The sequence below is a fragment of the Atlantibacter sp. RC6 genome, assembly GCF_014193285.1.
In the GTDB taxonomy this organism is placed as follows: Bacteria; Pseudomonadota; Gammaproteobacteria; order Enterobacterales; family Enterobacteriaceae; genus Atlantibacter.
Genome location: NZ_JACHZE010000008.1, coordinates 56,784 through 170,317, shown reverse-complemented (window position 1 = coordinate 170,317; position 113,534 = coordinate 56,784). Strand labels below are relative to the sequence as shown.

At 56.3% G+C, this 113,534-nt stretch carries 106 protein-coding genes, 2 tRNA genes, 3 other RNA genes, 2 pseudogenes and 1 other annotated feature (2 of these 114 cut by a window edge); of the genes and pseudogenes, 54 read left to right on the top strand and 59 right to left on the bottom strand.

Annotated elements, in window-relative coordinates; all coding sequences use genetic code 11:
- Positions 1–349, top strand: partial view of a fumarylacetoacetate hydrolase family protein gene (locus tag FHW74_RS17440; RefSeq protein ID WP_183171628.1) — the 3' end only. The gene continues 497 nt to the left of window position 1, outside the view; 349 of the gene's 846 nt are visible here — the last part of the coding sequence; the start codon falls outside the window, past its left edge; its stop codon occupies positions 347–349.
- Positions 350–420: 71 nt separating this feature from the next.
- Positions 421–1,764, top strand: coding sequence for a 2-hydroxycarboxylate transporter family protein (locus FHW74_RS17435; RefSeq protein ID WP_183171627.1), 1,344 nt, complete (start codon positions 421–423; stop codon positions 1,762–1,764).
- Positions 1,765–1,797: 33 nt separating this feature from the next.
- Here the strand turns inward: FHW74_RS17435 and FHW74_RS17430 are convergent, their stop codons facing one another.
- Together FHW74_RS17430 and FHW74_RS17425 are read right to left on the bottom strand one after the other, a co-directional pair.
- Positions 1,798–2,703, bottom strand: a complete 906-nt coding sequence (locus FHW74_RS17430; RefSeq protein WP_183171626.1) for a LysR family transcriptional regulator — start codon at positions 2,701–2,703, stop codon at positions 1,798–1,800.
- A gap of 111 nt (positions 2,704–2,814) precedes the next feature.
- Positions 2,815–3,813, bottom strand: a complete 999-nt coding sequence (locus tag FHW74_RS17425) for a hypothetical protein (protein WP_183171625.1) — start codon at positions 3,811–3,813, stop codon at positions 2,815–2,817.
- A 178-nt stretch (positions 3,814–3,991) separates the two neighbouring features.
- Here FHW74_RS17425 and FHW74_RS17420 point away from each other — a divergent pair, with 178 nt between their 5' ends.
- The gene (locus tag FHW74_RS17420; protein ID WP_255459937.1) at positions 3,992–4,495 is read left to right on the top strand and encodes a sterol desaturase family protein; all 504 of its coding nucleotides are present in this window, start codon (positions 3,992–3,994) and stop codon (positions 4,493–4,495) included.
- On the opposite strand, the gene crtB is transcribed toward FHW74_RS17420, so the two are convergent.
- From crtB to FHW74_RS17365, 11 genes are all read right to left on the bottom strand, one after another.
- Complete coding sequence (gene crtB, locus FHW74_RS17415; RefSeq protein WP_183171623.1) at positions 4,413–5,339, bottom strand: 15-cis-phytoene synthase CrtB; 927 nt, start codon at positions 5,337–5,339, stop codon at positions 4,413–4,415. The two genes, FHW74_RS17420 and crtB, sit on opposite strands and share 83 nt — an antisense overlap.
- Entirely contained in the window at positions 5,336–6,814 is a 1,479-nt protein-coding gene (locus tag FHW74_RS17410) for a phytoene desaturase (RefSeq protein ID WP_183171622.1), read from the bottom strand. The genes crtB and FHW74_RS17410 overlap by 4 nt, the downstream gene beginning before the upstream one ends.
- Entirely contained in the window at positions 6,814–7,950 is a 1,137-nt protein-coding gene (crtY, locus tag FHW74_RS17405; protein WP_183171621.1) for a lycopene beta-cyclase CrtY, read from the bottom strand. The genes FHW74_RS17410 and crtY overlap by 1 nt, the downstream gene beginning before the upstream one ends.
- Positions 7,947–9,203 carry a glycosyltransferase gene (locus tag FHW74_RS17400; RefSeq protein ID WP_183171620.1) on the bottom strand — a complete coding sequence of 419 codons (1,257 nt, stop codon included), beginning with the start codon at positions 9,201–9,203 and terminating at the stop codon, positions 7,947–7,949. Before FHW74_RS17400 ends, crtY begins: the two co-directional genes overlap by 4 nt.
- Before the next feature lie 2 nt (positions 9,204–9,205).
- A complete protein-coding gene (fni, locus tag FHW74_RS17395; RefSeq protein WP_183171619.1) occupies positions 9,206–10,249 on the bottom strand; it encodes a type 2 isopentenyl-diphosphate Delta-isomerase in 1,044 nt (347 codons plus the stop codon).
- A gap of 46 nt (positions 10,250–10,295) precedes the next feature.
- Complete coding sequence (locus FHW74_RS17390) at positions 10,296–11,216, bottom strand: polyprenyl synthetase family protein (protein WP_183171618.1); 921 nt, start codon at positions 11,214–11,216, stop codon at positions 10,296–10,298.
- Positions 11,217–11,367: 151 nt separating this feature from the next.
- The gene (gene arsC, locus FHW74_RS17385) at positions 11,368–11,793 is read right to left on the bottom strand and encodes a glutaredoxin-dependent arsenate reductase (RefSeq protein WP_183171617.1); all 426 of its coding nucleotides are present in this window, start codon (positions 11,791–11,793) and stop codon (positions 11,368–11,370) included.
- A 12-nt stretch (positions 11,794–11,805) separates the two neighbouring features.
- Entirely contained in the window at positions 11,806–13,095 is a 1,290-nt protein-coding gene (locus tag FHW74_RS17380; RefSeq protein ID WP_183171616.1) for an arsenic transporter, read from the bottom strand.
- A gap of 44 nt (positions 13,096–13,139) precedes the next feature.
- Positions 13,140–13,460 (bottom strand): transcriptional regulator, encoded by a 321-nt coding sequence (locus FHW74_RS17375; protein ID WP_183171615.1) that lies wholly within the window; start codon positions 13,458–13,460, stop codon positions 13,140–13,142.
- Between the two features lie 184 nt (positions 13,461–13,644).
- Entirely contained in the window at positions 13,645–14,655 is a 1,011-nt protein-coding gene (gene gap, locus FHW74_RS17370; protein WP_183171614.1) for a type I glyceraldehyde-3-phosphate dehydrogenase, read from the bottom strand.
- A gap of 78 nt (positions 14,656–14,733) precedes the next feature.
- On the bottom strand, positions 14,734–15,714 hold the full coding sequence (locus tag FHW74_RS17365; protein ID WP_183171613.1) for a GlxA family transcriptional regulator: 981 nt from the start codon (positions 15,712–15,714) through the stop codon (positions 14,734–14,736).
- Between the two features lie 274 nt (positions 15,715–15,988).
- On the opposite strand from FHW74_RS17365, the gene FHW74_RS17360 reads away from it, so the two are divergent.
- Positions 15,989–16,804: a DUF3750 domain-containing protein gene (locus tag FHW74_RS17360; RefSeq protein ID WP_183171612.1), complete on the top strand. Its 816-nt coding sequence runs from the start codon at positions 15,989–15,991 to the stop codon at positions 16,802–16,804.
- Between the two features lie 15 nt (positions 16,805–16,819).
- Here the strand turns inward: FHW74_RS17360 and FHW74_RS17355 are convergent, their stop codons facing one another.
- The 3 genes and pseudogenes from FHW74_RS17355 to FHW74_RS17345 all read right to left on the bottom strand — a co-directional run bounded on the left by FHW74_RS17355 (position 16,820) and on the right by FHW74_RS17345 (position 18,011).
- Entirely contained in the window at positions 16,820–17,245 is a 426-nt protein-coding gene (locus FHW74_RS17355) for a DUF943 family protein (protein ID WP_255459936.1), read from the bottom strand.
- 23 nt (positions 17,246–17,268) lie between these two features.
- A pseudogene (locus tag FHW74_RS17350) lies at positions 17,269–17,367 on the bottom strand (DUF3289 family protein); the annotation flags it as partial.
- 398 nt (positions 17,368–17,765) lie between these two features.
- Positions 17,766–18,011 carry a YmjA family protein gene (locus FHW74_RS17345; protein WP_183171611.1) on the bottom strand — a complete coding sequence of 82 codons (246 nt, stop codon included), beginning with the start codon at positions 18,009–18,011 and terminating at the stop codon, positions 17,766–17,768.
- A 153-nt stretch (positions 18,012–18,164) separates the two neighbouring features.
- Between FHW74_RS17345 and yajD the strand changes: the two genes are divergently transcribed.
- Entirely contained in the window at positions 18,165–18,509 is a 345-nt protein-coding gene (gene yajD, locus FHW74_RS17340) for an HNH nuclease YajD (protein WP_183171610.1), read from the top strand.
- A gap of 106 nt (positions 18,510–18,615) precedes the next feature.
- Positions 18,616–18,852, top strand: a complete 237-nt coding sequence (locus FHW74_RS17335; protein WP_183171609.1) for a transposase domain-containing protein — start codon at positions 18,616–18,618, stop codon at positions 18,850–18,852.
- Positions 18,853–19,094: 242 nt separating this feature from the next.
- Here the strand turns inward: FHW74_RS17335 and FHW74_RS17330 are convergent, their stop codons facing one another.
- The 3 genes from FHW74_RS17330 to FHW74_RS17320 all read right to left on the bottom strand — a co-directional run bounded on the left by FHW74_RS17330 (position 19,095) and on the right by FHW74_RS17320 (position 20,632).
- Positions 19,095–19,340: an Atu4866 domain-containing protein gene (locus FHW74_RS17330; RefSeq protein ID WP_183171608.1), complete on the bottom strand. Its 246-nt coding sequence runs from the start codon at positions 19,338–19,340 to the stop codon at positions 19,095–19,097.
- Positions 19,341–19,453: 113 nt separating this feature from the next.
- Entirely contained in the window at positions 19,454–19,675 is a 222-nt protein-coding gene (locus FHW74_RS17325) for a hypothetical protein (protein ID WP_183171607.1), read from the bottom strand.
- 234 nt (positions 19,676–19,909) lie between these two features.
- A complete protein-coding gene (locus FHW74_RS17320) occupies positions 19,910–20,632 on the bottom strand; it encodes an SDR family oxidoreductase (RefSeq protein WP_183171606.1) in 723 nt (240 codons plus the stop codon).
- A 98-nt stretch (positions 20,633–20,730) separates the two neighbouring features.
- Here FHW74_RS17320 and FHW74_RS17315 point away from each other — a divergent pair, with 98 nt between their 5' ends.
- A complete protein-coding gene (locus FHW74_RS17315) occupies positions 20,731–21,630 on the top strand; it encodes a LysR family transcriptional regulator (RefSeq protein WP_183171605.1) in 900 nt (299 codons plus the stop codon).
- 140 nt (positions 21,631–21,770) lie between these two features.
- Here the strand turns inward: FHW74_RS17315 and FHW74_RS22895 are convergent.
- From FHW74_RS22895 to pth, 3 genes and pseudogenes are all read right to left on the bottom strand, one after another.
- Positions 21,771–22,060, bottom strand: a pseudogene (locus FHW74_RS22895) (integrase); the annotation flags it as partial.
- A gap of 148 nt (positions 22,061–22,208) precedes the next feature.
- Positions 22,209–23,300, bottom strand: coding sequence for a redox-regulated ATPase YchF (gene ychF / locus FHW74_RS17310; protein WP_161659095.1), 1,092 nt, complete (start codon positions 23,298–23,300; stop codon positions 22,209–22,211).
- A gap of 138 nt (positions 23,301–23,438) precedes the next feature.
- On the bottom strand, positions 23,439–24,023 hold the full coding sequence (gene pth / locus FHW74_RS17305) for an aminoacyl-tRNA hydrolase (RefSeq protein WP_183171604.1): 585 nt from the start codon (positions 24,021–24,023) through the stop codon (positions 23,439–23,441).
- Positions 24,024–24,295: 272 nt separating this feature from the next.
- Between pth and ychH the strand changes: the two genes are divergently transcribed.
- A complete protein-coding gene (gene ychH / locus FHW74_RS17300) occupies positions 24,296–24,571 on the top strand; it encodes a stress-induced protein YchH (RefSeq protein ID WP_183171603.1) in 276 nt (91 codons plus the stop codon).
- Between the two features lie 119 nt (positions 24,572–24,690).
- Complete coding sequence (locus tag FHW74_RS17295; RefSeq protein WP_183171602.1) at positions 24,691–25,734, top strand: MerR family transcriptional regulator; 1,044 nt, start codon at positions 24,691–24,693, stop codon at positions 25,732–25,734.
- 1 nt (position 25,735) lies between these two features.
- On the opposite strand, the gene dauA is transcribed toward FHW74_RS17295, so the two are convergent.
- The 4 genes from dauA to lolB all read right to left on the bottom strand — a co-directional run bounded on the left by dauA (position 25,736) and on the right by lolB (position 30,118).
- Positions 25,736–27,415 (bottom strand): C4-dicarboxylic acid transporter DauA, encoded by a 1,680-nt coding sequence (gene dauA, locus FHW74_RS17290; RefSeq protein WP_183171601.1) that lies wholly within the window; start codon positions 27,413–27,415, stop codon positions 25,736–25,738.
- Positions 27,416–27,536: 121 nt separating this feature from the next.
- Positions 27,537–28,484, bottom strand: a complete 948-nt coding sequence (gene prs / locus FHW74_RS17285; protein WP_002437209.1) for a ribose-phosphate diphosphokinase — start codon at positions 28,482–28,484, stop codon at positions 27,537–27,539.
- 123 nt (positions 28,485–28,607) lie between these two features.
- A complete protein-coding gene (gene ispE / locus FHW74_RS17280; protein WP_183171650.1) occupies positions 28,608–29,498 on the bottom strand; it encodes a 4-(cytidine 5'-diphospho)-2-C-methyl-D-erythritol kinase in 891 nt (296 codons plus the stop codon).
- Positions 29,495–30,118, bottom strand: a complete 624-nt coding sequence (gene lolB, locus FHW74_RS17275) for a lipoprotein insertase outer membrane protein LolB (RefSeq protein ID WP_183171600.1) — start codon at positions 30,116–30,118, stop codon at positions 29,495–29,497. The genes ispE and lolB overlap by 4 nt, the downstream gene beginning before the upstream one ends.
- Before the next feature lie 202 nt (positions 30,119–30,320).
- Between lolB and hemA the strand changes: the two genes are divergently transcribed.
- The 6 genes from hemA to kdsA are packed head-to-tail and all read left to right on the top strand — an operon-like array spanning position 30,321 to position 35,634.
- Complete coding sequence (gene hemA / locus FHW74_RS17270) at positions 30,321–31,577, top strand: glutamyl-tRNA reductase (RefSeq protein WP_183171599.1); 1,257 nt, start codon at positions 30,321–30,323, stop codon at positions 31,575–31,577.
- A gap of 35 nt (positions 31,578–31,612) precedes the next feature.
- A complete protein-coding gene (gene prfA / locus FHW74_RS17265; protein ID WP_183171598.1) occupies positions 31,613–32,695 on the top strand; it encodes a peptide chain release factor 1 in 1,083 nt (360 codons plus the stop codon).
- Complete coding sequence (gene prmC / locus FHW74_RS17260) at positions 32,695–33,534, top strand: peptide chain release factor N(5)-glutamine methyltransferase (RefSeq protein ID WP_183171597.1); 840 nt, start codon at positions 32,695–32,697, stop codon at positions 33,532–33,534. Before prfA ends, prmC begins: the two co-directional genes overlap by 1 nt.
- A gap of 3 nt (positions 33,535–33,537) precedes the next feature.
- Positions 33,538–33,933: a SirB2 family protein gene (locus tag FHW74_RS17255; protein WP_183171596.1), complete on the top strand. Its 396-nt coding sequence runs from the start codon at positions 33,538–33,540 to the stop codon at positions 33,931–33,933.
- The gene (gene sirB1, locus FHW74_RS17250; protein WP_183171595.1) at positions 33,930–34,739 is read left to right on the top strand and encodes an invasion regulator SirB1; all 810 of its coding nucleotides are present in this window, start codon (positions 33,930–33,932) and stop codon (positions 34,737–34,739) included. The genes FHW74_RS17255 and sirB1 overlap by 4 nt, the downstream gene beginning before the upstream one ends.
- Positions 34,740–34,779: 40 nt before the next feature.
- Entirely contained in the window at positions 34,780–35,634 is an 855-nt protein-coding gene (kdsA, locus tag FHW74_RS17245) for a 3-deoxy-8-phosphooctulonate synthase (protein WP_183171594.1), read from the top strand.
- A gap of 57 nt (positions 35,635–35,691) precedes the next feature.
- Here kdsA and chaA read toward each other — a convergent pair whose 3' ends face one another.
- Positions 35,692–36,795, bottom strand: coding sequence for a sodium-potassium/proton antiporter ChaA (chaA, locus tag FHW74_RS17240; RefSeq protein ID WP_183171593.1), 1,104 nt, complete (start codon positions 36,793–36,795; stop codon positions 35,692–35,694).
- Between the two features lie 273 nt (positions 36,796–37,068).
- Here chaA and chaB point away from each other — a divergent pair, with 273 nt between their 5' ends.
- Positions 37,069–37,299, top strand: coding sequence for a putative cation transport regulator ChaB (gene chaB / locus FHW74_RS17235; RefSeq protein ID WP_144129267.1), 231 nt, complete (start codon positions 37,069–37,071; stop codon positions 37,297–37,299).
- A 210-nt stretch (positions 37,300–37,509) separates the two neighbouring features.
- The gene (locus tag FHW74_RS17230; protein WP_183171592.1) at positions 37,510–38,202 is read left to right on the top strand and encodes a gamma-glutamylcyclotransferase; all 693 of its coding nucleotides are present in this window, start codon (positions 37,510–37,512) and stop codon (positions 38,200–38,202) included.
- Positions 38,203–38,204: 2 nt separating this feature from the next.
- Here the strand turns inward: FHW74_RS17230 and FHW74_RS17225 are convergent, their stop codons facing one another.
- Both FHW74_RS17225 and FHW74_RS17220 read right to left on the bottom strand, forming a co-directional pair.
- Positions 38,205–38,447, bottom strand: coding sequence for a DUF1883 domain-containing protein (locus FHW74_RS17225; protein ID WP_161659084.1), 243 nt, complete (start codon positions 38,445–38,447; stop codon positions 38,205–38,207).
- Positions 38,448–38,694: 247 nt separating this feature from the next.
- The gene (locus tag FHW74_RS17220; RefSeq protein ID WP_183171591.1) at positions 38,695–39,048 is read right to left on the bottom strand and encodes a DsrE/DsrF/TusD sulfur relay family protein; all 354 of its coding nucleotides are present in this window, start codon (positions 39,046–39,048) and stop codon (positions 38,695–38,697) included.
- An 84-nt stretch (positions 39,049–39,132) separates the two neighbouring features.
- Here FHW74_RS17220 and FHW74_RS17215 point away from each other — a divergent pair, with 84 nt between their 5' ends.
- From FHW74_RS17215 to FHW74_RS17190, 6 genes are all read left to right on the top strand, one after another.
- On the top strand, positions 39,133–40,335 hold the full coding sequence (locus FHW74_RS17215) for a nitrate regulatory protein (RefSeq protein ID WP_183171590.1): 1,203 nt from the start codon (positions 39,133–39,135) through the stop codon (positions 40,333–40,335).
- A gap of 223 nt (positions 40,336–40,558) precedes the next feature.
- Positions 40,559–41,821: a CmpA/NrtA family ABC transporter substrate-binding protein gene (locus FHW74_RS17210; protein ID WP_183171589.1), complete on the top strand. Its 1,263-nt coding sequence runs from the start codon at positions 40,559–40,561 to the stop codon at positions 41,819–41,821.
- Positions 41,818–42,705 carry a nitrate ABC transporter permease gene (gene ntrB / locus FHW74_RS17205; RefSeq protein WP_183171588.1) on the top strand — a complete coding sequence of 296 codons (888 nt, stop codon included), beginning with the start codon at positions 41,818–41,820 and terminating at the stop codon, positions 42,703–42,705. The genes FHW74_RS17210 and ntrB overlap by 4 nt, the downstream gene beginning before the upstream one ends.
- A 10-nt stretch (positions 42,706–42,715) precedes the next feature.
- Positions 42,716–43,504: an ABC transporter ATP-binding protein gene (locus FHW74_RS17200; protein ID WP_183171587.1), complete on the top strand. Its 789-nt coding sequence runs from the start codon at positions 42,716–42,718 to the stop codon at positions 43,502–43,504.
- A gap of 10 nt (positions 43,505–43,514) precedes the next feature.
- Positions 43,515–47,582, top strand: coding sequence for a nitrite reductase large subunit NirB (gene nirB, locus FHW74_RS17195; RefSeq protein WP_183171586.1), 4,068 nt, complete (start codon positions 43,515–43,517; stop codon positions 47,580–47,582).
- A complete protein-coding gene (locus FHW74_RS17190) occupies positions 47,579–50,179 on the top strand; it encodes a nitrate reductase (protein ID WP_183171585.1) in 2,601 nt (866 codons plus the stop codon). The genes nirB and FHW74_RS17190 overlap by 4 nt, the downstream gene beginning before the upstream one ends.
- On the opposite strand, the gene FHW74_RS17185 is transcribed toward FHW74_RS17190, so the two are convergent.
- The gene (locus FHW74_RS17185; protein ID WP_183171584.1) at positions 50,156–50,707 is read right to left on the bottom strand and encodes a YbhB/YbcL family Raf kinase inhibitor-like protein; all 552 of its coding nucleotides are present in this window, start codon (positions 50,705–50,707) and stop codon (positions 50,156–50,158) included. The genes FHW74_RS17190 and FHW74_RS17185 overlap by 24 nt on opposite strands.
- Before the next feature lie 154 nt (positions 50,708–50,861).
- Between FHW74_RS17185 and FHW74_RS17180 the strand changes: the two genes are divergently transcribed.
- The gene (locus tag FHW74_RS17180; protein WP_183171649.1) at positions 50,862–52,265 is read left to right on the top strand and encodes a YchO/YchP family invasin; all 1,404 of its coding nucleotides are present in this window, start codon (positions 50,862–50,864) and stop codon (positions 52,263–52,265) included.
- Here the strand turns inward: FHW74_RS17180 and narL are convergent, their stop codons facing one another.
- Together narL and narX are read right to left on the bottom strand one after the other, a co-directional pair.
- Positions 52,266–52,916 carry a two-component system response regulator NarL gene (narL, locus tag FHW74_RS17175; protein ID WP_125295406.1) on the bottom strand — a complete coding sequence of 217 codons (651 nt, stop codon included), beginning with the start codon at positions 52,914–52,916 and terminating at the stop codon, positions 52,266–52,268.
- Positions 52,909–54,705, bottom strand: coding sequence for a nitrate/nitrite two-component system sensor histidine kinase NarX (gene narX / locus FHW74_RS17170; protein WP_183171583.1), 1,797 nt, complete (start codon positions 54,703–54,705; stop codon positions 52,909–52,911). Before narX ends, narL begins: the two co-directional genes overlap by 8 nt.
- A gap of 319 nt (positions 54,706–55,024) precedes the next feature.
- Between narX and FHW74_RS17165 the strand changes: the two genes are divergently transcribed.
- From FHW74_RS17165 to narI, 5 genes are all read left to right on the top strand, one after another.
- Positions 55,025–56,413, top strand: a complete 1,389-nt coding sequence (locus tag FHW74_RS17165; protein ID WP_183171582.1) for a NarK family nitrate/nitrite MFS transporter — start codon at positions 55,025–55,027, stop codon at positions 56,411–56,413.
- Positions 56,414–57,557: 1,144 nt separating this feature from the next.
- Positions 57,558–61,304: a nitrate reductase subunit alpha gene (locus tag FHW74_RS17160; RefSeq protein WP_183171581.1), complete on the top strand. Its 3,747-nt coding sequence runs from the start codon at positions 57,558–57,560 to the stop codon at positions 61,302–61,304.
- Entirely contained in the window at positions 61,301–62,836 is a 1,536-nt protein-coding gene (gene narH / locus FHW74_RS17155; protein WP_183171580.1) for a nitrate reductase subunit beta, read from the top strand. The genes FHW74_RS17160 and narH overlap by 4 nt, the downstream gene beginning before the upstream one ends.
- Positions 62,833–63,543, top strand: a complete 711-nt coding sequence (gene narJ / locus FHW74_RS17150; RefSeq protein ID WP_183171579.1) for a nitrate reductase molybdenum cofactor assembly chaperone — start codon at positions 62,833–62,835, stop codon at positions 63,541–63,543. The genes narH and narJ overlap by 4 nt, the downstream gene beginning before the upstream one ends.
- A complete protein-coding gene (gene narI, locus FHW74_RS17145; RefSeq protein ID WP_161659843.1) occupies positions 63,543–64,220 on the top strand; it encodes a respiratory nitrate reductase subunit gamma in 678 nt (225 codons plus the stop codon). Before narJ ends, narI begins: the two co-directional genes overlap by 1 nt.
- A 115-nt stretch (positions 64,221–64,335) precedes the next feature.
- Here narI and FHW74_RS17140 read toward each other — a convergent pair whose 3' ends face one another.
- The gene (locus FHW74_RS17140) at positions 64,336–65,229 is read right to left on the bottom strand and encodes a DMT family transporter (protein WP_183171578.1); all 894 of its coding nucleotides are present in this window, start codon (positions 65,227–65,229) and stop codon (positions 64,336–64,338) included.
- Positions 65,230–65,336: 107 nt separating this feature from the next.
- On the opposite strand from FHW74_RS17140, the gene FHW74_RS17135 reads away from it, so the two are divergent.
- Both FHW74_RS17135 and FHW74_RS17130 read left to right on the top strand, forming a co-directional pair.
- Positions 65,337–65,783 (top strand): Lrp/AsnC family transcriptional regulator, encoded by a 447-nt coding sequence (locus FHW74_RS17135; protein WP_183171577.1) that lies wholly within the window; start codon positions 65,337–65,339, stop codon positions 65,781–65,783.
- A 31-nt stretch (positions 65,784–65,814) separates the two neighbouring features.
- On the top strand, positions 65,815–66,705 hold the full coding sequence (locus FHW74_RS17130; RefSeq protein WP_183171576.1) for an oxidoreductase: 891 nt from the start codon (positions 65,815–65,817) through the stop codon (positions 66,703–66,705).
- 2 nt (positions 66,706–66,707) lie between these two features.
- On the opposite strand, the gene FHW74_RS17125 is transcribed toward FHW74_RS17130, so the two are convergent.
- The 7 genes from FHW74_RS17125 to FHW74_RS17095 all read right to left on the bottom strand — a co-directional run bounded on the left by FHW74_RS17125 (position 66,708) and on the right by FHW74_RS17095 (position 68,939).
- Positions 66,708–66,839, bottom strand: a non-coding RNA gene (locus FHW74_RS17125) — RtT sRNA.
- Between the two features lie 43 nt (positions 66,840–66,882).
- Positions 66,883–67,014: non-coding RNA, RtT sRNA (locus tag FHW74_RS17120), on the bottom strand.
- 43 nt (positions 67,015–67,057) lie between these two features.
- Positions 67,058–67,189, bottom strand: a non-coding RNA gene (locus tag FHW74_RS17115) — RtT sRNA.
- Positions 67,190–67,232: 43 nt separating this feature from the next.
- Positions 67,233–67,317, bottom strand: a tRNA-Tyr gene (locus FHW74_RS17110).
- A gap of 35 nt (positions 67,318–67,352) precedes the next feature.
- Positions 67,353–67,437 (bottom strand) — tRNA-Tyr (locus FHW74_RS17105).
- Between the two features lie 151 nt (positions 67,438–67,588).
- A complete protein-coding gene (gene purU / locus FHW74_RS17100) occupies positions 67,589–68,431 on the bottom strand; it encodes a formyltetrahydrofolate deformylase (RefSeq protein ID WP_183171575.1) in 843 nt (280 codons plus the stop codon).
- A 49-nt stretch (positions 68,432–68,480) separates the two neighbouring features.
- Complete coding sequence (locus tag FHW74_RS17095) at positions 68,481–68,939, bottom strand: YchJ family protein (protein WP_183171574.1); 459 nt, start codon at positions 68,937–68,939, stop codon at positions 68,481–68,483.
- 409 nt (positions 68,940–69,348) lie between these two features.
- On the opposite strand from FHW74_RS17095, the gene rssB reads away from it, so the two are divergent.
- The 4 genes from rssB (at position 69,349) to FHW74_RS17075 (ending at position 73,863) form a co-directional block, all read left to right on the top strand.
- Positions 69,349–70,362, top strand: a complete 1,014-nt coding sequence (gene rssB / locus FHW74_RS17090) for a two-component system response regulator RssB (protein WP_183171573.1) — start codon at positions 69,349–69,351, stop codon at positions 70,360–70,362.
- A 200-nt stretch (positions 70,363–70,562) separates the two neighbouring features.
- Entirely contained in the window at positions 70,563–71,471 is a 909-nt protein-coding gene (gene galU, locus FHW74_RS17085) for a UTP--glucose-1-phosphate uridylyltransferase GalU (RefSeq protein WP_183171572.1), read from the top strand.
- A gap of 23 nt (positions 71,472–71,494) precedes the next feature.
- Entirely contained in the window at positions 71,495–72,838 is a 1,344-nt protein-coding gene (locus FHW74_RS17080) for a UDP-glucose/GDP-mannose dehydrogenase family protein (protein ID WP_183171571.1), read from the top strand.
- Between the two features lie 11 nt (positions 72,839–72,849).
- Positions 72,850–73,863 (top strand): NAD-dependent epimerase, encoded by a 1,014-nt coding sequence (locus FHW74_RS17075; RefSeq protein WP_183171570.1) that lies wholly within the window; start codon positions 72,850–72,852, stop codon positions 73,861–73,863.
- 65 nt (positions 73,864–73,928) lie between these two features.
- Here the strand turns inward: FHW74_RS17075 and hns are convergent, their stop codons facing one another.
- Complete coding sequence (hns, locus tag FHW74_RS17070; RefSeq protein ID WP_125294334.1) at positions 73,929–74,342, bottom strand: histone-like nucleoid-structuring protein H-NS; 414 nt, start codon at positions 74,340–74,342, stop codon at positions 73,929–73,931.
- Between the two features lie 559 nt (positions 74,343–74,901).
- Here hns and tdk point away from each other — a divergent pair.
- Complete coding sequence (tdk, locus tag FHW74_RS17065) at positions 74,902–75,507, top strand: thymidine kinase (RefSeq protein WP_183171569.1); 606 nt, start codon at positions 74,902–74,904, stop codon at positions 75,505–75,507.
- A 79-nt stretch (positions 75,508–75,586) separates the two neighbouring features.
- Here tdk and adhE read toward each other — a convergent pair whose 3' ends face one another.
- The gene (gene adhE, locus FHW74_RS17060; protein WP_183171568.1) at positions 75,587–78,265 is read right to left on the bottom strand and encodes a bifunctional acetaldehyde-CoA/alcohol dehydrogenase; all 2,679 of its coding nucleotides are present in this window, start codon (positions 78,263–78,265) and stop codon (positions 75,587–75,589) included.
- Positions 78,266–78,741: 476 nt separating this feature from the next.
- Here adhE and FHW74_RS17055 point away from each other — a divergent pair, with 476 nt between their 5' ends.
- The 7 genes from FHW74_RS17055 to FHW74_RS17025 all read left to right on the top strand — a co-directional run bounded on the left by FHW74_RS17055 (position 78,742) and on the right by FHW74_RS17025 (position 86,704).
- Positions 78,742–79,389: a YchE family NAAT transporter gene (locus FHW74_RS17055; RefSeq protein WP_183171567.1), complete on the top strand. Its 648-nt coding sequence runs from the start codon at positions 78,742–78,744 to the stop codon at positions 79,387–79,389.
- Positions 79,390–80,055: 666 nt separating this feature from the next.
- Positions 80,056–81,684 (top strand): oligopeptide ABC transporter substrate-binding protein OppA, encoded by a 1,629-nt coding sequence (oppA, locus tag FHW74_RS17050; protein ID WP_183171566.1) that lies wholly within the window; start codon positions 80,056–80,058, stop codon positions 81,682–81,684.
- Positions 81,685–81,919: 235 nt separating this feature from the next.
- Positions 81,920–82,840 carry an oligopeptide ABC transporter permease OppB gene (gene oppB, locus FHW74_RS17045; protein ID WP_183171565.1) on the top strand — a complete coding sequence of 307 codons (921 nt, stop codon included), beginning with the start codon at positions 81,920–81,922 and terminating at the stop codon, positions 82,838–82,840.
- 14 nt (positions 82,841–82,854) lie between these two features.
- Entirely contained in the window at positions 82,855–83,763 is a 909-nt protein-coding gene (gene oppC, locus FHW74_RS17040; RefSeq protein WP_183171564.1) for an oligopeptide ABC transporter permease OppC, read from the top strand.
- 11 nt (positions 83,764–83,774) lie between these two features.
- Positions 83,775–84,767 carry an ABC transporter ATP-binding protein gene (locus FHW74_RS17035; RefSeq protein ID WP_183171563.1) on the top strand — a complete coding sequence of 331 codons (993 nt, stop codon included), beginning with the start codon at positions 83,775–83,777 and terminating at the stop codon, positions 84,765–84,767.
- Entirely contained in the window at positions 84,764–85,768 is a 1,005-nt protein-coding gene (gene oppF / locus FHW74_RS17030) for a murein tripeptide/oligopeptide ABC transporter ATP binding protein OppF (protein WP_183171562.1), read from the top strand. The genes FHW74_RS17035 and oppF overlap by 4 nt, the downstream gene beginning before the upstream one ends.
- Before the next feature lie 102 nt (positions 85,769–85,870).
- Positions 85,871–86,704, top strand: coding sequence for an ion transporter (locus FHW74_RS17025; protein WP_183171561.1), 834 nt, complete (start codon positions 85,871–85,873; stop codon positions 86,702–86,704).
- Between the two features lie 23 nt (positions 86,705–86,727).
- Here the strand turns inward: FHW74_RS17025 and FHW74_RS17020 are convergent, their stop codons facing one another.
- Both FHW74_RS17020 and cls read right to left on the bottom strand, forming a co-directional pair.
- Positions 86,728–87,057 (bottom strand): HI1450 family dsDNA-mimic protein, encoded by a 330-nt coding sequence (locus tag FHW74_RS17020; protein WP_183171560.1) that lies wholly within the window; start codon positions 87,055–87,057, stop codon positions 86,728–86,730.
- Between the two features lie 34 nt (positions 87,058–87,091).
- Positions 87,092–88,552, bottom strand: coding sequence for a cardiolipin synthase (gene cls, locus FHW74_RS17015; protein WP_183171559.1), 1,461 nt, complete (start codon positions 88,550–88,552; stop codon positions 87,092–87,094).
- 144 nt (positions 88,553–88,696) lie between these two features.
- Here cls and FHW74_RS17010 point away from each other — a divergent pair, with 144 nt between their 5' ends.
- Positions 88,697–88,870, top strand: a complete 174-nt coding sequence (locus FHW74_RS17010; RefSeq protein WP_183171558.1) for a YciY family protein — start codon at positions 88,697–88,699, stop codon at positions 88,868–88,870.
- A 58-nt stretch (positions 88,871–88,928) separates the two neighbouring features.
- Here the strand turns inward: FHW74_RS17010 and FHW74_RS17005 are convergent, their stop codons facing one another.
- Positions 88,929–89,225: a YciI family protein gene (locus FHW74_RS17005; RefSeq protein WP_183171557.1), complete on the bottom strand. Its 297-nt coding sequence runs from the start codon at positions 89,223–89,225 to the stop codon at positions 88,929–88,931.
- Positions 89,226–89,440: 215 nt separating this feature from the next.
- Between FHW74_RS17005 and tonB the strand changes: the two genes are divergently transcribed.
- Positions 89,441–90,175, top strand: a complete 735-nt coding sequence (gene tonB / locus FHW74_RS17000; protein ID WP_183171556.1) for a TonB system transport protein TonB — start codon at positions 89,441–89,443, stop codon at positions 90,173–90,175.
- A 44-nt stretch (positions 90,176–90,219) separates the two neighbouring features.
- On the opposite strand, the gene yciA is transcribed toward tonB, so the two are convergent.
- From yciA to FHW74_RS16980, 4 genes are read right to left on the bottom strand one after another with little or no spacing between them, the layout of a single operon-like run.
- Complete coding sequence (gene yciA / locus FHW74_RS16995; protein WP_183171555.1) at positions 90,220–90,621, bottom strand: acyl-CoA thioester hydrolase YciA; 402 nt, start codon at positions 90,619–90,621, stop codon at positions 90,220–90,222.
- Positions 90,618–91,163, bottom strand: a complete 546-nt coding sequence (locus FHW74_RS16990) for a septation protein A (RefSeq protein ID WP_183171554.1) — start codon at positions 91,161–91,163, stop codon at positions 90,618–90,620. The genes yciA and FHW74_RS16990 overlap by 4 nt, the downstream gene beginning before the upstream one ends.
- A gap of 59 nt (positions 91,164–91,222) precedes the next feature.
- On the bottom strand, positions 91,223–91,966 hold the full coding sequence (locus tag FHW74_RS16985; protein ID WP_125294350.1) for a YciC family protein: 744 nt from the start codon (positions 91,964–91,966) through the stop codon (positions 91,223–91,225).
- Positions 91,967–91,992: 26 nt separating this feature from the next.
- Positions 91,993–92,394: a YkgJ family cysteine cluster protein gene (locus FHW74_RS16980; protein WP_183171553.1), complete on the bottom strand. Its 402-nt coding sequence runs from the start codon at positions 92,392–92,394 to the stop codon at positions 91,993–91,995.
- Positions 92,395–92,666: 272 nt separating this feature from the next.
- Here FHW74_RS16980 and ompW point away from each other — a divergent pair, with 272 nt between their 5' ends.
- A complete protein-coding gene (gene ompW / locus FHW74_RS16975) occupies positions 92,667–93,299 on the top strand; it encodes an outer membrane protein OmpW (RefSeq protein ID WP_183171552.1) in 633 nt (210 codons plus the stop codon).
- Positions 93,300–93,398: 99 nt separating this feature from the next.
- Here the strand turns inward: ompW and trpA are convergent, their stop codons facing one another.
- From trpA to FHW74_RS16950, 5 genes are read right to left on the bottom strand one after another with little or no spacing between them, the layout of a single operon-like run.
- Positions 93,399–94,208: a tryptophan synthase subunit alpha gene (gene trpA / locus FHW74_RS16970; protein ID WP_183171551.1), complete on the bottom strand. Its 810-nt coding sequence runs from the start codon at positions 94,206–94,208 to the stop codon at positions 93,399–93,401.
- The gene (gene trpB, locus FHW74_RS16965; protein ID WP_183171550.1) at positions 94,208–95,401 is read right to left on the bottom strand and encodes a tryptophan synthase subunit beta; all 1,194 of its coding nucleotides are present in this window, start codon (positions 95,399–95,401) and stop codon (positions 94,208–94,210) included. The genes trpA and trpB overlap by 1 nt, the downstream gene beginning before the upstream one ends.
- 10 nt (positions 95,402–95,411) lie before the next feature.
- A complete protein-coding gene (gene trpCF, locus FHW74_RS16960) occupies positions 95,412–96,770 on the bottom strand; it encodes a bifunctional indole-3-glycerol-phosphate synthase TrpC/phosphoribosylanthranilate isomerase TrpF (protein ID WP_183171549.1) in 1,359 nt (452 codons plus the stop codon).
- 3 nt (positions 96,771–96,773) lie between these two features.
- Positions 96,774–98,369, bottom strand: a complete 1,596-nt coding sequence (trpD, locus tag FHW74_RS16955; RefSeq protein ID WP_183171548.1) for a bifunctional anthranilate synthase glutamate amidotransferase component TrpG/anthranilate phosphoribosyltransferase TrpD — start codon at positions 98,367–98,369, stop codon at positions 96,774–96,776.
- A complete protein-coding gene (locus FHW74_RS16950; protein WP_183171547.1) occupies positions 98,369–99,931 on the bottom strand; it encodes an anthranilate synthase component 1 in 1,563 nt (520 codons plus the stop codon). The genes trpD and FHW74_RS16950 overlap by 1 nt, the downstream gene beginning before the upstream one ends.
- A gap of 22 nt (positions 99,932–99,953) precedes the next feature.
- Positions 99,954–100,048, bottom strand: a sequence feature (Trp leader region).
- A gap of 159 nt (positions 100,049–100,207) precedes the next feature.
- On the opposite strand from FHW74_RS16950, the gene FHW74_RS16945 reads away from it, so the two are divergent.
- The 3 genes from FHW74_RS16945 (at position 100,208) to rluB (ending at position 102,687) form a co-directional block, all read left to right on the top strand.
- Positions 100,208–101,089 carry a PHP domain-containing protein gene (locus FHW74_RS16945; protein ID WP_183171546.1) on the top strand — a complete coding sequence of 294 codons (882 nt, stop codon included), beginning with the start codon at positions 100,208–100,210 and terminating at the stop codon, positions 101,087–101,089.
- Positions 101,086–101,706, top strand: a complete 621-nt coding sequence (locus FHW74_RS16940; RefSeq protein WP_183171545.1) for an L-threonylcarbamoyladenylate synthase — start codon at positions 101,086–101,088, stop codon at positions 101,704–101,706. The genes FHW74_RS16945 and FHW74_RS16940 overlap by 4 nt, the downstream gene beginning before the upstream one ends.
- 96 nt (positions 101,707–101,802) lie before the next feature.
- Complete coding sequence (rluB, locus tag FHW74_RS16935; RefSeq protein ID WP_183171544.1) at positions 101,803–102,687, top strand: 23S rRNA pseudouridine(2605) synthase RluB; 885 nt, start codon at positions 101,803–101,805, stop codon at positions 102,685–102,687.
- Positions 102,688–102,741: 54 nt separating this feature from the next.
- Here rluB and cobO read toward each other — a convergent pair whose 3' ends face one another.
- Positions 102,742–103,332: a cob(I)yrinic acid a,c-diamide adenosyltransferase gene (gene cobO, locus FHW74_RS16930; RefSeq protein WP_183171543.1), complete on the bottom strand. Its 591-nt coding sequence runs from the start codon at positions 103,330–103,332 to the stop codon at positions 102,742–102,744.
- Complete coding sequence (locus FHW74_RS16925; RefSeq protein WP_183171542.1) at positions 103,329–104,090, bottom strand: YciK family oxidoreductase; 762 nt, start codon at positions 104,088–104,090, stop codon at positions 103,329–103,331. The genes cobO and FHW74_RS16925 overlap by 4 nt, the downstream gene beginning before the upstream one ends.
- 251 nt (positions 104,091–104,341) lie before the next feature.
- Here FHW74_RS16925 and sohB point away from each other — a divergent pair, with 251 nt between their 5' ends.
- Positions 104,342–105,391, top strand: coding sequence for a protease SohB (sohB, locus tag FHW74_RS16920; protein ID WP_183171541.1), 1,050 nt, complete (start codon positions 104,342–104,344; stop codon positions 105,389–105,391).
- Positions 105,392–105,433: 42 nt separating this feature from the next.
- On the opposite strand, the gene FHW74_RS16915 is transcribed toward sohB, so the two are convergent.
- Complete coding sequence (locus tag FHW74_RS16915; RefSeq protein ID WP_125294364.1) at positions 105,434–105,685, bottom strand: YciN family protein; 252 nt, start codon at positions 105,683–105,685, stop codon at positions 105,434–105,436.
- A gap of 399 nt (positions 105,686–106,084) precedes the next feature.
- On the opposite strand from FHW74_RS16915, the gene topA reads away from it, so the two are divergent.
- The 4 genes from topA (at position 106,085) to FHW74_RS16895 (ending at position 110,458) form a co-directional block, all read left to right on the top strand.
- A complete protein-coding gene (gene topA, locus FHW74_RS16910; protein ID WP_183171540.1) occupies positions 106,085–108,691 on the top strand; it encodes a type I DNA topoisomerase in 2,607 nt (868 codons plus the stop codon).
- A gap of 190 nt (positions 108,692–108,881) precedes the next feature.
- Positions 108,882–109,856, top strand: coding sequence for an HTH-type transcriptional regulator CysB (gene cysB / locus FHW74_RS16905; protein ID WP_183171539.1), 975 nt, complete (start codon positions 108,882–108,884; stop codon positions 109,854–109,856).
- A gap of 310 nt (positions 109,857–110,166) precedes the next feature.
- A complete protein-coding gene (locus tag FHW74_RS16900; protein WP_203124826.1) occupies positions 110,167–110,295 on the top strand; it encodes a YmiA family putative membrane protein in 129 nt (42 codons plus the stop codon).
- Position 110,296: 1 nt separating this feature from the next.
- Positions 110,297–110,458 (top strand): hypothetical protein, encoded by a 162-nt coding sequence (locus FHW74_RS16895; RefSeq protein WP_183171537.1) that lies wholly within the window; start codon positions 110,297–110,299, stop codon positions 110,456–110,458.
- 77 nt (positions 110,459–110,535) lie between these two features.
- Here the strand turns inward: FHW74_RS16895 and FHW74_RS16890 are convergent, their stop codons facing one another.
- Together FHW74_RS16890 and FHW74_RS16885 are read right to left on the bottom strand one after the other, a co-directional pair.
- Positions 110,536–113,193: a beta-N-acetylhexosaminidase gene (locus FHW74_RS16890; RefSeq protein ID WP_183171536.1), complete on the bottom strand. Its 2,658-nt coding sequence runs from the start codon at positions 113,191–113,193 to the stop codon at positions 110,536–110,538.
- Positions 113,194–113,250: 57 nt separating this feature from the next.
- Positions 113,251–113,534: the 3' portion of an OprD family outer membrane porin gene (locus tag FHW74_RS16885; protein WP_183171535.1), read on the bottom strand. The gene runs 1,114 nt beyond the window's last position; 284 of the gene's 1,398 nt are visible here — the last part of the coding sequence; the start codon falls outside the window, past its right edge; it ends in the stop codon at positions 113,251–113,253.

Below are 113,534 nucleotides of genomic sequence, written 5' to 3'. Positions count from 1 at the left end.
GTACACCGCCGGGAAAAACTGGCCGCGCACCGGCGCATTTGGTCCCTATTTAACCTGCCGGGATGAGATCCCCGACCCGCATAATTTACAGATCCGCACCTTTTTAAATTCTCAGGAAGTACAGTGCGATAATACGAAAAATATGATCCATAAAATCCCGTACCTTATTTCCTATATCAGTACCTTTACGCCACTAAGCGCGGGTGATGTGATTATTACCGGCTCGCCCGGCGGTGTTGGCAAAAAAAGAACCCCGCCTCTGTTCTTAAAAGAGGGGGATTGTATTGAAGTAGAAATCGAAGGGCTGGGACGCTTAAGTAATCATATTAAAGAATCTGTCGCAGCATAATTAAAAATAATTTTGAACATCTTTTACCTCTTCAGGAAGTAAGCCCTCTTATTACTATAAAGGCGGAAACAATGAATCACATTGAAAGTAATACCCTACACGATGGTAAAAAACTGGCATCGACGCATTCTTTAAGCGGGCTGTCAGTAAAAGAAATTTGTTCAGTACCGGTTTGGTTTTTTGCAACCATGTGCGTGATCGTGGGCTCAGCAGCGTGGTTTGGCACGCTACCCAAAAATATGATTGGCGGCCTGGCGATCATTATGTCTTTGGGGTTTATTTTATCCACCGTCGGCAAGAATATCCCGCTAATAAAAGATATTGGCGGCCCGGCAATATTTTGTCTGATGATCCCCTCGATTCTGGTTTTTTATCACGTCATCCCTAAAAACGTGCTGGATTCAGTGCATGTGCTGATGAAGGACGCCAACTTCCTGTATTTCGTGATCGCGACGCTGGTGGTGGGTAGCATCCTCGGCATGAATCGGATCATTCTGGTTCAGGGGATGATTCGCATGTTCGTACCGCTGGTGGTGGGCACGTTGACCGCCGTTGGCGTGGGACTGGTCGTCGGAAAGGCGGTAGGCTACAGCTTCTATCACACTTTCTTCTATATCATCGTGCCGATTATCGGCGGCGGCATTGGGGAGGGCATTTTACCGCTGTCGCTGGCCTATTCCTCGATCCTTGGTACCACGCCGGATATCTATGTGGCGCAACTGGTGCCTGCCGCCGTTATCGGCAATATTTTTGCCATCGTCTGCGCGGGCTTTTTGTCGAAGCTCGGCAAAATGAAACCCGAGCTCAGCGGCAACGGTATGCTGATCCGCACTGCGGAAGATAACGCCATTTTTAATAACATCGGCGACGAAGGGAACGGCAAAACTGATTATTCTCTGATGGGCGCCGGATTATTAATGATCTGCTGTTTCTTTATCTTCGGCGGCCTGCTGGAGCGTCTGGTACATATTCCCGGCCCGGTATTGATGATTGTGATGGCGGTGCTGTGTAAGTACGCAAAAGCGATCCCAGGAAGAATGGAGACCGGTGCGAAATCGTGTTACAAGCTGATTTCCACCTCGCTGATTTGGCCAACCATGATAGGTCTGGGTATGCTGTATGTGCCGCTGGAAAGCGTAGTGTCAGTCTTTTCCGTGGCCTATGTGGCGGTTTGCGCCTCGGTGGTGCTGTCAATGGCGATTGTCAGCTTCCTGCTGGCCCGCTTCCTGAATATGTACTCCGTGGAAGCCTCCATCGTCACCGTTTGTCATAGCGGCCTCGGCGGCACCGGGGACGTGGCGATCCTCTCGGCCTGCGACCGCATGGGTCTGATGCCGTTCGCGCAGATCTCGACGCGTATTGGCGGCGCCTCTACCGTTATCCTGGCGACAATGCTGCTGGCGGCGTTTTCCTGATGTGTTCACCGCCCCCTGTAAAGGGGGCGGCAATCAGAAGTGAATGCAAGCGAAATAGCTTTCCAGGAAAGTAATGCACTTTTGCGTTTTGATGGACTCTTCAAGTTTTGTCGGATAGACCGCCCATACCGACGCCTGCTCATAATAATCGGGCAACACCTGAATCAGATCGCCAGACTCAATATAGCGTTTTGCATCCCACTCGCTGCGCAGCGCAATACCGTGATCGTCGAGCGCCCACTGCAAAATCACTTCACCATTATTTGATGACAGGCTGCCGTCAACCCGCACCGTCTCCTGCTTACACCCGTCGCTGAGATGCCACAGACCGAAGGTCAACCCTTTTTCCTGTAAAAACAGGCACTGATGGCGGGAGAGATCCGCAGGCGAGGCGGGTGCATCGTGTTGGTTCAGGTAACCCGGCGAGGCGCAGAGGATACGTTTATTGTCGGCAATTTTTTTAGCGTAATAGCGTTCGTGAAAACTCTCGCCAACCATTATTTCCAGATCGATATTTTCTTTAATCAGATCCAGTTTGGTATCGGTTAAGGTGAACTTGATTTTTAAACCGGGATTTAATTTGGAAAAAGCCGACAGCGGATTGGTCAAGTGGTTTTTACCAAAGCCAAACGAACTGCAAATATGGAAATTGCCCTTAATATCATTTTTGATATTAACAATCATATCCATTGCCGCGTTGTTTTTGCTGATAATCTCTTCGGCCTGGATAAGGGCGACTTCCCCTGCCGCCGTCAGGCGCATTTCACGCGTATTACGGTGCAGCAATTTCGTATTTAAGGTTTCTTCCAGCGCATTAATCCGCTTCGTCACCCAGGCATTGGAATAACCGAGTTCCACCGCCGCGCCGGAAAAACTGTTATGGCGCACGACGGCCATAAACACTTCCAGGTCCTCTACTTGCGGCCATTTCTTTTTCATTAGCGTGGATCCTTGCGGGGCATCAGGCGGTAAATAGTACAATACCCCGCACCGTTATTTCATCTTATTAAGCTGTTAATTAACGCAAGGCGAATCGGGCGCGTGGCCGTACTATTTCACCGCCCGGTAACCAAAATAGCCGTTTTGCGCATCGTACAGCACATCAAAGCCATTAAGGAAATTGACCCCGGTATTCACAAAGGGTGTTTGCCGGGTGGTATTGAGGATAATTTTCTCCGGCGCAAGCGGCGAATCGCTGCCGCTCAGGGTGTAGCTCACCGCTGGCGTAAACGTGAAGGTCAGCGAGGCGTCATCAGGCAGGGCGCTGGACGGATAATTTGGCAGCGTGATAAACATCTCATTCACCCCGGTGTCGACCAGCGCCGTTCCGCAGCGTTTTTGATCGCCGTTCACCACGATGCACACCGGTGCGGCCTGCCATTCGCCGGGAATGTGCGGGTCGGGCTGCAATTTGGCGTAAGAAAATCCGCCCCGGCTCACCGCAGCGTTTAACCCGACATGCACCCCGTTGCGCGTCACCACGTAGCCCTTATGAAAATTATCCGGCGTTGCCGGGTTTAACAGCGGGTTGGTGTCGGGCGAGCTCTGCTTCTGCTCGCTGCCTTCCCGGGCGAAACCTACCCCCATCATGGCGACGCCGCGCGGGTTATCTTCCGGTGTGCAGTGGCGCGCGTTGTCCTGACAGGCGATCTGCGTCACCGCCAGTACCGGGATCGGCGCGGTGGTAAAGTGCTGGCCGTTGCTGCCGCTCACCGTCACCGGCGTGGTCACCCACAAGCCAATCATGATCCGCCCCGAACTGTTGTACGTCAGTCTGCCCGGCGTACCGGAAAGCTGTGAAAAGTTGGGGATAGAATCTGCAGAAATCACGATCCCGGTGGAGCCGGTGTCCATCTCGATGGGGCGCGCATCGCCGCCGGGGAAATTAATCCGCAGCCCCGGCGTATGGGCCACGCCGGCTGGCGCTTTCGAGGAAGGGTAATACTGCAAATAAACGCTCTGGCTGGCATCGTTATACTGCGGCGCGTCGGCGGCCCATGCAGCGCCTGCCGCGCTGATAAAGAATAAGGCGAGCGGTGCTTTCGTCATCCCGTTACTCCTGTGCGAATAAATCTGTCTGCCCTAACTGTAGACCAGGCTTCATGCTGGCTACAGCCCGCCAATTTCAGCGGGTGCACTATACTGCTACAGGTTTATGCCCGCTGATGAGGAAAGGGATGTGAGTATCTGGCTTAACGTAGTGATAGTTCTGGCTAGCGCGGCGGCGATGGAAGCCGTGGCCGCGTTGTCCCACCGTTATATCATGCACGGCTTCGGCTGGCGCTGGCACCGCTCTCATCACTCCCCGCGCACCGGCTGGTTTGAGCTTAATGATATGTATGCCGTGGTGTTCGCGGGGGTTGCCATCGCGCTGATCGCCGTCGGTACCGCCGGGGTGTGGCCGCTACAGTGGATCGGCGCGGGAATGACGCTGTATGGCGTGCTCTATTTCCTGGTCCACGACGGGCTGGTGCATCAGCGCTGGCCGTTTCACTGGGTGCCGCGCAAAGGTTATCTCAAGCGGCTGTGGCTGGCGCATCGTTTCCATCACGCGGTAAATGGCAAAGAGGGGTGCGTGTCGTTCGGCTTTTTGGTGGTGCGTTCGCCAGAGGCGTTACAGGCGCAGTTGCGCCGCCGTCGCCGCCCGGCTAAACAGGCCGCTGCCACAGCGAATCCTGGCGCGGTGAACGAGCCGCCAGCGGCGCAATCGCCGCGCGCCCCGCGCCCTTGAGCAGCAGCGCCAGTTTTTCCGCTTTACCGGTGTGCTGGCGGCTGTTCCAGGCCTGCTCCCCGGCGTTAGCCACCTTTATACCGATGGCGCGATACACATCCCTGGCGGTGGCAATCGCCCAGCGGGATCGCAGGGGCAGGGCGGGCAACCCCGCCAGCGCCGAGACGTAATAGGGCTCCGCCGCCACCAGCAGTTGCGCCACCACCCGGTACAGCGCCGCGCGGTTCTGCGCCGCGTGAAAGTTGTCGATGCTTAATCCTTGCTCCACCAGCCACTGCTGTGGCAGATAACAGCGACCGGCTTCGGCGTCCTCAATCACATCCCGCGCGATATTGGTCAACTGAAACGCCAGCCCCAAATCACAGGCGCGATCCAGCACCTGCTCGTCGCGCACGCCCATAATATGCGCCATCATCAGGCCGACGACGCCCGCCACGTGGTAGCAGTAGCGCAGGGTGTCATTGAGGGTGTGATAACGCTCGCCGCGCACATCCATGGCGAAGCCTTCCAGATGTTCCAGCGGCCAGCGGGCGGGAATATGGTGGCGCGCCGTCACCTCCTGCAACGCGGCAAACGCCGGTTCACTCATCGCCTGGCCCTGATACACCTGCTGGGTGGCGGTACGCAACTGCATCAGCCGTTGAACGGGAGTATGGCTGGCAGGGGCCTGGGCGGCGAAACCGGCGATTTGATTATCGATGACGTCATCGCAATGGCGACACCAGGTGTAAAGCATCAACACGCTGCGGCGGGTGTCGGCATCAAACAGCCGGGCGGCGGCATCGAAGCTTTTTGAGCCGCTACGCATGGTGTTAGCCGCATGGCGGAAAAGCGGTTGATTCATGCCAAATCCTCCAGCATCAGCCGCGCCGTGGCCTTCGCCGAGCCGATCACGCCAGGAATGCCCGCGCCGGGATGGGTACCCGCGCCCACCAGATACAAGTTTTGCAGATGCTCATCCCGGTTATGGGGCCGGAACCAGGCGCTCTGGGTGAGCAGCGGTTCCAGTGAAAACGCCGATCCGAGATGCGCGCCCAGAGTGTGCTGGAAATCATCCGGCGTGAAGATGCGGTGCGTCACCAGCTGCTGGCGCAGGTTTGGCATATAGCGCCGTTCCAGATAGTCGAAAATCCGTTCGCGTAGCGCCGGGCCTTCCACGCGCCAGTCCAGCGGGGCATTACCCAGATGCGGCACCGGCGTCAGTACGTAAAACGCGCCGCAGCCCGGCGGGGCCAGCGACGGATCGGTGGCGCACGGCGAGTGGAGATACAGCGAAAAATCGTCCGGCAGGGTGGAACCGTTAAAAATCTCCTGAACCAGTTCTTTATAACGCGGCCCAAAGCAGATGGTGTGGTGCGCCAGTTGCGGATGCGGGGCATTCAGACCGAAATACAGCACAAACAGCGAGTTGCTCATGCGCTTCCCGGCCAGTTTCTTGCCTTTGGCTTTGCCGTGCGGATCGTGGCCGAGCAGCTTTTGATAGGTGTTCACCACATCGGCGTTGGAGGCCACCGCGTCAGCGCTGAATACGCGTCCGTCCTGGGCGATCACCTGAGTGACTTTCTGCTGGTTAACCTCGATGCGCTCAACCGCCGTGTTCAGCTCCAGCTTGCCGCCCAGATCGGTAAACAGCTTCACCATGCCGTTGACCAGCGCCCCGGTGCCGCCGCGCGGGAACCAGACGCCCCATTCCCGCTCCAGCGCATGGATTAAGGTATAGATCGCCGAGGTGGCAAACGGGTTGCCGCCCACCAGCAGGGAGTGAAACGAAAACGCCTGGCGCAGGTGATCGTCCTGAATAAAGCGCGACACCGCCTGCCAGACGTTTTCCCAGGCGCGCAGCCGCATCAACTGCGGGCTGACTTTCACCATATCGCTGAACTGCAAAAACGGCGTCGCCCCGAGCCGCAGATAACCCTCTTTAAATACTGCCCGGGAATAATCGAGAAAGCGGGCGTAGCCCTGCACGTCCGCCGGGTTAAAATCGGCGATCTGCTGCTGGAGCAGGGCCTGATTATTGCTGTAGTCGAAGCGCTTGCCGTCCTCCCAGCACAGCCGGTAAAACGGATCGACCGGCAGCAGTTCCACGTAATCCGCCAGCCGCTTTCCCGCCTCGCTAAACAACTCTTCCAGCGCGCTGGGATCGGTGATTACCGTCGGCCCGGCGTCAAAGGTAAATCCCTGGTCGTGATAAACATAGGCGCGCCCGCCGGGCTTGTCGCGCTGTTCCAGCAGCGTGGTCTGGATGCCCGCCGCCTGTAAGCGGATGGCGAGCGCCAGCCCGCCGAATCCTGCGCCAATCACCACGGTTTTTTTCATTATTGGTTCCCTGTGTTTATTGCCGCCCGTAATGCCCCGAGAACGGGGACGGGCGGCTTGCCTGTCAGTATTCGCGCTTTATCGGTCAGCGTCAGGTTCCCGGCGTAGAAGCGGGCGATGGTGGCATCGGGTAAGCGATAGAATTTTTGCATTACCCGCCAGCGGTGATCGGCCGGGCCTGCCAGAAACAGCATCCGGTTGAGCAGGCGCAGGAACCCCTGGCTGCGCCACTGGCGCGCGGCGATCGCCTGAACCAGCCGGTGCAGGCTGTGCGCGTCGAGACGATCCTGCCCGGCGATGGCGTCGGCCAGTTGCGCCGCCAGCGGCAGAGAGTAGCCGGTCACCGCATGGAACAGCCCGGCGCGCATCCCGGAACAGGGCTGGCGGGCGTGCAGCGGCGCGTCGCCCGCCAGCGTCAACGGCAGGCAGCCGGTCTCTTCACGCAGTAGTTGCTCCAGCGCCAGGCCATGTTGCGCGGCATACTGGCGGATGGCGTCGCGATACTCTTGCGCCGCTAAGTCCGGCGCGTTGCTAAAACGGGTGTCCTCAATCAGCAGCGTGTCGGGCGTCAGCGGCAGCAGATAGAAAAACCGGTAGGCGTTGCACTGGGCCACGGTGGCGTCCATCAGCAGCGGGCGCGTCAGGCCATGCGGCGCGGCAAGCCGCCACTCCTGCCCGACGAACAGCTGCCAGGCGCAGCGCCAGCCGGGCATGGCGCGCTGGCCGCGTCCGTCAATCACCGCGCGGGCGTAGAGCGTGGTGCCGTCTGCCAGCTGCACGCTGTCGGGTGCGACATCGGCAACCGCGCGGTTCAGCCACAGATTGTCTCCCAGCGCCTCGCGCAACCGGCTGGCAAAGCGTTCAGCGCTGACGGTGTAATAGGGCTGATCGATATCGCGCATCAGCTCCGGGAAAAGTACCTGATAACCGGGCCAGCGATGCGCCACCAGCGGCGCGATCCACTGGTGCTGCGCGGCGCTGAGATCGTGATGATGAAACGACCAGGTATGGTTGCCGCCGGGCGATGCGCCCTGTTCGAGCATCAGGATGTTCATCCGCGGATGGCGCTGTTTTAAACGCCAGGCAATCAGGCCGTTCGCCAGGCCAGCGCCCACTAAAATCAGATCCCGGATCATGGCTGCGCCATCCCCCGTTCAACCGGGCGTCCGGTGAGCAGCGCCTGTTCGGCGATAGCCGCCGCCCGCGCTGCGCCGCCCGCATCACGCAGCGCCTGGCTGGCCTGGGCCAGATTTTTGCCGACGGCGTGGTTTTCATCCAGTAGCGCAGTGATTTCCCGGGCGAGAACTGACGCGGTCGCCAGCCGGGAAACCCGTCGCCCCAGATTGTGATACGCCACCCGCGCCGCCACGGCGGGCTGATCGAACGCCACCGGCATTACCAGCAGCGGTCGCCGGGCGGCAATGCCTTCCAGCACAGTGTTATACCCGGCGTGGCACAGGATCATATCCGACTGAAGAATCACTTCGCGCTGAGGAACAAAACTCTCTACCCGGTGCGCGCCGTTACGGTACAACCCGTCGACCTGCGCGGCGTCGAGCCCGCCGCAGTGGGATATTGTCACCTCGACGCCCGCCAGATGGCAGGCCCGCGCCAGGGTGCGCATCAGCGAATAGTGGTGCCCGTGCAGCGTACCGAGCGTGGCGTACACCACCGGTCGGGGATTGCGCAGCGGGGGTAGGGTTGTGTCCACGGACTGGAACGCGCCGATGTAGTGAAAATGGTCGGGCAGGGCGCGGCGCGGGAAATCAAACGCCACAGAGCCCTGGGCCACCTGGGCCAGCGGCGACAGGCAGTGATCCAGCCGATAACGGTTAGCCAGACCGAAGCGGCGGCTGTAATGGTTGATGACCCGATAGTGCGCCTGCATCAGCCGGTCATAGACCCGCTCGCTGCCGGCGTAAAGCCTGCGCGCGGCGTCATCGTCGGCATAGTTAAACGGCATCACCGGCAGCGGTAAATCCGGTTCGCGGTTGACCGGCAGCGCGCAGGCCGCCGACACAAACGGCAGCCCCAGATACTCGCTCACCAGCCCGCCCGCAGGCTCCATTTGGTCGGCGATTACGCCGTCAACCTGCAAGCGCGTTAACAGATCCGGCAGTTCGCGGCACAACGCTTCGGTATGCCTGGCCAGCGTGCCGGCAATGCGGAAAAAGGTGCGGGCGGCGGGGTCGCGAAAGCGCTGCTGCGCCCCAGCAATCGCCTCCGGCAGCGACGGGCAGCCGCTGATGCGCGGGTTATCGCGGGTGACGAGTTCCGGGCTGGCAATAAACGTCAGGCGGTGCCCTTTGCCGCTCAGGTGCAGCGCCAGCGCTTCCATCGACCGGATATGGCTGTAGAGCGGCGGTACGATAATCGCAAAATGGCTCATCGTCAGCGGCCGCACCAGACCATCTCGGCGCGCTTTAGCGCCTCCAGATTGGGGCTGCCGGTACAGAAACAGGCCAGCCTGAGCTGATCGAGGGTGACAGAGAAACGCTCCACCACCGCCCGGCTGGATTCGGTGGCGCTATCCAGGATCGCCGCCGCCTGTCCGGCGAGGCTGGCTCCCAGCCGCAACGCTTTCGCCACGTCGATGCCGGTACGGATACCGCCGGAGGCAATCAGGGGGATTTGCGGATAAGCCTCGGCAATCGCCTTTACCGCCTCGGCGGTAGGAATACCCCAGTCGGCGAACGCCATCGCCAGCGCGCGCAGATGCGGATCCTGGGCGCGTTTACCTTCCACCGCCGCCCAACTGGTGCCGCCCGCGCCTGCCACATCAATGGCGCTGACGCCTGCGTCAATCAGTCGGCCCGCCACCGTGGCTGAAATCCCCGCGCCGACTTCTTTCACCACCACCGGCACTTCAAGGTAACGCACCACGCGGGCGATGGCGTCTAGCTTGCCTGCCCATTCGCGATCGCCATCGGCTTGCAGCATTTCCTGGAGCGGATTGAGATGAACGATAAGCGCATCGGCTTCAATCATCTCGACGACGCGTCGCGCGTCGTCAATGCCTCTATCGCCCGCCAGCTGCGCCGCGCCCAGATTCGCCATCAGCGGGATATCCGGCGCCAGCCTGCGCAGCGATTTGTCGATGCCGCTGTCAGACTTGCCTTCCAGGGCGATGCGCTGGGAGCCGACGCCCATCGCGACGCGCAGCTCCTGGGCTGCTTCCGCCAGATGGTGATTGATAAATTTCGAGCGCTGCGCGCCGCCAGTCATGGAGCTTATCAACAGCGGGGCGTTGAGGGTTTTGCCGAGAAACCGGCTGGAGAGATCAATATCCTGAAAATCGATTTCCGGCAGGGCGCAATGCACAAAGCGCCAGTGTTCAAAGCCGGTGGATGTTCCCGTCACGTCCTGCGGGGAGTTAAGGATAATGTCCAGATGATCGTTTTTCCTCTGTACAATTCCCTGCTGTTTTAACGCCATGGTATTCCTCCAACCTGGCTGGTAAACGAGTCACACGCGGACAAAGTCAGGCGCTTTTCATGGCGGGTTTTTCACCCGCCAGCGTCAGGGTCAACCAGGCGTGAATAAATTGACGGGTTTCCTGCCCGGCTACGCACACGGCGGCAAGGTGCTCATTGGCAGAGTGAAAATGGTGATAGACCAGGTCGCAGACCCGCTCCCGGCCCAGCACGTTCACCAGCGTCGGCTTACCGGCATCCTTATTGCGGTCTTTACCGGTGGTGAAATGGCTATCCGACAGGTCATCCAGCAGTTGAAATAGCTGGCCAAAGTCGGTGGCGAACGCCGATAGCCGCTGGTGGGTGGCATCGCTGGCGCTGGCGGCCAGGGCGATCACCTGGAGCATAGCAATAAACAGCACGCCGGTTTTCAGATCGTTGGTGGCGGTAATATCGTTGATATTCTGGGTGTGCCCGACGCCTGCCAGATCGCGAAACTGACCAAGCACCAGCCCCTGCTCCCCGACGGCGTTTGCCAGCTCCCCGACGACCCGCGCTTTTTGCTCGCCGCTCAGCCCGCTGGCGGCAGAGACCAGGGCAAAGGCTTTGGTGAGCAGCCCAATCGCCGCGAGGATCGCCACACTTTCGCCATATTTTTTATGGATAGTCGGCTTGCCGCGCCGCATCTCGGCGTTATCCATGCAGGGGATATCATCGAGGATCAGCGAGGCGCTGTGGATCATCTCCACGGCGCAGGCGAGGTCAAGTAGGGTCTTCTTTTCCCCCGGATACCCCAGATCGTGCGCGATCAGCATCATCATTAAAGGGCGGATCCGTTTGCCTTGTCCTAAGACGCTCTCCTGCATCGCCATGCCCACTGCGGTTTTACCGTCACAGCTCTTCAGTAATCCGCTGAGGTGATGCTCGATAGTGCTTTTGATTTCGTGGACCGACACGCCCCCGGACAGGGTGTTTAGATTCTCGCTCATTGATGAGGGACCGCCATGGAAACAGACTGTAGTGTTTGTTTAACCGTAGACTGCGCGACGGGGGTTCGCCAGTGCGGGTTGTACAAGTTTGTAATAATTTTTTGTACAGGTTTGCACTGGATGGGGCATCCGCTCATTTCAAGCCGTCAGATTACTTAACCCGCTTCCCTGTTTCGTCAATGACCTTTTCGCCATCCTCTTTGGTAAAAGAACCTTTCTGGTCGTCAGGCAGAATATCCAGCACAACTTCTGAGGGGCGGCAAAGACGCGTGCCAAGCGGCGTCACGACTACAGGCCGGTTAATCAGGATCGGATGCTGAAGCATAAAGTCAATTAACTGCTCATCAGAAAATTTGTCTTCATCGAGACCCAGTTGTTCATAAGGTTCAACGTTCTTACGCAGCAACGCGCGTACCGTAATCCCCATATCTGAAATAAGCTTGATAAGCTCATTACGGGTTGGTGGTGTATCGAGATAATAAATAATGGTCGGTTCGTGACCGCTGTTACGGATCATCTCCAGCGTGTTACGTGAGGTGCCACAGGCCGGGTTGTGATAGATGGTAATGTTGCTCATATCAGTATCTCATTACAAAGTGACAGAGAGCCGCCATGCCAGCGCGGCCAGTGTGACGAACAGCACGGGCAGGGTCATGATAATGCCGGTGCGGAAGTAATACCCCCAGGTGATCGTCATGTTTTTCTGTGCCAGCACATGCAACCACAGCAGGGTTGCCAGACTGCCAATCGGGGTAATTTTGGGACCTAAATCGCAGCCAATCACATTGGCATAAATCATCGCTTCTCTGACGACGCCGGTCGCGGCACTCCCGTCAAGGGACAATGCACCAATCAGCACCGTCGGCATATTGTTCATCACCGACGAGAGGAATGCAGTCAGGAAACCGGTACCGAACGTGGCAGCCCATAAACCTTTGTCTGCCAGCATAGTGAGTACGGCAGAAAGATATTCAGTGAGCCCGGCATTACGCAGGCCGTAGACGACCAGGTACATGCCCAGCGAAAAAATCACGATCTGCCAGGGCGCGCCGCGCAGCACTTTTCCGGTGTTAATGGCATGACCTCTCTTCGCCACCACAAACAGCACTGATGCGGCGGCTGCCGCTATCGCGCTGACGGGGATCCCCAGCGGTTCCAGAACAAAGAACCCGACCAGCAGGAACAGCAGAACAATCCAGCCCGTTCTGAACGTCGCCGGATCCTTAATCGCACTGGCAGGCATCTTCAGCAGCGAGACGTCATATCTGGCCGGAATATCGCGGCGGAAGAAGATATGCAGCATGGCAAGCGTGGCAGCAATCGCCGCCAGGTTTACTGGGATCATTACAGAGGCGTACTGCGTAAAGCCCAGGCCGAAGAAATCAGCCGAGACAATATTGACCAGGTTAGAGACTATCAGCGGCAAGCTGGCGGTATCCGCGATGAAACCTGCAGCCATGACAAAGGCCAGCGTCGTCGCCTGGCTGAACCCCAGTGCCAGCAGCATCGCAATCACAATCGGCGTCAGTATCAGCGCTGCACCGTCGTTAGCAAACAGCGCGGCAACAGCCGCGCCAAGCAGCACTATCCAGGTAAACAGCAAGCGGCCGCGCCCGTTACCCCAGCGGGAAACATGCAGTGCCGCCCATTCAAAGAAACCGGACTCATCGAGCAGCAGGCTGATGATGATTACTGCAATGAATGCCGCTGTTGCGTTCCAGACGATATTCCAGACAACGGGGATATCCGCAATCTGGATGACCCCCGTTCCCAGCGCCAGTACGGCTCCGATACTTGCGCTCCAGCCAATGCTGAGGCCTCGGGGCTGCCAGATGACCAGGACCAGCGTCAGTAAAAAAATACTCCCTGCCAGAAACATTCCAGACTCCTTTATATATGGTTATATGCATGTGATTAAGCTTGTCAGCAGGACGTACATGGGGATTTTTCCAGCCATTCACGCACATCATCGCGCAGGCACTGCCATGAGGTCGTTATCGTCTCACTGGCCCATGCTGGCATGTGGGGGGACAGACGATAATGAATCCATTTTCCTTCTCGCCGGTCCAGAACCAGTTCAGCCTTACGCAAAATAGCCATGTGGCGCGAGATTTTAGGCTGTGATTCAGTGGTGGCTGCACAGATATCGCAGACGCACAGTTCGCCAGACTCCCGAAGAAGCATGACAATGGCGAGGCGGGTTTCATCCGACAGGATTTTAAAAAGCTGAACAGGCTGTAGCATTTTTTACTCCGGTCCCTTTAAAAAACGCATATGCTAATTCATATGTATTGATTTTGAAATCATCAGAGCTTCTGAAGGCGGGGAAAGGGGATACTTTCTCGCACTGAACGCCTACAGCCTCAGGAATGTGATAGCCGCAGGATGTCGCCATCTGATGCTGCGATCAGATGGCGAAGGGGAAGGTTTACAGACCGCGTTGTTCCATTAAACGGGCCAGGTCGATCAGGCGGTTGGAGAACGCCCATTCATTGTCATACCAGGCGAGGATTTTCACCAGATTGCCGCCAATCACCAGGGTGGAAAGCCCGTCGATAATCGATGAGCGGGCATCGCCCTGATAGTCGCTGGAGACCAGCGGCTCTTCGCTGTAACCCAAAATCCCCTGCAACGGGCCGTCAGTCGCGGCGGCGCGGAAGGCGGCGTTAACCTCTTCAGCAGTGACATCGCGTTTCAGCGTCACGGTTAAATCGACAATCGACACCACCGGCACCGGGACGCGCAGCGAATAGCCGGTCAGCCGTCCGTCGAGTTCCGGGATCACTTTGCCGAGCGCTTTGGCCGCGCCGCTGGAATAGGGAACAATCGAAAGCGCAGCGGCACGCGCGCCGCGCAGATCTTTTTCCGGCTGATCGTGCAGCGCCTGGCTGTTGGTGTAGGCGTGGGTGGTGTTCATCAGGCCGTGCTCAATACCAAACTGCTGGTGCAGCACCTGCGCCGCCGGAGCCAGTCCGTTGGTGGTGCAACTGCCGTTGCTGACCACATAATGCTTCTCAGGATTGTACTGCTGGTGGTTCACGCCCATCACCACGGTAATGTCATCGTTTTTCGCCGGGGCCGAGATAATGACGCGTTTTGCGCCGCCGTGAGTGATGTGCACCGCCGCCTTTTCGCGCTCGGTAAAGAAGCCGGTGGCCTCTATCACGATATCCACCCCGACGCTGCTCCACGGGATTTCCGCCGGATCACGCTGGGAGAAGACTTTTACCGCTTTGCCGTCGATGCGCAATTCCGCCTCGCCCGCCTCAACTGTCAGCGGTAGAGTGCCAAGCAGAGAATCATATTTCAGCAGGTGCGCCAGGGTTTTGCTGTCGGTCAGGTCGTTAATCGCCACGATGTCGACCTGTGGATCTTTCAGAGCCGCCCGGAAAACGTTGCGCCCAATACGGCCAAAGCCGTTAATGCCGATCTTTAACATAGTTGCCTCCTGATGTGCCGTTTCTGTCATCAGGGTAGGCGTCGGTCGGTTTGGCGTAAATGACAAAAAAGGATCACTTTACGCCAATTTGCGGCAGTGGAAGCGTTGGCGATATTCGCCGGGGGTGAGGTGTAGCTGTTTTTCAAAGATGCGGCGTAGATTGATGCTGCTGCCGAAACCGGTAATTTGCGCGATGCGCTCCAGGGTTTCGGTAGTCTGCTCCAGCCGGTCACGAGCCGCAGCCAGACGCGCTTCCGCCACGTAGCGGGCAGGGGAGACGCCAGCTTCCCGTGTGAATACGCGGGTAAAGTTGCGCGGGCTCATGGCCACGCGCTGGGCCAGATTTTCGACTGACAGATCGTCTGCGAGATTGGCCAGGATCCAGTTTTGCAGTTCGCCTACCGGGCCCTCATGCTCGGCCTGATCCAGCTTGTAGCGGCTGAACTGCAACTGCCCGCCTGGGCGGCGCAGGTACATCACCATATCCTGGGCTACGTCCCGGGCGAGGGTAAACCCGTAATCCTCTTCCACCAATGCCAGGGTTAAATCGAACCCGGAGCTGACGCCGCCGGACGTCCACATTGGGCCATCCTGTACATACAGCGGGCCGCCTTCCACCTTCACATGCGGATAAGTGGCCTGCATGGTTTCCAGCAGACGCCAGTGGGTGGTGGCTCGGCGGCCATCCAGCAAACCAGCCTGGGCCAGCAGCATCGCGCCGCCGCAAATCGACGCCACGCGCCGGGCATGGGGCGCAGCCATACGCACCCAACTTGCCACCGCGTCGCGCTCGTCCAGATGGGTGCCGCGTCCGGTGATCATAATGGTGTCGCGGGCTTCAAACGGGTCCAGCTCGGTGAGGCGGTGGTCCGCCAGCAGGTTTAGCCCCGACTGGCCGTGGATCACCTGGTGCGGTTGGGTGGTGGCAATAGTGATGCGGTAACGCGGCGTGCCGGAAGGGTTAGGGTGCAGCCGATTGGCCTGCATCAGAATGTCGGCGATACCGGCGGCTTCAAACAACATGCCGCCATCAGGAACGATAATCAGGATAGTTTTCATGGCTTGAAATGTAATGTTTTTACAAAATAAGTCAAATGGTGTTGCCGCTTGCTGTCGCTATCCAAACTGATACCAGGTTAGCGCGGCTCGCCAGTCGCGACCAATTAACTGAATTTCATTGACGGAGAGTGGAGGCGCCTTAACAGAAACTGCTTTTAAAGCCCGACATAGATTTGCCGGCTGGCGGCGTTCCAGGACAATTCGCGGCGCAACACGTATTGCTGCGTAAAAATTCACCAGTACAATAGACAAAACCCTTCGATAACGGATACCAATGATCCTGATTAAAATGCTTACTCTCAGCCTGCTTTGCATCATCCTGATCTCGCTGGTTGCCAGCGTGGGGCAGGCGATGTATCACCACGATCCTCAGGCGCAGCGAGGGTGGTGGGCCGCCCGCAGTGATTCCGCCGGCATGGCGCCCGACCCGCGTAAAAACGCCGGGCTGGCGGTGGTGCAAGTCTACGCCGCACCGACCTGGGGCTGGAAAGGTGTGGTAGCGGTGCATCCATGGATCATTTTTAAACGCGCGGGAGAAACGCAATACAACCGCTACGAGGTAATAAGTTGGGGCTCGGGTGAGAAAGTGCGCCGCAACCGCAACTCGCCGGACGGCTACTGGTACGGGTCAAAACCCCGACTGCTGGTGGAGCATCGCGGGGCGGCGGCCGAGGCCATGATCCCGCAAATCGAAGCGGCGATTGCCTCCTATCCCTGGCCGGACAGCTATCGCGTCTGGCCTGGACCGAACAGCAATACTTTTATCGCTCATATAGGGCGCGAAGTGCCGACGCTGAAGCTGGATATGCCTGCCAACGCGGTTGGCAAAGATTTCCGCTCGCTGCGCCATGTGGTGGGCTTGCCGCCGTCAGGGCGCGGGGTGCAGGTATCGGTGCTGGGTGTCGCGGGGGTGACGCTGGGGGCAGAAGAGGGATTTGAGGTGAACGTTCTGGGGCTGAATGTGGGCCTGGACGTGTCGCCGCTGAAATTACGGCTACCCTTTATCGGCGGCGTGGGACGGGATAATTTGCAAAGCAGAGAGAAGGGGACGAGGGTTAGGGCATATGTGCCTTCGATTCCCTCTCGCTAAATGAGAGGGAATTTTTTAAAGCTTTCTATATTTACCATCAGCATCAATTTTATAATGTTCTGTATCTGTAAAAAAAGTTAATCCACTTTGTTTACCGTTTATAACGGTCAGAAAGGGATGTTTTTCAATACAATGGTTTTTAACTTTCATATCAGCGAAACAGAGGTGATCGTAGCCATCATCTTCAACATAACCACTGCCGAAATCCCAGATTTTAATGAAAAAATATCCATCATCTTTTTCTGGTTTGGGAATATTATATTTTGCTTTAAGTAAATCTTTATTTTTCAACCACCATGTAATTTTACCAGAATCAGTTAGTGGAAAATTTTTCACCAAAATATCTGTATAAGAACCATCCTGATGAATAGCGACAATATTCACAGGTTGCAAATCTTTGTACTTGATATAGCAAAAGATAGCTACTGCCAGACTCAGCAAAAACAGGTTTACTATTTTATATCTCAATTTTTACGTGCTCCCGTAATATTTACTGTGACTTCCATGTTGGTCATAAAAGGTTTAAAGCCTAATTGATTGTATCGCTGTAGTACAAAACTTATGCTCGGCATTTAAATATCATGGTTAAAACAAGACAGGTATCCTGCTTATTTTATTATATATTTAGACTGTTTTATAATAAAAACTTGCGGGCTAAAATCTGGAAGTGCAACCTCAGCATAACGTTCGAAAATGAATGGCTGGATTTAGGGCCTAACAAAAATACAGAGTAGATATGTAAACGCTTATTGTTTCATCTATTTACAGCACTGCTGCTGCATTGGTAAGCGAGCAAAGTATTTTCTTAATTAGGCCTGCCGCGATGGGAGCAAAACACTTGAGCGCCGTGAAATTCGCAAAACTCTACGGCGCGTTTGAAATGTTGAACAATGGCGAGGAGGTCGTACATCGTTTCGGGAAAAAATAGCGTGCCTGACTGAAATAACGCCGCTAACAGGCGTTACTCGTTGCCCCATTGGTTGAGAAAATTCGCGATCTCATCAATACGACCTTGATTAATCCCGGCCTCAACAGCCATCTCCTGCTGGGCCTCTTCGCTGATTTCTTCGTTATTCATCAGCCGGGTGATCAGCAGTTGGAAATAGTGCGCGAGGGCGTCGCGTTCGGTTTCGGTGACAGGGATTTCTGTTTCTGTCGCGTACTCGTCTGCGATGTCATAAAACTTAAGTGGGATGGATGACGTCATAGTGGGTTCCTTTAAAATGAATGCACAGGCTGGAGCATAGCATTTTTGTGCAAATCTGAGGTGAGCGGATTTTTCAACTTAGCGCTCACTGTTCACAACGCGTGCCTGCTAAAATCCACGGTAACTCTCTTTTTATCACAGGTTAAATCGACAATGGCTCTGATCCCCAAAAACTACGCGCGGCTGGAAAGCGGCTACCGTGAGAAAGCGTTAAAAATCTATCCCTGGGTATGCGGACGTTGCTCGCGAGAATTTGTTTACTCGAATCTTCGCGAATTAACCGTCCATCATATCGATCACGACCACACCAATAACCCGGAAGATGGCAGCAACTGGGAGTTGTTGTGCCTGTTTTGCCATGACCACGAACACTCGAAATACACCGAAGCTGACCAGTACGGCACTACCGTGGTGGCGGGGGAGGACGCGCAAAAAGACGTGGGAGCAGCCACCTATAATCCGTTCGCCGATTTAAAGGCGATGCTCAATAAAAAATAACGGATAAAAACTACGCCGAAGCGTAATGCCGATTGGTTAAGGATCGGTTGTCCGCTCCGGCAGTTATGCAAAAGTCCGTAATCTCGCAGGGATTACGGATTCTTTTATGTTACTCAGCCAGGTACTTGATACCGGCACGGCCAGCCTGCGCAAGCGCCGTCTCTCGATAGAAATGATGGTCTGTGTCGTGACCGGCATGGCGCTGTTCCGCTCCCATTCCATGAACCAGCTTGTGTCACATCTGGATATTCTGCTGCCAGGGATAAGGCTGTATGTTGCCGGCAGCGCGGTGGTAAGGTCCGCTATGAGCGAGAAGCGGACACTGCCTGACTATGAGGCATAACGCCTCATAGGTGTAGGAGCGCAATAAATCCAGCTACGGAGATAACTTTTACAGTCTTGAGTAATTACTATAACGTTAATTTAAGAATTATAAATAAGTATCTATATTGTCATTGAACGCCTTTAAAAATGATCGCTTTTTGACAGGCAATTCATTGGCAAAGTAATAATAATTATTAGTCGACAAAGTGCCTTTTGATGATCAAGGTTTTATCGCGCTAATTTCTATAGGTAGTGTGCTATTTATTTACGCCGGAAAAGCACCATACCCGCGTGATGAAGTTCGTCATTACTGACAAAAGTCCCATCAGCTGTAAAACCGGTATCGTCCTGATAGTAGATCCTGTTTTCACGAATGTCGTAGTCGCCCTGATAAGCATGAGGTTTTGTACCTCGAGCTTCATCGTAACGCCCATTAGGTAATAGCTCATGGCGAATGAATCCATCTTTGGTAATCCAGAGGCCTGTATAAGTATGCTGTTCTTTCATATGTTTCCTGATGTCATGTATGTGTGTTAGAGATAAGCTATTGTATTTGCATGTGGAATCACGACTCATTTTGAGTAATGCCGGTCAAGAGAAATTACCGGCGCATATGAATGTTATTTGTTATTAACAGGGGTTAACTCTGCTGTCATATAAACCCTGTTTTTAAAAGAGGCTGCAAGGATTTTATATGATTTCCCCTCTTTAGATGCCTGTGTGGAAATTTTTTCCTCAGCACCCTCAATGGTTGAATCTACTGCCGTAATAACCTGGGCCATAGTGCTGAAAGATAATAAGGACAGAATTGTTGCTGCAGTCAAGCGATGGATATTATCCATGGTAATTTTCCTATTAATGATAAGAGATGATTTTTAAAAGAGGGAATAATATATTTAAATTTATTCCCTGTGCCAGTTTGGCTTCTGTAATTAATAAAGCTTTACTGTCAGTTAAGAATGACGTAATGAATTAACAATTGTCATGCAAGTTATCATTTCATCAGCAGTTCTTATTCCAGAGGCATTAAATAAATAATGATTGCAGAGATTTACTTCATCCCGCTGTCATACGCTTCAGTTTGCGGATGCTGTCGGTCTGATGGTTATTTCTGTTGTATCAACACTTTCCGGAGCCTCAATGACATGTCGTACGGCGCGGGCAATATCCGCTGGTTTAAGTGCAACAGAACGGTATGCATCCATCACCGCCATTGTTTCCGCATGAGTGATGGTTGAGGCAAGTTCACTTTCCACAACGCCGGGATTAACGCAGGTCACACGGATTTTCGAGCTTTCCTGACGTAAACCATCTGAAATAGCCCGTACTGCGAACTTAGAGGCGCAATATACGGCGGCTGTTGGCACAACAGAAAGGGCACCGATAGAACCAAGGTTAATTATCTGGCCAGAACCCTGAGCTTCCATCACTGGAAGCACAGCCCCAATTCCCCACAGCACGCCCTTGATGTTAACGTCAATCGTACGTTCCCATTCATCCTGTTTGCCGGCCGCAAGCGGTGAAAGTGGCATGATGCCCGCATTGTTAATCAGAACGTCAACACGCCCCCAGTTATCAAGCGCTGACTGCACGAAATGAGCCATGGACAGTCTGTTTGTGACATCCAGCTCACGCGCTTCAGCCATACCGCCGGCGCTGCGGATTTCTGCTGCAATGGCTTCGATACGATCCAGTCTGCGCGCCCCTAATAGCACTCTCGCACCTGCCTTTCCAAGCTCTCTGGCAATGCCTTCCCCAATGCCACTTGACGCGCCGGTAATTAATATAACTTTACCCATGATGTGCTCCTTCAGTTGAGTTCAGAGAGATGATAGACCTTTATGATTAGTTCCAGTATCCTGCTTTTACTGGACTCAGTGGTTAGCAGAATTAAACAATGAAAATTGATCTCAATCTTTTACCTGTTTTTATCGCGGTTGCTGAAGAGCGTAATTTCACCATAGCCGCAGCCCGGCTGGGGGTTACGCGCTCGGCGGTTAGTCAGGGAATACGGCGGCTTGAGGATACTTTCGGCACAATGCTGGTAATGCGGACAACACGTTCAGTAAACCTGACTGAAGCGGGAGAACGACTGCGTACATCCCTGTCATTATCTTTATCCAGCATTGAAGCTGCGTTCGAAGATATTGCATCTGACAGCACGCCACGTGGACTTCTGAGGATCGCGGTGACCTCCATAGCTGAAGAGTTTCTTTCAGGTCCGCTGATCGCCTCGTTTGCGGCTGCTAATCCAGCCGTGAAGATCGATATTGTCGTGACAGATGAGGAATTTGATATTGTGGCCGCTGGTTATGATGCTGGCGTAAGGCTCGGAGATGTGATCGAGAAGGATATGATTGCCGTCCCGCTTACAGAAAAGCAACGTGAAATGGTGGTTGCGTCCCCATCTTATCTCACTGCTAGTAGAGCCCCTCTTCATCCGCGTGAGCTTGTACATCATCAGTGTATCGGCTGGCGTCCTTCCCCGGATGTTGCTCCTTATCGCTGGGAATTTGAGGAGAACGGGAGAGCTTTCGACGTGGCGGTAGAACCGCGAATAACAACTAATGACCTGCGTCTCATGCTGAGGCTGGCTCTTGCCGGTGGAGGTATAACATTTGCCCCTCAGGAAACATTCAGGCCGTATATTGAAAATGGTCAACTTGTTTCAATGCTTGATGATTTTCTTCCCCATTTTCCTGGCTTTTATCTGTATTTTCCTCAACGCCGGAATATAGCGCCAAAACTACGCGCCCTAATCGAACATGTCAGGCAATGGCGGCAACCGTATGCTTAATGGTAAGCGCTAAATACTTTGTAACGTAAACCAGTTTTCTGAGGACTGACTCATTTAGTTATATGTTATGTCCGCTTCTGGCACAAAGCGGACCTTGAACAATGAGTTCTGTCCCCATGGTTCACTGAGTACAATAGGTTTTAATTAAATTCTGCTACCCATCTGCCTACTTTATCAACCCATTCCTGCATCATCATTTTACGTTCATCAGGATAGCTCACATGCCAATATATGCAGCGAACATTGTGGATATCAGTACTGCAAGTTGAGCTTCAATATCATCAGGTCGATAGTCCATCTCGTTTACACGGGTACTCCTTGTGGTTCGGATTACAGGCGGGCTTTAAGTACCCCTCCCGCCGATGCTTTTACGTTGTTGACGCAGCAAGTGCGGTGTCATTGGACCTGGCAAATTGTCCTTGCCAGGAAAAGGAGCTGTCGATGACTCTTTTTAGCTGCGCTGAAGCGCGATAAAACGAGTTTGTAAGAAAACAAAAATCCACGCAATTGCGTGGATTTTATGGTTTTTTGCGATCTCCATGAGATTCAGCAAAACCTCATGAGACAACAAAATTTATTTACACGTTGAACAGGAAGTTCATCACATCGCCATCTTTCACGATGTAATCCTTCCCTTCAGCGCGCATTTTGCCCGCTTCTTTAGCGCCTTGCTCACCTTTATAGGCGATGAAATCTTCATACGCGATGGTCTGAGCACGGATAAAGCCTTTCTCGAAGTCGGTGTGGATTTTACCCGCCGCCTGCGGCGCTGTCGCACCCACCGGGATGGTCCATGCGCGTACTTCTTTCACGCCTGCGGTGAAGTAGGTTTGCAGGTTCAGCAGGGCATAACCGGCGCGGATCACGCGGTTCAGACCCGGCTCTTCAATACCCAGTTCAGCCATGAATTCTTCGCGGTCGGCGTCATCCAGCTCGGCAATATCAGATTCCACCGCTGCACATACCGGCACCACAACAGAACCTTCTTTGTCGGCAATTTCACGCACTTTGTCGAGGTACGGGTTGTTCTCGAAACCATCTTCGTTAACGTTAGCGATGTACATGGTCGGCTTCAGGGTCAGGAAGCTCAGGTAGCGGATGGCCGCTTTGTCTTCCGCCGTCAGGTCCAGCGCGCGCAGCATCCCGGCGTTTTCCAGGTGCGGCAGGCATTTTTCCAGCGCCGCCAGTTCTGCTTTAGCGTCTTTGTCGCCGCCTTTGGCTTTCTTCTGGACGCGGTGAATAGCGCGCTCGCAGGTTTCCAGGTCAGACAGCGCCAGCTCGGTATTGATAACATCAATATCTTCCGCCGGATCAACTTTACCCGCTACGTGGATGATATTGTCGTTTTCAAAGCAACGCACGACGTGGCCGATAGCTTCGGTTTCGCGGATGTTGGTCAGGAACTGGTTACCCAGGCCTTCGCCTTTGGATGCGCCTTTCACCAGGCCCGCGATGTCCACGAATTCCATGGTGGTTGGCAGAATGCGCTGGGGCTTAACGATTTCCGCCAGTTTGTCAAGACGCGGATCGGGCATTGGAACCACGCCGGTGTTCGGCTCAATGGTACAGAACGGGAAGTTAGCCGCTTCAATACCGGCTTTGGTCAGCGCATTGAACAGAGTGGATTTTCCGACGTTCGGCAAGCCGACGATACCGCATTTGAATCCCATGGTTTAGATCACCTTAATTGCTTGATTATCATTGAGTTAAAACAGGCTCAACGACTGGAAATAAATAACTTTGCCTATTATACATCGAACGGGCGTTATTCGGGGCGTATTTCACCCCGCCGCCCGATAAAAAGCCGTTTATTGCGCCTTAAAGGCGTGCAAACGGTTGGTGGCTTTGGTCAGGCCTTCTTTTAGCCAAATCTCGGTGCAGCGCGCCGCTTCGTCTATGGCGTCGTCAATTAATTTCTGCTCGGAGACGGGCGGTTTGCCCAGCACAAATCCAACAACTTTGTTTTTATCGCCGGGATGACCGATTCCCACGCGTAAACGGTGAAAATTGGGGTTATTGCCCAACTTACTGATGATGTCTTTCAGGCCGTTATGCCCGCCGTGGCCGCCGCCGAGTTTAAATTTGGCGACGCCGGGCGGCAGGTCGAGTTCGTCATGCGCCACTAAAATCTCATCCGGCGCGATACGGTAAAAGCCCGCCATCGCCGCCACCGCTTTGCCGCTCAGGTTCATAAAGGTGGTCGGGACCAGTAATCGCACATCTTCGCCCGCGAGGGAGACCCGCGAGGTGTAGCCAAAAAATTTGGCTTCTTCTTTCAGCGGCGCGCGCAGGCGCTCCGCCAGTAAATCCACATACCATGCCCCGGCGTTATGGCGGGTCGCCGCATATTCCGCGCCAGGGTTTGCCAGGCCGACAATCAATTTTATCGTCACGTTATTATTCCAGGTTGCCCGTAAATCGCCGGGTAGTTTACTTCGCTCAGGTCACGATGACAAAGCGGCGCGATGATCACCGGTTGATAATGAATAATCACTGCGCTGAACCATTAGAATTTCATTCAGTTCAGCAAGTTATATGTCAAGTTTTGTGAGCTCAGGCGTGTAATTGTGATCCCTGGCGCAACAGAGAAGCATAACTGTTGTCTATACTTTACACACAAGGAATGGGGATATTCCCACACACCCTTTCGTTCCGGAGGTGACATATGAAACGCAAAAACGCTTCGTTACTCGGTAACTTTCTTATGGGGTTTGGCTTAGTTGTCATGGTCGTTGGCGTCGCGTATTCCATCCTCAATCAGCTGCCTCAGCTCAACCTGCCGCAATTTTTCGCCCATGGCGCAGTTTTAAGCATCTTCGTCGGGGCCGTTCTCTGGCTTGCCGGCGCGCGCGTTGGCGGGCATGAACAAGTTTGCGACCGTTACTGGTGGGTACGCCACTTCGATAAGCGTTGCCGCCGCGACGAACATCGCCACAGTTAATACTCTCTCGTTTCAGGACGGCTCCGCATGCGGGGCCGTTTTTTTTTGCTTTTCGCTTGACCCTTACGTAGCGTAAGGCCTCAGCATACGCCATACAGAAACGCGACAGGGGAAATTCTATGTTAATTCAGGTGGGTGAGCTGGCGAAACGCGCCGGGATCACCGTTCGGACATTACATCACTATGAATCGCTGGGATTACTGTTGCCTTCTGCGCGTACCGCCGCAGGCTACCGGCTCTATAACGTGGATGATGTGCGCCGTTTGCACACCATTCAGGCGTTAATCCAAATGGGGCTGAGCCTGAGCGACGTTCGCGACACCCTGGAGAATCATCCGGTTTCGCTTAATGACATCATCGGACGGCAAATCGCCATGCTGGATGAAAAGCTGGCCCGCATCGCCACGCTGCGCGACAGACTGACGGCCTTGCAACATGAGTTACAGAGCGGGCGGCAACCGGATCTCTGCGAATGGCTTATCACGCTGGAGTTAATGACTATGTACGATCGCTGGTTCACAAAAGAAGAGTTAAAAGATTTACCCTTCGCCCAGCAGGACGAGGCGCGGGAACAGGAATGGGCCCAGATGGTGGCGCAGGCGAAAACGTTTATTGATAACAAGACGCCGCCCGCCGATCCGCAGGCCCAGGCGCTGGCCATCCGCTGGATGGAAACCCTGGAACGCGATACCGCAGGCAAGCCGGACTTTCTCACCCGGCTGAATCAAATGCATGCCAGCGAACCGCAACTGGCAAACAAAACCGGCATCACGCCGCAGGTGCTGGATTTCATCACCCACGCCTTCGCCGAAAGTAAACTGGCGATTTACGCCCGCTATTTATCGGCTGAAGAATTCGCGTTTACCCGCGCGCACTATTTTGATCGCATGATGGAGTGGCCGGCGCTGGTGGCGCGACTGCACCAGGCATATCACGACTCTGTTGCGCCGCAGAGCGAACAAGGGCAGGCTCTGGCGCGTCACTGGCTTGAGCTGTTCTCGTCATTTGCCGGCGATAATCCGGCGACTCAGCAAAAATTTCGTGATGCGATGAGTAAAGAGCCGCACTTAGCGAAAGGCACCTGGATGACGCCGCCTGTACTGGGCTGGCTAAGCCAGGCCGTTGGCGCGCTGATGCAGGCGCAGCGGCCTGCATCAGCCTGAATTACAGTTCGGCGAGCGCCGCGTCGCGGTCAGGGAAGAATGCCAGACGCCCAGGGATGGGCTTGACATGAGCGCGGGCCAGGGTGCGCAGCGGCTGGAATTCCAGATGGCAGATGCGCAGCTCGCAGCCTTCCGGCAAACGAGCGATAAAGCGTTGCAGCGCATCCAGGCCGCCTGCGTCCAGCACCGGCACCGCATCCCACTGCATCACGATGATGCGTTTCCCTTCGGCCTGCTGCATCAGCGGGCCAAACACCCCTTCGGCGGCGGCGAAAAACAGCGGGCCGGTAACGCGCACCGCCAGCACATCATCCGGCACCGTTACGTTGAGCGGTGCAAGGCGCGTCATGCGCGCGACCCGGCGCATAAACAGCAGCGAAGCCAGCACGATGCCGACACTGATGGCAATCACCATATCGAACAGCACGGTGAGCGACATGCACAGCAGCATGACCAGAATGTCGTCTTTCGGCGCATGGCGCAGCAGGCTTACCACTTTATGGGCTTCGCTCATGTTCCACGCCACCATCAGCAGCAGCGCCGCCATGGCGGACAGCGGCAGCCACGAGAGCAGGGGAGCCAGCGCCAGCAGCGCCATAATCACCAGCAGGGAATGGATAACCGCCGCGATGGGGGAAGTGGCCCCGGCACGCACGTTAGCGGCGGAACGGGCAATCGCCGCGGTGGCGGTAATGCCGCCAAAGAATGGCGCAATCAGGTTGCCCAGCCCCTGGCCGATCAGCTCGCTGTTTGCGTTATGTTTAGTGCCGGTCATGCCGTCGAGCACCACGGCGCACAGTAACGACTCAATCGCCCCCAGCATGGCCATGGAAAACGCGGCGGGCAGCAGCGCCTGAATTGATGACCAGCTTAGCGTAAAGCCGGAATCGGGAATATTCCACGGCAGCATCAGCTGTGGCAGCAGTTGCGGAATGCCGCTGCCCTGGGTGCCGTCCGCCAGCACGTAATGAAAGCGAGAGCCGATGGTGGCCACGTCGCCGCCCAGCATATTCACGGCAGCCATCACGGCGCATCCCGCCAGCAGCGCAGGCAGATGCGGCGGCAGGCGAATGCCGAAGCGCGGCCAGAACACCAGCACGCCGAGGGTGACAATGCCGATAGCCGCATCGCCCAGGTTCAGGGTCGGCATCGCCATGACCAGCGCGCCGACTTTCTGCAAATAGTGTTCCGGTACGTGCGCCATCTCCAGGCCAAAGAAGTCTTTGATCTGCATGGTGGCGATGGTGATACCGATACCGGAAGTAAAGCCCAGCGTCACGGACAGCGGGATATATTCAATCAATCGGCCAAAGCGCGCCAGGCCGAACAGCACCAGAAACAGCCCGGAAATCAGCGTCGCCATCAGCAGGCCCGCCAGCCCGAACTGCTGGGCCACCGGGTAGAGGATCACCACAAAGGCGGCGGTGGGGCCGGAGACGCTAAAGCGCGAGCCGCCGCTTAAGGCGATGACGATCCCGGCCACGGCGGAGGTGTACAGGCCATACTGGGGCGCGACGCCGCTACCGATAGCCAGCGCCATGGCCAGCGGGATAGCGATAATCCCGACGGTGATCCCGGCAATTAAATCGCGGCTAAAGCGCGACGCGGTGTATTTCTCCCGCCAGCAGGCGTCGATGAGGGCGCGGAATGGCAGGAAATGGGCGATTGAAGATGTTTTCACTGTGTTTCATCCATGAGCGCATCATCTGTCGAGTGTATGTCAGATGAAGGAGGCATTGGTCATACAAATACATCATGCAATAAAAAAAACCCGCCGCAGCGGGTTTCTGAACGCATGTCTATCAATGTTCGAACATTGCAGAAATGGATTCTTCGTTGCTGATACGACGAATCGCTTCTGCCAGCATGCCGGAAAGGGTCAGAGTGCGAACTTTTTCCAGCGCTTTAATTTCCGGTGCCAGCGGAATGGTGTCACATACGATGAACTCGTCGATCACGGAGTTCTTGATGTTTTCCACTGCGTTGCCGGAGAAAATCGGGTGGGTGGCGTAAGCGAAGACGCGTTTCGCGCCGCGCTCTTTCAGCGCTTCCGCCGCTTTGCACAGGGTGCCGCCGGTATCGATCATGTCGTCAACCATCACGCAGTCGCGGTCAGCCACGTCGCCGATGATGTGCATCACCTGGGAGACGTTAGCGCGCGGACGGCGTTTGTCGATGATCGCCATGTCGGTATCGTTGAGCAGTTTAGCGATAGCGCGCGCGCGCACTACGCCGCCGATATCCGGGGAAACCACGATCGGGTTGTCGAGGTTCTTCTGGATCATATCTTCGAGCAGAATCGGGCTACCGAAGACGTTGTCTACCGGCACATCAAAGAAGCCCTGGATCTGTTCTGCGTGCAGGTCCACCGTCAGGACGCGGTCAACGCCGACGCTCGACAGGAAATCAGCAACCACTTTTGCGGTGATCGGCACACGCGCGGAGCGCACACGGCGGTCCTGACGGGCATAGCCAAAGTAGGGGATCACAGCGGTAATACGGCCTGCGGAAGCGCGACGCAGGGCATCTACCATCACAACCAGTTCCATCAGGTTGTCGTTGGTGGGGGCACAGGTGGACTGGATGATGAAAATATCACCACCGCGTACATTTTCATTAATTTGTACGCTGACTTCGCCGTCGCTAAAGCGACCGACAGCAGCGTCGCCGAGGGAAGTGTACAGGCGGTTGGCAATACGTTGTGCTAGTTCCGGGGTGGCGTTACCAGCAAAAAGCTTCATATCAGGCACGAGAAGAACCTCAGGCATGCGTCCAGTGGTGGATGACGGCATCTAAGCGGGTGAAGCTCGCCATCCAGGCGGTGTATTTAAAGAGCATGGCGCAACATCTGGAACAGGGTGACGTTGTCACCATTACTCAGTATGCCCGGAATTTGCGCATGAGGCGTCAAGGGCGGCGTCAAGCGCTTGATGCAGCGGAGAGCGGTTAACTCCCCTGGCGACAAAGCCATGCAGCCATTCCGGGGCTTGCTTAAGCACCTGGCGAGCAGCAGACTCTGTGTCAAATTCAGCAAATACACAGGCCCCTGTGCCAGTCAGGCGCGACGGCGCGTATTCTAACAGCCAGGAAAGCGCGGCATCAACCTTACGAAAACGTTTTCTTGCGATAACCTCGCAATCATTGCTGAATTCACATTTTAGTAACGCTTCCAGCGGTCGTTGCGGGGTGTTTCGCGGCAAATCCGCATCGCCGAAAATCACCGGCGTCGAAATGCTCTCGCCGGGATGTGTCACCAGATACCATTTTTCCTCCGGCTCGACGAAGGTCAGCCGCTCGCCCACGCCCTCGGCGAAAGCCGCACGACCGCGAACGAATACCGGTACATCCGCCCCAAGCTTCACGCCAAGATGCGCCAGTTGCTCATCGCTAAAGCCGGTTTTCCATAAATGATTCAGCGCCACCAGGGTCGTTGCGGCGTTGGACGACCCGCCGCCCAACCCGCCGCCCATCGGCAGGTGTTTATCAATAGCGATATCCGCGCCCAGCGGCCCGGTAAAGCCGTTGTCGCGCGCCTGGGCGGCCAGCATCCGCGCGGCGCGCACGATCAGGTTTTCTTCATCAGCCACGCCGTCCACCGGGGTCAGTAGCCGGATTTGGTCGTCAGCGCGCGCCTCGATATCCAGCGTGTCGCCATAATCCAGAAACTGAAACAGCGTCTGGAGATCGTGATAGCCGTCGGGGCGACGGCCAGTGATATATAAAAACAGGTTCAGTTTTGCAGGAGAGGGCCAGCGACGCATTATTTCACCGTCCAGCTATCCATCTTCAACTTGATGCGCTGATCGCCTTCGCGCAGCTCCATGTTAGAGGGCAGCGCCGGCTGGGTGGTGGTGTCGTAACCGCCATAGGTCACGGTCCAGTTTTTACCGTTCTGGCTGTAGTTCAGCTCGCGCAGGCGATAGTTTTCATCCAGTTTGTAATCGGTGGCGTCTCCCGGAATACCCAGGATCCACTGGCGCAGGCTGTTGAGCGGGATCGGCATCCCGGTCAGTTTGCCGATCATCTCTTCGGCGTCGGTATCGGTGTAACGTTGGCCTTTGTTATCCACCAGTTGCACCACGCCCGGCTGCGCGTTCAGCTCCAGCTCGGTGCTACCCAGCGGATTGGTCAGCAGCAGGCGATAACGATCCTGGCCGGTTTGCTGCCAGAAAAAGCGCGCATACACTTTTTGGCGGTCAGAGAGATACGCGAACGCGCCGCGGGTCTGATACTGGGAAATCTTCGCGACCTGCTGCTGATGCTGCTGCCACTGCGGCGAATCGGGGCTTTTACCCGGGCCTTTCGGGGTTGTCACGGCACAGGCCGTTAAGATCAGGCTTGCCAGCGGTAAAAGACGGACGAGCGGGAACGGGGAGCGAATCATGGTAGCGGCAAATCCTTGAAAGTAGGTTAGCTTGATAACCTTTCATGCTAGCTGTCAGCGAGAAATGCGTCTACGGTCAAGTTATCTTAAATGATCGGTTCGCCGATTGATTCAAAAGAGGTACTTCTCTTTTATTGACCCAGCGTATCCTGTATGATGCGCCATGTTCAACCTTATCAACGCTGGTACTATTCCCGCACACATGACCCTTTTAGCACTCGGCATCAACCATAAAACGGCCCCGATTTCACTGCGAGAACGCGTTACGTTTTCGCCGGAAACGCTCGACCAGGCGCTGGAAAGTCTGCTGGCGCAGCCGATGGTGCAGGGTGGGGTGGTGCTTTCTACATGTAATCGTACCGAACTCTATTTAAGCGTTGAGCAGCAGGATGATCTCCACGAACGGCTGGTGCGCTGGCTGTGCGATTACCACCAGCTCGATGAAGCCGAAGTGCGCAACAGCCTGTACTGGCATCATGACAACGACGCCGTCAGCCATCTGATGCGCGTGGCCAGCGGGCTGGATTCGCTGGTGCTCGGCGAGCCGCAAATTCTCGGTCAGGTGAAAAAAGCCTTTTCGGATTCCCAGCGTGGGCATACCCAGTCCAGCGAACTGGAGCGCATGTTCCAGAAGTCGTTCTCCGTCGCCAAACGGGTGCGTACCGAAACTGAAATCGGCGCCAGCGCGGTATCGGTGGCTTTCGCCGCCTGTACCCTGGCGCGGCAAATCTTTGAATCCCTTTCGAAAGTCACCGTGCTGCTGGTCGGCGCGGGGGAAACCATCGAGCTGGCGGCGCGCCATCTGCGCGAACATAACGTTTCGAAAATGATCATCGCCAACCGTACCCGCGAGCGCGCCCAGCGTCTGGCGGATGAGGTGGGCGCTGATGTGATTGAGCTCAGCGAAATCGACGAACGCCTGAAAGAGGCCGACATTATTATCAGCTCCACCGCCAGCCCGCTGCCGATCATCGGCAAAGGCATGGTGGAGCGCGCGTTAAAAGCCCGCCGCAATCAACCGATGCTGCTGGTGGATATCGCGGTGCCGCGCGACGTAGAGCCGGAAGTGGGCAAACTTGCCAACGCCTATCTCTACAGCGTGGACGACCTGCAATCGATCATTCAGCACAATCTGGCGCAGCGCAAAGCCGCCGCCGTGCAGGCTGAAACCATCGTAGCCCAGGAAGCCAGCGAATTTATGGCCTGGCTGCGCGCCCAGGGCGCCAGTGAGACCATTCGTGAATACCGCAGCCAGGCCGAACAGGTGCGTGACGATCTCACCGCCCGCGCCATTGCTGCGCTGCAACAAGGCGGCGACGCCGAAGCCATCATGCAGGATTTAGCCTGGAAGTTAACTAACCGGCTGATCCATGCGCCAACCAAATCTCTCCAGCAGGCCGCCCGTGACGGCGATGACGATCGCCTGCATATTCTGCGCAACAGCCTTGGGCTGGAGTAGCACAACAATACAGATTATAAGGTGAAACACCGCCTATGAAGCCTTCTATCGTTGCCAAACTAGAAGCCTTGCAGGAGCGCCACGAAGAAGTTCAGGCCCTGCTTGGCGATGCTGCGACTATCGCGGATCAGGATCGCTTTCGCGCGCTCTCCCGTGAATACGCACAGTTGAGCGATGTATCGCGCTGTTTTTTGCTCTGGCAACAGGTTCAGGAAGACATCGAAACGGCGCAGATGCTGTTGGATGATCCGGAAATGCGCGATATGGCGCAGGAAGAGTTAAGCGAAGCGAAACAGAAAAGCGAACAGCTGGAGCAGGAATTACAGGTTCTGCTGCTACCGAAAGACCCGGATGATGAGCGCAACGCGTTTGTCGAAGTCCGCGCCGGAACCGGCGGCGACGAAGCCGGGCTGTTTGCCGGGGATCTGTTCCGCATGTACAGCCGCTACGCCGAATCGCGCCGCTGGCGGGTCGAGATCATGAGCGCCAACGACGGTGAGCACGGCGGTTATAAAGAGGTGATCGCCAAAATCAGTGGCGACGGCGTCTATGGCCGTCTGAAATTTGAATCCGGCGGCCACCGCGTCCAGCGCGTCCCGGCTACCGAATCCCAGGGCCGCATCCACACTTCCGCCTGTACCGTGGCGGTGATGCCGGAACTGCCGGAAGCCGAGCTGCCGGATATCAACCCGGCGGATTTGCGTATCGACACCTTCCGTTCTTCAGGGGCGGGCGGTCAGCACGTTAACACCACCGACTCGGCTATCCGCATCACGCACCTGCCGACCGGCATCGTGGTGGAGTGCCAGGACGAACGTTCCCAGCACAAAAACAAAGCCAAAGCGCTGTCGGTACTGGGCGCGCGCATCCACGCGGCGGAAATGGCCAAACGTCAGCAGGCGGAAGCGTCAACGCGCCGCAACCTGCTGGGCAGCGGCGATCGCAGCGATCGCAACCGCACGTATAACTTCCCGCAGGGCCGCGTCACCGACCACCGCATCAACCTGACGGTGTACCGTCTGGATGAAGTGATGGAAGGCAAACTGGATATGCTGATCGAACCTATCGTTCAGGAATACCAGGCCGATCAGCTCGCCGCACTCTCCGAGCAGGAATAATGGAATTTCAGCACTGGTTACGGCAGGCCGCCGCACGTTTAGTGGATAGCGAATCTCCGCGTCGCGACGCGGAGATCCTGCTGGGCCTGGTAACCGGCAAAGCGCGCACCTATATTCTGGCCTTCGGCGAAACGCCGCTATCCGAGGCGCAACTCGCTGAGCTTGATGCGCTGTTAGCCCGGCGCGCGGCAGGAGAACCGGTGGCGTACCTCACTGGCGTTCGGGAGTTCTGGTCGCTGCCGCTACTGGTTTCTCCGGCCACGCTGATCCCGCGCCCGGATACCGAGTGCGTAGTGGAACAATCCCTGGCCCGCTTGCCCGCTGAACCTTGCCGCATTCTCGATTTAGGCACCGGCACCGGCGCGATTGCGCTGGCGCTGGCTTCTGAGCGCCCGGACTGCCAGGTCGTTGCGGTGGATATCGTGCCGGACGCGGTGGCTCTGGCGCAGCGTAACGCCGCGCGCCTCAACATCGCCAATATCGACATCCGGCAAAGCGACTGGTTTAGCGCCGTTCAGGGCCAACGCTTTCAGCTTATTGTCAGCAATCCCCCGTATATCGACAGCGAAGATGAGCACCTCCGGCAGGGCGATGTGCGCTTTGAGCCGCTGTCCGCGCTGGTGGCGCCCGATGCGGGGCTTGCCGATATCGACCATTTAATTCGTGAAGCGCGCGGGTTTCTGGAACCCGGCGGTTGGCTGGTGCTGGAGCACGGCTGGCAGCAGGGCGAAGCGGTGCGCGCCTTGTTTCATCAGGCAGGATTTTTGGCAGTAGAAACCCATCTGGATTATGGCGGCAATGAACGCCTGACCACAGGACAAATAACCTCACAGGAGTAAGTCATGGCCACTTATTTTGCGCTTAAGCACGTGCATATTCTCACCGCATTCCTTTCCGTGAGTCTGTTTATTCTGCGCTACTGGTGGCAATATCGCGGTTCAGCCATGTCGACCAAACGCTGGGTGCGGATTGTCCCGCACGTGAACGATACGCTGCTGCTGGCGACGGGCGTGGCGCTGGTGATGATCACCCATTTCTACCCCTTCACCCCACAAGCCGCATGGCTGACTGAGAAGCTTTTTGGCGTTATCATCTACATCGTTTTAGGTTTTATCGCGCTGGGCAAACGCCCGCGTAGCCAGCAGGTACGCTGGATAGCCTTTCTGCTGGGCCTGGTGGTCATTTATATAGTGATTAAGCTGGCCACCACCAAGATACCGTTATTGGGGTTTGTATGAAGTCGTTAGCCGATTTCGAGTTTAATAAAGCGCCGTTATGTGACGGCATGATTTTGATTTCCCAGCTGATCCGCGAGGACTTCCCGACGCAGGACGTCTACGATCGGCTGCAGTCGCTGGTGGCGCTCGCACGTGAAGAGATCAGCGGCGGGCTACATCAGGATATCCAGCTGGAGAAACTGCTGGCGCTGTTTTACGGCGAGTGGGGCTTCCAGGATTCCCGGGGCATCTACAAGCTGTCCGATGCGCTGTGGCTGGATAAAGTGCTGGAAAACCGCCAGGGCAGCGCCGTCGCGCTGGGGGCGATTCTGCTGTGGGTGGCCGAACAGCTGGATATTCCGCTGATGCCGGTGATTTTCCCGACCCAGCTGATCCTGCGCGCCGACTGGATGGATGGCGAAATGTGGTTGATTAACCCGTTTAACGGCGAAACGCTTGACGAACATACCCTGGAGGTATGGCTCAAAGGCAACATCAGCCCGGTGGCGGAGCTGTATGTGGACGACCTTGAGGAGTCCGAAAACGCTGAAGTGATCCGCAAACTGCTCGACACCCTGAAATCGGCGCTGATGGAAGAGCGGCAGATGCTGTTGGCGCTGCGCACCAGTGAAGCGCTGTTGCAGTTCAACCCGGAAGATCCGTATGAAATTCGCGATCGCGGGCTGATCTACGCCCAGCTTGATTGCGACCATGTGGCGTTGACCGACCTGAGCTATTTCGTCGAACAGTGCCCTGAAGACCCGATCAGCGAAATGATCCGGGCGCAAATTAATTCGATTTCTCACAAACAGATTACCCTGCATTAAGAGCAGCACGTTTCTGATTTACACCTGATAAGGCGAACGTATGAAACAAAAAGTGGTGAGTATTGGCGATATCAAGGTAGCGAACGACCTGCCGTTCGTTCTGTTTGGCGGTATGAACGTTCTGGAATCGCGCGACCTGGCGATGCGCATCTGCGAACATTACGTCACCGTCACTGACAAACTGGGTATCCCTTACGTATTCAAAGCTTCCTTTGATAAAGCGAACCGCTCGTCGATTCACTCCTATCGCGGACCGGGCCTTGAAGAAGGGATGAAAATCTTCCAGGAGCTGAAGCAGACTTTTGGCGTGAAAGTGATTACCGACGTTCACGAAGCCTCTCAGGCGCAGCCAGTGGCCGATGTGGTTGACGTGATCCAGTTGCCGGCGTTCCTGGCTCGTCAGACCGATCTGGTGGAAGCGATGGCGAAAACCGGCGCGGTGATCAACGTCAAAAAACCGCAGTTCGTCAGCCCAGGCCAGGTCGGCAACATCGTCGACAAGTTCATTGAAGGCGGCAACGACAAAGTGATCCTGTGCGATCGCGGCAGCAACTTCGGTTACGACAACCTGGTTGTGGATATGCTCGGCTTCAACGTGATGAAGAAAGTCTCTGGCAACTCGCCGGTGATCTTCGACGTGACCCACGCCCTGCAGTGCCGCGACCCGTTCGGCGCGGCGTCTGGCGGCCGTCGCGGCCAGGTGACTGAACTGGCGCGCGCTGGTATCGCAGTCGGCATCGCCGGTCTGTTTATCGAAGCGCATCCGGACCCAGCCAACGCTAAATGCGACGGCCCGTCCGCGCTGCCGCTGGCTAAACTGGAGCCGTTCCTCAAACAGATGAAAGCGATTGACGACCTGGTTAAGAGCTTCGAAGAGCTGGACACGGAAAACTAATTTCCCGTTGTGATAAAAAAATGCCCTGCAATTTGCAGGGCATTTTTGTTTGCCCGATCAGGCGAAGATGGTCATCAGATAGGCGGCGAACAGCGCCAGATGGGCGGTGCCGTTGAGCACATTGGTGCGCCCGGTGGAGAACGAAATCTGGCACAGCACCAGCGAGGCCAGCATCACAATCATCTCCGGCGCGCCGAGGCCGAAAATCAGCTCGTTGCCGGTAAGGATCGCAATCAGCGTGACCGTCGGCACCGTCAGGGAGATGGTCGCCAGCACCGAACCGAAAAACAGATTCATGGCGCGCTGCACCTGATTGTTCATTACCGCTTTAATCGCCCCTAATCCTTCCGGAGAGAGGATCAGCAGCGCCACCAGGAAGCCGGTAAAGGCCACCGGCGCATTCAGCGTGGTCAGTAGCGACTCCAGCGGGCTGGCGTTCATTTTGGTTACCGCAATCACCGCGATCAGATGTATCACCAGCCAGGCCGCATGCCACAGGTTGCTGTGCGCGGACGGTTTGCCGTGATGCGGGTCGTCATCGTCGCCTTCGTCTTCATGCTCGTAGACAAACAGGCTCTGATGGGTTTTGGTCTGGATAATCAAAAACACCCCGTACATGGCGGCGGAAATCAGCGCCACCAGAATCGACTGGCCCACCGTGAAGTTGGCCTCTGGCAGCGCCATCGGGAACACCAGCACAATCACCGCCAGCGGGAACAGGGCGATCAAATACTGTTTAATACCGAACAGATTCACATGCTGGGTGGCAAATTTACGCCCGCCCAGTAACAGCGCAAACCCCACCAGGCCGCCGGTGACGATCATAATGATGGAGTAAAGCGTGTCGCGCATCAGGGTGGGCGCGGCATCGCCGGTCGCCATGAGCGCGGAAATCAGACTGACTTCAAGAATAACTACCGAAAGGCTGAGGATCAGCGAGCCGTAAGGTTCGCCCAGGCGATGTGCCAGCACATCCGCGTGGCGCACCACGCTAAATGCGCTGCTCAGGATCGCAACCAGCGCCAGCGCATTGATGCCGATCACCACTGGCAGCGACTGGCTGGCTCCCCAAAATGCCAGCACCGCCAGTGCTATCACCGGGAAAATGAGAGAGGACTCCTTATGGCGGGTTTTCACCGCCTCATGTACCGTTTTTGTCATTTTATTACTCCAGAGAAGCAGGTGTTATCATTATAGTCATTGTGAGAAAGGTCACTAAAATAGCAAAAAACCACAGGGCAACCGGGAATATTTACGAAGTTTTACGGCCTGTAGCGGTTTTTAACCTCAGAAGGCAATAAGTCACTATCTTGTTTAGAATTCATTTAACTAACAATCAATTAATAAGAAGGTTCTGACACTTATCCTGTTGACTGGCAAACCCCGGCAACCTGTTCCACACTTTGACGTTGTCCCTGAAAAAGAGAGGTTCGTATGCCGTATAAATCACGTAGCGACTTACCCGAAAACGTCACCAACGTCCTGCCCGCCCACGCTCAGGATATCTATAAAGAAGCGTTTAACAGCGCCTGGGATCAGTATAAAGATGCGGATGACCGGCGCGGCGACGCCAGCCGTGAAGAGACCGCGCACCGCGTGGCCTGGGCTGCGGTAAAACATGATTACCAAAAAGGCGACGATGAAAAGTGGCATAAGAAAAAATAAACCCACCCCTAATCGCTTGATAATCCAGGGCGTTGCAGCGTCAGCGCCCTGCAAAACCGCCTTTAAATCTCCGAATTTGTGCCAAATCAATTTTTCAACTCTTGCCAGCGTTGGGTTAATTGCCTATCGTCTGCTGATAATTGCTTTCGAAATGAACAGCAGACAGGGTAAGCGGTAATCAGGGAAGAGTGGCAGTGGCGGAGGTATAAAGTGTTAACACGTGATTTCTTAATGAAAGCGGATTGTAAGACGGCTTTTGGAGCCATTGAGGAATCGTTATTGTGGTCTTCTGAGCAGCGCGCGGCATCCCTTGCGGCAACGCTGGCCTGTCGGCCTGACGAAGGCCCGGTGTGGATTTTTGGTTACGGTTCGCTGATGTGGAACCCGGCGCTGGAGTATGAAGAGTCCGCCACCGGTACGCTGCCGGGCTGGCACCGGGCGTTTTGCCTGCGCTTAACCGCGGGCCGCGGCACCGCCTGCCAGCCGGGCCGGATGCTGGCGCTGAAAGAGGGCGGCCGCACCACCGGCGTGGCGTATCGTCTGCCGGAAGCGACGCTGGATCAGGAGCTGGAGCTGTTGTGGAAGCGCGAAATGATCACCGGCTGCTATCTGCCCACCTGGTGCAAGCTTGAGCTGGACGATGGCCGCACCGTCAACGCGCTGGTGTTTATTATGGACCCGCGCCACTCGCTGTACGAATCCGACACCCGCGCCGCGATTATCGCGCCGCTGATCGCCGCCGCCAGCGGCCCGCTTGGCACCAACGCCCAGTATCTGTTTTCTCTGGAGCAGGAACTTAACAAATTGGGAATGCGCGATCCGACGTTAGATGAACTGATTAGTGCGGTTCGCGCATTGCAGGCGCCCCAGTCCGACGCGAACTGGCAGCTGGGGTTTGCCTGAACTCAGGCGGGGACGTAGCTGATGGAGTGCTCCAGCGACTGGCTGTGACTGTCGATCAGCACGTTCCAGGTACCGCTGTAGGGAACGGTGAGATAAGCGTGCTTGCGGTTTTGCACGCTGAGAATATCCGCCGTACTGCTGGCAGCGCCTTTCGCGCTCATCAAATGAATGTGACAAGAATCGGAACAGCGCACCACCACCGTATCCCCGCCAAACAACGTCAGACTCGTTTTTACCATCGCCATCTCTTTACCCTCTGCCATGAAAAAGACTACCCAGTACGTGACTCTGTTCACAAATCACGCTTATGCATAACACCAAAGAGGGAGGGCGCAGATGCTGACTTTGATCAACGAATTTCGTAATCATTAAACTTTAGTTATAAATGCCCGCAATTCATTGCCTGGCGAAAGGTTTGCGCCTGAAAAGTAAACAACCGGAGCGGGAAATTCTGGAAACTGCCGTAGCGGGGAGCATACGGCAGAGCAGCCATCAGAAGGTCAGGACTTTGTCCGCTGCCAGCGTCCACTGCGCCAGCTCCACCAGCGTGCCGATCTCGACGCCGTCAATCAGCGGCAGCCCGGTCACGCCGCGTCCGTCGGTGCAGGTTTTACACAGCTTCACCGGCACGTTCTGGGCGGTAAGGATCTCCAGCATCTGCTGGATGTTATAGCCTTCCGCCGGTTTCTGGCCGCGAATACCCGCCGTCACCGCGTCAGACATCAAAAACAGTTTCAGGCTGATGTCGTCCTGCTGTTCGCGCAGGGCGATAGCCAGACGCAGGCTGTTAAACAGCGACTCGCTGCCGTAGGCCGCGCCGTTGGCGATAATCACGATTTTTTGCACGTTAACTCCTTTGCCGTTTGGGCATGGTTATTGCTTTGTTAAAGGCTACGTAGAGTAAAGCGGTAATGACTTCGGGAGTATGACATGAATCAACAGGCGCCACGCCCGCAATCCGCGCTGGAATGGTTTCACTATACCCGTCGCCAGCAACAGCAGCAGTTACAGCATCTCGCCCGGCTGGGTGAATTCGCCACGCGGATAAGCCAACTGGTGCATGCGCTTCAGCGCGAGCGCGGCGCGTCTAACGTCTGGCTCTGTTCCAGGGGCGCGCTGTTTGGTCCGCAGTTGCAGCACAGTGCGCAGCGGGTGGATGAGGCGCTGGCCGCTTTCCAGCAGTGGCTAATGGAACACCACGCCATGATGAACGGCAACGCGGCGGCGAAGCTGGCCTGCGCGCTCTGGTTTCTGGAAGGATTAAGCGCGTTGCGCGAAGAGATCCACGCCGCGCGCATCCCCCCCGAGCAGGCCATGGAGCGCTTTAACCGCACCGTGCAACCGCTGATGGAGATTATCCCGCAAGCCAACGAGGCGATAAGCGATCCGCAGGTCGCCCAGGCGCTGACCGCGTTGTACAGCCTGATGCAGGGCAAAGAGTGGGTCGGGCAGGAGCGGGCGGTGGGGGCGATTGGCTTTACCCGTGGCGAATTCGACGCCGCGCTGCGCCAGATGCTGGTGGACCGCATCGACGCGCAGCAACACAGCTTTTCCACTTTCCTGTCACTGGCGGAACCGGCTCAGGCAGCGCTATTCCGCGAGACCGCCGAGGCGACCCGGGATATCGAACAGATGCGTCGCGAAGCCTGCACCCGCATTCCGGCTAACCCGCAGTCGGCGGCACGCTGGTTTGATATCCAGACCCAGCGCCTCGACGCGCTGCGGCTGATTGAAACCAGGCTTATCGACAGGCTGTGCGCCGTCGGGCAACTTTCGTTACAACATACTGTGCAGGACGCGCAAACCGGTGAAACGGCGTTTGCCGCATGGGTGGTGCAGCAGAGCAGCGTCATCGCCGCGCCGGTGGAGCGTCATTTGCTTCCGCTGGTGCGCCAGCAGGCGCGTGAACTGGAAAAACTCAGCCGTGAGCTGACCTCGCTTCAGGAAACGCTTGAAGAGCGCAAAACCATCGACAAAGCCAAAAGCCTGCTGATGAACCATCAGGGCATCAGCGAAGAACTGGCCTGGCAGCAACTGCGTAAACTCGCCATGAACCAGAACCAGCGGATGGTGGATATCGCCCGTTCACTGCTGCTCAGCGCGTCGCTGTGGTCAGTCACTCCAAAGAGTTAGCTGCACACCTGCAGGGCAGACCGTGTCAACTTATGGTGCGCTGGCTTACAAAAAACCGCTGAAACCGCGGCTTTCACGGCCTGAAAATCTGGCACAGCAATTGCAAATATTTTACTGACCACAACACAAACGCAGAGAAGCCAACGGCGGCTTCCCGGCGATGAGGATAAAGGCGTCCCGCAATGTTCACGCATTGTTGGACGCCTTTTTTATTGGAGCAGCCATGAGCGAAACACAACGAGGGCTTTCCCGCCGCCGCTTTATCCAGGCGGGAGCCGCACTGGGCAGCGTTTTAATGATGCCGGGGCTGGCAAGCAGCGTCTGGGCAGCAGGCTCTGACCAGCCGGAGCGCCAGCAGGTTAACGTCGGGTTTATCCCGCTGACCGACTGCGCGCCGCTGGTCATGGCATCGGTAAAAGGCTTCGATGCCCGCTATGGCATCAAACTCAACCTCAGTAAAGAGGCGAGCTGGGCGGCGGTGCGCGACAAGCTGGTCTACGGCGAACTGGACGCGGCCCACATTCTGTACGGCATGGTGTACGGGCTGGAGCTGGGCATCGCCGGGAAAAAGCAGGCCATGGCGAGCCTGATGACCCTCAACAACAACGGCCAGGCGATCACGCTCTCCACCGATCTGCTGGATAAAGGCGTGCGCGCGTTGAGCGATCTGCCGGGCTACCTGCGCCAGTCCGCGCCGGGCAGTTACACCTTCGCCCATACCTTCCCGACCGGCACCCACGCCATGTGGCTCTATTACTGGCTGGCATCCGAAGGCATCAACCCCTTTACCGACGTGCGCACCGTGGTGGTGCCGCCGCCGCAGATGGTAATGAACATGCGTATCGGCAACATGGTGGGATTTTGTGTCGGCGAACCCTGGAACGCCCGGGCGATCAACGACCGCATCGGCTTTACCGCCGCCACCACCCAGGATATCTGGCCGGATCACCCGGAAAAAGTGCTTGGCTGCCGTCACGACTGGGTGGAGCAACATCCCAATACCGCCCGGGCGCTGGTGTCGGCGGTCCTCGACGCGGCGCGCTGGATCGACGCCAGCGACGACAACCGCCGGGAAACCGCCCGGGTGCTGGCGAAACGCGCGTATCTGAATACCAAAGAGCAGTACCTCACGGGCCGGATGCTCGGCGACTACGACAACGGCGCGGGCCGCCGCTGGCAGGACCGCCACGCAATGCAGTTCTTCCGCGATGGCGAAGTGAGCTATCCGTGGCTGTCCGACGGCATCTGGTTCCTGACTCAGTTCCGCCGCTGGGGATTACTGAAACAGGAGCCGGATTATCAGGCCATCGCCCAACGTATCAACCGCACCGATATCTACCAGCAGGCCGCGACTGCCACGGGCGTCAGCCTGCCGAATGAAGTCATGCGCAGTAGCCGTCTGCTCGACGGCAAAATCTGGAACGGCGCGGACCCGGCGTCTTACGCCGCCAGCTTCGACATTTCGCATCAGGGGAGCAAAGCATGAAACAGCAAACGGTGACTAAAAGTGACGTTGTCACGTCAGAAGTGATTGGCGCGGAGGTGATCGCGCTGCCGCCGGTGCAGGTGCGCAAACGCCATCCGGCGCTGCGCGTCGTCGCCAACAATCTGGTGCAGCGCCTGCTGCCGGGGCTGCTGGGTTTAGGGCTGGCGCTGGTGGCCTGGCAACTGGTGTCCATCAACAGCAAAGGCTTTCCCGGCCCGCTCAGCACCCTGGATTCTGCGCTGACCCTGTTCGCCGACCCGTTCTACCGTGAAGGGCCCAACGATCAGGGCATCGGCTGGAACGTGCTGGCGTCATTACAGCGCGTCGGCATCGGCTTCGGGCTGGCGGCGCTGGTGGGCATTCCGCTCGGTTTTTTGATTGGTCGCTTCGTGTTCTTCGCCCGGATGTTCGGCCCGCTGATTGCGCTGCTGCGCCCGGTCAGCCCGCTGGCCTGGCTGCCCATCGGCTTGCTGCTGTTCCAGCGCGCCGAACCGGCATCCAGTTGGACCATTTTTATCTGCTCGATCTGGCCGATGGTGATCAACACCGCCGACGGGGTGCGCCGCATCCCGGATGACTACCTCAACGTGGCGCGAGTGCTGCAACTCTCCGAATGGACGGTGATGCGCCGCATTCTGTTCCCGGCGGTGCTGCCCGCTATTTTAACCGGCGTGCGGTTGTCCATCGGCATCGCCTGGCTGGTGATTGTCGCCGCCGAAATGCTGACCGGCGGCCTGGGCATCGGCTTCTGGATCTGGAATGAGTGGAACAACCTTAACGTCGAAAACATCATTATCGCCATCGTCATTATCGGCGTGGTGGGGCTGATGCTGGAGCAGGCGCTGCTGTTGCTGGCGCGTCGTTTTAGCTGGCAGGAAAAATAAGGAGCGCACCATGAAACCGATTATTCAGGTCCAGAACGTCAGCCAGCGTTTCGCCACCCAGGGCGGCGATTTCCTGGCGCTGCAAAACGTCACCTTTGATATCGCGGCCGGGGAAACCCTCGGGCTGATCGGCCACTCCGGTTGCGGGAAATCCACGCTGCTGAATCTGATTGCCGGCATCACGCTGCCGAGCGAAGGCGGGCTGCTGTGCGATAACCGTGAAATCGCCGGGCCCGGCCCGGAGCGGGCGGTGGTGTTCCAGAACCACTCCCTGCTGCCGTGGCTGACCTGCTACCAGAACGTGGCGCTGGCGGTAGACCATATCTTTGCCCGCGCCATGAACCGCGCCGAGCGCGATGAGTGGATCATGCACAACCTCGAACAGGTACAGATGGGACACGCCCGGGACAAACGTCCCGGCGAGATCTCCGGCGGCATGAAGCAGCGCATCGGCATCGCCCGGGCGCTGGCGATGAAGCCGAAAGTGCTGCTGATGGATGAGCCGTTCGGCGCGCTCGACGCGTTAACCCGCGCTCATCTCCAGGATGCGGTGATGCGCATCCAGCAGGCGTTGAATACCACCATCGTACTGATCACTCACGACGTCGACGAAGCGGTATTGCTGTGCGATCGGGTAATGATGATGACCAACGGTCCGGCGGCGACGATAGGGGAAATCCTTGATGTGACGTTGTCACGACCGCGCAACCGGGTGCAACTGGCGGACGATGCGCACTATCACCATCTGCGCCAGCAAATCCTCCATTTCCTGTATGAAAAGCAGCCCAAAGCGGCGTGAGGAGTGCCCGATGACGACGCATCTGGTGATTATCGGCAACGGCATGGCGGCAGTTCGGCTGGTGGAGCAACTGCTGCAACTGGCCCCAACGCGCTATGCCATTACGCTTATCGGCGAGGAGCCGGGCGTGGCCTATAACCGCATCCTGCTGTCGCCGGTGCTCGGCGGGGAAAAAAGCGCCGCCGATACCACGCTGCACCCGCTGGCGTGGTATCAGGCTCACGGCGTCAGCGTGCTGAGCAATGAAAAAGTGTTGGCGGTGGATGTTGAGCAACGCACCGTCACCACCCCGCGCCAGCAATTGCACTGGGATGAGCTGGTGTTCGCCACCGGCTCTGTGCCGTTTATCCCGCCGATTAACGGTCATCAGCAACCGCACGTTCACGCGTTTCGCACCCAGGGCGATGTGGAGGCGATTTTGCGCCATAACGGCCCGGCGGTGGTGCTCGGCGGCGGGCTGCTGGGTGTGGAAGCCGCTGCGGCGCTGGCACAGCGCGGCATCCCGGTGACGCTGGTGCATCTGGCCGCGCGGCTGATGGAGCAGCAACTGGACCCACAGGCGGCGCGCCTGCTGGCGGACCGGCTGGAGGCGCGCGGCATCCGCTGTGTGCTGGGCCAGACGCTGACCGATATCGGCGAGCAGCATGTCACACTGAGCAACGGCGATGCGCTCCCGGCTTCACGCGTGATTATCGCCACTGGCGTAAAGCCGAATAGCCAACTTGCCAGCGCGGCGGGCGTGCCGTGCAACCGGGGAATTCTGGTGGATGGGCAACTGCGAACCGCGCTGCCGGGCATCAGCGCCATCGGCGAATGCTGTGAATTCAACGGGGCGCTGTGGGGATTAGTGGCCCCTTGTCTGGCCCAGGCGGACGTGCTGGCGGCCCGGCTCGCGGGCCAGCCGCAGGACGATTTTCACTACCAGCCGCGCGGCACGCGCTTAAAAGTCACCGGCATCGATCTGTTCAGCGCCGGGGATATCAATCCCACAGCCTCGTGCCAGATCCTCACCAGTTTTGACCCGCTGAGCGGCCACTACCGTCGGCTGCTGCTGCGCGACGGCAAACTCTCCGCGCTGCTCATGATGGGCGATACCGACGCCGCGCCGCGTCTGATGAACCAGTTCCAGCAGCCCGTAGCGCCCCACGCCGGGCTGCTTTTCGATATTGATCAACCGCAGCCGCTGGCTGCAGGAAGCGATGAAATGAGCAAAGCAACGTTAGTGGTCATCGGCCACGGTATGGTCGGCCACCATTTCCTGGAACAGTGCGTCAACGCCGGGCTGCATCAGCAGTACCACATCATTGTGTTTGGCGAGGAGCGCCACGCCGCCTATGACCGGGTGCATCTGTCGGAGTATTTCGCCGGACGCAGCGCCGAATCGCTTTCCATGGTGGCAGACGAGTTCTTTGCCGCCAGCGGCATCGAATTGCGCACCGGCTGCAAAATTGTCGATATCGACCGCGAGCGCCAGGTGGTGCGCGATGCCGAAGGCCGCGAAACCTGCTGGGATCGGCTGGTATTGGCTACCGGCTCCTGGCCGTTTGTGCCGCCGGTACCGGGCCATCAGCTGCCGGGCTGTTTTGTTTACCGCACCCTGGATGACCTGGACGCCATCCGCGAGCGGGCGAAAACCGCTACGCGCGGCGTGGTGATCGGCGGCGGGCTGCTGGGCCTTGAAGCCGCCAACGCCCTGAAACAGCTCGGGCTGGAGACGCACGTGGTGGAGTTCGCGCCGAATCTGATGGCGGTGCAGCTCGACGCACCCGGCGCGGCGATGCTGCGCGAGAAAATCAGCGCCCTCGGCGTCAGCGTACATACCAGTAAATCCACCCAAACGATCTGCGCCACGGAAACTGGCCTGGCGCTGCATTTTGCCGATGAGCAGAGCCTGGAAACCGATCTGGTGGTGTTTTCCGCCGGCATCCGCCCACAAGATGCCCTGGCGCGCCAGGCGGGGCTGGAACTGGGGGAACGCGGCGGCATTGTGATTGATGACCGCTGCCTGACCAGCGATCCGCGCATCAGCGCCATCGGTGAATGCGCGCTGTGGCAGGGCAAAATCTTCGGGCTGGTTGCTCCAGGCTATCAGATGGCGCGAGTCGCGGCGGCGTATCTGAATGGCGAAAGCGCACAATTTAGCGGCGCGGATATGAGCACCAAACTCAAGCTGCTCGGCGTGGAAGTGGCCTCGTTCGGCGATGCCCACGGCGCGACGCCGGGGGCGCAGAGCTATCAGTGGACCAACGGCCCGGCGCAGACCTATAAGAAAATTGTCGTCAGCGCGGATAACAAACGCCTGCTCGGCGGCGTGCTGGTGGGCGACAGCAGCGACTACGCCACGCTATTGCAAATGATGCTTAACGGCATGGCGCTGCCCGCCCAGCCGGAAACCCTGATCCTGCCCGCCAGTTCACCGGGCGCCGTGAAGGGGCTCGGGGTGGCGGCACTGCCCGACAGCGCGCAAATCTGCTCCTGCCATAACGTCAGCAAAGCCCAGATTTGCCAGGCGGTCAGCGATGGCGCCACCAGCCTCGACGCCCTGAAAACCTGCACCAAAGCCGCCACCGGCTGCGGCGGCTGTAGCGCGCTGGTCAAGCAGGTACTGGATTATCAGCTGGAACAGCAGGGCGTGGAGGTCAAAAAAGATATCTGCGAACACTTCGCGTACTCGCGCCAGGAGATCTATCACCTGGTGCGCGTTAACCATATCCGCAGCTTTAACCAGCTGCTTAGCCGCTACGGGCGCGGTCACGGCTGTGAAATCTGCAAACCGCTGGTGGGGTCGGTGCTGGCGTCGTGCTGGAATGAATATCTGCTCAAGCCCGGTCATTTGCCGTTACAGGACACCAACGACCGCTATTTCGCCAATATCCAGAAAGACGGCACCTATTCGATTGTGCCGCGTATGCCCGCCGGAGAAGTGACGCCGGATGGGCTGATCGCCATCGGCCAGATCGCCAAACGCTATAACCTGTACAGCAAGGTCACCGGCGGCCAGCGTATCGACCTGTTTGGCGCGCGGCTGGAGCAGTTGCCGCCGATCTGGCGCGAGCTGGTGGAGGCGGGGTTTGAAACCGGCCACGCCTACGGTAAATCCCTGCGCACCGTGAAATCCTGCGTTGGCTCCACCTGGTGCCGTTACGGCGTGCAGGACTCCACCGGGCTGGCGGTCGAGCTGGAGCACCGTTACAAGGGACTGCGCGCGCCGCACAAAATCAAGATGGCGGTCTCCGGCTGCACCCGGGAATGCGCCGAAGCCCAGGGCAAAGACGTGGGCGTGATCGCCACTGAAAAAGGCTGGAACCTGTACCTGTGCGGCAACGGCGGGATGAAACCGCGCCACGCCGATCTGTTCGCCAGCGATCTGGATACCGCCACACTGCTGCGCACCGTGGATCGTTTTCTGATGTTCTATATCCGCACCGCCGACCGGCTCCAGCGCACCAGCACGTGGATGGACAATCTGGAGGGAGGGCTGGACTACCTTCAGGAGGTGATACTGCACGACAGCCTCGGCATTTGCGACGAGCTGGAGCGCGAAATGGCCCAGGTGATTGAGAGCTACCAGTGCGAATGGCAAACCACGCTCAACAGCCCGGACCGACTGGCGCTGTTTAAAAGCTTCGTTAACAGCGATACCCCGGACGAAGCGGTACAGCGCCAGATCCTGCGCGATCAGCCGCAGCTGGTGAGTGTGGCGCAACACCCCCAGGATGCGCCAACGTCGCGTCTGTGGCAGGAAGTGTGCCGCCTCGATGAGATCCCGGCGGAAGCGGGCATTGGCGCGCGGCTGGGCAACATGCAAATCGCGCTGTTCCGCTTTAATGACGCGGTGTACGCGCTGGATAACCGCGAGCCGAACAGCGACGCCAACGTGTTATCACGCGGATTGCTGGGCGATGTGGCCGGGGAGCCGGTGGTGATTTCACCGCTCTACAAACAGAAAATTCGCCTGCGCGACGGCTGCTTCCAGGGCAGTAGCCAGCAGGCGGTACGCGCCTGGCCGGTGAAAATCGAGGCCGATAAAGTGTGGGTCAGCAGCCAGGCGCTGATCCTGCGCGCGGAGGCGTCATGACCGTGAAAACCACCTGCCCATACTGCGGGGTTGGCTGCGGCGTGGTGGTGACTCAAAACCCGAACGGCAGCGTCAGCGTAGCGGGGGATCCGGAGCATCCGGCAAACCTTGGGCGACTGTGCGTAAAAGGCGCGGCGCTGGGTGAAACCCTGGATTTAGCCGGGCGGCTGCTGGAGCCGGAAGTCGGCGGGCAAACCGCCTCCTGGGATCAGGCGCTGGATGCCGCCGCCGGACAGCTGGCGGAAATTATTCACCAGCATGGCCCGCAGGCGGTGGCGTTCTACGCCTCGGGCCAACTGCTGACTGAGGATTATTACGCTGCCAACAAGCTGATGAAGGGCTTTATCGGCAGCGCCAATATCGATACCAACTCCCGGCTGTGCATGTCGTCGGCGGTAGTGGGCTACAAGCGCGCGTTCGGCGCGGATGCGGTGCCGGGCAATTACCAGGATATTGAAACCAGCGATCTGGTGGTACTGGTGGGATCAAACGCCGCCTGGGCGCATCCGGTGCTGTATCAGCGGCTGGCGGCGGCAAAAGCGCGGCGTCCTGCCATGAAAGTGGTGGTGATCGACCCGCGCAGAACCGCTACCTGCGATATCGCCGACCTGCATCTGGCGCTGAAGCCTGGCACCGACGCCGGACTGTTCAACGGGCTGCTGAATCTGCTGGCGGGGCAGATCCCGGCGGATACTTTCGACGGGCAACAGTCGGCGCTGGACGCGGCGGCAGCGTGGACGCTGGAACAAAGCGCGGCGTTTTGCTCGCTGCCGCGTGATGACCTGGCGCGCTTTTACGACTGGTTTATCAGCGCCGATCGCGCCGTGACGCTGTACACCATGGGTATCAACCAGTCATCCAGCGGCAGCGACAAGTGTAATGCGATCATTAACGTCCACCTGGCGAGCGGGAAATTTGGCCGTGAAGGCTGCGGCCCGTTTTCGCTGACCGGGCAGCCAAATGCCATGGGCGGGCGCGAAGTGGGCGGGCTGGCTAATCAACTGGCCTGCCATATGGGGTTTAACCCGCAGGATATCGCCCGGCTGGGGCGCTTCTGGGGCAGCGAGCGTATCGCCGAAACGCCGGGCCTGATGGCGGTGGAGCTGTTTGAGGCGATTTATCGCGGCGAGGTGAAAGCGGTGTGGATTATGGGCACTAACCCGGCGGTGTCGCTGCCCGACAGTGACCGGGTGCGCGAGGCGCTGCGCCGCTGCCCGCTGGTGATCGTCTCTGAAGTCTCCACGCACAGCGATACCCTGGCGTTTGCCGATATCCGTTTTCCGGCTCAGGCGTGGGGCGAGAAAAACGGCACCGTCACCAACTCGGAGCGGCGGATCTCGCGCCAGCGGGCGTTTTTGCCCGCGCCGGGCAATACCCGCCCGGACTGGTGGATGGTCGCCCGGGTGGCGCAGCGCCTCGGGTTTAGCGAGGCGTTTAGCTGGCAGCATCCGGCAGAGATCTTTAGCGAACACGCCAGACTCTCGGGATATGAAAATAACGGCAGCCGGGCCTTTGATATTAGCGCCCTGGCGTCGCTGACTGTCGAACAGTGGGACAATTTAGCGCCCATCCAGTGGCCGGTAACCGCCGCCGCGCCACACGGCACCGCGCGATTACTGGAAACGGGGCAGGGCTGGCATCCTGCGGGGCGATTACAGCTTGTTGCGGTGAATCCGCAAAATGCCCAAGCGCAAACCAGCGTTCACTATCCGCTGCTGCTCAATACCGGGCGGATCCGCGACCAGTGGCACACCATGACCCGCACCGGCGTAGTACCGCGCCTGATGCAGCATCAGCCGTTGCCATGGGTGCTGATCCATCCTGATGACGCGGCGCCACTGAATATTAGCGAGCAGACGCTGGTGCGGCTCTCCTCGCCGCGCAGCTGGGCGCTGGGCTATGCCCGCATCACCGCCGAACAGCGCCCCGGCGAGCTGTTTATGCCGATGCACTGGAACAATCATTTCGCCAGCCAGAGCCGGGTCAACGCGCTGGTGGCGTCAGTGGTGGATCCTCACTCGGGGCAGCCGGAAAGCAAGCAGACGGCGGTGCGTGTTCAACGGGTAAATGCGCCGTGGCAGGGCTCGTTATTTAGCCGATGCGCGCTGGAGATACCGGGTTCGATGATGTGGTGGCGGCAGGCCGCGGGCTGGAAACTGGCGGCAAACACCCGGGACATCGGCTGGATTGAAAGCCTGGCCGGGCGCCAGGGCTGGCAGTTGCAGTATGCGCAGGGCGATACGTTCATTCATCTGCTGGCCTGGCAGGGCGCGACGCTCCAGCTGGCGCTGTATCTTAGTCGGCATGAAATCGCGCTGGATGAGCAAACCATTGTCGCCAGCTTTGACGCGCCGATCATCGATCCGGCGCGCCGTCATCAACTGCTGGCGGGCGGTGGCGCGCAGCAAACGCCGCGCGGGCGCACGGTATGCAGCTGTATGGGCGTGAGCGAAACCGCGATTTGCGCGGCTATCGCGGCGGGATGCGCCACGCCTGCCGCGCTCGGCAAGCAGTTAGGCTGCGGCACCCAGTGCGGTTCCTGCGTGCCGGAACTGCGGGCGCTGATCGCGTCATCACTGACCAAAGCGGCCCACTAATCCGGTGGCGGCCAGCGCATGGCCTTTCAGCGCGGCCAGCAGTTCGTCTTTGGTCATACCCGCTTTGAGATTCGGATCAAGATCGGTGGCGATCAAGGTAAAGGTGTAGTGGTGCGCCCCGGTGCCGGGCGGCGGGCAGGGGCCGTACCAGGTGGTGGTGCCGGGGCTGTTTTTCCCGCCGGTAAAGCCTTCCTCTTTTACCAGCGCATTGGCGGCAAAGCCGGTAGTGGAAGAGGGAATGTTATAGGCCACCAGATGAGTAACGCCCAGGCCTTTTGCGCCCTCGGGGTCATGCATTATCAGCGCATAGCTTTTGGTGTCGGTGGGCGCATGGCTCCAGACCAGCGCCGGAGAGGCGTTTTCACCGGTGCAGTTGGGGTTGTCTTTGGCGTTGCCGGCGAATTTTTTTTGCATCAGCGCGTTATCGGCGAAATCCGGCGACTGGAGGATAAACAGACTGTCGGCATAAGCGACGGGCATTGCTAACCCTGACAGCAAACAGAATGCTGAAAACAGTGACTTTTTCATCGGGGGATCTCACACGGGAAGATGCATTAAGCGTAGCGCAGGCGCGGGGAAAGCGTTTGAGGAAAATCTGGAAATGACCCCCGCTGCGCCCAAAAATGCCAGGGTTAACCGATTGGTGGTTCAGCCAGGCGCAAAGCCTGGCTATCATTACCCGATGGCGTTGTATAAATCACTCTTCACCCCTCTGCTTTTCAGCTTCCTGGTTACCGGAGGCGCGCAGGCCGTTCAGGGCCGCTATACCCAGCAAGCCGCTAATCCGTTCGATAATAATCAGGATAATCTGCCGGATCTCGGCATGACGCCCACCGGCAACAGCAGCGAGAAACATCTCGCCGAGCTGGCGAAATCCTTCGGCGAGGCCAGCCAGACTGATAACGGGCTGGGGATCAGCGAACAGGCGCGCGCTTACGCCTTTGACCAGTTCCGGGAAGCCATTAGCGAACGGGTGGCGCGCGAGGCGCAATCGCTGCTTTCGCCGTGGGGGCAGGCGGAAGTGGATTTACAGGTCAACGACCAGGGGGAGTTCACCGGCACGCGCGGTTCGCTGTTTACGCCGCTTATCGACCGCGACGCCGGGCTGACCTGGAGCCAGCTGGGATTAACGCAACAGAGCGAAGGGCTCACCGGCAATGCGGGCCTTGGCCAGCGCTGGCGCACCGGCGACTGGTTACTGGGTTATAACACCTTCTACGACACCCGCTTTGACGACCATTTACAGCGCGCCAGTTTAGGCGCGGAAGCCTGGGGCGAGAATCTGCGCTTTTCCGCCAATTACTATCAGCCGCTCGGTAGCTGGCGCGACAGCAGCGCGGTGCAGGCCCAGCGCTTCGCCCAGGGTTACGATCTTACCGCCCAGGCGAGATTGCCGTTTTACCGGCACATCAATACCCGCGTCAGTTTTGAACGCTACTTTGGCGATCGGGTGGATCTGTTTGATAACGGCACCGGCTATCACGATCCGCTGGCGGTGAATGTGGGGGTGAGCTATACGCCGGTGCCGCTGGTGACTATCGACGCCCAGCACAAGCAGGGAGAGAGCGGGGTGAGCCAGAATAACCTTGGCCTGAAACTCAATTACCGCTTCGGGGTGCCGCTCAGCAAACAGTTGTCCGCCAGCGAAGTCGCCAATGCCACCTCGCTGCGCGGCAGCCGCTACGATGGCGCAGTGCGCAATACGCTACCGGTAGTGGAATACCGCCAGCGAAAAACCCTGTCGGTGTATCTGGCGACGCCGCCCTGGACCGTCAGCCCCGGCGAAACCGTGGCGTTAAAACTCCAGGTGCGCAGCGTGCACGGTATCAAACGGCTAACCTGGCAGGGCGACACTCAGGCGCTGAGCCTGACCGCGCCGCCTGATGAAAACAGCATCGACGGCTGGACGATTATAATGCCCGCCTGGAACAGCCAACCCGACGCCGAAAACCGCTGGCAGCTGGCGGTTATGGTGGAGGACAACAAAGGGCAGCGCGTCACCTCGAACCTGATTACTCTGCAACTCTCGCCGCCGGTGGCGCTCAATGACGACAGTCGCGCGTACCCGCTGCTGCCGGACGAGTAATCAGAAAATACGTTCCTGATGCACCCACACCGCCGCTTCGACGCGGGATTTGAGCTTCATTTTCTTCAGCAGGTGCTTCACATGCACTTTCACGGTGCTTTCAGTGATATCGAGCCGGCGGGCGATCATTTTATTCGGCAGGCCCTGGGCGATATGTTTGAGGATATCGCGCTCGCGCGGGGTCAACTGGGTAACGTCGCGATCGGACGTGGCGCGATTGGCGCGTAGGCTGGCGGCCAGCACTGGGGTGAGGGCTTCGCTTAACACCATTTCCCCGGCGGCGGCCTGGTGCAGCGCTTTGAGCAGTTCCTCAGGCTCCATATCTTTGAGCAGATAACCGTCCGCGCCGCGCTTGAGCGCCGTCACCACGTCCTCTTCATGGTTGGAAACGCTAAACACCACCACCCGGCCAGAGAGCGCTTTTTCACGCAGGCGATCGAGGGTTTCCAGACCGTTCATACCGGGCATATTGAGATCGAGCAGAATCAGATCGGGATCGAGAGATTCCGCCATTTCGATACCCTGCTCGCCGCTCCCGGCTTCGCCGACGACGGTGATGTCCGTCGCCATGCTGATCAGCTGTTTTACGCCGGTACGTAGCATCGGATGATCGTCAATTAACAGAATCGTTGCCGGTTCCTGATTACTCATGGACTTCTCCTCGGGCAGATAATTGGGGCGTATCGGGGATAAAGGTCACCACTACTTCGGTGCCTCCGGTTTCCCGCCGCCGGACCTGACAGTCACCGCGCAGGCTTTGGGCGCGGTCACGCATAATAATTAAACCATAGTGGTTAGTACGTTCGGCGTGTTCCGGCACGCCGCAGCCGTTATCGGCAATGACCAGCCTGACCTGATTATCGTTCAGGGTGACGGTAACGCTAATTTCGCTCGCGCCCGCGTGCTTGTGCGCGTTGCTCAAGGCTTCACGGGCGATCTGGACCAGGTGAATGGCCTGATGGGCCGGGACCCGACGCGGCGGTAAATGATAGTTCAGCGCCACCGGGAAGCCCAGCCGGGCGCTGAATTCCTGGCAACTGGCTTCCAGCGCCGGGCGCAGCCCCGGCTCGGTCAGTTGCAGGCGGAAGGTGGTGAGCAGCTCGCGCAATTGCCGCCAGGAGCTGTTCAGCTCGTTGCGGATTTGCGCCAACAGCGACTGGCTCTGCTCCGGCAGGTTGTCGCCCTGCATTTGCAGGCAACTGACCTGCATCTTCATACATGACAGGGACTGGGCGATGGAGTCATGCAGCTCCCGAGCGATGGCGGCGCGCTCTTCCATCACGATCAACTGCTGCTGGCGATCCTGCTGGCGCTCCAGCGCCAGCGATGAGGTGATTTGTTCCACCAGGGTGTCGATAAGGTGCTGCTGGTCCTGATTGAGCGGCGAATTTTCTGGCAGCCGCGCCAACAGCAGGCCGTAGCGGGTCAGGCCATCCGCCAGACGCCATTGCAGGGTGGCGTCGCTGAGCTCGCCTTTGACGCGTTCGCGCGGGCACAAAGTGCAGCCTTTTTCATCGCAGCGTTGGTCCGGCTGCCAGGCAAACTCCTGATAATTGTCGTCATCGCCGGTTTCGTAGATGCGCAGCTCAATATCGCGCAGCGGAGTCAACTGTTGCAGGCGCGCCAGCACCGGGGCTAAGCGTTCGCACAGCGGCAGCGGGCTGTGCATCCGGCGGCCCGCGTTCCATAAGAAGGTGAGGATCTGATTTTTGTACTCCAGCCCGGCGGTTTTCTCTTTGACCCGCGCTTCCAGCCCGGCGTAGCTTTCCGCCAGTTCGTCACTCATGCTGTTCAGCGCGCGGCCGAGGGTCGCCATTTCATCGCGACCGCTCGCCGCCACACGATGGGAAAAGTTGCGCTGGCCGATTGCCGTCGCCATCACCATCAGCTGCCGCCACGGGCGCAGTAGCCGCTTGCGCAGCCAGATCACCGCCAGCAGCAGCAGCAGGGTGGTGAGGATCGCCATGGTCCAGTGCACCATAATCACCCGGCTGATGCGTTGTTCGGTGGTGCGGTCAAATCCGCTGACCAGCGCGTCTATCTGGCTGACGAACTGCGCCACGGCGGGTTTCACCTCGTCGCTGGTACTGGCATCCAGCAGTGCCGGCGCCAGCTGGTCGCGCCAGTAGCCGTGCAGGGCGTCGAGGCGTTGAACTTCACCGTCGCGCTGGGCGATCTGGCGCAGCTCCGGGTCCCAGGCGGTCTGCTCCATTTCCCGCATCAGGGCGTTGTCATCGCTGTTCAGCGGCACCGCGGCCAGCAGGCGATAGCTCTGCATACGCAGCGAGCCGGCCTTGTTGATGGCATGCGCGCTGCCCTGGATCCCCTGAATCAGCCAGGCCGATACCGCCATGCCCGCTAATCCCAACAGGGCAAGCATCAATACCACCAGCGCAAGCTGGTTGGCGAGGGTAAGCGGGGCGCACAGGCGTTTTATCATGGCGTTCAGTTTCCTGACGGGTCGCACAAACAGAGGCAAGGTAAGTAAGCCGTTATTCTCAAACATAGTATGGAGTATACCCATACCAATAAGGGGGTACTCCTTTATTGCCGGTGGGTAGGGCTTTCGAAAGCCGGACCGATTTACCCGGCGCACTGGAGTGAAAAACCACAGTTTTTTTAGTCATCCCTGCTACTCCCTAAGGATAACAGGGGATTTTGACGCGCCAAACCGTCCGCTTATCCATTGATTTACATCAACTTACGCGTAACGCGAACGCCTAAGGTGGCGACAGTTATTTCACGTTTCTGAGGTTTCTATGAGCCAATCCTCCGTTCCGGCTTCGACATCAGGTCCGCTAATTACCGACTGGCGTCCTGAAGATGCCGCCTTCTGGCAACAGCATGGCCAGCATATCGCGCGTCGTAATTTGTGGATTTCTGTTCCCTGCCTGCTGCTGGCGTTTTGCGTCTGGATGATTTTTAGCGCTGTGGCGGTCAATCTGAACAAAGTGGGTTTTAATTTCTCGACCGATCAGCTGTTTATGCTGACCGCACTGCCGTCGGTTTCCGGGGCGCTGCTGCGGGTGCCTTACGCGTTTATGGTGCCGCTGTTCGGCGGACGGCGCTGGACCGCGCTCAGCACTGGTATTCTGATTATCCCCTGTCTGTGGTTAGGGTTTGCGGTGCAGGACAGCGCCACGCCGTTCAGCACGTTTATCATTATTTCTCTGCTGTGCGGTTTCGCCGGCGCTAACTTTGCCTCCAGTATGGCGAACATCAGCTTTTTCTTTCCCAAGCAGAAGCAGGGCGGCGCGCTGGGCATTAACGGCGGTTTTGGCAACCTTGGCGTCAGCGTGATGCAGTTGCTGGCCCCGCTGGCGATTTCGCTGTCGATTTTTGCCTTTTTTGGCGGCAGTGGTGTGGTTCAGCCGGACGGCTCGACGTTGTATCTGGAAAACGCCGCCTGGATTTGGGTGCCGCTGCTGGCGATTTTCACGATTGCCGCCTGGTTTGGCATGAACGATCTGGCCACGTCGAAAGCGTCGCTGCGCGCCCAGTTGCCGGTGCTCAAGCGCGCGCACCTGTGGATCATGAGCTTCCTGTATCTGGCCACTTTCGGCTCGTTTATCGGTTTCTCCGCCGGGTTTGCGATGCTGACTAAAACCCAGTTCCCGCAGGTGAATATTCTGCACTTCGCCTTCTTTGGGCCGCTGATTGGCGCGCTGGCGCGTTCGGCGGGCGGGGCGCTGTCCGATAAGCTCGGCGGTATTCGGGTGACGCTGGTGAATTTTATCCTGATGGCGATCTTCAGCGCCCTGCTGTTTACCACTTTGCCGACGGCGGGTCAGGGCGGTAGCTTTATCGCCTTCTTCGCCATTTTCCTGATGCTGTTTTTAACCGCCGGTCTGGGCAGTGGCTCCACTTTCCAGATGATTTCGGTGATTTTCCGCAAGCTGACCATGGACCGCGTGAAAGCGGCGGGCGGCAGCGAAGAGCAGGCGATGCGCGAATCGGCGACCGACACAGCGGCGGCGCTGGGCTTTATCTCAGCGATTGGCGCGATTGGCGGGTTCTTTATCCCGAAAGCGTTCGGCACCTCGCTGGAGCTGACCGGCTCCCCGGCGGAAGCCATGAAAGTGTTTCTGGTGTTTTATATTGTTTGTGTGGTGGTGACGTGGCTGGTGTATGGCCGAAAAGCTGCCTGAAAATAGCGGGTTAAATGGTTGTGTTATCCTTTGCGCGGCTTGGTCCGCGCTTTTTTTTGTGCCGCTGGGGGCGGGGGGATTGTTCTGTTCGTGGAAATTGTTCTGTTAGGTGGAATTGTTCCGTTCGCCTGGGCTCTCGAGTCAGTCTCTGGCGCCAGTGTACGCGAACGTGCCAGGGGGGCTCGCCGCCGCCCCCCTGGCGACCCCGGCTCCCCCGAGCGAAATCGCCGCTTCGCGGTGCCCTCAGCTTATCGCGTCCGGCTTCGGGTCGGGCGCGATGCTACATCCTGTAGCTCGCACCCTCTGGCGGCATCCATGCCGCCAGCCCCGGCCTCCCGCGAACGCTTCGGCGATTTCGATGGGGAGTGAAAACCCCCGCGATACGTTCAGGTTTTCATTGCAACCAATGTGTTGCTAACAGTTTTTAAAATAAAACTCGCAGCGACAAAGGCTGCTCAGTAAAAAATAAAAAACTTAAAGTTAGGGGTGTTGAGTCCGGCATCAAAATCGCCGAGGCGCAATTGACGAGCCAGGTCAGCCCCGCAGGGATGCGGGGCTGAGGTCGGGAAAGGCAGGATGCCGTATCCCGACCGACCTGAAGCGAGGAGATGGAGCCGAGGGAACCGCGCAGCGGCGATTTTGCTGGCCGGGAGCGGGGATTGCAAAGGGGGATGCGGAATCCCCCTTTGCCCGTTCGCGTGCAACGGAGTCACGTTGAACCACAAACGCCTGGCGAACGGAACCATTCCACCGGACAAAGCGAACGGAACAATTCCACTGAACACCCCGAACGGAACCCTTCCACCGGACAAAGCGAACGGAACCCTTCCCCACCTTTGAACCCCGTCACATTAAAATCCCTTTAGTTTCACTCCCCCTTTCCTCTACCCCCAAATACCCCATTACGCTGAATCATCCCCCCTAAAAACCCCCCTTAACCAAAAATACCCAACATTTACAGCAAGTTAAAAAACAAACTCCCCTGCCACTTTGGTGGTATCCCCATAGTTTTGACATTTTTCAAAGGGTTACGGGGTTGATCGGAGTCAATTCCGCGCGAAAACCGGGGAGTAACCTTGCCGTAAATTCTTGCAATGTCGATTTAGCAGAAGAGCCTACAGGCTCCTTACAGGAGAACCCCCCGATGAGCAAATTTCTGGATCGGTTTCGCTACTTCAAGCAGAAGGGCGACACCTTTGCCGATGGGCACGGACAGATTCTGGATACCAACCGGGACTGGGAAGACGGTTACCGCCAGCGCTGGCAGCATGACAAAGTCGTACGCTCCACGCACGGCGTAAACTGCACCGGCTCATGTAGCTGGAAGATTTACGTCAAAAACGGTCTGGTGACCTGGGAAACCCAACAGACCGACTACCCGCGCACCCGTCCCGATATGCCGAATCATGAACCGCGCGGCTGCCCTCGCGGCGCGAGTTACTCCTGGTATCTGTACAGCGCTAACCGCCTGAAATACCCGATGATGCGTAAGCGCCTGATGAAACTGTGGCGCGAAGCCAAAGCGCAACACAGCGATCCGGTGGAAGCCTGGGCATCGATCATGTCCGACAGCGACAAAGCCAAAAGCTACAAGCAGGCGCGTGGTCGCGGTGGGTTTGTGCGCTCTTCCTGGCAGGAAGTGAATGAGCTGATTGCCGCCTCCAACGTCTGGACCGCCAAAATCTATGGCCCGGACCGTATCGCAGGCTTCTCGCCAATTCCGGCGATGTCGATGGTTTCTTACGCGTCCGGCGCGCGCTACCTGTCGCTGATCGGCGGCACCTGCCTGAGCTTTTACGACTGGTACTGCGACCTGCCGCCTGCGTCGCCGATGACCTGGGGCGAGCAGACCGATGTGCCGGAATCCGCCGACTGGTACAACTCCAGCTACATCATCGCCTGGGGTTCTAACGTCCCGCAGACCCGTACCCCGGATGCCCACTTCTTTACCGAAGTGCGCTACAAAGGCACCAAAACCGTGGCCGTCACGCCGGACTATGCGGAAATCGCCAAGCTGTGCGACCAGTGGTTAGCGCCAAAACAGGGCACCGACAGCGCCATGGCGCTGGCGATGGGCCACGTTATGCTGCGCGAATTCCATCTGGAGCGCCCGAGCCAGTACTTCACCGATTATGTGCGCCGCTACACCGATATGCCGATGCTGGTGATGCTGGAGCAGCGCGACGGGTTCTATGCCGCAGGCCGTATGCTGCGCGCCTCCGACCTGGTGGACGGTCTGGGCCAGCAAAACAACCCGGAATGGAAAACTGTCGCCATTGATAACCAGAACGGCGAGATGATTGCGCCGAACGGCTCAATTGGCTACCGCTGGGGCGAGAAGGGCAAATGGAACCTCGAACAGCGTGATGGCACTAGCGGCGAAGAGTCTGAACTGCGCCTGTCGCTGCTCGGCAGCCATGACGAGATCGCCGACGTTGGCTTCCCGTACTTTGGCGGCGCAGAGAGCGAACACTTTAACAGCGTCCAGCTGGATAATGTGCTGATGCACAAACTGCCGGTAAAACGCGTGCAACTGGCAGACGGCAGCAGCGCGCTGGTGACCACCGTTTACGATTTAACCCTTGCCAACTATGGCCTGGATCGCGGTCTGGGTGATGCCAACTGCGCCAGCAGCTATGACGACGTGAAAGCCTACAGCCCGGCCTGGGCGGAAGCGATCACCGGCGTGTCCCGCAGCCATATCATTCGTATCGCCCGCGAGTTCGCCGATAACGCCGATAAAACCCACGGTCGCTCAATGATCATCGTCGGCGCCGGTCTGAACCACTGGTATCACATGGACATGAACTACCGCGGCCTGATCAATATGCTGATCTTCTGCGGCTGCGTCGGCCAAAGCGGCGGCGGCTGGGCCCACTATGTCGGCCAGGAAAAACTGCGTCCGCAGACCGGCTGGCAGCCGCTGGCGTTTGGCCTCGACTGGCAGCGCCCGGCGCGTCATATGAACAGCACCTCGTTCTTCTACAACCATTCCAGCCAGTGGCGCTATGAAACCCTTGGCGCGCAAGAATTGCTGTCGCCGCTGGCGGATAAATCCCGCTACACCGGCCATCTGCTGGACTTTAACGTGCGCGCCGAGCGTATGGGCTGGCTGCCGTCCGCGCCGCAGTTGGGCACTAACCCGCTACGCATTAAAGCCGCCGCCGACGCCGCAGGCATGAACCCGGTGGATTACACCGTGCAGGCGCTTAAATCCGGCGAAATCCATTTTGCGGCGGAACAGCCGGAAAACGGCAAAAACCACCCGCGCAATCTGTTCGTCTGGCGCTCTAACCTGCTGGGCTCCTCCGGTAAGGGCCATGAGTACATGCTCAAGTATCTGTTGGGCACCGATCACGGCATCCAGGGCGCGGATCTGGGCCAGCAGGGCGGCGTGAAGCCGGAAGAGGTGGAATGGCAGGATAACGGCCTCGACGGCAAACTGGACCTGGTGGTGACGCTGGACTTCCGTCTGTCGAGCACCTGCCTGTACTCCGATATCGTGCTGCCGACCGCCACCTGGTACGAGAAAGACGATATGAATACCTCGGACATGCATCCGTTTATTCATCCGCTTTCCGCCGCCGTGGACCCGGCCTGGGAATCAAAAAGCGACTGGGAAATTTATAAAGCCATCGCGAAGAAATTCTCCGAGCTGTGCGTCGGCCATCTGGGTAAAGAAACCGATGTGGTCACTCTGCCGATCCAACATGACAGCGCCGCCGAACTGGCGCAGCCGCTGGACGTTAAGGACTGGAAAAAAGGCGAGTGCGATCTGATCCCAGGCAAAACCGCGCCGCACATTATGGTGGTGGAGCGTGACTACCCGGCGACGTATGAACGCTTTACCTCTATCGGCCCGCTGATGGAAAAAATCGGCAACGGCGGCAAGGGCATCGCCTGGAATACCCAGAGCGAAATGGATCTGCTGCGTAAGCTGAATTACACCAAAGCGGATGGTCCGGCCAAAGGTCAGCCGATGCTCAATACCGCTATCGACGCGGCGGAGATGATCCTCACCCTGGCCCCGGAAACCAACGGCCATGTGGCGGTGAAAGCCTGGGCGGCGCTCAGCGAATTCACCGGGCGCGATCATACCCATCTGGCGACCAATAAAGAGGAAGAGAAAATTCGCTTCCGCGATATTCAGGCTCAGCCGCGCAAAATCATCTCCAGCCCGACCTGGTCTGGCCTTGAAGATGAGCATGTCTCCTATAACGCCGGTTACACCAACGTTCACGAGCTGATCCCGTGGCGTACCCTGTCGGGCCGCCAGCAGTTGTATCAGGATCACCCGTGGATGCGCGATTTCGGTGAAAGCCTGCTGGTGTACCGTCCGCCGATCGACACCCGTTCGGTGAAAGCGGTGATGGGCAGTAAATCCAACGGCAACCCGGAGAAAGCGCTCAACTTCCTGACGCCGCACCAGAAGTGGGGGATCCACTCCACTTACAGCGACAACCTGCTGATGCTGACCCTGTCGCGCGGCGGCCCGATTGTCTGGATGAGCGAAATCGACGCTAAAGAGCTGGGCATCGCGGATAACGACTGGATCGAAGTGTTTAACGCCAACGGCGCGTTAACCGCCCGCGCGGTGGTGAGCCAGCGCGTCCCGCAAGGGATGACCATGATGTATCACGCCCAGGAGCGCATCGTGAACCTGCCGGGCTCTGAAGTGACCGGGCAGCGCGGCGGTATCCACAACTCCGTAACGCGTATCAGCCCAAAACCGACCCATATGATCGGCGGCTATGCGCAACTGGCTTACGGCTTTAACTACTACGGCACCGTAGGCTCTAACCGCGATGAGTTTGTGGTGGTGCGTAAGATGAAAAATATCGACTGGTTAGATGGCGAAGGGTGTGACCAGGTACAGGAGAGCGTAAAATGAAAATCCGTTCACAAGTCGGCATGGTGCTGAATCTCGACAAATGCATCGGTTGCCACACCTGCTCCGTGACCTGTAAAAACGTGTGGACCAGCCGTGAAGGCATGGAGTATGCCTGGTTCAACAACGTGGAAACCAAACCGGGCGTCGGCTTCCCCAATGACTGGGAAAACCAGCAGAAATGGAAGGGCGGCTGGATCCGTAAAATTAACGGCAAACTGCAACCGCGCATGGGCAACCGTGCCATGCTGCTGGGTAAAATCTTCGCCAACCCGCATCTGCCGGGCATCGATGATTACTACGAGCCGTTTGATTTCGACTATCAGCATCTGCATACCGCCAAAGAAGGCAAACATCAGCCGATCGCTCGCCCGCGCTCGCTGATCACCGGCCAGCGGATGAACAAAATCGAAACCGGCCCGAACTGGGAAGAGATCCTCGGCGGCGAGTTTGAAAAACGCGCCAAAGATAAGAACTTCGAAAACATGCAGAAGGCGATGTATGGCCAGTTCGAAAACACCTTCATGATGTATTTGCCGCGCCTGTGCGAGCACTGCCTGAACCCGGCGTGTGTGGCGACCTGCCCGAGCGGCGCGATTTACAAGCGTGAAGAAGACGGCATCGTGCTGATCGACCAGGACAAGTGCCGCGGCTGGCGGATGTGCATCACTGGCTGCCCGTACAAAAAAATCTATTTCAACTGGAAGAGCGGCAAATCAGAGAAGTGCATTTTCTGCTATCCGCGTATCGAAGCGGGGATGCCGACGGTGTGTTCCGAAACCTGCGTGGGCCGTATCCGCTACCTCGGCGTGCTGCTGTATGACGCAGACGCCATTGAAAACGCGGCCAGCACCGAGCACGAAACCGATCTGTATCAGCGTCAACTGGACGTGTTCCTTGACCCGAACGATCCGCAGGTGATCGAGCAGGCGCTGAAAGACGGCGTACCGCAGAGCGTGATCGACGCGGCGCAGCAGTCTCCGGTATGGAAGATGGCGATGGACTGGAAGCTGGCGCTGCCGCTGCATCCGGAATACCGCACTCTGCCGATGGTCTGGTACGTGCCGCCGTTATCGCCGATCCAGTCCGCCGCCGATGCGGGCGAGCTGCCGCACACCGGTATTTTGCCGGACGTGGAAAGCCTGCGTATCCCGGTTCAGTATCTGGCGAACATCCTGACCGCGGGCGACACCGCGCCGGTGCTGCGCGCCCTGAAACGCATGATGGCGATGCGCCATTACAAGCGTGCGGAAACCGTGGATGGCGTGAACGATACCCGCGCGCTGGAAGAGGTCGGGTTAAGCGAAGCCCAGGCGCAGGAGATGTACCGCTATCTGGCGATCGCCAACTACGAAGACCGCTTTGTGATCCCCACCAGCCACCGCGAGCTGGCGAGCAACGCCTTCCCGGAAAGCAAAGGCTGCGGCTTTAGCTTCGGCGACGGCTGCCACGGTTCGGACAGCAAAGCCAACCTGTTTAACAGCCGTCGTATCGACGCGGTGGATGTAACGGTGAAATCGGAGTCACGCCCATGATGGAACTCAAACTGATTTCCCGGTTGCTGGAGTACCCGGATCACGCGCTGTGGGAGTATCAGCGCGAGATGTTTGATGCCATGACCGAGCTTGAGCATCTCAGCAAAGCGCAGGCCCATGAGCTGGGCCTGTTCCTGCGCGATTTGCTGTCCCAGGATCGTCTGGACGTGCAGTCACGCTACAGCGAGCTGTTCGATCGGGGCCGCGCCACGTCGCTGCTGCTGTTCGAACACGTGCACGGCGAGTCGCGGGATCGCGGCCAGGCGATGGTGGATTTGATGGGCCAGTACCAGCGTGCCGGGCTGTTTATCGACAGCCGCGAGCTGCCGGATCATCTGCCGCTGTATCTGGAGTATCTGGCGCAGTTGCCTGACAGCGAAGCAGTAGGCGGATTGCAGGACGTGGCGCCGATTCTGGCGCTGCTCAGCGCCCGTCTGAAACAGCGCGAAAGCCGTTACGCGGTGCTGTTCGATCTGCTGCTCAGTATCGCCAACAGTCAGGTCGACGCCGAAAAAGTGCAGCGCCAGCTCGCCGACGAAGTGCGTGACGATACGCCTGCGGCGCTGGACGCGGTATGGGAAGAAGAGCAGGTAAAATTCTTCGCCGATCAGGGCTGCGGCGACTCCGCCATCGCCTCCCATCAACGCCGGTTTGCGGGCGCGGTCGCCCCGCAGTATTTGAATATCACCCCAGGAGGACAGCAATAATGGAGTTCCTGAATAGGCTTCTCTTCGATATCTATCCTTATATCGCCGGCACCGTGTTTTTAGTGGGCAGCTGGTTGCGCTACGACTACGGCCAGTACAGCTGGCGCGCAGGCTCCAGCCAGATGCTGGATCGCAAGGGGATGAATCTGGCATCTAACCTGTTCCACTTTGGCATTCTGGGCATTTTCGTCGGCCACTTTTTCGGGATGCTGACGCCGCACTGGATGTACGAGTCGTTCCTGCCAATGGACGTGAAGCAGAAGATGGCGATGATCATGGGCGGCGCAAGCGGCGTGATGACACTGGTGGGCGGGCTGCTGTTGCTTAAGCGCCGCCTGTTTAACCCGCGTATCCGCGCCACTTCCACCACGGCGGACATCCTGATCCTGTCGCTGCTGATGCTGCAATGCGCGCTGGGGCTGTTAACCATTCCGTTCTCGGCGCAGCATATGGACGGCAGCGAGATGCTGAAGCTGGTGGGTTGGGCGCAGTCTGTGGTCACCTTCCACGGCGGCGCGTCTGAACACCTGGATGGCGTGGGTTTTGTGTTCCGCCTGCACCTGGTGCTGGGGATGACGCTGTTTGTGCTGTTCCCGTTCACCCGTCTGGTGCATATCTGGAGCGCGCCGGTGGAATATCTGACGCGTAAATACCAGGTGGTCAGAGCGCGCCGCTAAGCCTTCTTGAAAGCCACACCGTTCACCTACGGAGCAGACGGGGCGACCAGCGGGTTGGGCGTCCCTCCGGGAACCCAATCCCGCTGTTTCCCCTGATAACCTTGGGTGGGCGGTGTTATTTTGCTTCATTATGCGTTGGCAATGTTTGCGCCCGTTTTTCTCCCCACCCCAGATTGTTACCCGCCGCAGCCAGCAGGATCAACGCGCCGCCTGCAAGTTGAATCAGGCTGAGCGTATGGTCGAAAACCAGCTTATCCACCACCACCGCCACCAGCGGATAGATAAACGACAGCGAACCGGTGATCGGCGTCAGCAGTTTCTGGATCGCCGCGTACAGCAACTGGTACATGATGCCGGTATGGACAATCCCCACGGTGAGCAGAATTCCCCACTGGATGGGTTGAAGGTCGAAGGAAATCTGCACCAGCGGCAGCAGCATCAGCGTGCCGACGACCATTTGCACCAGGGCAATTTGCTGCGGCGAAACCTGATGTAACTGGCGGGTAATCAGCGCCGTGAGGGCGTAGAAAAACGCCGCGCCGAGCGCCTGCGCCGCCCCCAACAGCCCGTTGCCCTGATGCGCCGCGCCCAGCTCGCTGGATAACACCAGCACCACGCCGCCAAACGCCAGCACTAACCACGCCCATTTCACGCTGCTGACCCGTTCCCCCAACAGCATACTCATCAACACCAGCATAAAGGGCTGGGTGTTATAGATAACGGTGGACAGGCCAATGGAGAGATGGCGGTAAGAGGCAAACAGCAGCAACCAGTTAATCACTACCGCCACGCCCCCCGCCGCCATCAACAGCAGGGTGAGGCGGCTTAGCCGCGCCAGCGGCTCGCGGCTGAGGCGAATAAACAGTAACAGGGTGACGCCGCCAATCAGGCAGCGGGCAAACACCACCTCCATTACCGGTAATCCTGAAAGCAAAACGAACGCGCCGATAGAGCCGGATATCAGCATCGCCAGGCTCATCTGCCAGACGCCGGATTGAATATTACGCATGGGCTATCTCCTCTGTGATAGCGCTATTGTGTAAAAATCGTGGCGCAGGTTACAGAGCAGAGATAAGGTTGATACAACGATTATCCTTTTATAATTAGGAACTGATCATGGATTACCTTATCGATGATATCGATCGCCAGATTCTGGCCTGCCTGGCGGAAGATGCGCGGTTATCGTTAAAAGTGCTCAGTGGCAAAGTGGGGCTCTCTTCGCCCAGCACGGCTGAACGGTTAAAACGGCTGGAAGAGAAGGGCGTGATTCAGGGCTACGGCGCGCGAATTAATCTGGCCGCGCTGGGCTATTCATTGCAGGCGCTGGTGCGGGTAAAACCGCTGCCGGGAATGCTCCATAAGGTTGAGAAAATGATCCAGGCGTTGCCAGAATGCATCGAGTGCGACAAAGTCACCGGGGAGGACTGCTTTGTGATGCGGCTGGTGGTGCGCTCCATCGACCAACTGGACGTGGTGCTGGATGGCCTGGCGGATTACGCCCAGAGCAACACCTCGATTGTGAAGAGTTCGCCGGTATCGCGACGGTTACCGCCGCTACACTGATGTTTGGTTAAGCAAATCAGGAGAACACACGATGTCAGACCGTCCAGCGATTGCCCTTGTCGGGCCGGGGGCTATCGGTACCACGATTGCCGCAGTGCTTCATGACGTTGAGCGCACACCTGTGCTTTGTGGGCGAACGGCGCATCCGCGGCTGATTCTGCGTCATGATGAGGGGGAAATCGTGGTGCCGGGCCCGGTAATGAACGATCCATCTACCGTCGGTGAACCCTTCGATCTGGTGTTCGTGGCGGTGAAAACCACCCAGATCGCCGACAGCGCCAACTGGCTGGCGGCGCTGTGCGATGAAAATACAGTGGTCTGCGCGCTGCAAAACGGCGTTGAGCAACAAGCCAGGCTGGAACCGTATGTAAACGGCGCAACCGTGCTGCCTTCGGTGGTGTGGTTCCCGGCACAGCGCGAGCCGGACGCCTCGGTCTGGCTGCGGGCGAAACCGCGCCTGACGCTGCCGGATGTGCCGCCCGCGAAACGGGTGGTCGATGCGCTCCACGGCACGCGTTGCGCGGTGGAATTGTCCGGGGATTTTACCTCTATCGCCTGGCGCAAACTGCTGCTTAACGCAGTCGCAGGGCTGATGGTACTGGCAAATCGCCGTGCCGGGATGTTTTCACGCGCCGATATCACTGAGTTGACGCTGGCTTATCTGCACGAATGCCTGGCCGTCGCCCGCGCTAAAGGTGCGGTTTTGAGCGATAGCGTGGCGCAGGAGATCATTGACGGTTTTCATCGTGCCCCGGTGGACCTGGGAACGTCTATTCTCGCCGACCGACAGGCGAATCGCCCGCTGGAATGGGATATCCGTAACGGTGTGATCCAACGGTATGGCGCTGCGTTGGGGATCCCGACACCGATCAGCGATGTGGTGGTTCCGCTACTGGCGGCAGGGAGCGAAGGGCCGGGTTGAAATGGTGGTGGGGGAAGGATGACTCAGCGCTACGCGCTTCGCCTTTCGGGTCGTTGCCTGCGGCAACGCGTTCTCGCTGGCGCTCGAATCGAACCTTAGTCGAAGCTTCTCATCCTTCCCCGTTCGGTGAAGTATGTCGCTTTGTAGGTTTACTGGATTTCAGTGGCGTCTTGAAGATGGTGGTGGGGGAAGGATGACTCAGCGCTACGCGCTTCGCCCTTCGGGTCGTTGCCTGCGGCAACGCGTTCTCGCTGGCGCTCGAATAGAACCTTAGTCGAAGCTTCTCATCCTTCCCCGTTCGGTGAAGTATGTTGCTTTGTAGGCTGACTGGATTTCAGTGGCGTCTTTGAAATGGTGGTGGGGGAAGGATGACTCAGCGCTACGCGCTTCGCCCTTCGGGTCGTTGCCTGCGGCAACGCGTTCTCGCTGGCGCTCGAATCGAACCTTAGTCGAAGCTTCTCATCCTTCCCCGTTCGGTGAAGTATGTTGCTTTTTAGGTTTACTGGATTTCAGTGGCGTCTTGAAGATGGTGGTGGGGGAAGGATTCGAACCTTCGAAGTCGATGACGGCAGATTTACAGTCTGCTCCCTTTGGCCGCTCGGGAACCCCACCAGGGGTAATTCATATTGTAGAGGTACTGCCTGAGATGGTGGTGGGGGAAGGATTCGAACCTTCGAAGTCGATGACGGCAGATTTACAGTCTGCTCCCTTTGGCCGCTCGGGAACCCCACCACGGGGTAATGCGTTGTTAATCACTTCCTGACCGGGAAGCGGGGCGCATCATATCAAATGAAACGCCCCTGTAAAGTATTGCTTTACGGAAAATGTGCCGTTTGCGTACTTTTTACTCTTAACGACGGAAAGCTAATCAAGACGTTAGGGGTTAAAGCAGGATTGTGCGGTTACCGTAAACAAATACGCGCTGCGCCAGCACATGGTACAGCGCGCGGCTGAGTACGTTTTTCTCCACATCGCGACCGGCGCGCATCATATCTTCCGCTGTGTAGCTGTGATCCACGTGAATCACGTCCTGCATAATGATCGGGCCTTCGTCGAGATTGTCATTCACGTAGTGCGCCGTCGCGCCGATGATTTTCACCCCGCGCTCGTAAGCCTGGTGATACGGGCGCGCGCCGATAAACGCCGGCAGGAATGAGTGGTGAATATTGATAATCTGGTTGGGGAATCGCGCCACGAACTCCGGCGTTAATACGCGCATATATTTTGCCAGCACCACGTAATCCGGCTGGTACGACTCAATCGCCTCAGCCATCTTGTTGTCGTGCTCTTCGCGGGTCAGCCCTTCGTGGCTGACCAACTGGAAGGGAATGTCAAAACGCTCCACCAGCGTGCGCAGCGTGTCATGGTTGCCAATCACCGCGGCGATTTCCACATCAAGGCCGCCGTAATTGGCCTTCATCAACAAATCGCCCAGACAGTGCGCTTCTTTGGTGACCAGAATCACGACCCGGCGACGACCGGCGGGATTTAACTCGCGCAGCGAACCCGGCGGCAGCGCGCCGTCCAGATCGGCCAGCAGCGTCGCGTCGTTGAAAATGCCTTCCAGCTCGGTACGCATAAAAAAGCGCCCGGTGCGATGGTCGACAAACTCATTGTTCTGGACGATGTTCAGCTCGTGCTTGTAGCAAATATTGGTGATGCGCGCGATTAACCCTTTCTGATCCGGGCAGATAGTGCGCAGTACTTTACGTTGAATAGATTGCATTACCGGGAAAATCCTGTTGAGTGTCTGCTTATCGAGTGCTGTTAAGGCCTTATTGCCCGCAACACTTTTTAAATTTTTTACCTGACCCGCAAGGGCAAGGATCGTTACGTCCAAATTCCGGGCGCTGTCCGTCTATATAATACCAATGTCCGTTTTCGAACAAGAAACGTGAGCGCTCGATAATTGCGCCATTACGCTGGTTTTCACAGTAGCGCGCCACAAAGCTGACGAAGCCTTCGTTTTCGCTTCGGCCCGCCGCTTCTTCAAAAACGGTCAGCCCCAGCCACTGCGTACCGGCGAACCCGGCCTCAATATCGGCGCGGAACGTCGCAGCCTGGACGGAGGGATGCCAAGTTTTAATCAGATAATCCGCGTTCTTCGTCACAAAAGCACAATAACGAGACCGCATAAGCCGCGCTGGAGTCGGTGCCGCCACGTTTGCACTAATATAAGGCGCGCAACATAGGCTATACTCCAGAGCGCTGCCACAAGGACAAAGCTGCGACAAAGCGTGGCTCCTTGAATAAAAATAAACGGCGTACATCGCCAGGCGGCTCTATGTTAACTGACTGGCAGCATTGATGCCATGCTGTGAAGAACCGGGGGAGCAATCGAGACGAAATGAGAGTGATATTCAGTGGACTGGCTCGCGCCAGAAGAGTGGACTCGATTGATGCATTAACTGTTTTACGAAACACATTGTTATCAGAGACAGAGCCAACGCTCACACAGGCGGCACGCCAATCTGGCGAACCGCATTCCGACGATCTCAACGCTCGTCATCGTTCAAATCTCGTGCAGGCGCTTGCCTCCACGCGGTTTTACCAGGCGTTTCGTTCACTTCTTCAGGATATTCTGACAGGCGATAGCGGCTCAGACATGCCACTATTTAATTATCGTCAGTCAGAGGTGATCGCATGACCCAGCCCTTGTCCGGAAAAAAGATCCTCATTGTTGAAGACGAGCCGGTATTCCGCTCGTTACTGGACTCCTGGTTGGCTTCCCTGGGCGCGATAACCACCGTTGCCGTCGATGGTGTCGAAGCCCTGGAAAAAATGAGTGAGGCGGTGCCTGACCTGCTGATTTGCGATCTCGCTATGCCGCGTATGAACGGGTTGAAGCTGGTGGAGCATGTGCGTAATGAAGGCCATCAGCTGCCGATTCTGGTGATATCCGCCACCGAAAATATGTCCGATATCGCCAAAGCGCTGCGCCTCGGCGTCCAGGATGTGATTTTAAAACCGGTGAAAGATTTAAACCGGCTGCGTGAAACGGTCTTTTCCTGCCTGTATCCTGCGATGTTTAACTCCCGCGTCGAAGAAGAAGAACGCCTGTTCCAGGACTGGGACGCGCTGGTCAGCAATCCTCAGGCGGCGGCGACGCTGCTTCAGGAGTTGCAGCCGCCGGTGCAGCAGGTGATCTCCCACTGCCGGGTCAATTACCGTCAACTGGTGTCCGCTAATGAACCCGGTATGGTGCTCGATATCGCGCCGCTTTCCGATCGCGACCTGGCGTTTTATTGCCTTGATGTGACCCGCGCGGGAAATAACGGCGTACTGGCGGCATTATTATTACGCGCGCTGTTCAACGGGCTATTACAGGAGCAGCTCTCGCGCCAGAAACAGCGCTTGCCGGAACTGGGGCATTTGCTCAAACAAGTTAATCAGTTGTTGCGTCAGGCGAATTTAACCGGCCAGTTTCCTTTATTAGTCGGTTACTACCACAGCGGATTAAAAAATCTGATATTAGTCTCAGCGGGTCTTAACGCAACGCTTAATACCGGTGAGCAACAAATTCAACTCAGCAACGGTGTTCCTTTAGGCACCTTAGGCAATACTTATTTAAATCAAATTAGCCAGCCGTGCGAAGCATGGCAATGCCAGATTTGGGGGGCGGGCGGCCGTTTACGTTTGATGCTGTCTGCGGAATAACCGTTTGATTTAAAAATGTCAGAATGCTTTTCCTGCCGCGATGAGCGAGGTGCTAATATCGCGGCAACTTCTTCATATTAGTCCGAATTTGCCGCGCTTCGGCGTGTTCAGCCCCTATGACGTTTTTATGCTGATATACTCGAACGCGATATTTAATTGACGAACAAGTATAAAACTTGAACGGTTCAGGAGAAATTTACATGGCTGCCATTAATTCCAAAGTGAAAAAAGCAGTAATTCCGGTTGCGGGTCTGGGGACTCGCATGCTGCCTGCAACAAAGGCGATCCCAAAAGAAATGCTGCCTTTGGTAGATAAGCCCCTGATTCAATATGTAGTTAACGAATGTATCGCAGCGGGTATCACCGAGATTGTGCTGGTGACCCATTCCTCTAAAAACTCCATCGAAAACCATTTCGATACCAGTTTCGAACTGGAAGCGATGCTGGAAAAACGCGTTAAGCGCCAGCTGCTGGCAGAAGTGCAATCTATCTGCCCGCCGCACGTCACCATTATGCAGGTGCGTCAGGGTCTGGCTAAAGGTCTGGGCCACGCGGTGATGTGCGCCCATCCGGTAGTCGGCGACGAGCCGGTAGCGGTGATCCTGCCGGACGTTATCCTCGATGAATTTGAATCCGATCTCTCCCAGGACAACCTGGCGGAAATGATCCAGCGCTTCGATGAAACCGGCCATAGCCAAATCATGGTTGAGCCAGTTGAAGACGTCACCGCATACGGCGTGGTGGACTGCAAAGGCGTTGAGCTGAATCCGGGCGACAGCGTACCGATGGTTGGTATCGTAGAGAAGCCTAAAGCGAACGTGGCGCCGTCTAATCTGGCGGTCGTTGGCCGTTACGTGCTGGGCGCGGATATTTGGCCGCTGCTGGCGAAAACCCCTCCGGGAGCAGGCGATGAAATCCAGCTGACCGACTCGATTGCGATGCTGATGGATAAAGAAACCGTTGAAGCCTACCACATGAAAGGCAAGAGCCACGATTGCGGCAACAAACTCGGCTATATGCAGGCGTTTGTCGAATACGGTATTCGTCACAACACCCTGGGCGAGGAATTTAAAACCTGGCTTGAAGGCGCGGTCGGCGTTAAGAAATAAGCTTCTCACCGCAGGATAATGCAATGAAAGTAACCGTATTTGGTATTGGCTATGTCGGTCTGGTACAGGCCGCCGTGCTGGCGGAAGTCGGTCACGATGTCATGTGTATTGATGTTGACGCCCAGAAAGTCGAGAACCTCAAGCAGGGGATCATCCCGATTTTTGAGCCGGGCCTGACGCCGCTGGTAAAGAAAAATTATGAAGAAGGACGCCTTCACTTCAGCACCGATGCGAAAGAGGGCGTCGATCACGGCGTGATGCAGTTTATCGCCGTGGGCACGCCGCCAGATGAAGACGGCTCTGCCGATCTGAAATATGTGACCGCCGTGGCACGCACTATCGCCGAACATATGACGGACCATAAAGTCGTGCTGGATAAATCCACGGTGCCGGTTGGCACTGCGGATAAAGTCCGCAAGGTTATGGCTGAGACGCTTCGCGCGCGCGGCAGCGATCTGAGTTTTGATGTGGTGTCGAATCCCGAGTTCCTGAAAGAAGGCGCGGCGGTATCGGACTGCATGCGTCCTGAGCGCATCGTCATTGGTACTGATAATAATGATGTGGTCGATCTGCTGCGTGAACTGTACGAGCCGTTTAACCGCAACCATGACCGCCTGATTTTAATGGATATCCGTAGCGCAGAGCTGACCAAGTATGCCGCAAACTGCATGCTGGCGACCAAAATCAGCTTTATGAACGAGATCTCCAACCTGGCGGAGCGTCTGGGTGCCGATATCGAAAAAGTGCGTCAGGGCATCGGTTCCGACTCACGTATCGGCTACCACTTTATCTACCCTGGCTGCGGCTACGGCGGTTCCTGCTTCCCGAAAGACGTTCAGGCGCTGATCCGCACCGCTGAGCAAATCGGCTATGTGCCGCGCATCCTGAAAGCGGTGGAAGAGGTCAATGAAGATCAAAAGATGAAACTCCCTGAGTTCATCACTCGTCATTTCGGTGAAGATCTTCAGGGTAAAACTTTCGCGCTGTGGGGACTGTCGTTTAAGCCCAACACCGATGATATGCGTGAAGCCTCCAGCCGTGTGCTGATGGAAGAACTCTGGAAGCGCGGTGCGGTCGTTCAGGCTTTCGACCCGGAAGCGATGGATGAGACGCAGCGGATTTATGGCCATCGCGCGGATTTACGCCTGATGGGCACCAAAGAAGCGGCGATGCAGGGCGCAGATGCGCTGGTGATTTGTACCGAATGGCAGGCTTTCCGTGCGCCCGACTTCGATGCCATTAAAAAATCACTGAAACAACCAGTTATCTTTGATGGCCGTAATCTGTATGATCCCGTCAGGCTCGACAAGCGCGGCTTTGTTTATTATGCAATTGGCCGTGGAGCATCTATTAATATTGCAGAGTAAATGAGGGTGATATGAAATTTCTGGTTACCGGCGCAGCAGGCTTTATCGGTTTTCATGTAAGTGAGCGTCTGCTTGCTGCCGGTCACCAGGTTATCGGAATCGATAACCTGAATGACTACTACGACGTTAATCTCAAACTTGCCCGCCTCGATCTTCTCAAAAAGCATTCCGCCTTTCGCTTTGACAAAATAGACCTCGCCGATCGTGAAGCCATGGCGACGTTATTTTCAACAGAACACTTTCAGCGCGTGATTCATCTTGCGGCTCAGGCCGGGGTGAGATATTCGCTGGAAAACCCCCATGCGTATGCGGAGGCTAACCTGACAGGCCATTTAAATGTCCTTGAAGGGTGCCGCCACAATAAAATTGAGCATTTATTATACGCTTCTTCCAGCTCCGTTTATGGCCTGAACCGTAAAATGCCTTTTTCCACGCAAGATTCAGTCGATCATCCGGTATCTTTCTACGCAGCGACAAAAAAAGCTAATGAATTAATGTCGCACACCTATTCTCATCTCTATGGATTACCCACAACAGGGCTACGCTTTTTTACCGTTTACGGGCCGTGGGGGCGTCCTGATATGGCGCTGTTTAAATTTACTCAGGCCATCATTGAAGGCAAAAGTATCGATGTTTATAACCATGGACAGATGCGCCGCGACTTTACTTATATAGACGATATCGCCGAGGCAATTGTTCGTTTGCAGGATGTTATACCTGAGCCAGATTCTGAATGGACGGTGGAAGAAGGATCGCCAGCAACCAGCTCTGCGCCATATCGTGTCTACAATATCGGTAATAGTTCGCCGGTGGCTCTGATGGATTATATCTCGGCGCTTGAAAAAGCCCTTGGTAAAGAAGCGATTAAGAATATGCTACCGATGCAGCCTGGGGACGTACTGGCCACCAGCGCGGATACACAGGCGTTATATGAGGTTATTGGCTTTAAACCGCATACCTCGGTCGAGGAAGGCGTTCAGCAATTTGTTGACTGGTATAAAAAATTCTACGCTATCGCTAATTAATGACTGTCAGTGAATAAAAAATAAAAATCCCGCCAGAGCGGGATTTTTTACTGAGCGTTGAAAACTTACTCGTTGATCAAGAAATCGTCGAGCTGTTTGCCTTGCTCTTCGATAGCTTTTTTGATCACTGCCGGTGTGCGGCCCTGGCCAGTCCAGGTTTTGCTTTCGCCGTTTTCATCAATATAGCTATATTTAGCCGGGCGAGCAGCACGCTTTGCTTTAGCGCCAGTTTTAACCGCCGCCATGCTGTTCAGTAATTCATTCGGGTCAATACCGTCAGCAATCAGCATTTCGCGATACTGCTGTAATTTACGAGTGCGTTCTTCGATTTCAGCAGCAGCTGCGCTTTCTTCTTCGCGGCGCTCAGATACAACAACTTCTAATTTCTCCAGCATTTCCTCAAGCGTTTCGAGGGTGCATTCTCTTGCCTGCGCACGAAGAGTACGGATGTTGTTCAGAATTTTAAGTGCTTCGCTCATTGTAGTAATCTCAAACTTATATTGGGGGGGTTTGTTGAGCTAATAATAGAGCCTTAAATTAATTTTCGCAATAGGGCGAAATGTAAGGAATTCAAAATTACAGAATATATGTTAGCGTTCCTAAATATTATCTTGAGCATTTTTCTTGAACAACCGCACAAAAAAAGCGGGAGTAAGGTAAATTTCAGACAAAATATTGCGTATTGGATAACTAAACTCGCGGCCTGAGCAGGGCGATATTGCGGGCCCGTATTAATATCATCCTAATGTATTATGGAGTCCATACTGAGGGAAAAATCCTACCTTTATATATACATTTAGCGATGCGTTTAATGAAGACGGATTATTTGAAAAATACTGTTATTTCTGTGGCTTACGCTGAGCTTACGATAATCGACCCGAACCTCTCGCACAAAAATTAAACGCCAATTTTTATATATAATGACGATGCGGGTGTAGCAGAAACCCCCATGCATGGATGCCTCAGCGCTGCCTGCCCAGAAGAATATGGTACAATCGCGCCTAAGAAAATTACATGACGAACGGAGTGATGCGGCGAATGGCGCAACTATATTTTTACTACTCGGCAATGAATGCAGGTAAGTCCACCGCGCTACTTCAATCTTCGTGGAATTACCAGGAAAGAGGGATGAGAACGCTGGTCTATACCGCTGAGATTGATGACCGCTTCGGTACCGGCAAGGTGACGTCGCGTATCGGCCTCTCATCGCCATCACGGCTATTTAATCCCAACACTGACTTGTACACCGATATTCACGCTGAGCATCAGCGTGAAGCGATTCACTGCGTTCTGGTGGACGAAAGCCAGTTTCTGACCCGTGAGCAGGTGTATGCGCTTTCTGAAGTGGTAGATAATCTGGATATCCCCGTACTCTGTTATGGATTACGCACTGATTTCCGTGGGGAATTATTTAGCGGTAGCCAATATTTGCTGGCCTGGTCGGATAAACTGGTCGAGCTGAAAACCATTTGCTATTGCGGCCGTAAGGCCAGCATGGTGTTGCGTTTAGACCAACATGGCAGGCCCTATAACGAAGGCGAACAGGTGGTAATAGGGGGCAATGAGCGTTATGTCTCGGTGTGCCGTAAGCATTATAAAATCGCCCTGGCGACAGGCTCCCTGAAAGAGATCCAGAATAAGTAACCCCATCCGTCGTTAAGGTTATTAGAAGGACTAAAAAAACCCGCCATTAAGGCGGGTTTTTATTATTGCCGGTTAAGTATCAGGCAGATTTTTTCGCTTTTTTCTCAGCTTTCACCGGTGCGACGACGACTTCTTTCTTCGCAACGCCACCTTCTGAGAATTCACGACCGTAGAAGGTATCCATCAGAATCTGTTTCAGTTCGGAGATCAGCGGATAACGCGGGTTCGCGCCGGTGCACTGGTCATCGAATGCATCTTCAGACAGTTTATCTACGTGGGCCAGGAAGTCAGCTTCCTGAACGCCGGCTTCACGAATTGATTTCGGAATACCCAGTTCAGCTTTAACGCTTTCCAGCCAGGCCAGCAGTTTCTCGATTTTCGCAGCGGTACGGTCGCCCGGCGCGCTCAGACCTAAGTGGTCCGCGATTTCTGCGTAACGGCGACGCGCCTGCGGACGGTCGTACTGGCTGAATGCCGTCTGCTTGGTCGGGTTGTCGTTGGCGTTATAGCGGATTACGTTACAAATCAGCAGGGCGTTTGCCAGACCGTGCGGAATATGGAACTGAGAACCCAGTTTGTGCGCCATAGAGTGGCAAACACCCAGGAAGGCGTTAGCAAACGCAATACCCGCGATGGTTGCAGCACTGTGGACACGCTCACGCGCTACCGGGTTTTTAGACCCTTCATGGTAAGACGCCGGCAGGTTTTCTTTGAGCAGTTTCAGGGCTTGCAGCGCCTGGCCGTCAGAGAATTCGCTCGCCAGTACAGACACGTAAGCTTCCAGAGCGTGAGTTACCGCATCCAGGCCGCCAAAGGCGCACAGGGATTTCGGCATGTCCATTACCAGGTTGGCATCGACAATAGCCATATCCGGGGTCAGCGCGTAGTCTGCCAGCGGATATTTCTGACCCGTCGCATCGTCGGTCACTACCGCGAACGGGGTGACTTCAGAACCGGTACCGGAAGTGGTGGTGACGGCGATCATCTTCGCTTTCACGCCCATTTTCGGGAACTTGTAGATACGTTTACGGATATCCATAAAGCGCAGCGCCAGTTCTTCGAAGTGGGTTTCCGGGTGCTCGTACATTACCCACATGATTTTCGCGGCATCCATCGGGGAACCACCGCCCAGCGCGATAATCACGTCGGGTTTGAAGGAGTTCGCCAGCTCTGCGCCTTTACGCACGACAGACAGCGTCGGGTCAGCTTCTACTTCAAAGAACACTTCCACTTCAACGCCCGCAGCTTTCAGAACAGAGGTGATCTGGTCAGCATAGCCGTTGTTGAACAGGAAACGGTCGGTCACGATAAGCGCACGTTTGTGGCCGTCAGTAATCACTTCATCCAGCGCGATAGGCAGAGAGCCGCGGCGGAAGTAGATGGATTTCGGAAGTTTGTGCCACAACATGTTTTCTGCTCGCTTGGCCACGGTTTTCTTGTTGATCAGGTGTTTCGGACCCACGTTTTCAGAGATGGAGTTACCACCCCAGGAACCACAACCCAGCGTCAGGGAAGGGGCCAGTTTGAAGTTGTACAGGTCGCCGATACCACCCTGAGAAGCCGGGGTGTTGATCAGAATACGGGCGGTTTTCATTTTGTTGCCGAACAGGCGAACGCGTTCCGGCTGGTTGTCCTGGTCGGTATACAGGCAAGAGGTGTGGCCGATACCACCCATTTCCACCAGTTTCTCTGCTTTAGTTACCGCGTCGTCAAAATCTTTGGCGCGGTACATTGCCAGAGTCGGAGACAGTTTCTCGTGGGCAAAAGGTTCAGATTCGTCAACAACAGTCACTTCGCCGATCAGAATTTTGGTGTCTGCCGGTACGGTGAAGCCTGCCAGTTCAGCGATTTTAACCGCTGGCTGGCCAACGATAGCGGCGTTCAGCGCGCCATTTTTCAGGATGATGTCCTGAACGGCTTTCAGCTCGCTGCCCTGCAACATATAGCCGCCGTGAGTGGCGAAACGCTCACGCACTGCGTCATACACAGAATCCACAACCACAACGGACTGCTCGGAAGCACAGATAACGCCGTTGTCGAAGGTCTTAGACATCAGCACAGAAGCGACCGCACGCTTGATATCGGCCGTTTCGTCGATGACAACCGGGGTGTTGCCTGCGCCTACGCCGATTGCTGGTTTACCGGAGCTGTAAGCCGCTTTCACCATGCCCGGGCCGCCAGTCGCCAGGATCATATTGATATCCGGATGATGCATCAGGGCGTTGGACAGTTCGACAGAAGGCTGGTCGATCCAACCGATAAGATCTTTCGGGGCGCCTGCTGCGATAGCAGCCTGCAGTACGATGTCTGCCGCTTTGTTGGTGGCATCTTTGGCACGCGGGTGCGGAGAGAAGATGATCCCGTTGCGGGTTTTCAGACTGATTAAGGATTTAAAAATTGCGGTAGAGGTTGGGTTGGTGGTCGGAACAATACCGCAAATAATACCAATCGGCTCGGCGATGGTGATGGTCCCGAAGGTGTCGTCTTCAGACAGCACGCCGCAGGTTTTCTCATCTTTATAGGCGTTGTAGATATACTCAGAAGCAAAGTGGTTTTTAATCACTTTATCTTCTACGATACCCATACCGGATTCGGCAACGGCCAGTTTCGCGAGGGGAATTCGAGCATCAGCGGCGGCCAGGGCGGCAGCGCGGAAGATCTTGTCTACTTGCTCTTGAGTGAAGTTGGCATATTCACGCTGGGCTTTTTTCACGCGCTCGACGAGTGCGTTAAGTTCAGCGACGTTGGTAACAGCCATAAATGCTCTCCTGATAATGTTAAACTCTTTTAGTAAATCAGCTGTTCGACACGTCAGTATAGTCAGCGAGAAACAGCTTTGGTAAAGACAGTATGTGACGTAACGCTACTACCTATTATTTACCGATTTACTAAAAGAGCCTTACCTGAAACACCACTAATATATGATGTTGTTATCAATTGGGGCGTAATCAAGAGTACCCACTTCTTGGTAGAAAATGTGTGATCTGGATCAATTATTCTCAATGCTGACACCTTTCAGCAGGGGTTTTGCGAGGGTATTTGTTAACAAAATAATACTGATTACAACACGCAAATATTAAAGTTGCATGAATACAACACACCTATAACACAGATGAATAATTCCATCATTTTGAAATTATTCAGATAAATGTGCTGTGAAAGAGCGTGACGCCAGTTGAGGTTTTCCATTACATTACGCAAGCCACAACTACCCCCTGAAATGCGGAGCCTGCCGTGATGCAGTCGTTTTTTGATTTGCCGACCTATTTTAAATTTTTTATAGGATTATTTGCGCTAGTCAACCCGGTGGGTATTATCCCGGTGTTTATTAGCATGACCAGCTATCAGACGGCGGCGGCGCGCAACAAAACCAATCTCACGGCAAACCTTTCGGTAGCGATTATTTTATGGACTTCGCTGTTTCTCGGTGACGCCATCCTGCAAATCTTCGGTATTTCCATTGATTCGTTTCGCATCGCCGGCGGCATACTGGTGGTGACCATCGCGATGTCGATGATCAGCGGCAAGCTCGGTGAAGATAAGCAAAATAAGCAGGAAAAATCAGAAACCGCCATCCGCGAAAGTATTGGTGTTGTGCCGCTTGCGTTGCCGTTAATGGCCGGGCCGGGGGCGATCAGTTCGACGATTGTCTGGGGCACGCGCTACCATTCAATTTCTCATCTTATTGGTTTTTCGGTAGCGATTGCCCTGTTCGCCTTGTGCTGTTGGGGAGTATTTCGGCTGGCGCCCTGGCTGGTGAGGCTTCTCGGCCAGACCGGGATTAACGTTATCACGCGTATTATGGGCCTGCTGCTTATGGCGCTGGGAATCGAATTTATCGTGACGGGTATTAAAGCGTTATTTCCCGGACTGGTTTCCTGAAAAACTTTCATTCGAAAAAAGACGAAGCCAGGCTTCGTCTTTTTTTGATATTTTACTCGCATTATTGCAAAAAACACATTTCTGAGCGGATCCCATAACAAAAAGTGATGAAGAATAAATACGTTATTTTTCAATGAAGTATAAAAACATTCCCCCTCCACTGATTATTAATTCCTCGCCTGACCTGTTATTTCTTTCACAATCAACTCTGGTGCTTGCTGCAACATTATTGAAATGATATTAGTAATTTTGTGGCTATCGTAGAGTTATCTGCTAAAAAATAGTCAGTTGTTAATTTTATGCAAAATGTAAGGCAATCCTGTCCACACTGTTCCTGTGCAGGATGTAAAGGCTTTATTGCTTTGATTTTTAGGAATTTTTAAGCGGGTTTTGTTCTTTTGATGGTCAATAGTTATCCATTTTGACCATTCCAAAAGAGAAACGCTTAACAAATTTGCAAATTATATTGGCGCGGCTGGAACGCTTTTGATACTTTCCGGCCAAAACATTCGCTGGCTTAGTATCTGTCGGAATCTCTCATCCGCTGATAGCGAAGAAGTAAAAAAACATCTGGCAGCGGCTATTCACTCCTGCGCTGTGCAGAACTCCCTAAGGGAAAAACAGGCCGTAAGAGGTCTTCATTATAACGAGTGGAGTAACAACACAATGTCCATCATCACAAAAAGAAGTCTGGTTGCTGCAGGTATTTTATCAGCGCTAATCGCAGGGTCGGCTATGGCTGCCGATGTGCCGGCAGGGGTTCAGCTGGCAGAGAAGCAAACGCTGGTGCGCAATAACGGTTCGGAAGTGCAGTCGCTCGATCCGCATAAAATCGAGGGGGTGCCGGAATCTAACGTCAACCGCGATCTGTTTGAGAACTTATTAATTACCGGCCCGGACGGCCATCCAAAAGCGGGCGTGGCGGAGTCCTGGGATAACAAAGATTTCAAAGTCTGGACTTTCCATCTGCGTAAAGACGCCAAATGGTCCAACGGCGACCCGGTGACCGCGCAGGACTTCGTCTACAGCTGGCAGCGTCTGGCCGATCCTAAAACCGCTTCACCGTATGAAAGCTATCTGCAATATGGTCACATCGCCAATATCGATGACATCATCGCGGGTAAAAAAGCGCCAACCGAACTGGGCGTGAAGGCGGTAGATGACCACACCCTGGAAGTGACCTTAAGCGAGCCAGTACCTTATTTCTACAAGCTGCTGGTGCACTCCTCTATGGCGCCGGTCCCTAAAGCCGTGGTGGAAAAATTCGGTGAGAAGTGGACCCAGCCGGCCAATATCGTGTCTAACGGCGCGTATAAGTTAACCAGCTGGGTGGTTAACGAAAAAATGGTGCTGGAGCGTAATACCAACTACTGGGATAACGCCAAAACCGTCATCAATCAGGTGACCTATCTGCCGATTTCTTCGGAAGTGACCGACGTTAACCGCTACCGCAGCGGTGAAATTGACATGACCTATAACAACATGCCAATTGAACTGTTCCAGAAACTGAAAAAAGAGATCCCGAACGAAGTTCACGTCGACCCGTATCTGTGCACCTATTACTACGAAATCAACAACCAGAAAGCGCCGTTTAACGATCCGCGCGTGCGCGCCGCGCTGAAGCTGGGCCTCGACCGCGACATTATCGTCAACAAAGTGAAGAACCAGGGCGATCTGCCGGCCTTCGGCTATACCCCGCCTTATACCGATGGTGCGAACTTCACCAAACCGGAGTGGTTCGGCTGGACGCAAGAGAAGCGTAACGAAGAAGCCCGTAAGCTGTTAGCCGAAGCAGGTTACAGCAAAGATAAGCCGCTGACTTTCAACCTGCTGTATAACACTTCCGATCTGCACAAAAAACTGGCGATCGCCGTGTCGTCAATCTGGCAGAAAAACATCGGCGTCAATGTCAAACTGGAAAACCAGGAGTGGAAAACCTTCCTCGACACCCGCCATCAGGGTAACTTTGATGTGGCGCGTGCCGGCTGGTGTGCGGATTACAACGAACCGACGTCATTCCTGAACACCATGCTGTCAAACAGCTCTAACAACACCGCACATTACAAGAGCGAAGCCTTCGATAAGATTATGGCGGATGCGCTCAACGTCACTGATGAGTCGCAGCGCAGCGAGCTGTATAACAAGGCTGAGCAGCAGCTGGATAAAGACTCTGTGATTGCGCCGGTGTTCTACTACGTCAATGCCCGCCTGGTGAAACCCTGGGTTGGCGGTTATACCGGTAAAGACCCGCTGGATAATATCTACGTGAAAGATCTGTATATTATCAAACATTAATGGCAATGCGTGGGGCAGGGACGGGCGTTTGTTTTGAATATACCCTAAATAATTCGAGTTGCAGGAAGGCGGCAAGCGAGCGAATCCCCAGGAGCTTACACCAGTAAATGACTGGGGTGAGGGAGTGCAGCCAACGTACATGCAACTTGAAGTATGACGGGTATAAACGGCTTTCCTTGCCCCACTGTGTCTGGTTTAAGCGCACTATAAAGGCACACGCCAGAAGGTACGGGCAATGTTAAAATTTATCCTACGTCGTTGTCTGGAAGCGATTCCGACGCTGTTTATTCTTATCACCATCTCCTTTTTTATGATGCGTCTCGCGCCGGGAAGCCCTTTTACCGGCGAGCGCACCCTTCCGCCAGAGGTGATGGCGAATATCGAAGCTAAATACCATCTGAACGATCCCATCCTCACCCAGTATTTCAGCTACCTGAAGCAGCTGGCGCACGGGGACTTCGGCCCGTCGTTTAAATACAAAGACTATTCGGTCAACGACCTGGTGGCGACGTCATTCCCGGTGTCCGCCAAACTGGGCGCCGCGGCGTTTTTCCTGGCGGTATTTCTGGGTGTCAGCGCGGGAGTTATCGCGGCGCTGAAGCAAAACACCAAATGGGATTATACCGTGATGGGCTTCGCCATGACCGGGGTGGTGATCCCCAGCTTTGTGGTGGCCCCATTGCTGGTATTAATCTTCGCCATCACCCTGAAGTGGCTGCCAGGCGGCGGCTGGAACGGCGGGGCGCTGACCTTCATGATCCTGCCGATGGTGGCGCTGTCGCTGGCTTATATCGCCAGCATCGCGCGTATTACCCGGGGCTCGATGATTGAAGTCCTGCACTCGAATTTTATTCGTACCGCCCGCGCCAAAGGATTGCCGATGCGGCGCATCGTACTGCGCCATGCCCTAAAGCCTGCTTTGCTGCCGGTACTTTCTTATATGGGGCCCGCGTTTGTAGGCATCATCACCGGTTCGATGGTGATCGAAACCATTTATGGCCTGCCGGGGATCGGCCAGCTGTTTGTTAACGGCGCACTGAACCGTGACTACTCGCTGGTGCTGAGCCTGACCATTCTGGTGGGCGCGCTGACAATCCTGTTCAATGCCGTGGTCGATGTGCTGTATGCCGTCATTGACCCGAAAATCCGTTATTAACGCTGAGGTACGCCATGATGTTGAGTAAGAAAAACAGCGAGGCGCTGGAAAACTTCAGTGAGAAGCTGGACGTGGAAGGCCGCAGCCTGTGGCAGGACGCGCGTCGTCGCTTTATGCATAACCGGGCGGCGCTGGCCAGCCTGGTAGTGCTGCTGCTGATTGCGCTGTTCGTCACCTTTGCGCCGATGCTGTCGCAGTTCACCTACTTTGATACGGACTGGGGCATGATGTCGAGCGCGCCGGACATGGAGTCCGGGCACTATTTCGGCACCGACTCATCCGGGCGTGATTTGCTGGTGCGCGTGGCTATCGGTGGGCGAATTTCACTGATGGTGGGGATTGCCGCCGCGCTGGTGGCGGTGCTGCTGGGTACGCTTTACGGTTCGCTGTCGGGCTATCTCGGCGGGAAAGTCGACTCGGTGATGATGCGTTTGCTGGAAATCCTGAACTCATTCCCGTTTATGTTCTTCGTGATCCTGCTGGTGACCTTCTTTGGTCAGAACATCCTGCTGATTTTTGTCGCTATCGGCATGGTATCCTGGCTGGATATGGCGCGTATCGTGCGCGGCCAGACCTTAAGCCTGAAGCGCAAAGAGTTTATTGAGGCCGCCCAGGTCGGCGGGGTATCTACCGCTAATATCGTGGTGCGGCATATCGTGCCGAACGTGCTGGGTGTGGTGGTGGTGTACGCGTCGCTGCTGGTGCCGAGCATGATCCTTTTCGAATCCTTCCTGAGCTTCCTGGGTTTAGGCACGCAGGAGCCATTAAGCAGCTGGGGCGCACTGCTGAGCGATGGGGCGAACTCAATGGAGGTTTCCCCGTGGCTGCTGCTCTTCCCGGCGGGTTTTCTGGTTATTACGCTGTTTTGTTTTAACTTTATCGGCGATGGCCTGCGTGATGCCCTCGACCCGAAAGATCGCTAAGGAGCGCCCTGATGAGTATTAATGAACAGGCGATGAGCCAGGCGCTGTTAGACGTAAAAGATTTACGCGTGACGTTCAGCACCCCGGACGGCGACGTGACTGCCGTAAACGACCTCAATTTCAGCCTGAGAGCGGGCGAAACGCTGGGTATCGTCGGCGAATCCGGCTCCGGTAAATCGCAAACCGCCTTCGCCCTGATGGGGCTGTTGGCGGCCAATGGCCGTATCGGCGGTTCCGCCACCTTTAACGGTAAAGAAATCCTTAATCTGCCGGAGCGCGAGCTAAACCGCCTGCGCGCCGAGCAAATCTCGATGATTTTCCAGGACCCGATGACCTCGCTCAACCCCTATATGCGGGTCGGCGAACAGCTGATGGAAGTGCTGATGCTGCACAAAGGCATGGGCAAAGCCGAAGCGTTTGAGGAATCGGTACGCATGCTGGACGCGGTAAAAATGCCGGAATCCCGCAAGCGGATGCGCATGTTCCCGCACGAGTTCTCCGGCGGGATGCGCCAGCGCGTGATGATCGCCATGGCCTTGCTGTGCCGTCCGAAGCTGTTGATTGCCGATGAGCCGACAACCGCGCTGGATGTGACGGTGCAGGCGCAAATCATGACTCTGCTCAACGAGCTGAAGCGCGAGTTCAATACCGCCATCATTATGATTACCCACGATCTCGGCGTGGTGGCAGGGATTTGCGACAAAGTATTGGTGATGTACGCCGGGCGTACCATGGAATATGGCCGCGCGCGGGATGTGTTCTACCAGCCGGCGCACCCGTACTCTATCGGCTTGATTAACGCGGTGCCGCGTCTGGACGCTGAGGGCGAGTCGCTGATGACCATTCCTGGCAACCCGCCGAACCTGCTGCGCCTGCCGCAGGGTTGCCCGTTCCAGCCGCGCTGCCCGCATGCGATGGAAATCTGCAACACTACGCCGCCGCTGGAAAGATTTGCCGAAGGGCGTCTGCGCGCCTGCTTTAAACCGGTGGAGGAGCTGGTATGAACGCTGTCACCCAGGAAAGAAAAGTTCTGCTGGAAATCGCCGATCTGAAAGTGCATTTCGAGATTAAAGACGGCAAACAATGGTTCTGGCAACCGCCGAAAACCCTGAAAGCGGTGGACGGCGTCACCCTGCGTCTGTACGAAGGAGAAACGCTGGGCGTGGTGGGGGAATCCGGCTGCGGCAAATCCACCTTCGCGCGGGCGATTATCGGGCTGGTGAAAGCGACCAGCGGGCGCGTGGCGTGGCTCGGTAAAGATCTGATGGGCCTGAATCCGCAGGAGTGGCGCGACGTGCGCAGCGATATCCAGATGATTTTCCAGGATCCGCTGGCCTCGCTGAACCCGCGCATGAATATCGGCGACATTATCGCCGAGCCGCTGCGCACGTATCATCCGAAAATGCCGCGCCAGGAAGTGCAGGATCGCGTCAAGGCAATGATGATGAAAGTGGGTTTGTTGCCAAACCTGATTAACCGCTACCCGCACGAGTTTTCCGGCGGCCAGTGCCAGCGTATCGGCATTGCCCGCGCGCTGATCCTCGAACCCAAGCTGATTATCTGTGACGAACCGGTTTCCGCGCTGGATGTGTCGATTCAGGCGCAGGTGGTTAACCTGCTTCAGAAACTGCAACGCGAAATGGGGCTGTCGCTGATATTCATCGCCCACGACCTGGCGGTAGTTAAGCATATTTCCGATCGCGTACTGGTGATGTATCTGGGCCATGCGGTGGAGCTCGGCACCTACGACGAGGTGTACCATAACCCACTGCACCCGTACACCAAAGCGCTGATGTCGGCAGTGCCGATCCCCGACCCGGATCTGGAGAAGAATAAGCAAATCCAGCTGCTGGAAGGGGAATTACCGTCGCCGATCAATCCGCCGTCGGGCTGTGTGTTCCGCACCCGCTGCCCGATTGCCGGGCCGGAATGCGCCAAAACCCGTCCGATGCTGGAAGGGAGCTTCCGTCATGCAGTGTCGTGTCTGAAGGTCGACCCGCTGTAACAAGGAAATTCCTGAGCCATAAATATCAAGACCACCATCAGGCGTTATGTCATGATCCCCGGGCCAGCAATCGCTGGCCTTTTTTGTCAAGAGAGTGTGGAAATGGCGATGCTGCGCTCGCGTCTCTACTATCGGTTATTCGATCAACGTACCCGCAGCGGCCGGCGTTTTGAGGCGCTGTGCGGGTTTATCGCGCTGCTCAGCGTGATTGTGGTGTTTATCGAGTCCGGCTTTGGCACTCAGTATCACCCAACCCGCGACCAGCGCATGGTCTTTGTCGGGCTGGAAATCGGCTTTACACTGTTGTTTACCGCTGAATATTTACTGCGGCTGTGGGTGTGGCCCAATCCGGCCCGCTATGCGTGGAGCGTCTGGGGCATTATCGATTTGCTGACGCTGCTGCCGCTCTATGTGCTGCTGTTGTGGCCGGAATTCGCCATGAGTTACGTTTATATCTGGCGAGCGATGCGGGCGATCCGGGTATTCCGCATCCTGAAGCTGCTGCGAATGATGCCTGCGGTGAACAGCTTATGGCGTGCAGTGGTCAATGCCCGGCATCAGTTGATCCTGTTTTACAGTTTTATCGGTATCGTTATGGTGATTGCCGGGGCGCTGATGTACGGCATCGAGGGGCCAGAGAGCGGCTTCAAAACGTTGGGTATTTCGGTGTACTGGGCGGTCGTTACCGTCACCACCGTGGGCTATGGCGATATTATCCCGCAAACCGCTGCCGGACGGCTGGTGGCGTCGCTGCTGATCTTAATTGGTTATTCCGTTATTGCCATTCCGACCGGTATTTTGACCGCGCAAATGACCAATGAATTGCAGAACCGACAAAAAGCCCGGGTATGCCCTAAGTGTAAATCGCAGGGGCATGGGGTCTCGGCGAAATATTGCCATCAATGCGGCGGGGCATTACCGAAAAGCGAGGAATAAGACGCGGCGCACGCCGCGTCCAGTTATTCACGCCACAAGATATGGCAGAATTTATGATCTTTTTCGCGGCACAGCAGAACGCGGGCAAATACGTCAGTGATCTCGCCGTCTTCGCTATCTGCCAGGCCAATCACCACTTCTGAGAAGAAGTCGGGATTCAAATCGAAATCCACATGCTGTTCCCACTCCTGGGAGGGGTCGAAAAGCTCTGCGCCGCCACGCTCTTCAAACTGCAGATTAAACAGAATAATATCTGCCGGATCGAGATTATCCGCCGCCAGTTCGAGAAAAATATCGTATGCCTGATCCAGCGTTTCGTCTTCCGTCAGGCGATTATTCAGATCCATTTCCATCATCACTACCTTGATTGATTCATTGAGGCCCGTTTTACAGCAACGGGCTAAAGAAGTAAAACAAACGCTCGGTGATCCGCTGCCATAACGGGCGTTTTACCCACAAACGCACGTCCAGCAAGCGGGAGCGTGAAATATAATCATCCTGGACGGCGGCTAAATCGGCGGCGAAACCGGCATCGTCGATCACCAGCGTGATTTCAAAGTTGAGCCACAGGCTGCGCATATCCAGGTTCACCGTGCCCACCAGGCTTAACTGCCCATCCACCAGCACGCTTTTGGTATGCAACAAGCCGCCCTCAAACTGGTAAATCTTAACCCCGGCGGCCAGCAGTTCGGTAAAGAACGCCCGGCTGGCCCAGCCCACCAGCAGCGAATCGTTTTTACGCGGCAGAATAATGCTCACGTCCACCCCGCGCTGGGCGGCGGTGCAAATGGCGTGCAGCAGATCGTCCGATGGTACAAAGTAGGGGGTGGTCATTATCAGGTATTCGCGCGCGGCGTAGACCGATGTGAGCAGCGCCTGATGGATCAAGTCTTCCGGGAAGCCCGGCCCGGAGGCGATAGTCTGGATAGTATGCCCGCTGGCCTGCTCGAACGGCATAATATTCAGATCGGGCGGCGGGGGAAGCAGGCGTTTACCGGTTTCGATTTCCCAGTCGCAGGAATACACGATGCCCATCGCGGTCGCAACCGGGCCTTCCATACGCGCCATCACATCCACCCACTGGCCCACGCCCGCATCCTGTTTAAAGAAGCGCGGATCCACCAGATTCATACTGCCGGTATAGGCAATGTAGTTGTCGATCATCACCATTTTGCGGTGCTGGCGTAGATCCATACGGCGCAGGAACACACGAAACAGATTCACTTTCAGCGCTTCAACAACTTCGACGCCGGCATTGCGCATCATCGCCGCCCAGGGGCTGCGAAAAAACGTCACGCTGCCTGCGGAATCCAGCATCAGGCGGCAATGCACCCCGCGCCGCGCCGCCGCCATTAGCGACTCGGCGACCTGATCGGCCATGCCGCCCGGCGCCCAGATATAAAACACCATCTCGATATTGTGGCGCGCCAGTTGGATATCGCGAATCAACGCCTGCATCACATCGTCGGAATCCGTCAGCAACTGGAGCTGGTTACCCTTTACGCCGCTGATGCCCTGACGCCGTTCGCACAGCTGGAACAGAGAGCTCGCCACCTCGCTGTTCTCTTCAGCGAAGATGTGTTTGCAGGCTTTTAATTCATGCAGCCATTTCGCCGTGGAGGGCCACATGGCGCGGGCGCGCTCGGCCCGGCGCTTGCCCAGGTGCAGTTCGCCGAACGATAAATAGGCGATAATCCCCACCAGGGGAAGAATATAAATAATCAGCAGCCAGGCCATGGCGGAGGGAACGGCGCGCCGCTTCATTAAAATACGCAGCGTTACACCGGCAATAAGCAGCCAATAACCCAAAAACACCAGCCAACTTATTACGGTGTAGAAAGTCGTCATATCTCGAAAATCCTTTTGATTCGCTGTCTTATGAGTGTACGCACAAGTCGCATTCCATCAAACAGAAAATGCGCCAGAAAACTCCTTTGAAGCCACCAGGAAGGGTCTATAATGACGCGTCTGTTCTTTTTAAGAGTAGTAGTCATGAGGCGTAGTAGAACTGAAGTTGGGCGCTGGCGGATGTTACGCCAGACTCAGCGGCGCAAATCGCGCTGGCTTGAAGCCCAGTCGCGACGCAATATGCGGATCCACGCCATCAGAAAGTGTGTTGTTAATCGTCAACGTGGCACTTTACTGTTTGCAATCCACGCGTTGTAAGCGCAAAAAAAAGAGGGCACCGCATGCGGTGCCCGATGATTTTTTAGCGTTCCGTCTCTCAAAAAACTTTTTTGAACGGCTTCACCGACACGGTTTTATAAACCCCTGCCGCGATATAAGGATCAGCCTGCGCCCAGGCTTCGGCGTCTTCAAGCGATGCAAATTCAGCGATAACCGTAGAGCCGGTAAAACCCGCAGCACCCGGTTCATTGCTGTCGACGGCAGGCATCGGTCCGGCGGTGAGTAATTTTCCTTCATCACGCAGCAGTTGCAGGCGAGCCAGGTGAGCCGGGCGAACCGACAGGCGTTTTTCCAGAGAATCAGCATTATCTTCAGCGTAAATAACGTAAAGCACAGGCAGCGTTCCTTTAACAATTCGCAAAGAGCATTTACGGTATTGGAAAGCGCCCAATCCTGCAACGGAAACATAAATTACCTGTTAATTCCTTAACATAATCCGGGTGTTTTTGCGGGTTAGCGGATGAGATTTGCATGAATGGGTGATGCGTTGTTGAATATGATTGCTATTTGCATTTAAAATCGAGCCATTGCTCATTTAACGAAATTGCTATGACCTCAATGACCCTCGATTTACCTCGTCGTTTTCCATGGCCGACCCTGCTGTCCGTGGCGGTGCATGGTGCCGTAGTGGCGGGGCTGCTTTATACCTCGGTACATCAGGTTATTGAACTGCCTGCGCCTTCGCAGCCTATCTCCGTGACCATGGTCGCGCCAGAAGCGCTGGAGCCGCCACAGCCGGTGGTCGAGCCGCCGCCCCCGGAACCGGTTGTCGAACCGGAGCCGGAACCCGAACCGCTGCCGGAACCGCCAAAAGAAGCGCCGGTGGTGATCCATAAACCCGAGCCTAAGCCGAAGCCAAAACCCAAGCCTAAGCCGGTGAAAAAGGTGGAAGAGCAGCCGAAGCGCGAAGTGAAGCCCGCAGAACCGCGCGCCGCATCGCCGTTTGAGAATAAAACGCCGGCGAAAACCATCACTAACCGTCCGGCTGCGCCAGCGCCTGCCGTGGCCGCGCCATCAGGCCCGCGTGCGGTGAGCCGTAACCAGCCGACCTATCCGGCGCGCGCTTTCGCGCTGCGTATGGAAGGCAACGTGCGGGTGAAATTTGACGTGGGCGCCGATGGCCGGGTGGACAATATCCAGGTGCTGTCGGCCAAACCGACCAATATGTTCGAGCGTGAAGTGAAGAACGCGATGCGTAAATGGCGCTATGAGCCGGGTAAACCGGGCAACGGATTGATAGTTAACATAGTATTCCGCATTAACGGCGGGGCGACGGTTGAATAACCTACGCCATAAATAACAAAGCACGCCAGCAGGCGTGCTTTTTTTTAGTTCAACGCCGGCAATGGCCGGGGTTTTCCCTGTTCGTCCACCGCAACGTAGATGAATAACGCTTCGGTGGCTTTATACCGTTGGCCGATGGGTTCAGAAGAGACCTTTTTCACCCATACTTCCACATTAATGGTCACCGAGGTGTTACCGCGCTTGATGCAGTTCGCGTAACAGCACACCACATCGCCTACCGCCACCGGGCGCAGAAAGGTCATTCCATCGACACGCACCGTGACCACGCGGCCATGGGCTTGCTCTTTCGCCATAATGGCGCCGCCGATATCCATCTGCGACATCAGCCAGCCGCCGAAAATATCGCCGTTGGCGTTAGTGTCTGCGGGCATCGCCAGAGTGCGTAATACTAATTCGCCCTGCGGCGCGGTTTGTTCATTACTCATTTCTTTTCTTCATGCTCCTGGGGCATATGGCGATAAATATAAATCCCGCTTAGCAGGGTAAATACCAGCGTTAACGCCGTCAGGCCAAAGACTTTAAAGTTGACCCATACACTTTGCGGCAGCCAGAAAGCGATATAAATATTGGCCAGGCCGCAGGCAATAAAGAACAGCGCCCAGGCGATATTCAGGCGTGACCAGACGGCTTGCGGCAGCGTCAGCTCTTTGCCGAGCATGCTTTGAATCAGCGGTTTTTTCATGATCCACTGGCTAATCAGCAATGCGCTGGCGAACAGGGCGTAAATCACCGTGACTTTCCACTTAATAAATTCATCATTGTGGAAAAACAGCGTCAGGCCGCCAAAAACCGCCACCAGTACAAAGGTAATGAGCGCCATCTTTTCAATCTTGCGATATTTAAACCAGCTATAAATGAGCACCACGGCGGTAGCTACAATCAGCGCCGCGGTTCCGGCATAAATATCGTAAAGCTTATAAAACGCAAAAAAGACAATCAGCGGTAAAAAGTCGAGAAACTGCTTCATAATCGATTCCGTAACGAAAGGCTCCTGACTATAACGCAACCGCCAGGAGCAGGGACAGGTTATTGGCGTAACAGCATGTACAGGCGATAAAGATAGATTAGCAGCAGCGCTGAAATTAAATTACTCAGCGTATTCGCGACAATCGCGCCAACCTGCGGCGTCAACGCGGCAAAGCCGGATGCCATCAGCAGCAGGGCGGTTTTCGCCAACAGCCAGCTCATCACCGCCGGGGCGACAAGGCGCATATTGCTCCAGGCCAGACGCATACTGTTGCGCATTGCCTGAAAAATCCCCACTTTATCCTGCACCAGCATCACCGGCGCTAACGACAGCACAATCGCCAGAATCACGCCCGGCAGCACGATCAGCATAATGCCGACCTGCACCAGCAGCGTGGTGAGTAAAATCAGCAGGAACATCCGCGGCAGAACCGGGGCGCTGGCACCTATGGCGCGCAGCGCGCTTACTGGCTGCCCGGCGGACACCATCTGGATCAATAATAAAATGCCGCCCGCCAGAATGGCGTTGCCGAACAGACCGGAAAAGGTCGATACCGCTGAGGCGCGCAATAACACTTGTTGCTGTTCCGGCGTCATATTCTGCACCAGTTCAAACAGCCCAACACTCCCGGTTAAATTATCGCCCTCGCTCAGAATCGACAGCTGCTCTTCGCTGGGTGAAAAGGCATGCCCAAAAAGAACGGTAATAAAGGCACATAGCAGCGCGATCAGCAGAATAGTAACCAGCTGATTGCGAAAAAAATTCCCCGTGTCACGGTAAACGGATTTTGCCGTGATAGACATGCACTCTCCTTGAGTTGATTGCCGTATTAATCTGGCGGCAATTGTACCCTGGATGGCCTGTCAGTTGCAGCATTGTGAATGGTCAAGCTCAGTAAATCTGTACCGTACAGCGGCGGCAAACCGTAATGGGCGCGGGCGCGGTTACAGGCGTCTTCCGTCACGCCATTCTCACCCGAGCGGGCAAATTCCCGGCAAGGGGACGGGCGTTGTTCATAAATCGCGCAGCTGGCGTTTTTGCCAGGTTCGCCTTGCAGCGCCACGCAGCGGCTCTGGCGCTGGTTGGTGCCGCGCATACAGCGCAGAAAAGGGGTCAGGGGCTCAGTGAGTTCAACAGGCACCGTTCCGCCGGCATCATCAGCTTCAGCCCAGTAAAAAGAGACACGAAAATACGCACAACAGGCACCGCAGGACAAGCATTCATTACTCATCGTACACCCGCATTCATCAAATTCGCTTACCGATCTTTCACTACGTTAGCCAGCCTTCATTAACGGCGCAAGATGTTAAAAACAAAATTCATTTGATACACAAACAAGCAATTGATGTAGATGCAAAGTGGTGCATGGTGAATGGCATGTAAAAATTAATCTAAATCAATAAATGTTAAATTTTCAAAATAAGTGTGATCGAAACGAGATCACTTATTACTTCTTTATGGGTATATTCACCGCGCAAATAAAACCACAAAGAGGGAATGGATATGAAAAAGCTGACGGTGGCTCTGGCGCTTTTGGGTTGTTTTTCGGGTGTTGCGCCGGCTCACGAAGCAGGTGAATTTTTTATGCGTGCGGGTACCGCGACGGTGCGCCCGACGGAAGGATCGCAAGATGTATTAGGCATGGGCGGCTTTAACGTCAGTAACAACACCCAACTGGGGCTGACGTTCACCTGGATGGCAACGGACAATATCGGCGTGGAACTGCTGGCGGCAACGCCGTTTCGTCACAGAGTCGGGCTGGGGGCGACGGGGGATCTGGCCACCGTTCATCAGCTTCCGCCAACCTTAATGGCGCAGTGGTACTTTGGCGATGCCACCAGCAAAGCGCGTCCTTATATCGGCGTTGGCGTTAACTACACCACATTCTTTGATGAAGATTTCAACGATACCGGCAAAGACGCGCAGCTAAGCGACCTGAGCGTTAAAGACTCCTGGGGCGCGGCGGGGCAGGTGGGACTGGACTACATCATCAACCAGGACTGGTTAATCAACATGTCGGTCTGGTACATGGACATTGACACAGAAGTGAAATTCAAAGCAGCGGGCGAGCAGCAGAATATCAAAACGCGTATCGATCCGTGGGTGTTTATGTTCTCGGCGGGATATCGTTTTTAACTTTGCCGACTCTCTGGTCTTGCAAAGAAGTAAACTGGCCGCTCGTCGGCCAGTTTTCATTGAAAAAGCCCTGAATCAGAGGCTTAAGCGGCCTGGCTCTTATCCCTGACGGGTGGCGGCCTTCAGGCTTTGCACAAACGCTTTCAGCTCGCTCAGCATCGCGCTGTGATCGTCGAGGTTTTTCTCGATGATTTTCACAATCGCGGAGCCGGAAATCGCCCCGGCCGCGCCCGCTTTAATCGCGGCTTCGACCTGCGACGGTTCGGAGATGCCAAACCCCTGTAACGGCGGCGCGGCATGGTATTCCGTCAGCTTGTCGATCAGATGATTCAGCGGCACGCTGGCGCGGTTTTCCGCGCCGGTAACGCCCGCACGCGACAGCAAGTAGGTATAGCCGCGGCCACGCGAGGCGATCTGGCGCAGCAGATTATCATCGGCATTGGGCGGGCAGATGAAAATCGGCGCGACGTTGTGGCGCAGCGCCGCTTCGGCAAACGGCGCCGACTCTTCCACCGGCACATCCGCCACCAGCACGGAGTCCACGCCCACCTGAGCGCATTTCTGATAAAACGCGTCGATGCCGTTGCTGAACACCAGGTTGGCGTACATCAGCAGGCCAATCGGGATCTGCGGATGTTTCTGGCGGATAGCCGCCAACATTTCAAAACACTGCGCGGGCGTCACGCCGGACGCAAAGGCGCGCAGGGTAGCGTTCTGGATGGTCGGGCCGTCCGCCAGCGGATCGGAGAACGGAATGCCCAGCTCCAGCGCATCCGCGCCCGCCTCGATCAGCGTGTCGATAATGCGCAGCGACTGTTCCGGCGAGGGGTCGCCAAGGGTGACGAAAGGCACAAACGCCCCTTCCTTACGGGCTTCAAGCTGCTTAAACACCTGCTCATAACGTTCCATCAGATTTCCCCTCTTGCTTTCAAAATATCGTGAACAGTGAAGATGTCTTTGTCGCCACGGCCAGAGAGGTTAACCACCAGCAGTTGCTCTTTTTCCGGGTTCTCGCGCGCCATCTTCAGGGCGTGAGCCAGCGCGTGGGAAGACTCCAGCGCCGGGATAATCCCTTCTTTCAGGCACAGGGTCTTAAACGCTTCCAGCGCTTCATCATCGGTAATCGACACATAGTCCGCGCGGCCTGTGCTGTTGAGATAGGCATGCTGCGGGCCGACCGACGGGAAATCCAGCCCGGCGGAAATGGAATAGGACTCTTCGATTTGCCCGTCTTCGGTCTGCATCATCGGCGACTTCATACCGAAGTAAATGCCGACGCGGCCATGCTTCAGCGGCGCGCCGTGCTCGCCGGTTTCAATACCGTGCCCGGCCGGTTCAACGCCAATCAGCCCCACGCTCTCTTCTTCGATAAAGTCAGCGAACATGCCGATGGCGTTAGAGCCGCCGCCCACGCAGGCCAGTACCGCATCCGGCAGGCGGCCCTCTTTTTCGAGGATCTGCGCTTTGGTTTCTTCGCCGATCATGCGCTGGAATTCACGTACGATGGTCGGGAACGGGTGCGGACCCGCTGCGGTGCCCAGCATATAGTGGGCGCGATCGTAGCTGCCAGACCAGTCGCGCAGCGCCTCGTTACAGGCATCTTTCAGGGTTGCCGAGCCGCTGTGTACCGGGATCACTTCCGCGCCCATCAGACGCATACGGAACACGTTCGGTGACTGGCGCTCCACGTCTTTTGCACCCATGTAGATGCGGCATTTCAGGCCGAGCAGGGCGCTCGCCAGGGCTGACGCCACGCCGTGCTGCCCCGCGCCGGTTTCGGCGATGATTTCAGTTTTACCCATCCGCTTCGCCAGCAATGCCTGGCCCAGCACCTGGTTGGTTTTATGCGCGCCGCCGTGCAGCAAATCCTCACGCTTCAGATACAGCGTGGTGCGAGTGCCTTCGGTAATGTTCTGGCATTTCGTCAACGCGGTTGGGCGACCGGCGTAGTTTTTCAGCAGGTCAGTAAACTGCGCCTGAAACGCCGGGTCCTTCTGGGCGCTGACAAAGGCTTCTTCAAGCTGGCGCAGCGCGGGCATCAGGATCTGCGGAACATACATACCGCCGAATTCACCAAAATAAGGGTTCAGTAATGTTGTCATGATCTCTTCCTTAATAGGCCCGCAGCGTTTTGAATACCGCTGCCAGCTTGTTGCTGTCTTTAATACCCGGCGCGCTTTCCACTCCGGAATTGAAATCTAAACCGCTACAGCCGAGTTTGGCTGCATCGACGCAGTTATCTGCGCCCAGCCCACCGGCCAGGATGACGTTGTCGAGCGTCTGTCCCGCCAGCAATGACCAGTCGAAACGCTGGCCGCTGCCGCCCTGGCCGTTATCAAATACATAGCGGTCAACAGAGCGCAGATCGCGCGCCGGGAGGCTGTGCGCCACGCTGAGCGCTTTCCAGATCGCCACCTCGTCGGGCAAGGCGTCGCGCAGGGCGTTGATATAGGCCTGATCTTCGCTGCCATGCAGTTGTACCGCGGATAATTTCAGGGTTTCCGCGATATTAACCACTTCCTGAACCGCGCTATCACGGAACACGCCCACATAGCGCAGCGGCGCGGCGGCACTCACCGCGCGGGCCTGCTCCGGCGTAACGTAGCGCGGGGAGGAGGGCGCGAAAATCAGCCCGCCGAAGATGGCGCCCGCTTCATACGCCGCTTTGGCGTCTTCCGGGCGAGTCAGTCCGCATACTTTGTTCTCACCCAGCAGCACGCTGCGCACCGCCGCGTTGAGGTCGTCCTGGCCCATCAGCGCGGAGCCAATCAGGAAACCGTTGGCGAAATGGCTGAGCTCGCGCACCTGAGCATAGCTATTGATGCCCGATTCGCTGATCACCGTGACGCCTGCGCCGAGGCGCGGTGCCAGTTGGCGGGTGCGGTTTAAGTCGATTGACAGGTCGCGCAGGTCGCGGTTATTGATGCCGACGACTTTCGCCTCCAGCGCAATCGCGCGTTCCAGCTCCTCTTCATTACTGACTTCGGTCAGCACGCCCATGTTCAGGCTGTGGGCCACCGCCGCCAACTGGCGATACTGCGCGTCATCCAGCACGGACAGCATCAACAGGCAGGCGTCGGCCTGATAGTAGCGCGCCAGGTGAATCTGGTACGCGTCAATAATAAAATCCTTGCACAGCACCGGCTGTGGGGCGATCTGGCTGACGATGGGCAGGAAATCGAAGCTGCCCTGAAAATATTTCTCATCGGTCAGCACCGAAATCGCCGAAGCGTGGTGCTTATAAACCCCCGCGATACGCGCCGGGTCAAAGTCATCGCGGATCACCCCTTTGGACGGCGACGCCTTTTTGCATTCGAGAATAAAGACGGTCCGCGCGCCCCGCAGCGCATCGTAAAAATGGCGCTGGCTCGGCACAATCTCATTCTGGAAGCTGGCCAGCGGCTGCTGTGCTTTACGCGCTTCCACCCAAATGGCCTTGTCGGCGACGATTTTCGCTAACACGGTTTGCATGATTTAACCTCTCGCTGCCAATGCGGTAACACGATCGTAAGCGGCACCACTGCGCAGCACCTCGATAACCCGTTGAGCGTTCGCTCTGAGATCCTCTTCGCCGTGCAAACGCAGCAGCATGGCGACGTTAGCGGCGACGGCGGCTTCATGAGCGCTCTCGCCTTTACCTTGTAACAGGCGGGTCAGAATGTCACGGTTTTCTTCCGGTGTGCCGCCCAGCAGCGCGTCCTGATGATAAGGCGTCAGGCCAAAATCGTCGGCGGTGAGCTGATAGCTTTTGATTTCACCGTTTTGCAGCTCCGCCACCAGGGTTGGGGCATGCAGCGAGACTTCGTCCATGCCGCCGCTGTGCACCACAGCGGCGCGCTGATAGCCCAGCACGCGCAGGGTTTCGGCAATCGGCAGCACCAACTCCGGGCTGTAGACGCCGATCAGCGCCAGCGGCGGATGCGCCGGGTTAATCAGCGGCCCCAGCACATTGAACAGGGTGCGGGTTTTCAACTGCTGGCGGACCGGCATGGCGTGACGAAAGCCGGTGTGGTATTTCGGCGCGAACAGGAAACAGACCCCCAGTTCGTCCAGCGCCTGGCGCGACGCGTCGGCATTCATATCCAGATTGATGCCGAACGCCGCCAGCAGATCCGATGAACCGGAACGGCTGGAAACGCTGCGGTTGCCGTGCTTCGCCACTTTCAGCCCGACCGCCGCCGCCACAAACGCGCTGGCGGTGGAGATGTTGATACTGTTGCTGCCGTCGCCGCCGGTGCCGACGATATCGGCAAACAGGTAATCGGGACGCGGGAAGGGCGCGGCGTTCTCCAGCAGCGCCGTGGCGGCCCCGGCGATCTCATTGGGGTGTTCGCCGCGCACTTTAATGCTGACCAGCGCCGCCGCCAGCTGTTCCGGCTTCAGTTCACCGCGCACAATCGCGGAGAACAGCTGGTGGCTCTCTTCGCGGCTCAGGGTTTGCGCCTGATACAGCTTGTCGAGGATCGGCTGGATGGTGTTTTTCTCCTCCAGTGATTTCAGCGCCCAGGCGAGGGTTTGCTCCAGCAGGCGCGCGCCCTGGCTGGTGAGAATCGATTCCGGATGGAACTGGAAACCCACCACCCGATCCGCGTCGTGACGCACGCCCATTACCATCCCGTTAAAGTGGGCGTTAATGGTCAGGCCCGCCGGGACGTTGCTGCCTACCAGCGAATGGTAGCGCGCCACCGGCAGCGGATTTTGCAGCCCGGCGAACATCGCTTCGCCGTCATGGGTGATGTTAGAAGCCTTGCCATGCAGGATCTCCCCGGCCTGGCCCACGTAGCCGCCATAGGCTTCGACAATCGCCTGATGGCCAAGGCAGATGCCGATAATCGGCAGCTTGCCGCGCATCCGGGTCAGCAACTCCGGCATACAGCCCGCTTCAGAGGGCGTGCCCGGGCCGGGCGACAGCATCAGCACCGGGTTCTTCATGGTCGCCAGGCGGTCGATTAACGTCTGCGCCGGGACATGGTTGCGGTAAATCACCACGTTGTGCCCGCTGGCCCGCAGCTGATCGGCCAGGTTATAGGTAAATGAGTCGATATTATCGAGCAGCAGAATGTCGGCCATCAGAACGTCTCCTGTGCGTGGTGTGCCGTGGCGATTGCGCGCAACACCGCGCGAGCTTTATTACGTGTTTCATCCGCTTCAGATTGCGGCACCGAGTCGAGTACCACCCCCGCGCCCGCCTGGACGGTGGCGATGCCGTCTTCCACATAAGCCGAACGAATCACAATGCAGGTATCCAGATCGCCATGAGCGGTGAAGTAGCCGACTGCGCCGCCGTAGCTGCCGCGGCGCGTGCCTTCCGCTGCGGCGATAAGCTGCATGGCGCGGACTTTTGGCGCGCCGCTCAGGGTGCCCATATTCATGCAGGCGCGATAGGCATGCAGCACATCCAGATCCTGGCGCAGCTCGCCCACCACGCGTGACACCAGATGCATCACAAAGGAGTAGCGGTCGACTTTGGTTAAATCCGCCACGTAGCGGCTGCCCGGCGTGCAAATGCGTGCCAGATCGTTGCGCGCCAGGTCCACCAGCATCAGATGCTCGGAGAGCTCTTTATGATCGGTGCGCATTTCCAGTTCGATGCGGCTGTCCAGGTCGCGATCCAGCGAACCGTCGGCGCGACGGCCGCGCGGGCGGGTTCCGGCAATCGGGTAGATTTCGATCTGGCGTGAATCGGCGTCATATTTCAGCGAGCTTTCCGGCGATGCGCCAAACAGCGTGAAGTCGTTATCCTGCATAAAGAACATATACGGGCTGGGGTTGCTGTTTTTTAAGGTTTCATAAGCAGCCAGCGGTGACGGGCAGGGCAGCGTAAAGCGGCGCGACGGCACCACCTGGAAAATTTCCCCGGCGCGAATGGCTTTTTGCATATCGCGAACCACTGCGCCGTACTCTTCATCGCTCTGATTGCACTCGCAGCGCATAGCCGGAACGGTTTCCACCGGCAGCGGCTGGGCAGGCTGGGTCAGTTGATGCGCGATCTCGTCGATACGCTGCGCCAGGCGGCGCGCTTCGCTGTCCGACGGGGTGAACTGGCTGGTCTGGATGCGGATGTGCTTTTTCTGATGGTCGATCACCAGCAGGGTTTCCGCCAGATAGAAGCAGTAGTCCGGGCAGCGGTTATGCTGCTCAACCGCAGGCAGCTCTTCGAAACCAGCCACCAGGTCATAGGCAAATAACCCGCCGAAGAACATAGCTTCACGCTCCTGCGCCGGGACGCTGACCAGATCTTGCAGCAGGCGGAAAGTATCAAACACCGAGAGCGAACACAGGCGCGCGTCTTCATCCAGCAGCGCGCTGACCGGCGGGAAGCGCAGCACGCGGCCCTGGGGCAGGATTTGGTTGTCGATCCCGGCGGGCAGCGCCGTATCCAGTAAAGCGAGCAGCGCAGCGCCGTTAGCGGTCAGCGCGTCAATAGTGACAGTGTCACCCAGCGCGGTAATGCGCAGCGCGCTGTCCACCAGCAGCAGGCTCTTTAACGAGTCTTTACTGTCAATATCTGCCGATTCCAGCAGCAGTGTGGCAGGGCGCGAGGCGCACAGCTGATGAAACAGCGCGGTCGGGTTATCGCGATAGGCGGCTTCGTAAGCCTGGAGTTGCAACGCGGGTTTCTGGGTTTGCATATCGGATCTCATTATTCTGTTCAAAAAAAAGCCCGCTTGATGGCGGGCCGGGTATCTGGTGTGCGTGACGCACAGTGGATTCACTGCCCTGATTCAGGAAGTGCGCCACCAGCGGTTAACAATCATGTTTGCTTTCATCTTCAGATACCTGTCTTGTGTGAACTTGCGTACTAGTTAACTGGTTCGCGCGTTTAATGTCAACCCCGATTTTAGAAAATCATCAGGAATCGTTATGATAGACGCCCGAATGCTATGCCACATGTGCTGGAGCTGTTTTTGAATCCCTCTTCGAATGCTGTGATTTATGATTTACACAGCCATACGGTCGCCTCCGATGGCGCACTTACCCCGGAACAACTGGTGCACCGCGCCGTTGAAATGGGTGTGACCACACTCGCCATTACCGATCACGACTCCACCGCAGGCTTGCCCGCCGCGCATCGGGAAATCGCCCGACAGCAACTGCCGCTGCAACTGATCAACGGTACGGAAATTTCCACCCTGTGGGAAAATCATGAGATCCATATCGTCGGGCTGGGCATTGATATTGCACATCCGGCGCTTATTGAATTTCTTGGTGAGCAGCACGCCCGCCGCCATCGCCGGGCTGAAATGATCGCCGAGCGGCTGGAGAAAGCGCGCATTCCCGGCGCGTGGGAAGGGGCGCTGCGTCTGGCGGATGGCGGGACGGTCACCCGCGGCCATTTTGCTAAATTTTTGATCGAAGACGGGCGCGCCAATTCGATGGCTGACGTGTTTAAACACTATTTAGCGCGCGGGAAAACCGGCTATGTGCCGCCGCAGTGGTGTACAATAAAACAAGCTATTGATGTAATTCACCATTCTGGCGGTCTGGCGGTGGTGGCTCATCCGGGGCGTTACCGGTTGTCGGCGAAGTGGCTCAAGCGTTTGCTGGGGCATTTTGCCGAACAGGGCGGCGACGCGATGGAGGTGGCGCAGTGCCAGCAAGCCCCCGACGAGCGGGCAAAGCTTGCCGCTTATGCAACCCAATTCGGGCTGCTGGCGTCACAGGGATCGGATTTTCATCAGCCTTGCCCGTGGATTGAGCTGGGCCGCAAACTCTGGCTTCCCGACGGGCTTCAGCCAGTCTGGCAGCGCTGGGACGCGCCAGAATCGAGTAAAGAGAGGGCAGTATGAGTCAGTTTTTTTATGTTCATCCGGATAACCCGCAGCCGCGGCTTATTAACCAGGCCGTGGACATTGTACGTAAAGGCGGCGTGATTGTTTATCCGACCGACTCCGGCTACGCGCTGGGCTGTAAGCTGGAAGACAAGAGCGCGATGGAGCGCATCTGCCGGATCCGTCAGTTGCCGAACGGCCACAATTTCACGCTGATGTGCCGCGATCTGTCGGAACTGTCGACCTATGCGTTTGTTGATAACGTGGCGTTTCGCCTGATTAAAAACAACACCCCGGGCAACTACACCTTTATCCTCAAGGGCACCAAAGACGTGCCGCGTCGTTTGCTCCAGGAAAAACGGAAAACTATCGGCCTGCGCGTGCCGTCGAACCCGATTGCGCTGGCCCTGCTGGAAACGCTGAACGAGCCGATGCTGTCCACCTCGCTGATGCTGCCGGGCAGTGAGTTTACTGAATCTGACCCGGAAGAGATCAAAGACCGCCTGGAGAAAGTGGTCGATTTGATCATTCACGGTGGTTATCTGGGGCAGCAGCCCACCACGGTGATTGATTTAACCGACGACTCGCCGGTAGTGGTGCGTGAAGGGGTTGGCGACGTTAAGCCTTTCCTGTAATGCCCTGAACCGCTATACTACGCGGCCTTAAAGGCGGCGGGTCTCTGCCGCCTTCCCCATTCGACGCCTGGGAAGGCGACATCTTAAGGAAGCTCCATGAGCGAAAAGCTACAAAAAGTATTGGCCCGCGCCGGTCACGGTTCGCGCCGCGAACTCGAAACCATGATCTCCGCCGGTCGCGTCAGCGTTGATGGCAAAATTGCCACCCTGGGCGATCGTGTTGAAGTTAATAGCGCACTGAAAATTCGTATTGATGGCCACCTGATTTCGATTAAAGAATCCGCCGAGCAGATTTGCCGTGTGCTGGCGTATTACAAACCGGAAGGCGAGCTGTGCACCCGTAACGATCCTGAAGGCCGCCCGACGGTATTTGACCGTCTGCCGAAACTGCGCGGCGCGCGCTGGATTGCGGTTGGCCGTCTGGATGTGAATACCTGTGGCTTGCTGCTGTTCACCACCGATGGCGAACTGGCTAACCGCCTGATGCACCCGAGCCGTGAAGTGGAGCGCGAATACGCGGTGCGCGTGTTTGGTCAGGTAGAAGACAGCAAAATTAACGGCCTGGCGCGCGGCGTCCAACTGGAAGATGGCCCGGCGGCGTTTAAAACCATTAAATTCACCGGCGGCGAAGGCATTAACCAGTGGTACAACGTCACCCTGACCGAAGGACGCAACCGTGAAGTGCGTCGCTTGTGGGAAGCGGTGGGTGTGCAGGTGAGCCGCCTGATCCGCGTGCGCTACGGCGACATCCCGTTGCCGAAAGGCCTGCCGCGCGGCGGCTATACCGAACTGGATTTAGCGCAAACCAACTATCTGCGTGAGCTGGTGGGCCTGCCTGCTGAAACCAGCAGCAAAGTGGCGGTGGAGAAAGATCGTCGCCGCATGAAGGCGAACCAGATCCGTCGGGCAGTGAAGCGTCACGGCCAGACTACCGCGCGTCGCAGCAGCGGCCCGGCGGTAAAGAAAACCCGCGAAAGATAATCGTCTTAGCAATAAAAATGGTCGCCAAAAGCGACCATTTTTGTTTGCGCAGAATCAGTAATCAATGCCCATCTGGGCCTTCACACCCGCGTCGAACGCGTGTTTCACCGGACGTAACTCGCTTACCGTATCGGCAATCTCAAGAATATCCCGATGGCAGCCGCGTCCGGTAATAATCACCGTTTGCTGTTCCGGACGCTGGTTTAACGCCTCCATCACTACCTCCAGCGGCAGATAGTCGTAGGCCACCATATAGGTCAGCTCATCCAGCACCACCAAATCCAGCGAGGCGTCGCGCAGCATCCGTTCGGCGTGCTGCCAGGCAGAGAGGCAGGCGGCGGTATCCGATTCGCGGTTTTGCGTCTCCCAGGTAAACCCGGTGGCCATGGTCTGGAACTCAACGCCGTGCGGCTCCAGCAGGTTACGCTCGCCGTTGGGCCAGGTGCCTTTAATAAACTGCACTACGCCGGCTTTTTTCCCGTGGCCCACGGCGCGGGTTACGGTGCCGAAGGCGGCAGTGGTTTTGCCTTTGCCGTTGCCGGTAAACACCATCAGTATGCCGCGCTCTTCCTGGGCGCTGGCGATGCGGGCATCCACTTTCTCTTTAACACGCTGTTGGCGCTGCTGGTAACGATCGTCGCTCATTCAGAAATTCCTGGTTTTCGGTTGGGTTGGGCATCAAAGGTCATGCCGGTTTTGCGACGGCTGTCGTCGCCCATGAGCCACAAATAGAGCGGCATTAAATCGCGCGGCGTCTTGAGTTTGTTCGGATCTTCCGCCGGGAACGCGTTGGCGCGCATCGCGGTGCGGGTACCGCCGGGGTTGATGCAATTTACCCGGAGATTGCGATGAACATACTCCTCCGCCAGCACCTGCATCATGCCTTCGGTGGCGAATTTCGAGACCGCGTAGGCTCCCCAGCCAGCGCGGCCCTGGCGGCCAACGCTTGAAGAGGTAAAGACCAGTGAACCGGAATCTGATTTAAGCAGCAGCGGCAGCAGGGCCTGAGTCAAAAAGAAGGTGGCATTTACGTTCACCTGCATCACGTCCAGCCAGCTCTCCGGCGTTTGTTCGATCATCGGACGCACTTCGCCAAGCGCGCCCGCGTTATGCAATACGCCGTCGAGCCGGGGAACCTGGGCGGCGATGTGGTTCGCCAGCTCCTGACATTGCGCAGGCGTGGCGCTGGAAAAATCCAGTGTGAACCAGCGCGGCTGCGAGTAGCCTTGCTGATGGATCGCCTGCGCGACATCGCGCAGCTTTTGCTCGTTGCGGCCCAGCAGGACCACCTCGGCACCGTATTGGGCATAGGTCATCGCCGCTTCGCGGCCAATGCCGTCACTGGCGCCAGTGACAAGAATAATGCGGTTTTGCAACAAATCGCGTTGGGGTTGATAGTGCACAAATCACTCCTGAGCGGGCAGTTGGCGTGCGAAACAGAGTCTATTCACAGAGTTTTAACGTGTTATGCCTGATTCCGACTGCTATTTCAATCGGCCATCCGCCCCGGCTGCCGCAAGTTAACATTTTGAAATAATTCACCGTCGCGGAAAATTACGGGATAGATTCCACGATAAACATGTCATACGAGACTGATTGGGCTTGAGTCGGTACACTAAAGCTAACTTTTGGACGTGATATCAAGGCGGATGTTGTGGATCTACTTTCTGAATATGGGTTGTTTTTAGCCAAAATCGCCACGGTTGTGATCGCTATTGCGATCATTGCAGCGATTATCGTCAATGTCGCCCAGCGCAGGAAACAGCAGCGCGGGGAATTGCGCGTGACCCGTTTGAGCGAGCAATATAAAGAAATGCAGGAAGAGATGGCGGTATCACTGCTCGATCCCCATCAGCAAAAACTGTGGCACAAGGCCCAGAAGAAAAAGCACAAGCAGGAAGCCAAAGCGGCGAAAGCGCTGGCGAAGCAGGGCAAACCCGCCGCAGAAGGGCGCGCCAAACTTTACGTGATCGATTTCAAAGGCAGTATGGACGCTCATGAAGTGACGTCGCTGCGTGAAGAGGTGACGGCGGTGCTGGCGGTGGCGACGCCGCAGGATGAAGTATTGGTGCGCCTCGAAAGCCCTGGCGGCGTGGTACACGGTTATGGTCTGGCAGCCTCACAACTCCAGCGCCTGCGCGAGCGCGGCATTCCGTTAACGGTGGCGGTGGATAAAGTGGCGGCCAGCGGCGGTTATATGATGGCCTGCGTCGCCAGCCATATCGTGGCGGCGCCGTTTGCCATTGTCGGCTCGATCGGCGTGGTGGCGCAGATCCCCAACTTTAACCGCCTGCTCAAGCGTAACGACATCGATGTGGAGTTGCACACCGCCGGGCAATATAAGCGCACCCTGACGCTGTTTGGGGAAAACACCGAGGAAGGCCGCGAGAAATTCCGCGAAGATCTCAACGATACGCACCTGCTGTTCAAGAGCTTTGTGAAAGAGATGCGTCCCAGCCTGAATATTGATGAGGTGGCGACCGGTGAACACTGGTACGGCGTTCAGGCAAAAGAAAAAGGCCTGGTTGACGCTATCAGCACCAGCGACGATCTGATCCTGGAAAAAATGAACCAGCGTGACGTGGTGGGTGTGCGCTATCTGCGACGTAAAAAAATGATGGACCGTTTTACCGGCAGCGCGGCGGAAAGTGCCGACCGTCTGTTGATGCGCTGGTGGCAGCGCGGCGAGAAGCCGTTACTGTGACGTGCCCCATAAAATGAGAAAGAGGCCATCCGGCCTCTTTTTTTAATCCTGCAAACGGTACTTTTCAGACAGTTCGTGGGCGAGATATTTAAACATGTTAAATACCGCCGTGCTTTTCGGCGTCGGCAGACCTTGCTCATCCAGGAAGTATTCGCCCCTGAAGACCAGCACGCCGTTTTTCTGCTCGACATCGGTGGCTATGATGCCCGCGATATAATCTTCATGTTCGACAATCAGTGCATTTGCTTTTTCAAGCAGTGTTTTTTTGTCTATCGGTTGAATCGTCTGTTGCATAGTTTACTCCTTCAAAACTGCGCGTAGTGTACGCCGCGCCTGACATCGGGCGCAAATTTTCCCCGAAAGAGAGTGTGGATTTATTCGCACTGACAAGTTGGCGCTCAACAGCAAGGCATGCTAATAAAGTTGCGTAACGAATTATATCAGGTAGAGTGTGACGCTTTCGCAAATCTGGCAACAGAATTGCTTGACATTCGACCAGACTTTCGTCGTGCTGTGTCGTCATGGCGCGAAAAACCTGCTTTCTCAGGTACCTGAAAAGTGCGTTCCGTCGCATCGGTAAATGAAGCAGGGTTGAATTCCTTTACGGCTATCGCAATATATCCCGGCGTATGGCCCGGTAAAGTGAATTATCGTGCGACGTCATTTGGAAGAATCAACCAGGTAAAGGTGAATATGGGTAAAGCTCTCGTTATCGTTGAGTCCCCGGCAAAAGCCAAAACGATTAACAAGTATCTCGGCAATGACTACGTGGTGAAATCCAGCGTCGGTCATATCCGTGATTTGCCGACCAGCGGATCAACCCAGAAAAAGAGCGCTGACTCTGCCTCCACCAAAACGGCTAAAACCGGCAAAAAAGTCAAAAAGGATGAGCGCGGTGCGCTCGTCAATCGCATGGGCGTCGACCCGTGGCACGACTGGGAAGCACAGTACGAAGTGCTGCCGGGCAAAGAGAAAGTTGTCTCCGAACTGAAATCGTTGGCTGAAAAGGCCGACCACATCTATCTCGCAACCGACCTTGACCGCGAAGGGGAAGCCATTGCATGGCACCTGCGGGAAGTCATCGGCGGCGACGACGCCCGCTACAGCCGCGTGGTGTTTAACGAAATTACCAAAAATGCGATTCGTCAGGCGTTTGAAAAGCCGGGCGAACTGAATATCGACCGGGTAAATGCTCAGCAGGCGCGCCGTTTTATGGACCGCGTGGTGGGCTATATGGTTTCTCCGCTGCTGTGGAAGAAGATCGCCCGCGGCCTGTCTGCGGGGCGTGTGCAGTCCGTTGCGGTACGTCTGGTTGTCGAGCGCGAACGCGAAATCAAAGCCTTTGTGCCGGAAGAGTACTGGGAAGTGGATGCCGCGCTGACCACGCCGAAAGGCGATGCGCTGCAGGTCGAAGTCACTCATCAGAACGACAAACCGTTCCGCCCGGTTAACCGCGATCAAACCATGGCGGCGGTAAGCCTGCTGGAGAAAGCGCGCTACACCCTGCTGGAGCGTGAAGATAAGCCGACCAGCAGCAAACCGGGCGCGCCGTTTATCACCTCTACGCTGCAACAGGCGGCCAGCACGCGTCTCGGTTTTGGCGTCAAGAAAACCATGATGATGGCCCAGCGCCTGTATGAAGCGGGCTATATCACCTATATGCGTACCGACTCCACCAACCTGAGTCAGGACGCGGTGAACATGGTGCGCGACTATATTAAAGACCAGTTCGGTAAAAAATATTTGCCGGAGTCGGCCAATCAGTACGCCAGCAAAGACAACTCGCAGGAAGCGCACGAAGCTATTCGTCCGTCCGATGTGAATGTCGTGGCGGAGGTGCTGAAAGATATGGAAAGCGATGCGCAGAAACTGTATCAGCTGATCTGGCGCCAGTTCGTAGCCTGTCAGATGACGCCGGCGCAATACGATTCCACCACGTTGACCGTGGAAGCGGGAGATTTCCGCCTCAAAGCGCGTGGTCGCACCCTGCGTTTCGATGGCTGGACCAAAGTGATGCCAGCGCTGCGTAAAGGCGATGAAGACCGCACGTTACCGGCCGTTGAGCCGGGCGACGTATTGTCGCTGGTCGAACTGACCCCGGCGCAGCACTTCACCAAGCCGCCTGCGCGCTTTAGCGAAGCGTCTCTGGTGAAAGAGCTGGAAAAACGCGGTATTGGTCGTCCGTCTACCTATGCGTCGATCATCTCCACCATTCAGGATCGTGGCTACGTGCGGGTGGAAAACCGTCGTTTTTACGCCGAAAAAATGGGCGAGATCGTCACCGATCGTCTGGAAGAGAACTTCCGTGAGCTGATGAACTACGACTTTACTGCCCAGATGGAAAGCAGCCTCGACCAGGTGGCAAACCATCAGGCGGAATGGAAAGCGGTTCTCGACGACTTCTTTGGTGATTTTACCCGCCAGTTGGATACGGCGGAGAAAGATCCGGAAGAGGGCGGTATGCGTCCTAACCAGATGGTACTGACCAGTATCGACTGCCCGACCTGCGGTCGCAAAATGGGCATTCGTACCGCCAGTACCGGGGTATTCCTCGGCTGTTCCGGCTATGCGCTGTCGCCGAAAGAGCGCTGCAAAACCACCATCAATCTGGTGCCGGAAAACGAAGTGCTCAATGTGCTGGAAGGTGACGATGCCGAAACCAACGCGCTGCGCGCCAAACGTCGTTGCCAGAAATGCGGCACCGCGATGGACAGCTACCTGATCGATCCGAAGCGTAAAATCCACGTCTGCGGCAACAACCCGACCTGCGATGGCTACGAAATCGAAGAGGGTGAATTCCGCATCAAAGGCTATGATGGCCCGATTGTGGAGTGCGAGAAGTGCGGTTCGGAAATGCATCTGCGTATGGGTCGCTTCGGTAAGTACATGGCCTGTACTAACGACGACTGCAAAAACACCCGTAAGATCTTGCGTAACGGCGACGTTGCGCCGCCGAAGGAAGATCCGGTTCCGTTGCCGGAGCTGCCGTGCGAGAAATCCGACGCCTACTTCGTGCTGCGTGACGGTGCGGCGGGTGTGTTCCTGGCCGCCAATACCTTCCCGAAATCGCGTGAAACCCGTGCGCCGTTAGTGGAAGAATTGTACCGCTTCCGCGATCGCCTGCCGGAAAAACTGCGTTATCTGGCTGATGCCCCGCAGAAAGACCCGGAAGGTAACCCGGCGGTGGTTAAATTCAGCCGTAAAACCAAACAGCAGTACGTCTCTTCAGAGAAAGCGGGCAAAGCCACTGGCTGGTCAGCGTTTTATGTCGACGGTAAGTGGGCCGAAGGCAGTAAGTAACCTGCTGTAAATGAAACTAAAAAAGGGCTGGAGAAATCCGGCCCTTTTTATTTATTGCGGCGTTATTATTTATTTTCTCCATCTATACACAGAAGCTATAAATGATATAGTGGTTATAGTTAACCTCTTTTTTAGACTGATTCGGTCTTAATCATCGTCAGAAGGCGCGAGCAGCGCGGATGGTCCTGCCATGAAATTACAACAGCTTCGTTATATCGTTGAGGTGGTCAATCACAACCTTAATGTCTCGTCGACAGCAGAAGGGCTGTACACGTCCCAGCCCGGCATCAGTAAGCAAGTGCGCATGCTGGAGGACGAGTTAGGGATCCAAATCTTCGCCCGTAGCGGCAAACATTTAACCCAGGTCACGCCAGCAGGGCAGGAGATTATCCGTATCGCCCGGGAAGTGCTGTCGAAAGTCGACGCCATCAAGTCCGTGGCGGGGGAACACACCTGGCCTGATAAAGGGTCGCTGTATGTCGCCACCACGCACACTCAGGCGCGTTATGCGCTGCCAGGCGTGATTAAAGGCTTTATCGAGCGTTATCCGCGTGTTTCCCTGCATATGCATCAGGGGTCGCCCACCCAAATCGCTGAAGCGGTATCAAAAGGCAACGCAGACTTCGCCATCGCTACCGAAGCGCTGCACCTGTATGACGATTTAGTGATGCTGCCGTGCTACCACTGGAACCGCTCGATTGTGGTCACGCCTGACCATCCGCTGGCGTCTAAAGAGTCGGTGAGTATAGAGGAGCTGGCGCAATATCCGCTGGTGACCTACACCTTTGGTTTTACCGGACGTTCGGAACTGGATACCGCCTTTAACCGCGCCGGGTTGACCCCGCGCATCGTGTTTACCGCCACCGATGCCGATGTGATTAAAACCTATGTACGCCTCGGTTTAGGGGTGGGCGTGATTGCCAGTATGGCGGTTGATCCTGTTGCCGATCCGGACCTGATCCGCCTGGATGCCCATGACATCTTCAGCCACAGCACTACCAAAATTGGTTTTCGCCGCAGCACGTTTTTAAGAAGCTATATGTACGACTTTATCCAGCGCTTCGCCCCGCATTTAACCCGTGATGTGGTGGATACGGCCGTTTCGCTGCGCTCTAACGAAGATATCGAAGAAATGTTCAAGGATATTAAATTACCGGCTAAATAACGGATGACTGGATAAATAATATCAATGAAATTAACGGTAACCGTTAATTACTCTCATTAAAAACCCATGCGTTCTGCATGGGTTTTGTGTCTCTACCGGACGACAAAAATAGAAAACTATTTTCACTTCGGCAAATCCCAACGTTCAATTATTTATTTGACGTCAAAAGATTGATTATTTAGCTTGAGATATCACGTAAATCCGCTGGATTTTTTAGTACTTTTTAATTAGGATTTATCTTACCGTTTGATTAATTCTGACTATTGTTTGGTGAGAAATGATAAGCACTGTCGATTGTATGAGGAGCCCGATGTCTTCCGAAAGCCATCAACCCCAGCGCGATGCGCACCTGAAACGTAAAGCGTGGCTCGCGGTGTTCGCACTGTCTGCCCTGTTTTGGGTAGTGGTGGGCGGGCTTGCCTGGTACATCTGGGGATAGCATGGTATCAGAAGAGGAAAAGACGACGGGCATTGATGCAGACCGCGAAGGCGAGAAGCAACAGAAACAAAAAACAACCATCCCGAAATCATGGACTCTGACCAAACAGCAAAAAGCCTTTATTGATTTGTTTTCGCAAGATGATGAGACAAATAACCAATAACAGCCATAAGTAATATTGCCACTATTTGCAAAACCCTCTGAAATTTCCAGAGGGTTTTTTCTTTTCGGCGAGTAGGTTTATTTTGCCACTACCGTTTCGCGACTCACGCGTTGGCCTTGCTGACTTGTTGAACGTAAAAGGATATTTCCTGTCGCGTCGGTCCGCATGTTGGCGTTGTAGCGCTGCCAGCTCTGCCCGCCATCCAGAGAGTATTCAATGGGCGTACCGGGAAGCGAACTGTTCGCCTTGAGTTGCCCATTCACTATCCGCGCGCCCGGAACCGGGATACGGTACTGGATGCCGGCCTTTTCAAGCTTCGCCAGCTCGCGCTGCCCCATAAGATTCGCGAAACGCTCCCACTCTTTGTTAAGCGACGCCACATCCACAAAATGGCTTTCACCGCCTTTATACTCGCGTCCGGTCTGATAATCCTGCTCCCAGCCAGCCCGATGCCAGGCGCGCTCCGCCACGGAAATCAGTCGCGGGTAAATCATGTACTCCATTTGCTTATCGGTACGCACCACTTCACTCCACAGTTGCGCAGACAGCCCATAAGCGCCGGGCCAGGGCTTATCCGCTTTGGCGGTAAAGGCGTTGCCGTCGCGATCGACTGAAGTTTCGGCATTCTGCGGGAGGTTATCGGGTGCAAAAGCGAAGATTTTGCGTTCATCGCTGAACCGCGTTCCCCAGTAATAGCCGCTTTCTTGCGGATTCACCTCATTAGGGAAATCAAGATAGAGGTAATCCGGGCTGGACACCACTACCCGGAACCCTTTATTGGCCCAGTCATTCGCGGTATCGAAACCGCCCCAGTAAAGCGTATCCCAGAAGTTGACGTTTACGTGGTCGGTTCCGAACGTGCTGGCGTCTTTGGCATCTTTCAGCCCATCCTGCCACGCCTGCATGGCGGTGATGCCATGCGCTTTCACCAGCTTGCTGACTTCAATGCCAAAATAGCTGGAGAGGTGGTCAACGTCAGCGACTTTTCCCTCATTAACCATCCGCTGGCAAGAAGGGGATTTGGCCCAGGGTTTATCCTGCTGGCTTTGGTCAATCACGCCTTTTCCGGCTTCAGGATGCGCGCGATCGGTGTAGCCGGTGCCGAGGTAGATATTTTTTGCTTCATCGCCGCCAAAGTGCCAGGTATTCAGCGGAACACCTGCCTCTTTGTGCATCTGCTGAATTTCGCCAATCACCTTATCCACGAAGCGGCTGGAGGCGGGCAGGCACGGGTTGAGATAGCCGGTGCGGTTGTAATACTGCACGCCGGTGGTGTTAGAGGTGTCGCCCGGCTCCAGCAGCCGGTACTGTTCCGCTTGCTGTGTTTTACCTTGCTGATTTAGCCTGTCATAGCGCGCTTCCATAGCGATAATGGCCGCACGGGCGTGAGCGGGCATATCAATTTCCGGGATCACCTCGATTTGCCGCGCGCCGGCGTATTTCAGGATCTCAATGTAATCCGCACGGGTAAAGTAGCCGCTGCCGTTGTTGTCGCTGTCTGGCCCGGAGCCAAGCTGCGGCAATAGACAGGTTTTTTCAGTCAGATCGTGGCAGCGTTTAGCGCCAACTTCGGTCAGCTCCGGCAAGCCGGGAATTTCAAGACGCCATCCTTCATCATCGCTGAGATGAAAGTGGAATTTGTTGAGTTTATAGGCGGCCATTTGATCCAGCAGGCGCAACACCGCCGCTTTGGAATGAAAATTACGCCCGACATCCAGATGAATACCGCGGTAGGCAAAGCGCGGGGCGTCTTTGGCATCCAGGGTGGCGATAACGGGGGCGCCATGGGCGGGGATCAGCGACAGCAACGACTGAAGCCCGTAAAACACGCCTGCCTGGTCATAACCCGTTATGACGGCCTCTTTGTTGCCAATGTGCAACTGGTACGCGCCGCTGACCGCCTCTTTGCCGCTAAACGCGCCGGGTGAAATTTCACTGCGGATGGGATAGCTGCCATCCGTTTTCACGCCAAACAGCGCAAAACGGCTTTCAATCGCCTGCTGAGCAGGCATTGCGAGTGCGCCAGGCTGCAATTGAACGCCCTTGCGCAAATCAACATCTTGCGGATGAATGTCCAGCTGAAGCGGCGTGGGAATGATTTGCCCGCGCAGTAACCGGTTATCCAACACATGCAGATCGCTGTTTTTGTCAAAACGCGTCTGCGCGGTCATCAGGATATTTTTATCGTCCGGGATACGCTTCCATTGTTCCCCCAGCGGCGTAACGAACTGCGTCAGATCTTCGGTATCGGTGTTAGCGATAATTTTTGGTGTCGCATGGTCGGCAGTCACATACCAGCGCGGCAAAATATCGGTAATAAATAGCTGCCAGTATTCGTTAATAATGGGAATGTCGACGCGCTGTCCCGCCGGGAAGCCGGTGAATTTGTCGGTGGGCTCCAGTTTATGTAAATCACCCATAATATGGCTGACCTTAAACTGATCGTTCTCAACCTGCAGAATGCGGCGAATACTGTGGAAATAGATAGTCCAGGATTTATCCGTTACCGCCTCGCCGTTATTGACCAGCGTAATCGTCGCTTTATTGCAGGAAGCCCAGTCGGCGCCTAATTTTGCGCAATCAATGCCGTGCAGGGCGGCATGATTATCATTGACGGTATAGTTCAGGGTAAACCGGCTGATTTGATCGACCGTTTGCTGGCCTGCGGCGACAGCCGCACCGTTTAGCGACGCCAGAATCGTGGCGGCTAATACACTCAACGCTAATTTATTCATTGCAAATTCCTTATGATGTCCGCTATTTACGGCGTTATCGCGCCTGAGCGGCAAATATCAGAAAATTGTGAACGGGGCGATGACCATGAATTTCACGTCGCGTTCGTCCTGAAAAATATTTCCGTATCCGCCGCCGTAACTGGGGATGTCGGAATGGTTGTCATACTGCGTGAAATGGAGTTTAAACAGGGTGCCTTTAGCGCGGCCTTGTTGCAGCGTGTAGCTGGCATCCAGGCTGTATGCGGACTCTTTCAGCCGGTAATCGGCATCATAGTACCCATCGCTGGTGGGGGCGGAACTGGGCTTCGCATCCCAGGCGTAAACATAAGAGCCGCCAACCG

What these genes read in the sequence shown, in the direction of transcription:
- ychF (WP_161659095.1), bottom strand. Translation starts at nt 23,300, where the DNA reads ATGGGATTCAAATGCGGTATCGTCGGCTTGCCGAACGTCGGAAAATCC.
- fni (WP_183171619.1), bottom strand. Translation starts at nt 10,249, where the DNA reads ATGGCGTTAAAACAGCAGGGAATTGTACAGAGGAAAAACGATCATCTG.
- hns (WP_125294334.1), bottom strand. Translation starts at nt 74,342, where the DNA reads ATGAGCGAAGCACTTAAAATTCTGAACAACATCCGTACTCTTCGTGCG.
- FHW74_RS17025 (WP_183171561.1), top strand. Translation starts at nt 85,871, where the DNA reads ATGGCGATGCTGCGCTCGCGTCTCTACTATCGGTTATTCGATCAACGT.
- FHW74_RS17210 (WP_183171589.1), top strand. Translation starts at nt 40,559, where the DNA reads ATGAGCGAAACACAACGAGGGCTTTCCCGCCGCCGCTTTATCCAGGCG.
- hemA (WP_183171599.1), top strand. Translation starts at nt 30,321, where the DNA reads ATGACCCTTTTAGCACTCGGCATCAACCATAAAACGGCCCCGATTTCA.
- FHW74_RS17390 (WP_183171618.1), bottom strand. Translation starts at nt 11,216, where the DNA reads ATGAGCGAGAATCTAAACACCCTGTCCGGGGGCGTGTCGGTCCACGAA.
- FHW74_RS17430 (WP_183171626.1), bottom strand. Translation starts at nt 2,703, where the DNA reads ATGAAAAAGAAATGGCCGCAAGTAGAGGACCTGGAAGTGTTTATGGCC.
- tonB (WP_183171556.1), top strand. Translation starts at nt 89,441, where the DNA reads ATGACCTCAATGACCCTCGATTTACCTCGTCGTTTTCCATGGCCGACC.
- FHW74_RS17255 (WP_183171596.1), top strand. Translation starts at nt 33,538, where the DNA reads ATGGCCACTTATTTTGCGCTTAAGCACGTGCATATTCTCACCGCATTC.
- narI (WP_161659843.1), top strand. Translation starts at nt 63,543, where the DNA reads ATGGAGTTCCTGAATAGGCTTCTCTTCGATATCTATCCTTATATCGCC.
- FHW74_RS17330 (WP_183171608.1), bottom strand. Translation starts at nt 19,340, where the DNA reads ATGAAAGAACAGCATACTTATACAGGCCTCTGGATTACCAAAGATGGA.
- yciA (WP_183171555.1), bottom strand. Translation starts at nt 90,621, where the DNA reads ATGAGTAATGAACAAACCGCGCCGCAGGGCGAATTAGTATTACGCACT.
- FHW74_RS17010 (WP_183171558.1), top strand. Translation starts at nt 88,697, where the DNA reads ATGAGGCGTAGTAGAACTGAAGTTGGGCGCTGGCGGATGTTACGCCAG.
- FHW74_RS17225 (WP_161659084.1), bottom strand. Translation starts at nt 38,447, where the DNA reads ATGGCGATGGTAAAAACGAGTCTGACGTTGTTTGGCGGGGATACGGTG.
- yajD (WP_183171610.1), top strand. Translation starts at nt 18,165, where the DNA reads ATGGCTCTGATCCCCAAAAACTACGCGCGGCTGGAAAGCGGCTACCGT.
- FHW74_RS17295 (WP_183171602.1), top strand. Translation starts at nt 24,691, where the DNA reads ATGTTAATTCAGGTGGGTGAGCTGGCGAAACGCGCCGGGATCACCGTT.
- FHW74_RS17215 (WP_183171590.1), top strand. Translation starts at nt 39,133, where the DNA reads ATGAATCAACAGGCGCCACGCCCGCAATCCGCGCTGGAATGGTTTCAC.
- tdk (WP_183171569.1), top strand. Translation starts at nt 74,902, where the DNA reads ATGGCGCAACTATATTTTTACTACTCGGCAATGAATGCAGGTAAGTCC.
- FHW74_RS17200 (WP_183171587.1), top strand. Translation starts at nt 42,716, where the DNA reads ATGAAACCGATTATTCAGGTCCAGAACGTCAGCCAGCGTTTCGCCACC.
- trpD (WP_183171548.1), bottom strand. Translation starts at nt 98,369, where the DNA reads ATGGCCGACATTCTGCTGCTCGATAATATCGACTCATTTACCTATAAC.
- FHW74_RS17375 (WP_183171615.1), bottom strand. Translation starts at nt 13,460, where the DNA reads ATGCTACAGCCTGTTCAGCTTTTTAAAATCCTGTCGGATGAAACCCGC.
- FHW74_RS17180 (WP_183171649.1), top strand. Translation starts at nt 50,862, where the DNA reads ATGGCGTTGTATAAATCACTCTTCACCCCTCTGCTTTTCAGCTTCCTG.
- FHW74_RS17035 (WP_183171563.1), top strand. Translation starts at nt 83,775, where the DNA reads ATGAGTATTAATGAACAGGCGATGAGCCAGGCGCTGTTAGACGTAAAA.
- trpA (WP_183171551.1), bottom strand. Translation starts at nt 94,208, where the DNA reads ATGGAACGTTATGAGCAGGTGTTTAAGCAGCTTGAAGCCCGTAAGGAA.
- FHW74_RS17425 (WP_183171625.1), bottom strand. Translation starts at nt 3,813, where the DNA reads ATGACGAAAGCACCGCTCGCCTTATTCTTTATCAGCGCGGCAGGCGCT.
- FHW74_RS17130 (WP_183171576.1), top strand. Translation starts at nt 65,815, where the DNA reads ATGTCAGACCGTCCAGCGATTGCCCTTGTCGGGCCGGGGGCTATCGGT.
- FHW74_RS17345 (WP_183171611.1), bottom strand. Translation starts at nt 18,011, where the DNA reads ATGACGTCATCCATCCCACTTAAGTTTTATGACATCGCAGACGAGTAC.
- FHW74_RS17360 (WP_183171612.1), top strand. Translation starts at nt 15,989, where the DNA reads ATGATCCTGATTAAAATGCTTACTCTCAGCCTGCTTTGCATCATCCTG.
- crtY (WP_183171621.1), bottom strand. Translation starts at nt 7,950, where the DNA reads ATGATCCGGGATCTGATTTTAGTGGGCGCTGGCCTGGCGAACGGCCTG.
- cobO (WP_183171543.1), bottom strand. Translation starts at nt 103,332, where the DNA reads ATGAGCGACGATCGTTACCAGCAGCGCCAACAGCGTGTTAAAGAGAAA.
- FHW74_RS16915 (WP_125294364.1), bottom strand. Translation starts at nt 105,685, where the DNA reads ATGCAACAGACGATTCAACCGATAGACAAAAAAACACTGCTTGAAAAA.
- FHW74_RS17380 (WP_183171616.1), bottom strand. Translation starts at nt 13,095, where the DNA reads ATGTTTCTGGCAGGGAGTATTTTTTTACTGACGCTGGTCCTGGTCATC.
- FHW74_RS16980 (WP_183171553.1), bottom strand. Translation starts at nt 92,394, where the DNA reads ATGAGTAATGAATGCTTGTCCTGCGGTGCCTGTTGTGCGTATTTTCGT.
- trpCF (WP_183171549.1), bottom strand. Translation starts at nt 96,770, where the DNA reads ATGCAAACCGTGTTAGCGAAAATCGTCGCCGACAAGGCCATTTGGGTG.
- galU (WP_183171572.1), top strand. Translation starts at nt 70,563, where the DNA reads ATGGCTGCCATTAATTCCAAAGTGAAAAAAGCAGTAATTCCGGTTGCG.
- FHW74_RS17080 (WP_183171571.1), top strand. Translation starts at nt 71,495, where the DNA reads ATGAAAGTAACCGTATTTGGTATTGGCTATGTCGGTCTGGTACAGGCC.
- FHW74_RS17140 (WP_183171578.1), bottom strand. Translation starts at nt 65,229, where the DNA reads ATGCGTAATATTCAATCCGGCGTCTGGCAGATGAGCCTGGCGATGCTG.
- oppB (WP_183171565.1), top strand. Translation starts at nt 81,920, where the DNA reads ATGTTAAAATTTATCCTACGTCGTTGTCTGGAAGCGATTCCGACGCTG.
- FHW74_RS17320 (WP_183171606.1), bottom strand. Translation starts at nt 20,632, where the DNA reads ATGGGTAAAGTTATATTAATTACCGGCGCGTCAAGTGGCATTGGGGAA.
- FHW74_RS16990 (WP_183171554.1), bottom strand. Translation starts at nt 91,163, where the DNA reads ATGAAGCAGTTTCTCGACTTTTTACCGCTGATTGTCTTTTTTGCGTTT.
- FHW74_RS17365 (WP_183171613.1), bottom strand. Translation starts at nt 15,714, where the DNA reads ATGAAAACTATCCTGATTATCGTTCCTGATGGCGGCATGTTGTTTGAA.
- FHW74_RS17160 (WP_183171581.1), top strand. Translation starts at nt 57,558, where the DNA reads ATGAGCAAATTTCTGGATCGGTTTCGCTACTTCAAGCAGAAGGGCGAC.
- FHW74_RS17420 (WP_255459937.1), top strand. Translation starts at nt 3,992, where the DNA reads ATGGAAGCCGTGGCCGCGTTGTCCCACCGTTATATCATGCACGGCTTC.
- narJ (WP_183171579.1), top strand. Translation starts at nt 62,833, where the DNA reads ATGATGGAACTCAAACTGATTTCCCGGTTGCTGGAGTACCCGGATCAC.
- FHW74_RS16940 (WP_183171545.1), top strand. Translation starts at nt 101,086, where the DNA reads ATGAGTCAGTTTTTTTATGTTCATCCGGATAACCCGCAGCCGCGGCTT.
- narX (WP_183171583.1), bottom strand. Translation starts at nt 54,705, where the DNA reads ATGATAAAACGCCTGTGCGCCCCGCTTACCCTCGCCAACCAGCTTGCG.
- arsC (WP_183171617.1), bottom strand. Translation starts at nt 11,793, where the DNA reads ATGAGCAACATTACCATCTATCACAACCCGGCCTGTGGCACCTCACGT.
- chaB (WP_144129267.1), top strand. Translation starts at nt 37,069, where the DNA reads ATGCCGTATAAATCACGTAGCGACTTACCCGAAAACGTCACCAACGTC.
- purU (WP_183171575.1), bottom strand. Translation starts at nt 68,431, where the DNA reads ATGCAATCTATTCAACGTAAAGTACTGCGCACTATCTGCCCGGATCAG.
- FHW74_RS17135 (WP_183171577.1), top strand. Translation starts at nt 65,337, where the DNA reads ATGGATTACCTTATCGATGATATCGATCGCCAGATTCTGGCCTGCCTG.
- chaA (WP_183171593.1), bottom strand. Translation starts at nt 36,795, where the DNA reads ATGACAAAAACGGTACATGAGGCGGTGAAAACCCGCCATAAGGAGTCC.
- FHW74_RS17435 (WP_183171627.1), top strand. Translation starts at nt 421, where the DNA reads ATGAATCACATTGAAAGTAATACCCTACACGATGGTAAAAAACTGGCA.
- FHW74_RS16900 (WP_203124826.1), top strand. Translation starts at nt 110,167, where the DNA reads ATGTCTTCCGAAAGCCATCAACCCCAGCGCGATGCGCACCTGAAACGT.
- prfA (WP_183171598.1), top strand. Translation starts at nt 31,613, where the DNA reads ATGAAGCCTTCTATCGTTGCCAAACTAGAAGCCTTGCAGGAGCGCCAC.
- FHW74_RS17315 (WP_183171605.1), top strand. Translation starts at nt 20,731, where the DNA reads ATGAAAATTGATCTCAATCTTTTACCTGTTTTTATCGCGGTTGCTGAA.
- FHW74_RS17020 (WP_183171560.1), bottom strand. Translation starts at nt 87,057, where the DNA reads ATGGAAATGGATCTGAATAATCGCCTGACGGAAGACGAAACGCTGGAT.
- FHW74_RS16985 (WP_125294350.1), bottom strand. Translation starts at nt 91,966, where the DNA reads ATGTCTATCACGGCAAAATCCGTTTACCGTGACACGGGGAATTTTTTT.
- FHW74_RS17400 (WP_183171620.1), bottom strand. Translation starts at nt 9,203, where the DNA reads ATGAGCCATTTTGCGATTATCGTACCGCCGCTCTACAGCCATATCCGG.
- FHW74_RS17190 (WP_183171585.1), top strand. Translation starts at nt 47,579, where the DNA reads ATGACCGTGAAAACCACCTGCCCATACTGCGGGGTTGGCTGCGGCGTG.
- kdsA (WP_183171594.1), top strand. Translation starts at nt 34,780, where the DNA reads ATGAAACAAAAAGTGGTGAGTATTGGCGATATCAAGGTAGCGAACGAC.
- FHW74_RS16890 (WP_183171536.1), bottom strand. Translation starts at nt 113,193, where the DNA reads ATGAATAAATTAGCGTTGAGTGTATTAGCCGCCACGATTCTGGCGTCG.
- narL (WP_125295406.1), bottom strand. Translation starts at nt 52,916, where the DNA reads ATGAGTAATCAGGAACCGGCAACGATTCTGTTAATTGACGATCATCCG.
- topA (WP_183171540.1), top strand. Translation starts at nt 106,085, where the DNA reads ATGGGTAAAGCTCTCGTTATCGTTGAGTCCCCGGCAAAAGCCAAAACG.
- nirB (WP_183171586.1), top strand. Translation starts at nt 43,515, where the DNA reads ATGACGACGCATCTGGTGATTATCGGCAACGGCATGGCGGCAGTTCGG.
- cls (WP_183171559.1), bottom strand. Translation starts at nt 88,552, where the DNA reads ATGACGACTTTCTACACCGTAATAAGTTGGCTGGTGTTTTTGGGTTAT.
- adhE (WP_183171568.1), bottom strand. Translation starts at nt 78,265, where the DNA reads ATGGCTGTTACCAACGTCGCTGAACTTAACGCACTCGTCGAGCGCGTG.
- FHW74_RS17335 (WP_183171609.1), top strand. Translation starts at nt 18,616, where the DNA reads ATGTTACTCAGCCAGGTACTTGATACCGGCACGGCCAGCCTGCGCAAG.
- ntrB (WP_183171588.1), top strand. Translation starts at nt 41,818, where the DNA reads ATGAAACAGCAAACGGTGACTAAAAGTGACGTTGTCACGTCAGAAGTG.
- FHW74_RS17165 (WP_183171582.1), top strand. Translation starts at nt 55,025, where the DNA reads ATGAGCCAATCCTCCGTTCCGGCTTCGACATCAGGTCCGCTAATTACC.
- sirB1 (WP_183171595.1), top strand. Translation starts at nt 33,930, where the DNA reads ATGAAGTCGTTAGCCGATTTCGAGTTTAATAAAGCGCCGTTATGTGAC.
- FHW74_RS17410 (WP_183171622.1), bottom strand. Translation starts at nt 6,814, where the DNA reads ATGAAAAAAACCGTGGTGATTGGCGCAGGATTCGGCGGGCTGGCGCTC.
- ychH (WP_183171603.1), top strand. Translation starts at nt 24,296, where the DNA reads ATGAAACGCAAAAACGCTTCGTTACTCGGTAACTTTCTTATGGGGTTT.
- cysB (WP_183171539.1), top strand. Translation starts at nt 108,882, where the DNA reads ATGAAATTACAACAGCTTCGTTATATCGTTGAGGTGGTCAATCACAAC.
- rluB (WP_183171544.1), top strand. Translation starts at nt 101,803, where the DNA reads ATGAGCGAAAAGCTACAAAAAGTATTGGCCCGCGCCGGTCACGGTTCG.
- narH (WP_183171580.1), top strand. Translation starts at nt 61,301, where the DNA reads ATGAAAATCCGTTCACAAGTCGGCATGGTGCTGAATCTCGACAAATGC.
- trpB (WP_183171550.1), bottom strand. Translation starts at nt 95,401, where the DNA reads ATGACAACATTACTGAACCCTTATTTTGGTGAATTCGGCGGTATGTAT.
- gap (WP_183171614.1), bottom strand. Translation starts at nt 14,655, where the DNA reads ATGTTAAAGATCGGCATTAACGGCTTTGGCCGTATTGGGCGCAACGTT.
- crtB (WP_183171623.1), bottom strand. Translation starts at nt 5,339, where the DNA reads ATGAATCAACCGCTTTTCCGCCATGCGGCTAACACCATGCGTAGCGGC.
- oppF (WP_183171562.1), top strand. Translation starts at nt 84,764, where the DNA reads ATGAACGCTGTCACCCAGGAAAGAAAAGTTCTGCTGGAAATCGCCGAT.
- oppC (WP_183171564.1), top strand. Translation starts at nt 82,855, where the DNA reads ATGATGTTGAGTAAGAAAAACAGCGAGGCGCTGGAAAACTTCAGTGAG.
- rssB (WP_183171573.1), top strand. Translation starts at nt 69,349, where the DNA reads ATGACCCAGCCCTTGTCCGGAAAAAAGATCCTCATTGTTGAAGACGAG.
- FHW74_RS16895 (WP_183171537.1), top strand. Translation starts at nt 110,297, where the DNA reads ATGGTATCAGAAGAGGAAAAGACGACGGGCATTGATGCAGACCGCGAA.
- lolB (WP_183171600.1), bottom strand. Translation starts at nt 30,118, where the DNA reads ATGATTCGCTCCCCGTTCCCGCTCGTCCGTCTTTTACCGCTGGCAAGC.
- ompW (WP_183171552.1), top strand. Translation starts at nt 92,667, where the DNA reads ATGAAAAAGCTGACGGTGGCTCTGGCGCTTTTGGGTTGTTTTTCGGGT.
- FHW74_RS17075 (WP_183171570.1), top strand. Translation starts at nt 72,850, where the DNA reads ATGAAATTTCTGGTTACCGGCGCAGCAGGCTTTATCGGTTTTCATGTA.
- oppA (WP_183171566.1), top strand. Translation starts at nt 80,056, where the DNA reads ATGTCCATCATCACAAAAAGAAGTCTGGTTGCTGCAGGTATTTTATCA.
- FHW74_RS17325 (WP_183171607.1), bottom strand. Translation starts at nt 19,675, where the DNA reads ATGGATAATATCCATCGCTTGACTGCAGCAACAATTCTGTCCTTATTA.
- FHW74_RS16950 (WP_183171547.1), bottom strand. Translation starts at nt 99,931, where the DNA reads ATGCAAACCCAGAAACCCGCGTTGCAACTCCAGGCTTACGAAGCCGCC.
- prmC (WP_183171597.1), top strand. Translation starts at nt 32,695, where the DNA reads ATGGAATTTCAGCACTGGTTACGGCAGGCCGCCGCACGTTTAGTGGAT.
- FHW74_RS17185 (WP_183171584.1), bottom strand. Translation starts at nt 50,707, where the DNA reads ATGAAAAAGTCACTGTTTTCAGCATTCTGTTTGCTGTCAGGGTTAGCA.